Source organism: Pseudomonas sp. Marseille-Q1929 (assembly GCF_017316265.1).
GTDB lineage: Bacteria > Pseudomonadota > Gammaproteobacteria > Pseudomonadales > Pseudomonadaceae > Aquipseudomonas.
In genome coordinates this window covers 1-91548 of sequence record NZ_JAFLWU010000026.1, presented here as the reverse complement: position 1 = coordinate 91548, position 91548 = coordinate 1, and the positions used below count along the sequence as shown (strand labels likewise).

General features: G+C 58.9%; 75 protein-coding genes, 2 tRNA genes, 1 other RNA gene and 1 pseudogene. 32 read left to right on the top strand and 47 right to left on the bottom strand.

What is annotated here, in order from left to right:
- Positions 1-132: 132 nt before the first annotated feature.
- From msrQ to mrcB, 9 genes are all read right to left on the bottom strand, one after another.
- Positions 133-753: a protein-methionine-sulfoxide reductase heme-binding subunit MsrQ gene (gene msrQ, locus J1G37_RS23370; RefSeq protein ID WP_207045609.1), complete on the bottom strand. Its 621-nt coding sequence runs from the start codon at positions 751-753 to the stop codon at positions 133-135.
- Positions 753-1766: a protein-methionine-sulfoxide reductase catalytic subunit MsrP gene (gene msrP, locus J1G37_RS23365; RefSeq protein WP_207045607.1), complete on the bottom strand. Its 1014-nt coding sequence runs from the start codon at positions 1764-1766 to the stop codon at positions 753-755. The genes msrQ and msrP overlap by 1 nt, the downstream gene beginning before the upstream one ends.
- A 63-nt stretch (positions 1767-1829) precedes the next feature.
- Positions 1830-2687 carry a CDP-diacylglycerol--serine O-phosphatidyltransferase gene (pssA, locus tag J1G37_RS23360; RefSeq protein ID WP_124527730.1) on the bottom strand — a complete coding sequence of 286 codons (858 nt, stop codon included), beginning with the start codon at positions 2685-2687 and terminating at the stop codon, positions 1830-1832.
- Between the two features lie 145 nt (positions 2688-2832).
- Complete coding sequence (gene ilvC / locus J1G37_RS23355) at positions 2833-3849, bottom strand: ketol-acid reductoisomerase (protein WP_099584822.1); 1017 nt, start codon at positions 3847-3849, stop codon at positions 2833-2835.
- Positions 3850-3896: 47 nt separating this feature from the next.
- Positions 3897-4388 carry an acetolactate synthase small subunit gene (gene ilvN, locus J1G37_RS23350; RefSeq protein ID WP_003176102.1) on the bottom strand — a complete coding sequence of 164 codons (492 nt, stop codon included), beginning with the start codon at positions 4386-4388 and terminating at the stop codon, positions 3897-3899.
- Positions 4389-4390: 2 nt separating this feature from the next.
- Positions 4391-6115 carry an acetolactate synthase 3 large subunit gene (locus J1G37_RS23345; protein ID WP_207045604.1) on the bottom strand — a complete coding sequence of 575 codons (1725 nt, stop codon included), beginning with the start codon at positions 6113-6115 and terminating at the stop codon, positions 4391-4393.
- Between the two features lie 431 nt (positions 6116-6546).
- On the bottom strand, positions 6547-6876 hold the full coding sequence (locus J1G37_RS23340; RefSeq protein WP_207045602.1) for a YqcC family protein: 330 nt from the start codon (positions 6874-6876) through the stop codon (positions 6547-6549).
- Complete coding sequence (locus J1G37_RS23335) at positions 6876-7610, bottom strand: hypothetical protein (RefSeq protein ID WP_207045600.1); 735 nt, start codon at positions 7608-7610, stop codon at positions 6876-6878. The genes J1G37_RS23340 and J1G37_RS23335 overlap by 1 nt, the downstream gene beginning before the upstream one ends.
- 16 nt (positions 7611-7626) lie before the next feature.
- Positions 7627-9951, bottom strand: coding sequence for a penicillin-binding protein 1B (gene mrcB / locus J1G37_RS23330; RefSeq protein ID WP_026136436.1), 2325 nt, complete (start codon positions 9949-9951; stop codon positions 7627-7629).
- Between the two features lie 118 nt (positions 9952-10069).
- Between mrcB and J1G37_RS23325 the strand changes: the two genes are divergently transcribed.
- From J1G37_RS23325 to J1G37_RS23315, 3 genes are all read left to right on the top strand, one after another.
- On the top strand, positions 10070-11626 hold the full coding sequence (locus J1G37_RS23325; protein ID WP_207045598.1) for a bifunctional aminoglycoside phosphotransferase/ATP-binding protein: 1557 nt from the start codon (positions 10070-10072) through the stop codon (positions 11624-11626).
- A 93-nt stretch (positions 11627-11719) separates the two neighbouring features.
- Positions 11720-12064, top strand: coding sequence for a pentapeptide repeat-containing protein (locus J1G37_RS23320; protein WP_207045596.1), 345 nt, complete (start codon positions 11720-11722; stop codon positions 12062-12064).
- Between the two features lie 201 nt (positions 12065-12265).
- On the top strand, positions 12266-12538 hold the full coding sequence (locus J1G37_RS23315; protein ID WP_010562703.1) for a TfoX/Sxy family protein: 273 nt from the start codon (positions 12266-12268) through the stop codon (positions 12536-12538).
- 244 nt (positions 12539-12782) lie between these two features.
- Here J1G37_RS23315 and J1G37_RS23310 read toward each other — a convergent pair whose 3' ends face one another.
- Genes J1G37_RS23310 through J1G37_RS23300 form a run of 3 tightly spaced genes read right to left on the bottom strand, consistent with a single transcriptional unit; the run spans position 12783 to position 15462 of the window.
- Positions 12783-13550, bottom strand: coding sequence for a heme ABC transporter ATP-binding protein (locus J1G37_RS23310; protein ID WP_207045594.1), 768 nt, complete (start codon positions 13548-13550; stop codon positions 12783-12785).
- Positions 13550-14533 (bottom strand): iron ABC transporter permease, encoded by a 984-nt coding sequence (locus J1G37_RS23305; RefSeq protein ID WP_207045613.1) that lies wholly within the window; start codon positions 14531-14533, stop codon positions 13550-13552. The genes J1G37_RS23310 and J1G37_RS23305 overlap by 1 nt, the downstream gene beginning before the upstream one ends.
- Before the next feature lie 50 nt (positions 14534-14583).
- Complete coding sequence (locus tag J1G37_RS23300) at positions 14584-15462, bottom strand: ABC transporter substrate-binding protein (protein WP_207045592.1); 879 nt, start codon at positions 15460-15462, stop codon at positions 14584-14586.
- 156 nt (positions 15463-15618) lie between these two features.
- On the opposite strand from J1G37_RS23300, the gene J1G37_RS23295 reads away from it, so the two are divergent.
- Complete coding sequence (locus tag J1G37_RS23295; protein WP_207045590.1) at positions 15619-15936, top strand: Rieske 2Fe-2S domain-containing protein; 318 nt, start codon at positions 15619-15621, stop codon at positions 15934-15936.
- On the opposite strand, the gene sfsA is transcribed toward J1G37_RS23295, so the two are convergent.
- Positions 15933-16643 carry a DNA/RNA nuclease SfsA gene (gene sfsA / locus J1G37_RS23290; RefSeq protein WP_207045588.1) on the bottom strand — a complete coding sequence of 237 codons (711 nt, stop codon included), beginning with the start codon at positions 16641-16643 and terminating at the stop codon, positions 15933-15935. The two genes, J1G37_RS23295 and sfsA, sit on opposite strands and share 4 nt — an antisense overlap.
- Complete coding sequence (locus J1G37_RS23285; RefSeq protein ID WP_207045586.1) at positions 16643-17815, bottom strand: pyridoxal phosphate-dependent aminotransferase; 1173 nt, start codon at positions 17813-17815, stop codon at positions 16643-16645. Before J1G37_RS23285 ends, sfsA begins: the two co-directional genes overlap by 1 nt.
- Positions 17816-18128: 313 nt before the next feature.
- Between J1G37_RS23285 and dksA the strand changes: the two genes are divergently transcribed.
- The 14 genes from dksA (at position 18129) to J1G37_RS23215 (ending at position 37650) form a co-directional block, all read left to right on the top strand.
- A complete protein-coding gene (dksA, locus tag J1G37_RS23280; protein ID WP_017734143.1) occupies positions 18129-18563 on the top strand; it encodes an RNA polymerase-binding protein DksA in 435 nt (144 codons plus the stop codon).
- Positions 18564-18646: 83 nt separating this feature from the next.
- Complete coding sequence (gluQRS, locus tag J1G37_RS23275; protein WP_207045584.1) at positions 18647-19534, top strand: tRNA glutamyl-Q(34) synthetase GluQRS; 888 nt, start codon at positions 18647-18649, stop codon at positions 19532-19534.
- A 62-nt stretch (positions 19535-19596) separates the two neighbouring features.
- Positions 19597-19773, top strand: a complete 177-nt coding sequence (locus J1G37_RS23270; RefSeq protein WP_003176118.1) for a hypothetical protein — start codon at positions 19597-19599, stop codon at positions 19771-19773.
- Positions 19757-22711 carry a sensor histidine kinase gene (locus J1G37_RS23265; protein ID WP_207045582.1) on the top strand — a complete coding sequence of 985 codons (2955 nt, stop codon included), beginning with the start codon at positions 19757-19759 and terminating at the stop codon, positions 22709-22711. The genes J1G37_RS23270 and J1G37_RS23265 overlap by 17 nt, the downstream gene beginning before the upstream one ends.
- Positions 22712-22733: 22 nt before the next feature.
- Positions 22734-24164, top strand: coding sequence for a sigma-54 dependent transcriptional regulator (locus J1G37_RS23260; RefSeq protein ID WP_207045580.1), 1431 nt, complete (start codon positions 22734-22736; stop codon positions 24162-24164).
- Positions 24165-24861: 697 nt separating this feature from the next.
- On the top strand, positions 24862-26250 hold the full coding sequence (locus tag J1G37_RS23255; RefSeq protein ID WP_017734147.1) for a polynucleotide adenylyltransferase PcnB: 1389 nt from the start codon (positions 24862-24864) through the stop codon (positions 26248-26250).
- A gap of 2 nt (positions 26251-26252) precedes the next feature.
- Positions 26253-26738 (top strand): 2-amino-4-hydroxy-6-hydroxymethyldihydropteridine diphosphokinase, encoded by a 486-nt coding sequence (gene folK, locus J1G37_RS23250; RefSeq protein ID WP_207045578.1) that lies wholly within the window; start codon positions 26253-26255, stop codon positions 26736-26738.
- Between the two features lie 366 nt (positions 26739-27104).
- Positions 27105-27905, top strand: coding sequence for a 3-methyl-2-oxobutanoate hydroxymethyltransferase (gene panB, locus J1G37_RS23245; RefSeq protein WP_124527747.1), 801 nt, complete (start codon positions 27105-27107; stop codon positions 27903-27905).
- Positions 27902-28753 carry a pantoate--beta-alanine ligase gene (gene panC, locus J1G37_RS23240; protein ID WP_207045576.1) on the top strand — a complete coding sequence of 284 codons (852 nt, stop codon included), beginning with the start codon at positions 27902-27904 and terminating at the stop codon, positions 28751-28753. Before panB ends, panC begins: the two co-directional genes overlap by 4 nt.
- Positions 28754-28966: 213 nt before the next feature.
- Positions 28967-30631 carry a glucose-6-phosphate isomerase gene (pgi, locus tag J1G37_RS23235; protein WP_207045574.1) on the top strand — a complete coding sequence of 555 codons (1665 nt, stop codon included), beginning with the start codon at positions 28967-28969 and terminating at the stop codon, positions 30629-30631.
- 105 nt (positions 30632-30736) lie between these two features.
- A complete protein-coding gene (gene acs / locus J1G37_RS23230) occupies positions 30737-32674 on the top strand; it encodes an acetate--CoA ligase (RefSeq protein WP_207045572.1) in 1938 nt (645 codons plus the stop codon).
- 16 nt (positions 32675-32690) lie between these two features.
- On the top strand, positions 32691-33560 hold the full coding sequence (locus J1G37_RS23225) for an oxygenase MpaB family protein (RefSeq protein ID WP_017735558.1): 870 nt from the start codon (positions 32691-32693) through the stop codon (positions 33558-33560).
- A gap of 67 nt (positions 33561-33627) precedes the next feature.
- Entirely contained in the window at positions 33628-34644 is a 1017-nt protein-coding gene (locus tag J1G37_RS23220) for a class I SAM-dependent methyltransferase (protein ID WP_207045570.1), read from the top strand.
- Positions 34645-34731: 87 nt separating this feature from the next.
- A complete protein-coding gene (locus J1G37_RS23215) occupies positions 34732-37650 on the top strand; it encodes a DUF748 domain-containing protein (RefSeq protein ID WP_207045568.1) in 2919 nt (972 codons plus the stop codon).
- Positions 37651-37954: 304 nt separating this feature from the next.
- Here the strand turns inward: J1G37_RS23215 and J1G37_RS23210 are convergent, their stop codons facing one another.
- The 16 genes from J1G37_RS23210 to rlmE form a co-directional block, all read right to left on the bottom strand.
- Positions 37955-38575 carry a BON domain-containing protein gene (locus J1G37_RS23210; RefSeq protein ID WP_026136643.1) on the bottom strand — a complete coding sequence of 207 codons (621 nt, stop codon included), beginning with the start codon at positions 38573-38575 and terminating at the stop codon, positions 37955-37957.
- Positions 38576-38872: 297 nt separating this feature from the next.
- Positions 38873-40978 carry a polyribonucleotide nucleotidyltransferase gene (gene pnp, locus J1G37_RS23205; RefSeq protein ID WP_124527754.1) on the bottom strand — a complete coding sequence of 702 codons (2106 nt, stop codon included), beginning with the start codon at positions 40976-40978 and terminating at the stop codon, positions 38873-38875.
- Between the two features lie 193 nt (positions 40979-41171).
- Positions 41172-41441 (bottom strand): 30S ribosomal protein S15, encoded by a 270-nt coding sequence (gene rpsO / locus J1G37_RS23200; RefSeq protein WP_003177875.1) that lies wholly within the window; start codon positions 41439-41441, stop codon positions 41172-41174.
- Positions 41442-41559: 118 nt separating this feature from the next.
- Positions 41560-42477, bottom strand: a complete 918-nt coding sequence (gene truB / locus J1G37_RS23195; RefSeq protein WP_026136642.1) for a tRNA pseudouridine(55) synthase TruB — start codon at positions 42475-42477, stop codon at positions 41560-41562.
- A gap of 3 nt (positions 42478-42480) precedes the next feature.
- Complete coding sequence (gene rbfA / locus J1G37_RS23190) at positions 42481-42876, bottom strand: 30S ribosome-binding factor RbfA (protein ID WP_003176137.1); 396 nt, start codon at positions 42874-42876, stop codon at positions 42481-42483.
- A 159-nt stretch (positions 42877-43035) separates the two neighbouring features.
- Positions 43036-45552: a translation initiation factor IF-2 gene (gene infB, locus J1G37_RS23185; protein WP_207045566.1), complete on the bottom strand. Its 2517-nt coding sequence runs from the start codon at positions 45550-45552 to the stop codon at positions 43036-43038.
- A 27-nt stretch (positions 45553-45579) separates the two neighbouring features.
- Positions 45580-47061 (bottom strand): transcription termination factor NusA, encoded by a 1482-nt coding sequence (gene nusA / locus J1G37_RS23180; RefSeq protein WP_207045563.1) that lies wholly within the window; start codon positions 47059-47061, stop codon positions 45580-45582.
- Positions 47062-47108: 47 nt separating this feature from the next.
- Positions 47109-47567, bottom strand: a complete 459-nt coding sequence (gene rimP, locus J1G37_RS23175) for a ribosome maturation factor RimP (protein ID WP_207045561.1) — start codon at positions 47565-47567, stop codon at positions 47109-47111.
- A 140-nt stretch (positions 47568-47707) separates the two neighbouring features.
- Positions 47708-47784: transfer RNA gene (locus J1G37_RS23170), tRNA-Met, on the bottom strand.
- Positions 47785-47880: 96 nt separating this feature from the next.
- Positions 47881-47966 (bottom strand) — tRNA-Leu (locus tag J1G37_RS23165).
- Positions 47967-47988: 22 nt separating this feature from the next.
- Positions 47989-48372, bottom strand: coding sequence for a preprotein translocase subunit SecG (secG, locus tag J1G37_RS23160; RefSeq protein ID WP_010206600.1), 384 nt, complete (start codon positions 48370-48372; stop codon positions 47989-47991).
- Positions 48373-48376: 4 nt separating this feature from the next.
- On the bottom strand, positions 48377-49132 hold the full coding sequence (gene tpiA / locus J1G37_RS23155) for a triose-phosphate isomerase (protein WP_124527756.1): 756 nt from the start codon (positions 49130-49132) through the stop codon (positions 48377-48379).
- 66 nt (positions 49133-49198) lie between these two features.
- Complete coding sequence (gene glmM, locus J1G37_RS23150) at positions 49199-50536, bottom strand: phosphoglucosamine mutase (protein ID WP_207045559.1); 1338 nt, start codon at positions 50534-50536, stop codon at positions 49199-49201.
- Positions 50537-50552: 16 nt separating this feature from the next.
- Positions 50553-51404: a dihydropteroate synthase gene (gene folP, locus J1G37_RS23145; RefSeq protein ID WP_207045557.1), complete on the bottom strand. Its 852-nt coding sequence runs from the start codon at positions 51402-51404 to the stop codon at positions 50553-50555.
- A gap of 8 nt (positions 51405-51412) precedes the next feature.
- Positions 51413-53323, bottom strand: coding sequence for an ATP-dependent zinc metalloprotease FtsH (gene ftsH, locus J1G37_RS23140; protein ID WP_207045555.1), 1911 nt, complete (start codon positions 53321-53323; stop codon positions 51413-51415).
- Positions 53324-53523: 200 nt separating this feature from the next.
- A complete protein-coding gene (gene rlmE / locus J1G37_RS23135) occupies positions 53524-54174 on the bottom strand; it encodes a 23S rRNA (uridine(2552)-2'-O)-methyltransferase RlmE (RefSeq protein WP_017735545.1) in 651 nt (216 codons plus the stop codon).
- Between the two features lie 105 nt (positions 54175-54279).
- Here rlmE and J1G37_RS23130 point away from each other — a divergent pair, with 105 nt between their 5' ends.
- Positions 54280-54588 (top strand): YhbY family RNA-binding protein, encoded by a 309-nt coding sequence (locus J1G37_RS23130; RefSeq protein WP_017139256.1) that lies wholly within the window; start codon positions 54280-54282, stop codon positions 54586-54588.
- A 9-nt stretch (positions 54589-54597) separates the two neighbouring features.
- Here the strand turns inward: J1G37_RS23130 and J1G37_RS23125 are convergent, their stop codons facing one another.
- The 8 genes from J1G37_RS23125 to grpE all read right to left on the bottom strand — a co-directional run bounded on the left by J1G37_RS23125 (position 54598) and on the right by grpE (position 65064).
- Positions 54598-55002, bottom strand: coding sequence for an MFS transporter (locus tag J1G37_RS23125; RefSeq protein WP_192298923.1), 405 nt, complete (start codon positions 55000-55002; stop codon positions 54598-54600).
- Positions 55003-55030: 28 nt separating this feature from the next.
- Positions 55031-55507, bottom strand: a complete 477-nt coding sequence (greA, locus tag J1G37_RS23120; protein WP_124527760.1) for a transcription elongation factor GreA — start codon at positions 55505-55507, stop codon at positions 55031-55033.
- Positions 55504-58725 carry a carbamoyl-phosphate synthase large subunit gene (carB, locus tag J1G37_RS23115; RefSeq protein ID WP_124527761.1) on the bottom strand — a complete coding sequence of 1074 codons (3222 nt, stop codon included), beginning with the start codon at positions 58723-58725 and terminating at the stop codon, positions 55504-55506. The genes greA and carB overlap by 4 nt, the downstream gene beginning before the upstream one ends.
- 105 nt (positions 58726-58830) lie before the next feature.
- Entirely contained in the window at positions 58831-59967 is a 1137-nt protein-coding gene (carA, locus tag J1G37_RS23110; RefSeq protein ID WP_207045553.1) for a glutamine-hydrolyzing carbamoyl-phosphate synthase small subunit, read from the bottom strand.
- Positions 59968-60226: 259 nt separating this feature from the next.
- Positions 60227-61033 (bottom strand): 4-hydroxy-tetrahydrodipicolinate reductase, encoded by an 807-nt coding sequence (dapB, locus tag J1G37_RS23105; RefSeq protein ID WP_026136636.1) that lies wholly within the window; start codon positions 61031-61033, stop codon positions 60227-60229.
- 9 nt (positions 61034-61042) lie between these two features.
- Entirely contained in the window at positions 61043-62167 is a 1125-nt protein-coding gene (dnaJ, locus tag J1G37_RS23100; protein WP_207045551.1) for a molecular chaperone DnaJ, read from the bottom strand.
- 317 nt (positions 62168-62484) lie between these two features.
- Positions 62485-64401, bottom strand: a complete 1917-nt coding sequence (gene dnaK, locus J1G37_RS23095) for a molecular chaperone DnaK (RefSeq protein WP_207045549.1) — start codon at positions 64399-64401, stop codon at positions 62485-62487.
- 102 nt (positions 64402-64503) lie between these two features.
- Positions 64504-65064, bottom strand: a complete 561-nt coding sequence (gene grpE, locus J1G37_RS23090; RefSeq protein WP_124527766.1) for a nucleotide exchange factor GrpE — start codon at positions 65062-65064, stop codon at positions 64504-64506.
- Positions 65065-65318: 254 nt separating this feature from the next.
- Here grpE and recN point away from each other — a divergent pair, with 254 nt between their 5' ends.
- Complete coding sequence (gene recN / locus J1G37_RS23085; RefSeq protein WP_207045547.1) at positions 65319-66992, top strand: DNA repair protein RecN; 1674 nt, start codon at positions 65319-65321, stop codon at positions 66990-66992.
- Between the two features lie 86 nt (positions 66993-67078).
- Here recN and fur read toward each other — a convergent pair whose 3' ends face one another.
- A complete protein-coding gene (fur, locus tag J1G37_RS23080; protein WP_207045611.1) occupies positions 67079-67483 on the bottom strand; it encodes a ferric iron uptake transcriptional regulator in 405 nt (134 codons plus the stop codon).
- Positions 67484-67581: 98 nt separating this feature from the next.
- On the opposite strand from fur, the gene J1G37_RS23075 reads away from it, so the two are divergent.
- A complete protein-coding gene (locus tag J1G37_RS23075) occupies positions 67582-68109 on the top strand; it encodes an outer membrane protein assembly factor BamE (protein ID WP_207045546.1) in 528 nt (175 codons plus the stop codon).
- 63 nt (positions 68110-68172) lie between these two features.
- Here J1G37_RS23075 and J1G37_RS23070 read toward each other — a convergent pair whose 3' ends face one another.
- Both J1G37_RS23070 and J1G37_RS23065 read right to left on the bottom strand, forming a co-directional pair.
- Positions 68173-68475: an RnfH family protein gene (locus tag J1G37_RS23070; RefSeq protein ID WP_207045545.1), complete on the bottom strand. Its 303-nt coding sequence runs from the start codon at positions 68473-68475 to the stop codon at positions 68173-68175.
- Positions 68468-68902, bottom strand: a complete 435-nt coding sequence (locus tag J1G37_RS23065) for a type II toxin-antitoxin system RatA family toxin (protein ID WP_017735533.1) — start codon at positions 68900-68902, stop codon at positions 68468-68470. Before J1G37_RS23065 ends, J1G37_RS23070 begins: the two co-directional genes overlap by 8 nt.
- Positions 68903-69068: 166 nt before the next feature.
- Between J1G37_RS23065 and smpB the strand changes: the two genes are divergently transcribed.
- Positions 69069-69551, top strand: coding sequence for an SsrA-binding protein SmpB (gene smpB, locus J1G37_RS23060; RefSeq protein WP_014719962.1), 483 nt, complete (start codon positions 69069-69071; stop codon positions 69549-69551).
- Between the two features lie 38 nt (positions 69552-69589).
- On the opposite strand, the gene J1G37_RS23055 is transcribed toward smpB, so the two are convergent.
- Positions 69590-70357, bottom strand: a complete 768-nt coding sequence (locus tag J1G37_RS23055; RefSeq protein WP_207045544.1) for a GntR family transcriptional regulator — start codon at positions 70355-70357, stop codon at positions 69590-69592.
- 261 nt (positions 70358-70618) lie between these two features.
- Here J1G37_RS23055 and J1G37_RS23050 point away from each other — a divergent pair, with 261 nt between their 5' ends.
- The 8 genes and pseudogenes from J1G37_RS23050 to J1G37_RS23015 all read left to right on the top strand — a co-directional run bounded on the left by J1G37_RS23050 (position 70619) and on the right by J1G37_RS23015 (position 84320).
- The gene (locus J1G37_RS23050; RefSeq protein ID WP_017735531.1) at positions 70619-72313 is read left to right on the top strand and encodes a lactate permease LctP family transporter; all 1695 of its coding nucleotides are present in this window, start codon (positions 70619-70621) and stop codon (positions 72311-72313) included.
- A gap of 70 nt (positions 72314-72383) precedes the next feature.
- Positions 72384-75194, top strand: coding sequence for an FAD-binding and (Fe-S)-binding domain-containing protein (locus J1G37_RS23045; RefSeq protein WP_207045543.1), 2811 nt, complete (start codon positions 72384-72386; stop codon positions 75192-75194).
- Between the two features lie 136 nt (positions 75195-75330).
- Positions 75331-75609 (top strand): hypothetical protein, encoded by a 279-nt coding sequence (locus tag J1G37_RS23040; protein WP_207045542.1) that lies wholly within the window; start codon positions 75331-75333, stop codon positions 75607-75609.
- A 104-nt stretch (positions 75610-75713) separates the two neighbouring features.
- Positions 75714-76110, top strand: a transfer-messenger RNA (tmRNA) gene (ssrA, locus tag J1G37_RS23035).
- A 173-nt stretch (positions 76111-76283) separates the two neighbouring features.
- Positions 76284-77489: an integrase arm-type DNA-binding domain-containing protein gene (locus J1G37_RS23030; protein WP_033898248.1), complete on the top strand. Its 1206-nt coding sequence runs from the start codon at positions 76284-76286 to the stop codon at positions 77487-77489.
- A gap of 140 nt (positions 77490-77629) precedes the next feature.
- Positions 77630-82568: pseudogene (locus J1G37_RS23025) on the top strand (type ISP restriction/modification enzyme).
- Positions 82569-83049: 481 nt separating this feature from the next.
- Entirely contained in the window at positions 83050-83265 is a 216-nt protein-coding gene (locus tag J1G37_RS23020; protein ID WP_207045541.1) for an AlpA family transcriptional regulator, read from the top strand.
- On the top strand, positions 83265-84320 hold the full coding sequence (locus J1G37_RS23015) for an AAA family ATPase (protein WP_207045539.1): 1056 nt from the start codon (positions 83265-83267) through the stop codon (positions 84318-84320). The genes J1G37_RS23020 and J1G37_RS23015 overlap by 1 nt, the downstream gene beginning before the upstream one ends.
- Positions 84321-84446: 126 nt before the next feature.
- Here the strand turns inward: J1G37_RS23015 and J1G37_RS23010 are convergent, their stop codons facing one another.
- Positions 84447-86387 carry a PIN-like domain-containing protein gene (locus J1G37_RS23010; RefSeq protein WP_207045537.1) on the bottom strand — a complete coding sequence of 647 codons (1941 nt, stop codon included), beginning with the start codon at positions 86385-86387 and terminating at the stop codon, positions 84447-84449.
- Positions 86388-86621: 234 nt separating this feature from the next.
- Positions 86622-87197, bottom strand: coding sequence for a recombinase family protein (locus tag J1G37_RS23005; RefSeq protein ID WP_062389761.1), 576 nt, complete (start codon positions 87195-87197; stop codon positions 86622-86624).
- Between the two features lie 112 nt (positions 87198-87309).
- Between J1G37_RS23005 and J1G37_RS23000 the strand changes: the two genes are divergently transcribed.
- Positions 87310-88398: an integrase gene (locus J1G37_RS23000; protein WP_242551694.1), complete on the top strand. Its 1089-nt coding sequence runs from the start codon at positions 87310-87312 to the stop codon at positions 88396-88398.
- A gap of 548 nt (positions 88399-88946) precedes the next feature.
- A complete protein-coding gene (locus J1G37_RS22995; protein WP_207045536.1) occupies positions 88947-89312 on the top strand; it encodes a hypothetical protein in 366 nt (121 codons plus the stop codon).
- Positions 89313-89681: 369 nt separating this feature from the next.
- On the opposite strand, the gene mobI is transcribed toward J1G37_RS22995, so the two are convergent.
- The 3 genes from mobI to J1G37_RS22980 all read right to left on the bottom strand — a co-directional run.
- Positions 89682-90143: a conjugative transfer protein MobI(A/C) gene (gene mobI, locus J1G37_RS22990; protein WP_014754508.1), complete on the bottom strand. Its 462-nt coding sequence runs from the start codon at positions 90141-90143 to the stop codon at positions 89682-89684.
- 410 nt (positions 90144-90553) lie between these two features.
- Complete coding sequence (locus J1G37_RS22985) at positions 90554-91135, bottom strand: hypothetical protein (protein WP_017735520.1); 582 nt, start codon at positions 91133-91135, stop codon at positions 90554-90556.
- A gap of 160 nt (positions 91136-91295) precedes the next feature.
- Positions 91296-91548 (bottom strand): transposase (locus J1G37_RS22980; RefSeq protein WP_207045535.1); only part of this gene is annotated, 253 nt, incomplete at its 5' end.

The following is a 91548-nucleotide window of genomic DNA, read 5'->3' as shown; positions in this document are numbered from 1 at the left end:
TCTGGCTTCGATGAACTGAAGCACCTGCTGCCGAAACCTACATAACTCATTGTTTACCAAGGAGTTTTCCGTTTCGACTGCGCCGGAAGTGGGGCGAATTATAGACAGTTACAATTCGCCGTCAACCTTTAATTACGCTTTTGTTGCAGAAGGTGCTTTTTTAGCAATAAGACGTGGTATTCGGCGCATCACTGGCGGAATCCGCAAGACCAAAAGCAGCGCACCTATAGAAGCATAGACAACCCACTCCGTCAGATCGGCTCGCACGATCCACAACATATGCAGCAAGCCCAGCCCGAGAATCACGTAAACCAGACGATGCAATTTCTTCCATCTACTCCCCAGGCGCCGCTGGCTATAGCGATTTGAAGTCACCGCCAACACCAAAAGCGACAAGAAGCCCAACGCCCCCACAATAATGTAAGGCCGCTTACGCAGCTCAACCCCCAGCTGCGACCAATCGAGCCCGAGGACAAACACGCAATAAGCCGCCAAATGCAGCACTACATAAGCAAAGCACCACAACCCCAACTGCCGGCGCACAGCTATCCACCCTGCCCAACCGCTGAGTTTCTGCAGTGGCGTCATTCCAAGGGTAATCAGCAAAAGGATCAACGTCCCGAGACCAAGTCGATCCACCAGCACCTTGCCTGGATCAGGCCCGAGAACAGAGTTCCACGCCTCGTATAGCCAGAATAGCGGCCACACTGCCGCCGCGATAAAGACGCCCAGGCGCCAGATCGGATAGCGCATCAATAGTTCTTCCGCAAATCCAGGCCGCTATAAAGAGAGGCAACCTCATCCGAGTAGCCGTTGAACATCTGCGTCTCACGCACATTGGGACTGAACAGCCCACTCGGCAGGCGCCGCTCACGCGCCTGAGTCCAACGCGGATGATCAACCGTAGGGTTCACATTCGCGTAGAACCCATACTCATCCGCCGCAATACTCTGCCAGGTGGTTTTCGGCTGCTCACTGACCAGGCTGATGCGCACAATGGACTTCACGCTTTTGAAGCCGTACTTCCACGGCACCACCAAACGCAACGGAGCACCATTCTGGTTAGGCAACTCACGCCCGTACATGCCAACGGCGAGAAATGCCAAAGGGTTCATCGCCTCATCCAGGCGCAACCCTTCTATATAAGGCCAGTCGATCAGACCAAAGCTTGAACGCTGGCCCGGCATGCTCTTCGGATCCTGGAGCGTTTCAAACCGAATGTACTTGGCTTTGGAGGTCGGCTCGACTTGCTTGAGCAAAGCCGAGATAGGAAAGCCGATCCAGGGGATGACCATCGACCATGCCTCGACACAGCGCAAACGGTAGATCCGCTCCTCCAACTGATACGGTTTCATGAAGTCTTCCAGGGCATAACGCCCCGGCTTTGCAACCTCACCATCAATCACAACACTCCAAGGCTCGGTCTTGAGCGAACCGGCGTTCGTTGCCGGGTCACCTTTGCCGGTGCCAAACTCATAGAAGTTGTTGTAGTGGGTCGCATCCTTAAAGGGCGTTATCGCTTCGTCTTTTACCGTCACCGCCTGCCATTGGGTGCCTGGCAGTTTTTCGGCAAACCAATTCGGCGCCTTGCCCGGTTCAACATCGGCGTAACGCGACGCATCATCCGCACTGGCCCAACGCGGCAAGCTGCTGGCAGCAATACCGGCGAGCGCACCACCGAGCAAGCTGCGGCGAGAGAAATAAAGGGATTCAGGCGTGACATCCGATTCGTGGCAATCGGACGATTTAGGCAATTTGATTAACATGGCAACTCCGCAGCATTGGAGAACTGATGCACCAATAGACTGCGGAGTATGGGGGAAATTACATTAAGGCAATGTTTTGTCCCGACGCAGATGCAACAAGTACTGAACCGGGCCCGAAGCGGCATAGACCAGGAACGCCAGCAGCAGAATCCGCGGCGGATCACTGAAGACCACGGCGAACACCAGCACAACGGCCAGGATTGCCACAAAAGGCACGCGCCCCTTGAGGTCCAGCTCCTTGAAGCTGTTGTACTTGATATTGCTGACCATCAACATGCCGGCCGCCGCAACCATCAAGGCCACCAGGAACGACATCTTCGAACCCTGGATGCCGTAGTCACTGAACGCCCAGACGATCCCCGCCACCACACCCGCTGCAGCTGGGCTGGCCAGACCGATGAAGTAACGCTTGTCAGCGGTCCCCACCTGGGTATTGAAACGCGCCAGACGCAAAGCAGCCCCCGCGACATAGATAAAGGCGACCATCCAGCCGACCTTGCCCATATCACCCAGCGCCCAGGCGAACGCCAGCAATGCAGGCGCAACACCAAAGGCAACCATGTCCGACAGCGAGTCGTACTCGGCACCGAAGGCACTTTGGGTATTGGTCATGCGCGCCACACGCCCATCAAGACCGTCGAGCACCATGGCAACAAATATTGCGATGGCAGCAAAACCGAAGTATTTGCTGGCACTGACTGCATCACCCGCCGCCAGCGCACTTTGGGCGCTCATGGAGTTGATGATGGAATAGAACCCGGCAAACAGGTTCGCCGTGGTGAACAGGTTGGGCAGCAGATAGATGCCACGATGCCGGACCTTGCGGCCTTCCGCGTCATGCCCTTCTTCGACATGCTCATCGATCGGTAGCAGGCTTTCGGCGTCAGAAGCCTGGTTTGGCTCTTCGGGACGTTCGCTCATGGACTTTACCTTGCAACGGTGTGAAAAAAATTCGACTGATACTTGCGGCGAGTGTTCGCCCGCAAACGATGCAGCTTTATACCAGAACCTGCCCCCCAAACGAAAAAACGCGGCCTAAGCCGCGTTTTCCCTTGATGCGTACGACTTAGTTTTTGGCTTTGTCGACGATCTTGTTGGCACCGATCCACGGCATCATGGAGCGCAGTTGCTCGCCGATGACTTCGATACCGTGAGCGGCGTTGTTACGACGCTTGGCGGTCATCGAAGGGTAGCCGGTAGCGCCTTCGGTGATGAACATTTTGGCGTATTCGCCGTCCTGAATACGTTTCAGGGCGTTGCGCATAGCCTGACGGGACTCGGCGTTGATCACTTCCGGGCCAGTCACGTACTCGCCGTATTCGGCGTTGTTGGAGATCGAGTAGTTCATGTTGGCGATACCGCCTTCGTACATGAGGTCAACGATCAGCTTCAGTTCGTGCAGGCATTCGAAGTAGGCCATTTCTGGCGCGTAGCCAGCTTCAACCAGGGTTTCGAAGCCAGCTTTCACCAGCTCAACGGTACCGCCGCACAGAACGGCTTGTTCGCCGAACAGGTCGGTTTCAGTCTCGTCCTTGAAGGTGGTTTCGATGATGCCGGTACGACCGCCACCCACGCCAGCAGCGTAGGACAGCGCAACGTTCTTGGCGTTGCCCGAAGCGTCCTGGTAGATCGCGATCAGGTCAGGGATGCCGCCGCCTTTGACGAACTCGGAACGCACGGTGTGGCCCGGTGCTTTCGGCGCGATCATGATCACGTCGAGGTCAGCGCGCGGTACAACCTGGTTGTAGTGAATCGCGAAGCCGTGGGAGAAGGCCAGGGTGGCGCCTTTCTTGATGTTCGGCTCGATTTCGTTCTTGTACAGCGCGGACTGGAACTCGTCCGGGGTCAGGATCATGACCAGGTCGGCAGCAGCAACAGCGGAAGCAACGTCAGTCACTTTCAGGCCGTGGGCTTCAGCCTTGGCAACGGTGGCCGAGCCTTTACGCAGGCCAACGGTCACGTCAACGCCGGAGTCTTTCAGGTTGCACGCTTGAGCGTGACCCTGGGAGCCGTAGCCGATGATGGCGACTTTCTTGCCCTGGATGATCGACAGGTCACAATCTTTTTCGTAATAAACTTTCATGAGGTTCCTCTATATATCCAGGCCGTAAGGCCATTCACTAATTTGGGTTAGATGCTGAGTACTTTGTCGCCACGGGCAATCCCGGTGACACCACTGCGTACCGTTTCCAGAATCGAGGCCGTCCCGATCGACTGGATGAAGCTGTCCAGCTTGTCGCTTGTACCGGTCAATTGAACGGTATAAACGCTGGCGCTCACATCGACGATCTGCCCGCGATAAATATCGGTAGTGCGCTTGATCTCGGCACGTTGGGCACCCGTGGCCTTGACTTTAACCAGCATCAGCTCGCGCTCAATGTGGGCACTTTCCGACAGGTCGACCAGCTTGACCACTTCGATCAGCTTGTTGAGGTTCTTGGTGATCTGCTCGATCACCTCATCGTGGCCCACGGTGGTCAACGTCAGGCGCGACAGGGTCGGGTCTTCGGTCGGGGCCACGGTCAGGCTTTCGATGTTGTAGTTGCGTTGCGAAAACAGACCGACAACACGAGACAGAGCGCCGGGTTCGTTCTCCAGAAGCAGGGAGATAATATGCCGCATGATTAAGTACGCTCCGTCTTGTTCAGCCACATGTCGCGCATAGAGCCGTCTTTGATCTGCATCGGGTAGACGTGCTCACTGGTATCCACCTTGATATCGATGAACACCAGGCGGTCCTTCATGGCGAACGCCTCTTCCATCTTCGGCTTCAGATCTTTCAGATCGGTGATGCGAATGCCGACGTGGCCATAGGCTTCAACCAATTTGACGAAATCTGGCAGCGACTCCATGTAGGAGTGGGAGTGACGGCTGTTGTAGCTCATGTCCTGCCACTGGCGAACCATGCCCAGTACGCCGTTGTTCAGGCAGACGATCTTCACCGGAAGGCCGTACTGCAAGCAGGTCGACAGTTCCTGGATGTTCATCTGGATGCTGCCTTCACCAGTCACACATGCAACGTCAGTGTCCGGGAAGCTCAGCTTCACACCCATGGCCGCCGGGAAACCAAAGCCCATCGTGCCCAGGCCACCGGAGTTGATCCAGCGGTTTGGCTTGTCGAACTTGTAGTACTGCGCGGCGAACATCTGGTGCTGGCCCACGTCGGAGGTCACAAAGGCATCGCCCTTGGTCACTTCGCACAGGGTTTCGATCACGGTTTGTGGCTTGATGACGCTGCCGTCGCCCTTGTCGTAAGGGAACAGGCCGCGGTCACCGCGCCATTCGTCGATCTGCTTCCACCAGCTGGCAACGGATTCCTTGTTCGGCGTCTCGCCGATGTCCTTCAGTGCAGCGACCATTTCGGTCAGTACACTTTCCACAGGACCTACGATCGGCACGTCAGCCTTGATGGTCTTGGAGATGGACGCCGGGTCGATGTCGATGTGGATGATCTTGGCATTCGGGCAGAACTTGCTCGGGCCGTTGATCACGCGGTCATCGAACCGCGCACCTACTGCCAGGATCACGTCAGCGTGGTGCATGGTCAGGTTGGCGGTATAGCTGCCGTGCATGCCCAGCATGCCGACGAACTGACGGTCGGTGCCCGGGAATGCGCCAAGGCCCATCAGGGTGTTGGTGACAGGCAGGTTGAGCAACTTGGCCAGCTCGGTCAACGGTGCGGAACCGCCGCCCAGAATCACGCCACCGCCCGAGTACAGCACAGGGCGCTTGGCCGCCAGGAGCATTTCTGCAGCCTTGCGGATTTGCCCCGAGTGCCCACGAACGGCCGGGCTGTAGGAACGCAGCTTGGCTTTCTTCGGGAAAACGTATTCGAATTTTTCCGCTGGGTTGGTCATGTCCTTAGGGATATCGACCACCACTGGGCCCGGGCGACCGGACTGCGCGAGGTAGAACGCCTTTTTCATGACTTCCGGGATTTCCGAGGCATGCTTGATCATGAAGCTGTGTTTCACGATCGGCCGGGAGATACCGATCATGTCGGTTTCCTGGAATGCGTCGGTACCCACCATGGTGCTTGGCACCTGGCCGGAAATGATCACCATCGGGATGGAGTCCATATACGCAGTCGCGATGCCAGTAATGGCATTGGTTGCGCCTGGGCCGGACGTTACCAGTACCACACCGGCTTTACCGGTGGCACGGGCATAACCGTCAGCCATATGGGTCGCGGCCTGTTCGTGGCGAACCAGGATGTGATTGACAGCCGGTTCCTTGAACAGCGCGTCGTAGACATGCAGCAGAGCACCACCTGGGTACCCGTAGATATAGTCGACGCCTTCGTCACGCAAAAAGCGGACGAGCATCTCACCACCAGATAAAAGCTCCACGTTGTTCACCTCTAAAACGCCAGAATACCGTCCGTTGAAAACCGACGGGTCTTAATAGGTTTACTTCTCAACAGAGCATGAGCGACGGTGGTCGCCGACTACGTCAGCACTGACTGAGCAAGTATTGGGATCGTCCCAAGTGTTGCGGGCTTTTCCCACCCAGCGCGAGGTAACGCGTTGCGGGTGTAACAGGTCGGCGCGGATGTGCGCCTCATGATCTGCTGAGCGGGCCTGCTTCTGGCAGTCCCGATACAGCGGACTTTGGATTCTTCTGTTTCAGGCCGTTCAAGTCAAGCAATAATTGCGCTTTTTTCCAACTAAGCGCATGAGAACGTAGAAGAAAGGGCTTTGAGGAGGGATAAAACTCGCCTGAATGTCGTCAAGCGGTAGAAATGTGCGCAAGACTGCCGAAAAACCCGGCAGTCAGGCAATTAACGAGCGTCGACGATCAATTGGTCGAACTTTTTCAGCGCGTTACGCAAGCCAAGGCTCTCTCGCGGGCGGTCGGCATACACCATCTCGGCCATTTCGAGGATGCCCGACGCATTCGGCAACGGCAGGTCCTGTTCAAGGATCTGCTTCATGCGCGCCAGGAAGATCCATTGCAGCCACTGGTGAAAGTCCAGGGTATCGACCGAAAAGGGCTCGACACTGCTAAGGGCCTCAACGCTGGGGGACACATCGTCCCACCAGCCCTGCACGCGCAATTCGCGTTCAATCAGCAGCAACTGCTCGGCAATCGCAGGAAAACGCACATCCATCAGTAGGTAACCTTGCCTTTTTGCCGTGCCTGGGCGGCACCGGCAGCATCGCCTTGGGCGGCGCGTGCATCACCGATCAGTGCCCACAGGTTGGCTTGCAGGTCGGGACGACCGTTGGCCAGCGTCAGGCCGCGACGGGCGAACTGTTCGGCTTGCGGCGCATCGCCCTGGGCCATGCGCACCTGGGCCAGGCGATACAGCACTTGCGGCTCACGCGGAGCCACGCGCTGGGCGCGCTCCAAACTCGACGACGCACCATTGAGATCACCACCGGCCTGCTGTTGCTGGGCAGTGGTCAACAGGGCCAGGACCGGGCCGTCCAGTTGCTCGTCAGCCGACAGGCCGCCGGAATTGGACGACGACGGAATGCCGCTTGGCGTCGATGGCATGGTGTAGGTGCCCTGGTTGATCGGTGCCGTTTGAATCGGCGTGGCATCGATCGGACCGGACGTACTTGGCCCCGGCGTCCACGGCTCGGCGCTGATCGGCGCGGCGGTAGCAGCGCCAGCACCGGGCACCATCACCACCACGCCCGAATCCTGCGGCACCGCCTGGGGACGGGCTTGAGCGGGACGATTCGTCACGGTCTGGCGGAAGCCGCCATTGGCCGAGATACGGTCGCTGTTGGACACCGCAGTGCTCGAATCCACCACAGGGATGGAGCCGCGCTGCACGCTGGAGCAACCACCGAGCAAAGCCAGAGTTGTAATAGCTGGAAACAACCACTTGTTCACGTGAAACCCTCTTTGCTTAATTCATCCAGCCCTTGACCCAATCCATCACCGAATCCGCGTCAGCAGGGGCACTGCCACCGCACGCGGCGCCGGGTGGTGGCTCGCTGCCGCGAATATACGGCATCTGTACCGCGCCCGGACAGTTGGCATCAGAGCCCTGCCCCGTGTGCGGATCAATCCAGGCCTGCACGATGTTGTCCGGCTGCGGCATGTTCAGCGGCAGCGGGTCGGCCTTGCGCATGAAACTGGTCCAGACCTGCAGCGCACCGGTCGCCCCGGTGAACGGGGTCTTGCCGTTGTCATCACGGCCCATCCACACCACCGCCAGCACATCCTGGCCGAAACCGGCGAACCAGCTGTCGCGCGAGTCGTTACTGGTACCGGTCTTGCCCGCCAGCGTCAGGTTCGACGGCAGCACCTTATAGACCGAGGCACCGGTACCTTCACGCATCACGCGCTGCATGGCGTTCTGGATCAGGTAGATGGAGCCTGCATCGAAACGCTGCTGAATCTGGAACGGATAACGCTTGAGCGGCTCACCTTCGGCGGTCAGCACGCTACGAATCCCACGCATCGGGGTATTGAAACCACCGTTGGCCAGGGTCTGGTACATGGTCGCGACTTCCATCGGCGTCATCGCGCCGGCACCCAGCAAGATCGACGGGAAAGCCGGGAATTCACGGGTGATGCCCAGGCGAGCCAGGGTTTTCAACACATTCGGCACGCCCACTTCCAGCCCGAGGCGCGAGGTGGAGATGTTGTAGGAATGCGCCAGCCCCTGGTACAGGAACACCGTACCGTGGGAACGACGGTCGAAGTTCTGCGGCGTCCACACCTGACCATCGCCACCTTTGACCGACAGCGGGTCATCCGACAACCAACTGGTCAGGGTGTATTTGCTCGGTTTTTCCAACGCTGTCAGGTAGACCGCCGGCTTGACCAGCGAACCAATCGGCCGCACCGCGTCCAGTGCACGGTTGAAGCCGGCAAAACTGGCCTGGCGACTGCCCACCATCGCCTGGACCTCACCGGTCTCCGGGTTGGTCACGACCATGGCCGCTTCGACTTCATCCGCGCCTTTACGGCCGGTCATGCGCTTGAAGGTGTCGTTGACCGACGCTTCGGCTTTCATCTGCAGGATCGGATCGAAGCTGGTGAAGATCCGCAGGCCTTCTTCGGTCAAGTCTTCGTCGCGGTAGTCTTCGCGCAGTTGGCGCTTGACCAGGTCGATAAAGCCCGGGAATGAACTGTCGGCCAGCTTGCCGCGCGTGGTGACACCCAACGGCATCTTCTTCGCCGCCGCCACCTGTTCAGCGGTGGCAACGCCCTGCTGTTCCAGTACATCCAGCACCAGATTGCGGCGCTCCAGCGCACGCTCCGGGTTGCGCCGCGGGTTGTAGTAGGACGGGCCCTTGACCATGCCGACCAGCAACGCGACCTGATGCAACTTGAGTTCGGACAGCGGCTGGCCAAAGAAGAACTGACTGGCCAAGCCGAAACCGTGCACCGCGCGCTGGCCGTCCTGGCCGACGAAGACCTCATTGAGGTACGCCTCGAGGATCTCCTGCTTGCTGTAGTGCAGCTCCAGCAGCATCGCCATCATGGCTTCGGTGAGCTTGCGGGTCAGGCTGCGCTCGTTGGTCAGGTAGAAGTTCTTGACCAATTGTTGCGTCAGCGTACTGCCGCCCTGGGTCATCTTGCCGCCGGAGGTGTTCACCCAGACGGCACGGGCAATCGACTTCGGCGAGACACCCCAGTGGCTGTAGAAATCGCGGTCTTCCACGGCGACCAGGGTTTCGAGCAGGTAAGGCGGCACCTGATCGAGCTTGATCAGGATGCGATCTTCAAGGTTCTTCGGGTAAATGCCGCCGATCATCAGCGGTTCCAGGCGCACCACCGGCAGCTTCGAGCCGTTGAGGGACGCCAGTTCAGCCACGTAGTCGCCAGAGAAGCGCACGCGCACCGGCTGGGCTTTTTCCAGGCCTTCATAGAACTGGAAGCCACGGGTGTTCAAATCGACGGTATTGCCGCTGACCGCCGCCGCGCCCGGGCCGTTGCTCACGGGTTCGCGGCGATAGCCCAGCGCGTCGAGCTCGGTGAGGAAGTCATCCTTGCTCAGCTTCTGGCCGGTGAACAATTCCAGCGGGCGTGCATACACCTTGGCCGGAATGGTCCAGCGCTTGCCGGAGAACTTCTCCTGCACCACAGCGTCGAGGTACACCGCAAAGCCGGCAAGTACCACAAGGCCCACCAGACTGAGCTTGAGCGCCCAGCCCAGCCACGGGCGCAGGCCGCGGGAAGGAGGTTTTTTACGGGAACGGGGAGATCGGGTTCGAGTCATGGCGGCGGATTATACGCACTTTATTGATGATCAACATGAGCCGGACAGCGGTTTGCATGGCAGGCGCCAGCAGCCATAATGCCCGCCATGATTTCCCCCAGTCTTTGAAGGATCGCCCGTGAGCCAGTCCCTGATCGCAGCCCTGCAAAACCCGGCTTTGTACCCTCATCCGGTTGAAGCGTTCCAAGTTATCGAGACCCATATTTCCTGGGTCGTGCTCACCGGTCCTTACGCTTATAAATTGAAGAAGCCGATGAACTTCGGCTTCCTGGACTTCACGTCGCTGGAAGATCGCGGCCACTTCTGCCGCGAAGAGCTGCGTCTCAACGCGCGCCTGACCGAAGATTTGTATCTTGAAGTGTTGCCGATCACCGGCACTGCCGACGCCCCGCAACTGGGTGGCGAAGGCCCGGCCATCGAGTACGCGCTGAAAATGCGCCAGTTCCCGCAAAGCCAGTTGCTCAGCACCCTGCAAGCCAACGGCGAACTGACCGCCGCGCACATCGATGAGATGGCCAAGCAGATCGCGCATTTCCACCTCACGGCGCCAAAAGTCCCGCAAGACCACCCGGCCGGCACTCCGGATGAGCTGATGGCACCGGTTCGCCAGAACTTCGACCAGATCCGCCCGTTCCTCAGCGAAAAGGCAGATCTGACTCAACTGGACGCCCTGCAAGCCTGGGCCGAAAGCAGCTTCGAGCGCCTCAAGCCACTGTTTGCCCAGCGCAAGCTGGAAGGCTTCACCCGCGAATGCCACGGCGACATCCACTTGGGTAACGCCACCCTGATCGATGGCCAGGTCGTGATCTTCGACTGCATCGAATTCAACGAACCCTTCCGCTTCACCGACGTTTACGCCGACACCGGCTTCCTGGCGATGGACCTGGAAGACCGTGGCCTCAAATCCCTGGCGCGCCGTTTCATCAGCCAGTACCTGGAGCTGACGGGCGACTACCAAGGCCTGGAAGTGCTGAACTTCTATAAAGCCTACCGCGCCCTGGTACGCGCCAAGATCGCGCTGTTCAGCATGCCGGGCGACGCGACCCCAGTGCAGCGTGCCACCAGCCTGCGCCAGTACCGCAACTACGCCAACCTGGCGGAAAGCTACAGCACCATCCCGTCGCGCTTCCTGGCGATCACCCACGGTGTTTCTGCCGTGGGTAAAAGCCAGGTGTCCATGCGCCTGGTAGAAGCACTGGGTGCCGTGCGCCTGCGTTCGGATGTGGAGCGCAAGCGCCTGTTCGGCGAGCAGCAGGTGGAAAACACGCCACAGGCCGGCATTTATGCGGCCGACGCCAGCGCCGCGACTTACGCGCGCTTGAATGAACTCGCCGCGACCGTGCTGCGCGCCGGCTTCCCAGTCGTGCTGGACGCCACTTTCCTGAAGCGCACCCAACGCGAAGCCGCCGCCAAGGTTGCCGAAGCCACCGGCGCGCCCTTCCTGATCCTGGATTGCAACGCACCACGCGCCGTTATCGAGAGCTGGCTGGCACAGCGTCAGGCGGATAAAAACGACCCTTCCGACGCCACATTGGCCGTTATCGACGAACAGCAAGCCAATCGCGACCCACTGACCGCCGAGGAACTGCTCCTGAGCAAGCGCGTCGAGACCAATGAAAGCGGGACGCTGGACGCCTTGGTGGCGCACATCCGTCAGCACCTGCCGGGCCTGTAAGAAATAATTCTTGGCCGTGTCACCGACTTTGGGCGCACGGCCGAGCAATAGTGGCACTATAATGGCGTCATAAATCCAACAGGAGTCGTCGTCATGAGTCAGCCCAAGCTTCTTGATACCCCGCTCTATTCGCTCCTGCATAAAGACGATATCCGCGGCTTCAACCAGGAACGCCCGAAAGGCGGCACCATCGACATGCGCGGTGGCGATTTCCGCGGGCTGGATTTGCGTGATCTGGACGCTACCGGCGTGGACTTCACTGACGCCTATTTCCGCTCTGCCGACTTGCGCGGCCTGGACTTGCGCGACTGCTCATTGGAAGGCGCTAGCCTGGCGCACGCACAGATTTCGGGCACCTACTTCCCGCCTGAACTGACTGCCGATGAGATCCTCATGTCGGTCAATTTCGGTACGCGCCTGCGCTACCGCACCAAGTAATTTCTTGCATAAAAACCCCGGAGCGCACCCGTGCGCCGGGGTTTGCGCCTGCCCACCCCAAAAATCCCCGCATCATTCTTATAAGCTTTTAGGCCGCTTCCGGCCAAAGAACCACGCTTTTCCTACTGAGCGCTACACTCCTGTTCAGGCTTGCCTGGTCACGATACCCACCGAACCATTCGGCCGTCGCAAGGAGGCTTGATGAACGATGAGCTGCAACACCTGAAAAACCTCGGCAAGACGTCAGCACAGTGGCTGCATGCGGTGGGCATTCACAGTGCGTCCGACTTGCGCCGCCTGGGCGCGGTCGATGCTTACCGAGCCGTGCGGACTCGCGGGTTCCGCGCATCGAAAGTACTGCTGTATGCAATCGAAGGGGCATTGATGGATGTTCACTGGAACGATATTCCAGCCGAACGCAAGGAGGCGCTGAACCGTCAATTGGATGCTATCTCGGCACGCCAGAAAAATTAGAGCGCTAGGCAGGCCCAGCAATTTCGGGCATTCCGAACGGGCGTTTGAGAAAAGCCGAAGTGAGTGCAAAAACAAATGTTGACTCTCAAATGAGAATCGTTATGATTATCACAACTGGTCGCGAGATCAGCCGATAACTGGAAGACCATTGGTTCGGACTCTCAGATTATCTCCTCATCAGGCTAATCACGGTTATTTGACCCGGCTCTTGCCGGGTCTTTTTTTGCCCGTGAAAAAGCCGATCTCAGCGCGCAATAATCAGCGGGTGCCCGCGCTCTGGATGGGGCTGCACCAACACATCCAGGCCAAATACCGCCTTCAGCGGCTCCGGGCGCATCACCTGCGCTGGCGTATCCAGGGCATGGGGACGACCGCCCTCCAGCAACAGAATCCGATCGCAGTAGCGCGCCGCCAGGTTCAGGTCATGCAGGATCACCAACACGGCTGCACCGCGATCCGCAAAGGTGCGAATGGCCTGCAAGGTCGTGTGTTGATGCAAGGGGTCGAGCATCGACGTCGGCTCATCCAGCAACAATGTCTGCCCCGCCTCGCCCGGCCATAACTGCGCCAGCACCCGCGCCAGGTGCACGCGCTGACGCTCGCCGCCGGACAGGGCGAGATAGCTGCGCCCGCTCAAATGCCCGACATCCGCCGCCTGCAAGGCAGCTGCGATAATTTCGTCATCACGCACCCGCCCGCTCTGATGGGGCAAGCGGCCCATGCCGACGACTTCTTCAACGCGGAAAGCAAAATCCAGGGTCGAGGTTTGCGGCAACACCGCCAACCGTTGCGCACGCTGCGGGCCACTCCAGCCACTCAACGGCCGCTGATCCAACCACACACCGCCCTGATCCGGCGGCAACTCACCACACAACGCCCCAAGCAACGTGCTTTTGCCCGCACCATTGGGGCCCAGCACACCGAGCACTTCCCCCGGCAACAATTGCAGGGTGACATCCGCCAGCACGGTTTTGCGCCCGCGCCGGATCTGCAAGTCTTCCACACGCAGCATCAGGCACGCCCCCGCAACAACAGGTAAAGAAAAAATGGCGCGCCGATAAACGCTGTCACAATGCCGATGGGTAATTCCGCTGGCGCGAGGGCCAGGCGTGCCACCAGGTCGGCAAACAGCAGCAAGCTCGCCCCCGCCAGCACCGAAGCCGGCAGCAACACCCGATGATCCGGCCCCGCCAGCAGGCGCACCAGATGCGGCACCACCAAGCCGACAAACCCGATCATCCCCGCCGCCGCCACTGCCGCGCCCACACCCAGGGCCGTACAGAACACCAGTTCGCGCTTGAGCCGCTCAACGTCAATCCCGAGATGGCTGGCTTCCGACTCGCCCAGCAGCAGCGCATTCAAGGCCTTTGCCCGGCGCGGCAACCACAGCGCGACCCCGGCGCTCACCAGCAACAACGGCCACAGCCGCGAATAGCTGGCGCCATTGAGGCTGCCCAGGTTCCAGAAGGTCAGGGTGCGCAAGGTGGCGTCATCCGCCAGGTAGGTAAACAACCCCACGGCCGAACTGGCGAGCGCCGTCAGGGCGATACCGGCCAGCAGCATCGTCGCGACATTGGTCTGGCCGTTACGCCGCCCCAGTCGATACACCAGCGCGGTGACACCCAGCCCACCGAGAAACGCGCACAACGACAACAGGTACGGGCCGAACGCATCCGGCAAACCGCCAAAAAACGTTCCACCGACAATCGCAATGGCCGCCCCCAGTGCTGCGCCGCTGGACACGCCGACCAACCCCGGATCCGCCAGCGGGTTGCGAAACAAGCCCTGCATCGCCACCCCCGACAATGCCAGCACGCCGCCCACCGCCAGCCCCAGCAACGTGCGCGGCAAACGAATCTGCCCCAGGATCAGCTCCGCCTGCTCCAGCCCTTGGCCGTCGATGGGCACGCCCATCAGGCGCAATGCCGCCTTGAGCGTATCCAGCAACGGCAGGCTGACCGGGCCCAAGGCCAACGACAGCCAGATCGCCAGCACACATAACAGCGCCAGCCCGATAAACAGCGTCTTGGGTTTAACAGGAGTGGTCATGGAGCGGACTTGGCCTGGGACGGATAAAACCCGGCAGACAATTGCACCAGGCTTTGCGGCAGACGCGGCCCAAGCCCACCGACCAGCAGCGTTGGGTCCAACTCAAACACCCGCCCACTCTTGGCCGCAGGGGTTGCCGCCAGGATCGGGTTTTCCTTGAACAAGGCTGCCCGAGCCGCATTACCGCTCAGGGCGCGATCAGAAAACACCAGCACATCAGGGCTCAAGCCCGCCAGCGACTCCACGGAAAATGGCTTGTAGCCACTGTGGGTCGCCAGATTGCGCCCGCCCGCCTGTTGCAGCACCCAGTCTGCCGCCGTGTCTTTACCCGCGATCAGCGGCTTGCCACCTGCGTGACCGAGCAACAGCAACACACCCGGGGCTTTTTGCGTGGCTTGCGCCTTGGTCACCCAGCTTTTCTGCTGATCCAAGGCCTGCTCATAGCCTGTAAACAATTCGCTGGCCTTAGCCTCATCACCCAGCAGCTTGCCCAAGTGCTGGAGATTGCCTTGCAGCGTCGGCAAATCCGGTTGGGCCGAGAACATTTCCACCTGCACACCGGCGCTGCGGATCTGCGCCAGTACCGGCGGCGGGCCCATTTCCTCGGTGCCCACCAGGATCTGCGGACGCAGGCTCAGGATGCCCTCCGCCGATAGTTGCCGCTGATAACCAATGCTCGGCAAGGCCTTGAGTGACGCCGGGTGCTGGCTGGTGGTATCCACCCCCACGAGCTTCGACTCGCCGCCCAGCGCCGTCACCCACTCCGAAAGCGCCCCACCGGCACTGACCCAGCGTTGCGGCAGTTCAGAGGCTTGCGCCCCGTGGTTGACCAGCAGTCCGACAACAAGCGCAATAGCGCTGGTACTCAGGCGCATAACAGGGTTTCCTTCCAGAGGCGGGGCCTTACGAGCACTCAACGATGTGACAGATAATCCCTGCCGGGCATCGTACTGAGCGCCCAGTCAGCTAACGGGCGAAGCCGGCATTTGATAATTGTTTGCATTTGAACGTCAAGGCACTTAAGGATTGAAATGAAGTTTCTCTGCCCCTCCGACACCCTCGCGCCCGACAGCAGCCGCGGTTTTGAAATCGATGGTTGCAAATTGTTGGCGGTGCGCCGTGACGGCGTTGCCTACTTCTATATCAATCGCTGCCCGCATCGCGGCATCCCGCTGGAATGGCAGGCCGACCAGTTCCTCGACACCAGCGCCAGCCTGATCCAGTGCGCCACCCACGGCGCCTTGTTCCTGATCGAAAGCGGCGAGTGCATCTCCGGCCCGTGCGCCGGCCAAAGCCTCACCGCCCTGCCCGGCCGTGAAGACGCGCAGGGCCTGTGGGTGGAACTCTAGTCGAACAGCACCTCAAGGCGCCGATCCACGCAGACTTCCTCAGGCGTCACCCGCACGCCGTACGCCAACACCTCGACACCGGCGGCCTTGGCTTCACGCAATGCAGCGGCGTAAGCAGGATCGATCTCCACGGCCGGGCGCACCGCCTCGATTCCCGACAGGTTGACGCAATACAACTGCACCGCCCGCACACCGTCACGGGCCAGGTGCGCCAGCTCGCGCAAGTGCTTGGCCCCGCGCTGCGTCACCGCATCGGGGAACGCGGCAATCGCGCTGCCATCGAAGCCCAGGGTGACGCTTTTGACTTCGACGTACGCCGCACCATCGGGATAATCCAGGCGAAAGTCGATGCGACTGTTCTCCTGGCCGTAAGGCACTTCACGCTTCAAGGCGGTAAAGCCGTTGAGCTCGCTGATCACCCCGGCGTGCAACGCTTCCTCGATCAGTTGATTGGCGCGCGCGGTATTCACGCAGGCCAAGCGCCCTTGGGGGGTCTCGGCGATTTCCCAGGTGCCGGGCAGCTTGCGCTTGGGATCATTGGAGCGACTGAACCAGACCTGCCCACCTTCCACCATGCAATTGAGCATCGAGCCGGTATTGGGGCAGTGAATGGTGAGCAACTCGCCGGTAACGGTTTCGATATCGGTGAGAAAACGCTTGTAACGGCGAATCAGCCGACCTTCTTCGAGGGGAGGATTAAAGCGCATCAGCCTTGCCAGCTCCGCAAGCCACGGGCGATGCGGTCCACCGCTTCCTGTAGGCGATCAAGGTTTTGCGTGTAGGCAAAGCGCACATGGTGGCCGGCTTGATAGCGACCGAAATCCAGCCCGGGCGTAAACGCTACATGTTCGGTTTCGAGGAAGTGCCGGCAGAACGCGAAGGCATCGCCGCCAAACGCGCTGATATCGGCATACAAATAGAATGCCCCCTCTGGTTCGACGGCAATGCCGAACCCCAACTCACGCAAAGCTGGCAGCAGGAAGTCTCGACGGCGGCCGAACTCCGCGCGGCGCTCTTCCAGGATGCTCAGGGTTTGCTCGGTAAAACAGGCGAGCGCCGCATGCTGGGCCATGCTCGGTGCGCTGATGTAGAGGTTCTGCGCGAGTTTCTCCAACTCACCAACCGCTTCTGGCGGTGCCACCAGCCAACCCAGGCGCCAGCCGGTCATGCCGAAATACTTCGAAAAACTATTCAGGACGAAGGCATCGTCGTCCACTTCCAGCACACTCGCAGCATCGGTGCCGTAGGTGAGGCCGTGGTAAATCTCGTCCACCACCAGATGGCCATTGCGCGCCTTGATGGCGCTCGACAACCCGGCCAATTCGTCCCGAGTGAGGATCGTCCCCGTCGGGTTGGCCGGCGAGGCGACCAGTGCGCCGACACTGTCCGCGTCCCAGTGTTTGGCCACCAGGTCAGCGGTCAATTGATAGCGCACTTCCGGGCCAACAGGCACCAGTTGCGCCGCGCCTTCCACCAGGCGCAGGAAGTGCCGGTTGCACGGGTAACCGGGGTCCGCCAGCAGCCAGTGCTTGCCTGGGTCTACCAGCAAGCTGCTGGCCAACAGCAAGGCGCCGGAGCCGCCGGGAGTGATCAGGATGCGCTCCGGGTCCACGGTCAAACCGTAGCGTTGCTGGTAGAAACCGCTGATGGCTTCGCGCAGCTCCGGCAGGCCACGGGCGGCGGTATAGCGGGTCTTGCCGTTGGCCAGTGCCGCCTGGCCGGCCTGGATAATCGGCTCGGCGGTGGTGAAATCCGGCTCGCCGATTTCCAGGTGAATCACATCGTGCCCGGCGGCCTGTAGTTCATTGGCCCGCGCCAGCAACGCCATGACATGAAAAGGTTCGATGGCGCGACTGCGCGCACTGTAGGGCTGAGCCATTAGCCTTCCTTAACGGGTAAGAACAAAGCGTCGATTCTACCCAACCCCACGCGTAACGCCCGTTCTATTGCCATACGCGCCGCGCCGAGCGGTTCGGGCAAGCGCCGCCAGAACGACTAAAATCAACATTCGAGGCTGCAGTCTCCCCTCTTGCAGCCGTTCGCAACCCGTACAGGGCGGGGCCTCGACAACCGGGAGTGGCGCACCCCGAATCTATCTGGTAAGTTCGCCCGCTTGCAGCCGCAGGGCCGGCAGGTGTCGGTGATGTTGCAATCCTGCGCAATGGATTAGAAGAGTGAGAGGCGGTCCATTCATGCCCACCCAAGCAAAGCAACAGAACATCAGCGGTTTCCAACCCTACGTAGAATCGAAGGGTGAGGAATACATGGGCAAGCCCATGCGCGAACACTTCTCCAAAATCCTGAAGCAGTGGAAGCAGGACTTGATGCAGGAAGTCGACCGCACGGTTGACCATATGAAGGACGAAGCCGCCAACTTCCCGGACCCGGCAGACCGTGCCAGCCAGGAAGAGGAGTTCGCCCTTGAACTGCGCGCCCGTGATCGCGAGCGCAAGCTGATCAAGAAAATCGACAAGACCCTGCAACTGATCGAAGACGAAGAATACGGCTGGTGCGAATCCTGCGGCGTCGAAATCGGTATCCGTCGCCTGGAAGCCCGCCCAACCGCGGACCTCTGCGTAGACTGCAAGACCTTGGCTGAAATCAAGGAAAAACAGGTCGGCAAGTAATCCTTCCGAGCTGAACGAATGGGGCGTGCAAACGCCCCATTTTTGTTTCTGGCGTTTAGCGAATTTCCAGTAGTATCCGGCCCATGACAGCCTCTACCTATATCGGGCGTTTCGCCCCCACGCCCAGCGGCCATTTGCACTTTGGCTCCCTGGTCGCCGCCCTCGCCTCCTACCTCGATGCCCGCGCCAACAACGGCCGCTGGCTGATGCGCATGGAAGACCTCGACCCACCCCGTGAAGAGCCCGGCGCCCAGGCGGCGATTCTGCACGCCCTGGAAAGCTACGGCTTTGAGTGGGACGGCGAATTGGTCCGACAAAGCGAGCGGCACGACGCCTACGCCAAAGTGCTGAACGACATGTTCAACCACGGCCTGGCCTACGCCTGTACCTGCTCGCGCAAGCAGTTGGAGCCCTACAACGGCATTTACCCGGGCCTGTGCCGCAACGCCGGCCACAATCAGCAGGATGCCGCTATCCGTTTGCGTGTTCCCGAGTTGGAGTACCACTTTACCGACCGCGTACAAGGCGAATTCCGACAGCACCTGGGCCGCGATGTCGGCGACTTCATCATCCGTCGCCGCGATGGCCTCTACGCCTATCAACTGGCCGTGGTCCTCGACGATGCCTGGCAAGGTGTCACCGATATCGTGCGCGGTGCCGACCTGCTGGACTCCACGCCGCGCCAGCTGTACCTGCAAGAACTGCTGGGCCTGCGCCAGCCGCGCTACCTGCACGTCCCGTTGATCGTCCAGCCGGACGGCAACAAGCTCGGCAAGTCCTACCGCTCGCCACCGTTGATGCCCGACCAGGCCACGCCGCTGCTGCTAAGGGCCTTGCGCGCCCTCGGCCAGCAACCTGGCGCCGAGTTGCTGCACGCCAGCCCGCGGGAACTGCTGGATTGGGGCATCCAGCACTGGGATGCCACACGGATCCCACGCACACTCACGCTGGCCGAAGCGCAATTGAGCTGAAGGCGCTTGCAGCTTGCCAAGCATCCGTTACCATCGCCGCACGTTTTTACACAGAGGCCAACATGTACATCTATCGATTGGTCCTGCTGCTGGTCGTCGGGATCTACCTGTTTTCCCCCGCCATCATGGATTGGTGGATCGACGCCACGGGCGCCTGGTATCGCCCGTATCTGCTGTGGCTGATCCTGATCGTCGTGACTTTCATCCTGCAGAGCCAAAAAGATGCCGATGAGCTTTAGCCTCACCCAGATGCTGCTGGTCAGCGCCGCCTACCTGGCCGCGCTGTTCGGGGTAGCCTGGATCAGTGAGCGCGGAATGATTCCGCGGGCGATCATTCGCCATCCGTTGACCTACACCTTGTCCCTCGGCGTCTACGCCAGTGCCTGGGCGTTTTACGGTACGGTGGGCCTGGCGTATCAGTACGGCTATGGCTTTTTGTCCAGCTACCTCGGCGTGTCCGGCGCGTTCCTGCTGGCACCGGTGTTGCTGTACCCGATCCTGAAAATCACCCGCACCTATCAGCTATCGTCCCTGGCCGACCTGTTTGCCTTCCGCTTTCGCAGCACCTGGGCCGGCGCGCTGACCACCATTTTCATGTTGATCGGCGTGTTGCCGTTGCTGGCCCTGCAAATCCAGGCCGTGGCCGACTCCATCAGCATCCTCACCCGTGAGCCGGTGCAACATCGCGTCGCCCTGGCCTTTTGCGCGCTGATCACCCTGTTCACGATTTTCTTCGGCTCGCGCCATATCGCCACCCGCGAGAAACACGAAGGCCTGGTGTTTGCGATTGCCTTCGAGTCGGTGATCAAGCTGATCGCCATCGGCGGCGTTGGCCTGTATGCGCTCTATGGCGTGTTCGACGGCCCGCAACAGCTGGAACTGTGGCTGCTGCAAAACCAGACCGCCCTCGCCGCCTTGCACACGCCCTTGCAAGAAGGCCCGTGGCGTACGCTGTTGCTGGTGTTCTTTGCCTCGGCAATCGTGATGCCGCACATGTACCACATGACCTTCACCGAGAACCTCAACCCGCGCTCGCTGGTCAGCGCCAGCTGGGGCTTGCCGCTGTTCCTGCTGTTGATGAGCCTGGCGGTGCCGCTGATCTTGTGGGCGGGCCTGAAACTGGGGGCCACCACCAACCCCGAATACTTCACCCTCGGCATCGGCATTGCGGCCAACAGCCCGGCCTTGGCGATGCTGGCGTATGTCGGTGGTTTGTCGGCGGCCAGCGGGCTGATTATCGTCACCACGCTGGCGCTGTCGGGGATGGCGCTGAATCACCTGGTACTGCCGCTGTATCAGCCGCCAGCTGAAGGCAATATCTACCGCTGGCTGAAGTGGACGCGCCGCGCGCTGATCGTCGCGATCATCATGGCCGGCTACGGTTTCTACTTGCTGCTGGGCGCCGGGCAGGACCTGGCCAACCTGGGCATCGTCGCGTTTGTTGCCACCCTGCAATTCCTCCCGGGGGTGTTGTCGGTGCTGTACTGGCCGACTGCCAATCGCCGTGGGTTTATCGCCGGGTTGCTGGCGGGGATCCTGGTGTGGATTGTCACCATGCTGCTGCCGCTGGTCGGCAACTTGCAGGGTTTCTACATCCCGTTGCTGAACATGATCTACGTGCTCGACGACACCAGCTGGCACATGGCCGCGATTGCGTCCCTGGCCGCCAACGTCCTGATGTTCACCTTGATCTCGCTCTTCACCAACGCCAGCCCGGAAGAAACCAGCGCCGCCGAAGCCTGTGCCGTGGACAACGTACGCCGCCCGCAACGCCGTGAGCTGCATGCGGCGTCGCCCCAGGAGTTCGCCACGCAGCTTGCCAAACCCTTGGGCGCCAAGGCGGCGCAAAAAGAGGTCGAGCAGGCGCTGCGCGATCTCTACCTGCCGTTCGACGAACGCCGCCCGTATGCCCTGCGCCGCCTGCGTGATCGGATCGAGGCCAACCTCTCCGGTTTGATGGGCCCGAGTGTGTCCCAGGACATGGTGGAAACGTTCCTGCCCTACAAGGCCGGCGGCGAAAACTACGTCACCGAAGACATCCATTTCATCGAGAGCCGGCTGGAGGATTACCACTCGCGCCTCACCGGCCTTGCCGCCGAACTCGATGCCCTGCGCCGCTACCATCGCCAGACGTTGCAAGAACTGCCGATGGGCGTCTGCTCCCTGGCCAAGGATCAAGAGATCCTGATGTGGAACAAGGCCATGGAAGAACTCACCGGCATCGCCGCGCAGCGCGTGGTCGGCTCGCGCCTGAACACCCTGGGCGAGCCCTGGAAAGAACTGCTGCAAGGTTTTATCAACCTGCCCGACGAACACTTGCACAAACAGCACCTGGCCCTCGACGGCCAGACCCGTTGGCTGAACCTGCACAAAGCCGCCATCGACGAACCCTTGGCACCGGGTAACAGCGGCCTGGTGCTGCTGGTGGAAGACCTGACTGAAACCCAGATGCTCGAAGACAAGCTGGTGCACTCCGAGCGCCTGGCCAGCATTGGTCGCCTGGCGGCCGGCGTGGCCCATGAGATTGGCAATCCGATCACCGGTATCGCCTGCCTGGCGCAAAACCTGCGGGAAGAGCGCGAAGAGGACGGCGAGATCACCGAAATCAGCGGGCAGATCCTTGAGCAGACCAAACGTGTCTCGCGCATCGTGCAGTCGCTGATGAGCTTTGCCCACGCGGGCGCCCATCAGAACCAGGACGAAGCCGTGTGCCTGGCCGAAGTGGCCCAGGATGCGATTGGGCTGCTGGCCCTGAACCGGCGCAATTTCGAAGTACAGTTTTTCAATTTGTGCGATCCCGACCACTGGGTCGACGGCGACTCGCAACGCCTGGCCCAAGTGCTGATCAACCTGCTGTCCAACTCGCGCGACGCAACGCCGCCGGGCGGTGCGGTACGCGTCAAGACCGAGGCTTTCGAGCACACGGTGGACCTGATCGTCGAGGACGAAGGCAGCGGTATTCCACAGAACATCATGGACCGATTGTTCGAACCCTTCTTCACCACCAAGGACCCCGGTGAAGGTACCGGTCTGGGCCTTGCACTGGTCTATTCCATCGTTGAAGAGCATTATGGACAAATCACCATCGACAGCCCGGCTGACACCGAAAGCCAACGCGGCACCCGTATCCGGGTGACCTTGCCGCGTCATGTCGAAGCGACGTCCGCTGTGAACTGAGACCGTCGAGAGAATTGAATCAATGCCGCACATTTTGATCGTCGAAGACGAAACCATTATCCGCTCTGCCTTGCGTCGCCTGCTTGAACGCAATCAGTACCAGGTCAGCGAAGCTGGCTCGGTGCAGGAAGCCCAAGAGCGTTTTAGCATTCCCACGTTCGACCTGATTGTCAGCGACCTGCGCCTGCCGGGCGCACCGGGTACCGAGCTGATCAAGCTTGGCCAGGGCACGCCGGTGCTGATCATGACCAGCTACGCCAGCCTGCGTTCGGCGGTGGACTCCATGAAGATGGGTGCGGTGGACTACATCGCCAAGCCGTTCGACCATGACGAAATGCTCCAGGCCGTGGCGCGTATCCTGCGTGACCGTCAGTCGGCCAGCAGTGCGCCGGCCGAACAACGCCCGGCCGGCAAAACCGCCGACAAGCCTGGGGTGGATAACAGCAACGGCGAGATCGGCATCATCGGCTCTTGCCCGCCGATGCAAGACCTGTACAGCAAGATCCGCAAAGTCGCCCCCACTGACTCCAATGTGTTGATCCAGGGCGAGTCGGGCACCGGTAAAGAACTGGTGGCCCGCGCCCTGCACAACCTGTCCAAGCGTGCCAAGGCGCCGATGATCTCGGTGAACTGCGCGGCCATTCCTGAATCCCTGATCGAGTCCGAACTGTTCGGCCACGAGAAAGGCGCGTTTACCGGCGCCAGCGCCGGGCGGGCGGGCCTGGTGGAAGCGGCGGACGGCGGCACCTTGTTCCTCGATGAAATCGGCGAACTGCCACTGGAAGCTCAGGCGCGCTTGCTGCGTGTACTGCAAGAAGGCGAGATCCGCCGCGTGGGCTCGGTGCAGTCGCAAAAGGTCGATGTGCGCCTGATCGCGGCCACTCACCGAGACCTCAAGAGCCTGGCCAAGATCGGCCAGTTCCGTGAAGACTTGTATTACCGCCTGCACGTGATTGCCCTCAAGCTGCCGGCCCTGCGCGAGCGTGGCGCCGACGTCAACGAGATCGCCAACGCGTTCCTGTTGCGCCAGAGCGCACGCATCAACCGGACCGACCTCAAGTTTGCCCCAGACGCCGAGCAGGCGATCCGGCATTACTCGTGGCCAGGTAACGTGCGGGAACTGGAGAACGCGGTCGAGCGTGCGGTGATCCTGTCGGAAAGCCCGGAAATTTCTGCCGAGCTGCTGGGCATCGATATCGAGCTGAGCGACCTGGACGACGACGATTTCATCGGCCTGGCCCCGCAACAGGGCGGCGGTAGCAATACCAGCCATGAGCCGACGGAAGATTTGTCACTGGAAGATTACTTCCAGCACTTCGTCCTTGAGCACCAGGACCACATGACCGAGACCGAACTGGCGCGCAAACTCGGCGTGAGCCGTAAATGCCTGTGGGAACGCCGCCAGCGCCTGGGCATTCCACGGCGCAAGACCGGGGTTGCCAGCGAAAGTTGAGGGGGTGCCCCCACAGGTAACACCCTCAGATGTGAAAAAACTGTTACCGCTGATTTTTCACGTAACAAAAGCCGGGGCTTACGGTAACGAAGCCCCGGCTTTTTTTCGCCTGCCAAAAGCGCAAAACCACCTTAAACCCCCGGTTTTGCTGGTCGGCGCAAAAGTTGGCACGCACCCTGCTATATGCTTAGTACAAAAACAATAACAAGCTTTGTACAAGACAATAAAAATAAGACGAATCGACTCACGCATAACAAAAACAACACGGCGGAGGCGCAGCTAACTGATTCTTTTGGAGAGGCGTTGCATTTGGGGCTTGCCCCGCAACCAGGCCGAGAACAACAAAAACTGCCCTAAGGCAGAGCCTGAACTGGTTGGATCGTAGATCAGCAACACAGCGACCAAAGCAATCCGTTTGCTCTTGACTCCCGATTGGGAGTGTCATGAAGGTGAAGCTTCATGGCGAGGGCGATCAACAAAAACAAAAAGCCCGCAACCCATAATAAAAATAGAGCACGCAACTACTTCTGGGGGAGCTTCGGCTCCCCTTGTAGTTTCCGGCATTTGGCGTTTCAAGGCTTATGGCGCAATGCCTGTAGCTTGTTCCTACACCATCCCCTGACTAAATGCTAGAATCCTCGCCCATCATGCGGTCATTCTTCGTTATGGCCGAACATTCCTTCAAACAGTGCATCCCATGCTGAAGAAGTTGTTCCAGTCATTCCGTTCTCCCTTGCGTCGTACGCAACACATTCGCAGCACGCCTGAGGTGCTTAACAGCAACCAGCATTCGTTGCAGCGCGCCCAGTTCAGCCGTTATGCGGTGAACATCGTCGAGCGCCTGCAGAACGCCGGCTACCAGGCTTACCTGGTGGGTGGCTGCGTGCGCGACATGCTGCTCAATATCACGCCCAAGGACTTCGACGTCGCCACCAGCGCCACGCCTGAACAAGTGCGCGCCGAGTTCCGCAACGCGCGCATCATCGGCCGTCGCTTCAAGCTCGTGCACATCCACTTCGGTCGCGAGATCATCGAAGTCGCGACCTTCCGCGCCAATCACCCGCAAAACGATGAAGAGGAAGACACCAACCAGTCTTCCCGCAACGAAAGCGGGCGCATCTTGCGCGACAACGTCTACGGCAGCCTGGAAGAAGACGCGCAGCGCCGCGACTTCACCATCAACGCCCTCTATTACGATCCGGTCAGCGAGCGCATCCTCGATTACGCCAACGGCGTACACGACATTCGCAACAACCTGATCCGCCTGATCGGCGACCCGACGCAGCGCTACCAGGAAGACCCGGTGCGCATGCTGCGCGCGGTGCGGTTCGCCGCCAAGCTGAACTTCGGCATCGAAAAGCACACCGCCGCACCGATCCGCGAACTGGCCCCCATGCTGCGGGAAATCCCCTCGGCGCGCCTGTTCGAAGAAGTGCTCAAGCTGTTCCTCTCGGGCTACGCCGCAGACACCTTCGAAATGCTGGTGGACCTGCAACTGTTCGATCCGTTGTTCCCGGCCAGCGCCGAAGCACTGGAACAGAACCCGACCTATACCCACACCCTGATCAGCGAAGCCCTGATCAACACCGACCTGCGCATCAAGCAGAACAAACCGGTGACCCCGGCGTTCCTGTTTGCCGCCCTGCTGTGGCCGGCCCTGCCCAAGCGCGTACTGCGCCTGCAAGAGCGCGGCATGCCGCCCATCCCGGCCATGCAGGAAGCCGCGCACGAGCTGATCGCCGAACAGTGCCAGCGCATTGCCATTCCTAAACGCTTCACCATGCCGATCCGCGAGATCTGGGACATGCAGGAGCGCCTGCCCCGCCGCAGCGGCAAACGCGCCGACCTGTTGCTGGACAACCCGCGCTTCCGCGCCGGCTACGACTTCCTGCTGCTGCGCGAAAGCGCCGGCGAGCAGACCGACGGCCTGGGCGAATGGTGGACGGATTACCAGGACGCCAATGACAGCGAACGCCGCGACATGATTCGCGACCTCGGCAGCAAAGGCGACGGCGAAGGCCCGAAAAAGCGTCGGCGCAGCGGTACCAAGCGCAAACGCAGCGCTGCCGACACCTCAGGCGAGTAAGCGTGGAACGCATCTACATCGGCATGGGCAGCAACCTCGCCGCCCCCGAGCAGCAATTGCGCAGCGCCGTCGAGGCGCTGGCGTTATTACCAGGTACCACGGTTGCCGGCGTGTCCGCGTTTTATCAAAGTGATTCCCTGCTCCCGGGCCAACCGCGTTACACCAACGCGGTGGCTGCCCTGGACAGCATCCTTGAGCCACTACTGCTGCTGGATGCGCTGCAAGCCATCGAGAACGACCAGGGCCGCGAACGCCTGGAGCGTTGGGGCCCGCGTACGCTGGACCTGGATATCCTGCTGTTCGGCGATCGCCTGATCGATGAGCCACGCCTGAAGGTGCCGCACTATCAGATGCACCTGCGGGCGTTTGTGCTGTATCCGCTGGCAGAACTGGCAGCCGACACACTGCAATTGCCTGATGGCCAACGCCTCAGCGACCTGCTGGCAGCTTGCCCGTTTGTCGGCCTGGAACGCCTGACTCAAGACTGACTCGGTCACTGTGGGAGCTGGCTTGCCTGCGATAGCGGTGGGTCAGCTACACAGACTTGGCTGACCCACCGCTATCGCAGGCAAGCCAGCTCCCACATTTAACCTCCAGCGTCTTCAGAAACGCCGTTCACATAGCTGAATCGCATCAGTAACACGGGTAACACCCCCCTCGTAACAATGCGGTAACACATCCAATTGACTTCCCGTGCCCTCCTCACGACTATAGGCGTCCCGCTGCCGCCAACCCGGCGCTAAAGGGCGCAATCCAGGCCTTATAAGCACTGCTCTCAAGACAGTGCGCCTGTATAAACGAAGACTCACGCGCGTTACTCGCTGTTTCCAAGCGCCTGAACGAGGACCCTTTTCATGCCAGACATTACCCTGACCACCTTGCAGAGCCTCAAGCTCAAAGGTGAAAAAATCACCATGCTGACCTGCTACGACGCCACCTTCGCCCATGCCAGCTGCCAGGCCGGGGTTGAAGTGTTACTGGTGGGCGACTCCCTGGGCATGGTTCTTCAAGGGAATGACAGCACCTTGCCTGTTACCACCGATGAACTTGCCTACCACACCGCCAGCGTCAAGCGCGGCAACGATGGCGCCTTCATCATCGCCGACCTGCCGTTCATGGCATACGCCACCCTCGAACAGACCTTCCAGAACGCGGGCAAGCTGATGCAGGCCGGCGCGCACATGATCAAGGTCGAAGGCGCCCTGTGGCTCGCCGAGTCGGTGCGCCTGCTCGCTGAGCGCGGTGTACCGGTGTGCGTGCACATGGGTTTGACGCCGCAGTCGGTGAATGTCCTCGGTGGCTACAAGGTGCAAGGTCGCAACGAAGCGCAGGCGCGGCAGATGCGTGCCGATGCCATCGCCCTGGAGCAAGCAGGCGCGGCGATGATCTTGCTGGAGTGCGTGCCTAGCGAGCTGGCAGCCGAGATCACCCAGGCCGTCAAGGTGCCGGTGATAGGCATTGGCGCCGGCTCCGCCACCGACGGCCAGGTGCTGGTGGTCCACGACATGCTCGGCCTGTCGATTTCCGGCCGTGTGCCGAAATTCGTGAAGAACTTCATGACCGGCCAAGACAGCATCCACGCCGCCCTGAGCGCCTACGTCAGCGAAGTCAAAAGCGTCACCTTCCCGGGCGCCGAACACGGATTCTCTGCATGAACACGGTAAAAACCCTACGCGAACTGCGGGCCGCTGTGACCCACGCCCGCAACGCCGGCAAACGCATCGGCTTTGTGCCGACCATGGGCAACCTGCACAGCGGCCACGCCACTCTGGTGACCAAGGCCGCGCAGCAAGCAGACTTCGTGGTCGCCAGTATTTTCGTCAACCCGCTGCAGTTCGGCGCCGGCGAAGACCTGGATACCTACCCGCGCACCCTGGCGGCTGACCAGGAAAAACTGCTGCAAGCCGGCTGCAACCTGCTGTTCGCGCCCACCGTCGAGGAAATGTACCCCGGCGGTACCACCGGCCAGACCCGCGTCAGCGTGCCACACCTGTCGGAAGGCCTGTGTGGCGCCAGCCGCCCGGGGCACTTCGAAGGCGTGGCGACCGTGGTGAGCAAGCTGTTCAACATGGTCCAGCCGGACATCGCAGTATTTGGCCAGAAGGACTACCAGCAACTGGCCGTGATCCGCGCCATGGTGCAGGACCTGAACATGCCGATCCAGATCATCGGCGAGCCCACCGTGCGCGCCGAGGACGGCCTGGCGCTGTCGTCGCGCAACGGTTACCTCAGCGAGGAACAGCGCGCCATCGCGCCGGTGCTGTACCGCAGCCTCAGTCAGATTGCCGCAGCCATCAGAGCCGGTGACCACGACTTCGCCAAGCTGCGCGCCGAACAGATCCAGCAGATCGAAGCCGCAGGCCTGCGCATGGACTACCTCGAAGTGCGTCAAGGCGTAAACCTGCGCCCGGCAACCCCTGAAGACCGCGATGTGGTGATCCTCGTCGCAGCCTACCTGGGCACAACTCGCCTCATCGATAACCTGCATCTGAACCTCAACTGACCCCCGCCTGTTGCCCTCCTTGCCGTGCCGGTATAAAAAAGTACCGGCCACAGCGCAGACAAAGCCAAGACAAGTTCACACGCTAGGTTTAATGTAATCGCCCTGCGCTCTTGGTTAGCGCTGTCTGGAACCCGCCGCTTGATGAGAGGCAGGACGTTCCGGGCTTTGAAGTGTCCTAAAGGCAGTCCCCGTAATAAAAGGAAACCCGCAGCGATGGCGTACTACCGCACTCCTCATGACGTTACCGCTCTGCCCGCCTGGCAAGCGCTCAATCAACACCGCCAAGCCATGCAGGATTTCAGCATGCGCGACGCGTTCAATGCCGATCCTCAGCGTTTTTCCCAATTCACCTTGAGCAGCTGCGGACTTTTCCTCGATTACTCGAAAAACCTGATCACCAGCGAAACCCGTGATTTGCTGGTGGCCCTGGCCAAGGAAGTCGACCTCAAGGCCGCGATCAACTCGCTCTATGCCGGCGAGCCGGTCAACTCCTCCGAAGGCCGCCCTGCCCTGCACACCGCGCTGCGCCGCCCGGTGGGTGACAAGCTGTCGGTCAACGGCGTGAACATCATGCCGGACGTGCACAAGGTGCTGAACCAGATCACTGACCTGGTCGGCCGCATCCACGACGGCCTGTGGCGTGGCTACACCGAGAAGCCGATCACCGACGTGGTGAACATCGGTATCGGTGGCTCGTTCCTCGGCCCGGAGCTGGTGTCCGAAGCGCTGCTGTCCTACGCCCACAAAGGCGTGCGCTGCCACTACCTGGCGAATATCGACGGCAGCGAGTTCCACGAACTGACCATGAAGCTGCGTGCCGAGACCACGCTGTTTATCGTCTCGTCGAAATCCTTCAACACCCTCGAAACCCTGAAGAACGCCCAGGCCGCCCGCGCCTGGTACCTGGCCCAGGGTGGCTCGGAAGCCGAGCTGTACCGCCACTTCATCGCCGTATCGAGCAACAACGCGGCGGCCGTAGCGTTCGGCATCCGTGAAGAAAACATCTTCCCGATGTGGGACTGGGTCGGCGGCCGTTACTCGTTGTGGTCGGCAATCGGCTTGCCGATTGCCCTGGCCATCGGTATGTCCAACTTCAAGGAACTGCTGTCCGGTGCCTACACCATGGACCAGCACTTCCAGAACGCCCCGTTCGAACAGAACATGCCGGTGCTGCTGGGCCTGCTGGGCGTGTGGTACGGCAACTTCTGGGGCGCGCAGAGCCACGCGATCCTGCCGTACGACCACTACCTGCGCAACATCACCAAGCACTTGCAACAGCTGGACATGGAATCCAACGGCAAGAGCGTGCGCCAGGACGGCACGCCCGTGTCCACCGATACCGGCCCGGTGATCTGGGGCGGCGTCGGCTGCAACGGCCAGCACGCTTACCACCAGTTGCTGCACCAGGGCACCCAACTGATCCCGGCCGACTTTATCGTGCCGATTGTCAGCTTCAACCCGGTGTCCGACCACCATCAGTGGCTGTACGCCAACTGCCTGTCGCAAAGCCAGGCGCTGATGCTCGGCAAGACCCGCAGCGAAGCCGAAGCCGAGCTGCGCGACAAGGGCATCGCCGAAGAAGAAGTGCAGAAGCTGGCGCCGCACAAGGTGATCCCGGGCAACCGTCCGAGCAACACCCTGGTGGTGGAACGCATCAGCCCGCGTCGCCTGGGCGCACTGGTGGCTATGTACGAGCACAAGGTGTTCGTGCAGAGCGTGATCTGGGGCATCAACGCCTTCGACCAATGGGGCGTGGAGTTGGGCAAAGAACTGGGCAAGGGCGTGTACAACCGCCTGACCGGTGCCGAAGAAGCCGTGGCGGATGACGCCTCGACCCAAGGCTTGATCAACTATTTCCGCGGTCGTCACCGCGGCTGATCCTGCCCATCCAGGGCCAACGTCCGTTTGGACGTTGGCCTTGAACCCTCCCCCCACAGCGTGCATCTTTATGACTTGTGCCTAAAACAAGAATAAGGACCGCTCATGTTCGATATCAGCACTTTCCCCACTGCCGATGCCGTGCGCCGCGCTGCGCAACTCAGCCAAGAGGACTACAGGCGCCTCTATCGCCAATCCATCGAGCAACCCGATACCTTCTGGGCCGAACAGGCCAAGGTTTTTCTCGACTGGGTCACTCCCTGGCACACCGTCCAGCAGTCGGACATCCACACCGGCGCTGCGCAATGGTTCGCCGGCGGCCAACTGAACGTCAGCTACAACTGCATCGACCGTCATCTGGCGCATCGCGCTGAGCAAACGGCTTTCATCTGGGAAGGCGACGATCCGACACACTCCTCCAACATCACCTACCGCCAACTGCACCAAAACGTCAGCCGCCTGGCCAATGTGCTGAAAGGCCGTGGCGTAAAGAAAGGCGACCGGGTGTGCATCTACATGCCGATGATTCCGGAAGCGGCCTACGCCATGCTGGCCTGCACACGTATTGGCGCGGTGCACTCGGTGGTGTTTGGTGGGTTTTCGCCGGATGCCTTGCGCGACCGCATCCTCGACGCCGACTGCCGCACGGTAATCACCGCCGACGAAGGCGTGCGCGGCGGCAAGCCGGTGGCATTGAAGCAGAATGTCGATAAAGCCCTGGCCAGTTGCCCGAATGTCAGCACCGTGTTGGTGGTGGAACGCACCGGGGCAAAGGTGAACTGGAGCGAAGGTCGCGACCTCAAGTATCAACACGCCCTCGACGCCGCCAGCGCCGACTGCCCACCCGAGCCGATGGACGCCGAAGACCCGCTGTTCATCCTCTACACCTCCGGCAGCACCGGCAAACCCAAAGGCGTGCTGCACACCACCGGCGGCTATCTGCTGCAAGCGGCGATGACCTTCAAGTACGTGCTCGACTACCGCGACGGCGAAGTGTTCTGGTGCACCGCCGACGTGGGCTGGGTCACCGGCCACAGCTACATCGTGTACGGCCCGCTGGCCAATGGCGCGACGTCGCTGATGTTCGAAGGCGTGCCGAGCTACCCGGACAGCTCGCGCTTCTGGCAGGTGATCGACAAGCATCAGGTCAACATCTTCTACACCGCGCCGACGGCCCTGCGTGCGTTGATGCGTGAAGGCCACGGCCCGCTGGAGAATACGTCCCGCGCCAGCCTGCGTTTGCTCGGCAGCGTGGGCGAGCCGATCAACCCCGAGGCCTGGGACTGGTACTTCAACGCCGTCGGCGAGCAGCGCTGCCCGATTGTCGATACCTGGTGGCAGACCGAGACCGGCGGCATCATGCTCAGCCCGCTGGTCAGCGCGCAGCGGATCAAACCGGGCTGCGCGACCCAGCCGATGTTTGGCGTGCAACCCGTGTTGCTGGATGAGCAAGGCAAGGTCATCAACGGCGCCGGCAGTGGTGTGCTGGCGATCAAGGCCAGTTGGCCCGGGCAGATCCGCAGCGTCTACGGCGACCCGCAGCGCATGATCGACACCTATTTCAAACCCTACCCCGGCTACTACTTCACCGGCGACGGCGCGCGGCGCGATGAGGACGGCGACTATTGGATCACCGGGCGCATCGACGATGTGATCAACGTCTCCGGCCACCGCATCGGTACGGCTGAAGTGGAAAGCGCCCTGGTCCTGCATGACCTGGTGGCCGAGGCCGCCGTGGTGGGCTACCCCCATGATGTCAAAGGCCAGGGCATCTACGCCTTTGTCACCCCGATGAATGGCGTCACGCCCGACGATGGGCTAAAAAAGCACCTGCTGGAGCTGGTCAGCAAGGAAATCGGCAGCTTTGCCAAGCCGGAACTGATCCAATGGGCGCCTGCCTTGCCGAAGACCCGCTCCGGCAAAATCATGCGCAGGATTTTGCGCAAGATCGCCTGCAACGAACTGGACAGCCTCGGTGACACGTCCACCCTGGCCGATCCCAGCGTGGTGGATGGCCTGATCGACAAACGCCTGAACCGTTAGGAAAACCTGAGTCGCCATGGAATTTATCCGCAGCCGTATCGAAACCCAGTTGATGAGCCTCACGGGCTTGTCACTGGGCCAACTGGACCTGGAAAACCCCAAGGGCGACCCCGGCCTGTTCGGGCCGGACTCGGTCAGCTGGCAAGTCCATGGCGACTTCAGCAGCATGTTGATCGGCGGTATCAGCGCCTTGATGCTGCAAGCCTTGCACCCGCTGGCCCTGGCCGGCGTGTGGGATCACTCGAACTTTCGCCAGGACATGCTCGGGCGCTTGCGGCGCACGTCGCAGTTCATTTCCGGCACCACCTTTGGCTCGCGCAAGGACGCCGAATGGTTGATCGAAAAGGTGCGCACTATTCACCTGCAAGTGGTTGGCCATGCACCGGACGGCCGGGCGTATGCGGCCAGCGACCCGGAGTTGCTGACCTGGGTGCATGTGGCGGAAGTGAGCAACTTCCTCGCCGCGCACCTGCGCTACCGCAACCCGCACCTTTCCGGGCGTGACCAGGACCGCTACTACGCCGAAATCGCCTTGGTCGCCGAACAACTCGGCGCGCGGCATGTTCCGCGCTCGCGGCAGGAAGTGTCGGATTACCTCGCACGTATCCGCCCACAACTGCTGTGCGACGAGCGCAGCCGCGAGGTGTTGCGCCTGCTGCTCGATGCCCCGGCGCCAAGCACCTTGGCCAAGCCGTTTGGCGCGCTGATGATGCAGGCCGGGATCGATCTGCTGCCGGACTGGGCCAGCGCCATGCTCGACCAGCACCAGAGCCCGCTGCAACGCCAGATGATCCGTGCCGGGGTCAAGCGCAGTGCGCCGTTGCTGCGCTGGGCGATGCGCAACGGTTCGGTACAGCGGGCGCATCGGCGGATGGGTTTGATGTAGGCCAGGCCCTATAACTGCTAAACTCCGCGCCCACATTTACCCCCATTCCTTAAGCAAGGCGCGCTCCATGTCTCCCTTGAATCAGGCGCTGCGCGCCGCCCTCAATCATCGCCAAGACCTGATCAACGAGCTGCACGCCCAAGGCACCGACTGCTACCGCTTGTTCCATGGCAGCCAGGAAGGCGCCGGCGGCCTGACCATCGACCGCTACGGCCCGCAATTGCTGGTGCAGAGCTTCCACCAGGCGCTGCAAACCGACGAGTTGCTGGACCTGCACCAGTTGATCAACCAATACATCGGCCTGGAATTGCTGCTGGTGTACAACGACCGTTCCCGTGGCAACTCGCGGATCGATCGCGAAGACACGGTGTACCGCGCTGATCCGGCAGCACTGGAAGACCTGGTTGGCCACGAATGGGGTCTCAATTACCGCGTGCGCGGGCGACATGCCGGGCAGGACCCGCTGCTGTTTCTCGACCTGCGCAACACCCGCGGCTGGGTCAAGGCCCACAGCGCCGGCAAAAGCGTGCTGAACCTGTTCGCCTACACCTGCGGCGTCGGCCTCAGCGCGGCGGCGGGCGGTGCCCGTGAGGTGTGCAACCTGGACTTTGCCGAGGGCAACCTGGCGGTCGGTCGCGAAAACGGTGAGCTGAACCCGCAATTGGCGACCATGGAATTCGTACAATCCGACTACTTCCCGGCGATCCGCCAGCTGGCCGGCCTGCCCATTACCCAGCGTCGCGGCCAGAAACTGCCGAGCTATCCACGCCTGGAGCAGCGCCAGTACGACCTCGTATTGCTCGACCCTCCGGCTTGGGCCAAGAGCGCCTTCGGCACCGTCGACCTGTTGCGTGACTACCAAAGCCTGCTCAAGCCCGCACTGCTCGCCACAGCCGACAATGGTGTGCTGATCTGCTGCAACAACCTGGCGAAAGTCAGCATGGATGACTGGCGCGAACAGGTGCTGCGCTGTGCGGAAAAGGCCGGGCGCCCAGTACGCGACTGGAAAATCATGACGCCGGGGGCGGATTTCCCTTCACAGGATCAGCAGCCTCCGCTGAAAACGCTGATACTGCAACTGTAGGACGTGTCTCAAAAGCCCTGCCCTTCGGAACCGAAATCCCGTGCCATACTCCAAGGCACTCCTGTTTGACATAGATGGCGCCGCCCCATGCCCAAAGGATTGATTCGCGCCACTGGCGCCTTGTTGACCGCCGTTGCCCTGTACAGCTTGCTGGGCTTTCTGATTTTGCCCGGCATTGCCCTTCGCATTGCCAACCAGCAACTGGCCAACTACGCCACGGTGCCGGCACGGATCGAGCGTATCGAGCTCAACCCGTTCAGCCTGGAGCTGACGGTCTGGGGCCTGAAAATCGGCGAGCCGGGCAAAGAACAGATCGGTTTCGAACGCCTCTACGCCAACCTGCAGATCGACAGCCTGTGGACCCGCGCGCTGCACCTGGCCGACGTGCAATTGGACCAGCCGAAGACGGAGCTGCTGTTCGACAAGTCCGGCCAGTTGAACCTGGCGCAACTGTTCAAGATTCCGCCAAGCGAGCCAACCCCGGCCGACCCGAATGCCAAGCCCTTTCCGTTGCGGATCGACGCCATCAAGCTGGCCGGCGGCTATGTGCACTTTGAGGACTTGCGCCCCAGCGAGCCCATCGAGTTCCTCTACGACAAACTCGACTTCGAGCTGAAAAACCTCAGCACCCTGCCCGAAGACAATGCCGACATGACCCTGGTCGCCGCCGGCCCGGAAGGCGGGCAGATCGACTGGAAAGGCAACTTCAGCCTGGTGCCGATCACGTCCGAAGGTACGTTGAAGGTCACCGATGGCAAGATGAAGGCCTGGTGGCCGTATGTACGTGATGCGCTGCCGCTGGTGCTTGAAGACGGCGTGCTGAACTTCAGCACCGACTATAAATTCAGCCTGGCCAAAGAGACCGAGCTGAACCTGACCAACACCGCCGCCAGCATCGCACCGTTTGCCATCAAGGCCCCGGATGGCCGGCCACTGGTGCGCCTGGAGCGCCTGGACGTCAGCGAAACCACGGTGGACCTGGCCAAGCAACAGGTGGTGGTGGGCAAGATTCGCAGCAACAAACTGGAAACCTGGGCTGCCCGCGAAGCCGACGGCCAACTGGACTGGCAGAAACTGTTCGCCAGCCAGCCGAGCAAGCCGACCGCGAAGCCTGAACCGGCCACCGCACCGGCCACTGCCGATTCGCCAAAAACAGAACCGGCAGCGCCGAGCAAACCGTGGCAAGTGCTGCTCAAGGACGTGCAACTGCGTAACTATCAGGTGCATCTGGCCGACCGCCAGGTCAAACCTGCCGTCGCGTTGGAGCTGGGTCCGCTGAACGTCGACGTGCAGAACTTCGACAGCCTCAACCAAAGCCCGTTTACCCTGAAGGTCGATACCGGCCTGGGCAAGCAGGGCAAGATCCTCGCGACGGGCGAGGTCAACCTCAACCCGATCAGTGCCAAGCTCAAGGTCAATACCCAGGACATCGACCTGCGGGTTGCCCAAGCCTATATAAGCCCATTTATTCGCCTGGAACTGCGCAGCGGCATGCTCGGCAGCAACCTGGATGTGAACCTCAAAAGCGCCGATCCTCTCAAGCTGCAAATCACCGGACGCGCGCAGGTCGACCAGTTGCATACCCTCGACACCCTCAAGACCCGCGACTTCCTCAAATGGCAGCGCCTGGTCGTCGAAGGCGTCAACTACCAGCACGGCGAGAGCCTGTCGATCGACAAGGTCAACCTGCTGCAACCCTACGCGCGTTTCATGATCAACGACGACCGCACCACCAACGTCGATGACTTGCTGATTCCACAGGCACCCGATAAAAGCCCGAAACCGGCCAGCAAAGACAAGCCGCTGGGCATTCGTATCGGGCAGATTGCGATCAACGACGGTTCGGCCAACTTTGCCGACTTCAGCCTGACCCCCAACTTTGCCACCGCCATTCAACAGCTCAACGGGCAGATCGGCACGATCGACAGCCGCCAGGCCAAGCCCGCCAGCGTCGATATCAAGGGCAAGGTGGATCGTTACGCGCCGGTGACCATCAAGGGCAGCGTGAACCCGTTTGACCCGATGGCGGCGCTGGATATTGCCACCAGCTTCAAACGGGTCGAGTTGACGACCCTGACCCCCTACTCCGGCAAGTTCGCCGGTTTCCGTATCCGCAAGGGCCGGCTCAATCTTGACCTGCACTACGTGATCACCAAAGGCCAACTGAAAGCCGAAAACAAGGTGGTGGTCGAGCAACTGCAACTGGGTGAGAAAGTCGACAGCGCCGACGCCGTGGACCTGCCGATTCGCTTGGCTATCGCTTTGCTCAAGGACTCCGACGGCAAGATCTCCATCGAGCTGCCGGTGACGGGCGACCTCAACAACCCACAGTTCAGCGTGATGCCGATCGTGTGGCAGACCCTGCGCAACCTGGTGGTGCGTGCGGCAACGGCACCGTTCAAGTTTATCGGAGGGTTGGTTACCGGCGGTGGCGCGGAGGACTTGGGCAATGTGTCCTTCGCCGCAGGTTCCAGCGAACTGAACAAGGACGCCGAAGGCGCCTTGAACACCCTGGCCAAGGCCCTGAAAGAACGTCCGGCCCTGCGCCTGGAGATCGAAGGCACGGCCGCTGCCAGCAGCGACGGACCGTTCCTGGCCGCAGAGCGTCTGGAGCGTGAATACCAATACAACTACTACAAAATCCTCCAGCGACGTGGCGACAAGGTTCCCGCCCAGGCCTCGCTGCTGGTTGTACCGGAGAAGGAAAAGGCGCCATTGCTGGAAGGCATCTACCGTACCCGCCTGAAACAACAGCCTCCGGCGGAATGGAAAGACCTGAGCGACAGCGACCGCACCGCGAAGCTGCGTGACGGCGTGATCAAGTTCTGGAGCGCCAGCGACGTACTGCTGCGTCAACTCGGCCAGGACCGTGCAAGCACGATCAAGGACTACCTGGTGGACAAGGGCCAGCTGGAAGATGACCGGGTTTACTTCATTGATGCCAACCTGGGTCAGGCGGAGAAAGATGGTCGGGTGGTGACACCGATGCATCTGGATGCCGAGTAAGCAGGCGACGACATACATCTAGATGTATGGACTTTTGTGGGAGCGGGCTTGCCCGCGATAGCGGTGGGTCAGCTTGAACAGCTTTGACTGAACCACTGCAATCGCGGGCAAGCCCGCTCCCACATTTGATCTTCATCGACTTATCGTCGGTATTCCAAGCCACAATAGAACAGGCCCCGACAAGTGCCGGGGCCTGTAATGACCACATCCCTGTGGTCGGTCGCATGAACACGTGAGGTGCATTGAGTGGATATCTGGCTCACTCGTTGCCGCCGACGTTTCGTTCAAGACGATAGGTTGGGCATTACTCTGCTTTCAGGCCATCGGCCGATACAGCTTTAACGCCTTTGATTTGCTTGGTGATGTTCACCGCGGTGGTTTTCTGTGCTTCGGTCACTGCGGCGGTCGAAGACAGGGAAACGACACCTTTGTTGGTTTCGACCTTGATGTCAGTACCAGGAATGCCTTTCTCGGTTACCAGGTCAGCTTTCACTTTGGTGGTGATCCAGGTATCAGAAGTAGACTCTTTGGCGCCAGCGGCAGCGCTTTTGGTCTTGTCTACGTTGTCGGCTTTGTAGGCGCCGCCTGCATGCAGGCTGTCAGCAGAGACCGCTTTCACGCCTTTGATTTTCTTGGTGATAGCGACAGCGGTCGCTTTCTGCGATTCGGAGATTTCTACGTCAGACGACAGGGTAACCACACCTTTGTTGGTTTCAACCTTGATGTCCGAACCCGGAATACCTTTTTCGGTCAGCAGATCAGCTTTGACCTTGGTGGTGATCCAAGTGTCCGAGGTGGACTCCTTGGCTTTGGTCACTTCGCCGGCTGCCAGAGTCATAGGCGCTTGGGAAGTTTGAGCAAAGGCTACGTTAGCAGCCATGGCCATGGTCAGAGCGGTAGCAGTAGCGAGAGCGAACTTCTTCATACGAGTAACTCCTGTTTTATTAAAAGTCTGCAGTGTGTGTACCTTGATGCTGCAGCGTTGCTAGAGATATTGCAGGCGCTGTGCCAAGTTTTGCAGACCCATAAAACCCTTTTAAAACAACGAGTTATAAAATTACTTAATTTCCGGAATCGTGCAACTTGCATGAAGGCCATCGTGCCTGCATGCAAGTTGCGGCTTTTGCCACAGCGTGGGCGGTTGATTTTCCTGCACTTTTCGCGCGCCCATAAAAAAAGGACTCCGAAGAGTCCTTTTTTTCAGCGTGAAGCCTGGGGGTGATTAAACGCCCGAAGCCTTGGCTGCTGCTACGTCCTTGATGGACAGTTTGATACGGCCGCGGTTGTCCACGTCCAGTACCAGCACTTCCACTTCCTGGCCTTCTTTCAGAATGTCGGTCACTTTCTCAACACGAGCGTCGCTCAGCATGGAGATGTGCACCAGACCGTCTTTGCCCGGCAGGATGTTGACGAATGCGCCGAAGTCGACGATGCGCTCAACTTTACCGACGTAGATCTTGCCGATCTCGGCTTCAGCGGTAATGCCCAGGACGCGCTGGCGTGCTGCCTCAGCCGCTTCCTTGGTTTCGCCGAAGATCTTGATCGAGCCGTCGTCTTCGATGTCGATCGAAGCCTTGGTCTCTTCACAGATCGCACGGATGGTCGCGCCGCCTTTACCGATAACATCACGGATTTTGTCGGTGTCGATTTTCATCGCGATCATGGTCGGAGCATTTTCCGACAGCTCGGTGCGGGACTGACCAATGATCTGGTTCATCTGGCCGAGGATGTTCAGGCGCGCTTCCAGGGCTTGGCCCAGGGCGATCTCCATGATCTCTTCGGTGATGCCTTTGATCTTGATGTCCATCTGCAGCGCGGTAACACCTTTGGCGGTACCCGCTACTTTGAAGTCCATGTCGCCCAGGTGGTCTTCGTCACCCAGGATGTCGGTCAGGATGGCGAACTTCTCGCCTTCTTTAACCAGGCCCATGGCGATACCGGCAACCGGCGCCTTCATCGGCACACCAGCGTCCATCAGGGCCAGGGAAGCACCGCAAACGGAAGCCATGGAGCTGGAACCGTTGGACTCGGTGATTTCCGACACAACACGGATGGTGTACGGGAACACGTCGGCAGCCGGCAGCATGGCTGCGATCGAACGACGAGCCAGACGGCCGTGACCGATTTCGCGACGACCAGCACCACCCATGCGACCACACTCACCTACCGAGAACGGAGGGAAGTTGTAGTGCAGCATGAAGGGGTCTTTTTTCTCGCCTTCCAGGGTGTCCAGCAGCTGTGCGTCGCGGGCGGTGCCCAGGGTCGCAACTACCAGGGCCTGGGTTTCACCACGGGTGAACAGTGCCGAACCGTGAGTCTTCGGCAGAACACCGACTTCGATGTTCAGCGGGCGTACGGTCTTGGTGTCGCGACCGTCGATACGTGGCTTGCCGTTAACGATGTTTTCGCGAACGGTGCGGTATTCGATTTCGCCGAAAGCCGCTTTGACTTCGCTGGAGGAAGGCTGGCCTTCTTCACCGGACAGCTTGGCAACAACCTGATCCTTCAACTCGCCCAGGCGAGCGTAACGGTCGGCCTTGACGGTGATGGTGTAGGCGTCGGAGATCGCAGTACCGAACTCGGAGCGGATAGCACCCAGCAGTTCGGTCGCTTCGGCCTGTGGTGCCCAGGTCCAGGTTGGCTTGGCAGCTTCGGCAGCCAGCTCGGTGACAGCCTTGATGACAGACTGGAACTCGTCGTGGGCGAACAGTACGGCGCCCAGCATCTGGTCTTCGGTCAGCTCTTTGGCTTCCGATTCAACCATCAATACGGCTTCCGAGGTACCGGCAACGACCATGTCCAGGCTCGATGCTTTCTGTTGCTCGTAAGTCGGGTTCAACAGGTAGCCGGTGCTTTCGTGGAAAGCAACGCGAGCTGCGCCGATCGGGCCATCGAAAGGAATGCCGGAGATCGCCAGGGCAGCCGAGGTACCGATCATCGCAGCGATGTCCGGATCGGTTTTCTTGCTGGTGGAAACGACGGTGCAGACAACCTGCACTTCGTTCATGAAACCTTCTGGGAACAGCGGACGGATCGGACGGTCGATCAGTCGGGAAGTCAGGGTTTCTTTCTCGGAAGGACGGCCTTCGCGCTTGAAGAAACCGCCAGGGATCTTACCGGCAGCGTAAGTCTTTTCCTGGTAGTGAACGGAAAGAGGGAAGAAGCCTTTGCTTGGGTCAGCGGTCTTGGCGCCAACAACGGTCACCAGTACGGTAACGTCGTCGTCAACGGTAACCAGCACTGCGCCGGAGGCTTGACGGGCGATGCGGCCTGTCTCGAGGGTAACGGTCGACTGACCGAACTGGAATTTTTTGATAACCGGGTTCACGGTGTCCTACCTTCTTTGTGGCTCTTGGGGAACTTGTCTTCTTGCGAAATTCTTGGGCAATGCTGGGAATCGGCCCAACCCTCGTCCAGGGTAAAACGTGTATCCAGATAAAACTTGAGGCTGGGAGCCTGCCATGGGCCAGCGGAATCCCACTGACACACGGCAGACAACCAACCTCTAGCGCAATCGCTTATTAGCGACGCAGACCCAGGCGACCGATCAGAGTCTGATAACGACCCAGATCCTTGCCTTTCAGGTAGTCCAGCAGCTTACGGCGCTGGTTTACCATGCGGATCAGACCACGACGGGAGTGGTGGTCTTTACCGTTGGCCTTGAAGTGACCTTGCAGCTTGTTGATGTTGTGGGTCAGCAGTGCAACTTGCACTTCTGGCGAACCAGTGTCACCAACAGCTTGCTGATAGTCAGCAACGATTTGTGCTTTTTCTTGAACGTCGAGAGCCATGAGGCAATCCTTTTATCAGGAAACTGTTTCAAAGAAACAGCTTCAACAGGCCAGGGACAAATCCCTGTATCTAAAAATGAGGAAGTGACCGTGCCTGTTAACAGCCACCCTCGTTCGGTCATTCTGACCGAATCAGTCGACGCGGCGCGATGCGCCCGTCTTCGCTCACTTCACCGATACCGATAAAGCGACCGTTATGATCTTGTACCCGCACCATGCCGAACTTCGGGGCGTCCGGGGCACGTACCGGCTGGCCGTTGAGCCAGTAGAACGCGCTGTGCTCCGAGAAGTGCAGCAATGGCCAATCCAGCAAACCGCTGTCCGATGGCATCAGGAAGCGATCAACTGCTTCATTGCCGCCTTCGGCGTGCACCGCTTCCAACTCTTCCAGCGTGACCGTCTGGGCCAGGGTGAAAGGGCCGGCCTGGGTGCGTCGCAGTTCTGCAACGTACGCGCCGCAACCCAGCTTCTCACCAATATCTTCCACCAGGGTACGGATATAGGTGCCTTTGCTGCAGTCCACGGCCAGGCGCGCAGTGTCACCTTCACAGGCGAGCAATTCCAAGCGCGCAATAGTAACAGAACGCGGTTCGCGCTCCACTACTTCGCCCGCACGTGCCAGCTTGTAAAGAGGCTGCCCATCACGCTTGAGCGCCGAGTACATGGGCGGTATCTGACTGATTTGCCCACGAAAACCGGGTAAAGCGGCTTCGATATCTGCACGACCAACGGTCACGTCGCGAACCTGCAAAACATCACCTTCGGCATCCGCGGTGGTGGTGGTCTTGCCCAGTTGCATCAGGGTTTCGTAACCCTTGTCGGAATCGAGCAGGTATTGCGAGAACTTGGTGGCCTCGCCAAAGCACAACGGCAACACACCGGTGGCCAAGGGATCGAGGCTGCCAGTGTGCCCTGCCTTCTCGGCATTGAGCAGCCAGCGGACCTTCTGCAAGGCGGCATTGGAGGTAAAGCCAATGGGTTTGTCGAGCAGAATGATGCCGCTGACGTTGCGACGGATACGTTTGACCTGAGCCACCACTTACTCCTTGGCGTCTTCAGGTGTGGACGGGTGCTGGCTGTCTTCAGCCACGGCGCGCTCGATCAGTGCCGACAGGTGCGCGCCACGCACGACGCTTTCGTCGTAGTGGAAGTGCAACTGAGGAACGCTGCGCAACTTCATTTCACGGGCCAACTGCATGCGCAGGAAGCCTGCGGCCGAGTTGAGCACCTTGATGCTTTGCGCGATTTCTTCGCTGTTGTCCTGCCCCATCACGGTGATGAAGATCTTGGCGTGACCAACGTCACGGCTCACTTCAACGGCGGTGATGGTCACCAGGCCAACGCGCGGGTCTTTGACTTCACGACGGATCAGTTGGGCCAGCTCACGCTGCATCTGATCGCCGATACGCTGGGTACGGCTGTATTCTTTTGCCATGTCTTGTTACCTGTTACTGCCACACGGTGAAACCCGTGGGGTCTGAAAGCGGCAAACGCCCGGCCTGACAAAAGCCAGACCGGGCGTTGCGTTTAGAGTCCGTACGCTGCACGGGGCATTTGCATGCCCACACGCTGCGTGGCTCCGGAAGTGCGCGAGTTAGAGGCTGCGAGCAACCTGAACCTTCTCGAAGACTTCGATCTTGTCGCCAACCTTGACGTCGTTGTAGCTCTTGACGCCGATACCGCATTCCATGCCGGCACGTACTTCGGAAGCGTCATCCTTGAAGCGGCGCAGGGATTCCAGCTCGCCTTCGAAGATAACGATGTCTTCACGCAGTACACGGATTGGACGGTTACGGTACACGGTGCCTTCGACAACCATGCAACCGGCGATCGCGCCGAATTTCGGCGAGCGGAACACGTCACGTACTTCGGCGATACCCAGGATGTTCTCCCGGACGTCGCTGCCAAGCATGCCGGTAAGGGCTTTCTTGACGTCTTCGATGATGTCGTAGATGACGTTGTAGTAACGCATGTCCAGGCCTTCCTGCTCGACGATCTTGCGAGCGCCAGCATCGGCACGCACGTTGAAGCCGAACAGTACAGCGTTGGAAGCCAGTGCCAGGTTGGCGTCGGATTCGGTGATACCACCGACACCGCCACCGACAACGCGCACTTGCACTTCGTCGTTACCCAGGCCGTTCAAGGCGCCGTTCAACGCTTCGAGGGAACCACGTACGTCAGATTTGAGGACGATGTTAAGCGTCTTCTTCTCTTCCTGGCCCATGTTCTCGAAGATGTTTTCCAGCTTGCCGGCGTGAGCACGGGCCAGCTTGACCTCGCGGAACTTGCCTTGACGGAACAGAGCCACTTCACGGGCTTTCTTCTCGTCGGCCACTACGCTCATCTCGTCGCCAGCGTCCGGGGTACCGTCCAGGCCGAGGATCTCGACCGGGATAGCAGGACCTGCTTCCTTGATTGGCTTGCCGTTCTCGTCGAGCATGGCACGTACACGGCCGTAGTTCGAACCGACCAGGACCATGTCGCCTTGGCGCAGGGTACCGTCTTGAACTAGGACGGTCGCAACCGGGCCACGGCCCTTGTCGAGACGGGACTCAACCACAACACCACGGCCAGGGGCCGATGGGGTAGCGGTCAGTTCCAGGACTTCGGCTTGCAGCAGAACGGCTTCGAGCAGTTCGTCAACGCCGGTACCCATCTTCGCGGAAACCGATACGAATGGCGTCTCGCCGCCCCACTCTTCAGACGTCACGCCGTGAACCGACAGTTCGCTACGGATGCGATCGAGATCAGCGCCCGGCTTGTCGATTTTGTTCACGGCAACGACCAGAGGAACACCGGCAGCCTTGGCGTGCTGGACAGCTTCAATGGTCTGCGGCATTACGCCGTCGTCCGCTGCAACGACCAGGATCACGATGTCGGTCGCCTTGGCACCACGGGCACGCATTGCGGTAAACGCAGCGTGACCAGGGGTGTCGAGGAAGGTGACCATGCCGCGCTCGGTTTCAACGTGGTACGCACCGATGTGCTGGGTGATACCGCCGGCTTCGCCAGCAGCAACCTTGGCACGACGGATGTAGTCGAGCAGGGAAGTCTTACCGTGGTCAACGTGGCCCATTACGGTCACAACCGGAGCACGGGAAACCGCCTCACCTTCAAACTTCAGGGACTCGGCCAGGGAATCTTCCAGGGCGGTGTCGCTGACCAGGGTCACTTTGTGGCCCAGCTCTTCAGCAACCAGTTGGGCAGTTTCCTGATCCAGTACCTGGTTGATGGTGGCCGGAGTACCCAGCTTGAACATGAACTTGATGATTTCAGCTGCCTTGACCGACATCTGCTGGGCGAGATCGCCAACAGTGATGGTCTCGCCGATCTTCACTTCACGCACGACAGGGCCGGTTGGGCTCTGGAAACCGTGGGCGTTGCGTTTTTTCAGCTTGGCCTTGCCGCGACCACCACGACGGAAGCCATCGCTTTCTTCGTCGGTAGTACGTGGGGCAACGCGTGGAGCAGGCGCTTTCTCTTTGACCGAAGCACGATGCGGAGCGTTTTTGCGCTCGCCATCGCCACCGCCGCTACGACGATTGTTATCGTCGGCACGTGGTTTGTCCGGGCGACGAGGTTCGTCACGCTTACGAGCGTCGGCTGCAGGAGCAGGTGCAGCGGCAACCGGAGCGGCCTCACGCACAGCTTCAACAGGCGCAGCGACCGCTTCAGTGGCAGCAGTTTGCGCAGCAGCAGGCTGGCGACGCGCTTCTTCTTCGGCGCGACGCTTGGACTCTTCTTCAGCCTTCTGACGAGCAGCATTTTCTACTGCGCGACGTTCTTCCAGTTCGCGTTTGCGCTCGGCTTCGATTTCTTCCGGGCTGCGTTGTACGAAGACTTTCTTCTTGCGTACTTCAACGCTGATGCTCTTGCTACCAGCAACACGCAGGGTGCTGGTGGTTTTGCGCTGCAATGTAATCTTGCGCGGTTCTTCCACTTTCGCCTTGTGGCTGCTCTTCAAGTGAGTCAGCAAAGACTGCTTCTCACTATCGCTCACACCTTCATCGGCGGCGGTGTGCGGCAGACCTGCCTCACGCATCTGCTGCAACAGGCGCTCTACCGGTGTTTTGACCTCATCGGCCAGTTGTTTCACCGTGACTTGCGTCATGCACTTCTCTCCTCAGGCCGCGCCTAGTTACTCGAACCAATGGGCTCGGGCGGCCATGATCAACTTGCCGGCACGATCATCGTCAATGCCGTCGATGTCGAGCAGATCGTCAATAGACTGCTCGGCCAGGTCTTCGCGGGTAATTACGCCGCGCACCGCCAGTTCCATCGCCAAATCCTTGTCCATACCCTCAAGCGAGAGCAGGTCTTCGGCCGGATGGGCGTCTGCCAGCTTTTCCTCAGTAGCGATGGCTTTAGTCAACAAACGATCCTTGGCCCGAGCGCGAAGCTCGTTGACGGTGTCTTCGTCAAAGCCGTCGATGTTGAGCATTTCTTCCAACGGTACGTAGGCAATCTCTTCCAGACTGGTGAAGCCTTCATCTACCAGCACCTGTGCCAAATCTTCGTCGACTTCCAGCTCGTCGATGAAGTTGCGCAGGATGTCACCGGTTTCAGCTTGCTGCTTAGCCTGGATGTCCGATTCGGTCATCACGTTCAGGGTCCAACCGGTCAGTTGGCTGGCCAGACGCACGTTCTGACCACCACGACCAATGGCCTGAGCCAGATTGTCTGCGCCAACGGCGATGTCCATTGCATGGGCATCTTCGTCAACGATAATTGCCGCCACTTCAGCCGGCGACATGGCGTTGATCACGAACTGCGCCGGGTTGTCGTCCCACAGGACGATATCCACACGCTCACCGCCCAATTCGCCCGACACTGCCTGGACGCGCGAACCGCGCATACCAATGCAAGCGCCCTGCGGGTCGATGCGTTTGTCCTTGGAGCGGACCGCGATCTTGGCGCGCGAACCCGGGTCGCGGGACGCAGCCATGACTTCGATCAGGCCTTCGGCGATTTCCGGCACTTCGATACGGAACAGCTCGATCAGCATTTCCGGCGCGGTACGCGACAGGATCAACTGAGGGCCACGGTTCTCGGTGCGGATTTCCTTGAGCAGCGCACGCAGACGCACGCCAACACGGAAGGTTTCGCGAGAAATGATGTCTTCACGGGCCAGCAACGCTTCGGCGTTGTTACCCAGGTCGACGATCACGTTGTCGCGGGTGACTTTTTTCACGGTGCCGGAGATGATTTCACCCAGGCGCTCGCGATAAGCGTCAACGACTTGCGCGCGCTCGGCTTCGCGGACTTTCTGCACGATGACTTGCTTGGCAGTCTGTGCAGCAATGCGGCCGAACTCGATGGACTCGATCTTTTCTTCGACGACATCACCGACCTGGGCGCCAGGATGCGTTTGCGCAACCTTGCTCGGCCAGGTTTCGATGGCCGGATCATCAAGATCGTCCTCTTCGACCACCGTCCAGCGACGGAAAGTCTCGTAGGCACCGGTGTGGCGGTTGATTTCCACACGCAGATCAACTTCGTCTTCAAAACGTTTTTTGGTAGCAGTGGCCAGGGCCAGCTCCAACGCTTCAAAAATCACGCTTGCCGGTACACCCTTTTCGTTGGATACCGACTCAACAACCAGCAGTACTTCTTTGCTCATCGTACGCCTCGCCTTTCGCAAGCCATTGGATCCGCGGGATCCGCGTCTCAGTCAAAACTGGGAATAATGTTGGCCTTGTCGATCATATCGATCGGCAACAGGAACTCATGGTCGTCTACCTGCACCACGACATCCTGTTCTTCTACACCGCGCAGAAGGCCCTGAAAATTGCGTCGCCCTTCAAAAGGGGAGCGCAGCTTGATCTTCACTTGGTCACCGGCATATTTAGCAAACTGCTCGATAGTGAACAGTGGGCGTTCCATGCCTGGCGAGGAAACTTCGAGGGTGTATTCAACGGCGATTGGATCTTCAACATCCAGGACACCGCTGATCTGACGGCTGACAATGGCGCAATCGTCCACCAGCACACCGCCCTCTTTATCGATATAAACGCGCAACATTGAGTGGCGACCTTGAGCCGAAAACTCAATACCCCAGCATTCATAGCCTAGGGCCACGACCACCGGGGCCAGCAAGGCCTGCAACTCTTCTAGCTTGCTCGACACCTGAACCCCCTCGTGCATGTATGTGCATGCTGTGCAAAATAAAAAAATGGGCGAAACGCCCATCCTTGAAACGCCGTCGAACAGCGGCGTTGAAAGTGTCCAGCTAACAAAAAGCCCCTTAAAAGGGGCTCCGCTAAAACTGGTTGCGGGGGCCGGATTTGAACCGACGACCTTCGGGTTATGAGCCCGACGAGCTACCAGACTGCTCCACCCCGCGACAAAGCTGGGGCGGAAGTATACGACCGATCCCTTGCAGGGTCAATGTAACCTTCCACCTACAAGAAAGCCCGCAACAGCGGGCTCTCCTGATAATTGGTACCGAGAAGGGGACTCGAACCCCTACACCCTATGGGCACAACCACCTCAAGGTTGCGTGTCTACCAATTCCACCACCTCGGCAATACAGCGTTTACAACCCTTCTTACTTCTGCTCTTGAGCTGGAGGTACGTCAGTCGCTGGAGTAGCCGACTTTTGCTCTTGAAGCACCGGGACATCATCAGAAGCCGGTTTTGCTTTTGGTACTTCCAACACCGCTGGGTTTGGCAAACCTACTTGAGTCAGCACATGAGCTTTCTCTTTAGCAAAGTAACCTAACCCTAAGCTGGTTATGAAAAAACCTGCGGCAAGTATAGCAGTAAACTTACTAAGAAAGGTAGAGGAACCTTGGCTTCCGAACACAGTATTTGAAGCACCTGCACCGAAAGACGCACCAGCATCCGCACCTTTACCCTGTTGCAACAAAACCAGGGCAACTACGCCCAGGGCAGCCAACAGATGAAAAACGACTACGACTGTTTCCAGCATTTTTTCAGTTTCCCGCGGCGCGACAGATCGCACCGAACTCATCTGCATTCAGGGAAGCTCCACCAATGAGCCCCCCATCGATATCCGGCATGCCGAACAGTTCGACCGCATTGGCCGCCTTCACGCTGCCGCCGTATAGAAGCCGCACACCTTGTGCGACTTCAGAATTCTCTGCCGCCAACTGCGCGCGGATGGCTGCGTGCACATCCTGCGCCTGTTGCGGTGTAGCAGTCAGCCCGGTACCAATGGCCCAGACCGGCTCGTAAGCAATTACTGCCTTTGCAAACGCACCAACACCCAGCTCCTCGATGATGCTGCCTAGCTGACGCGAGACAACTTCAAGAGTCTTGCCCGATTCACGCTGCTCCAGGGTCTCCCCTATGCACAACACTGGAATCAAGCCACAAGCCTGTGCCGCTGCGAACTTGCGATTGAGTGTCCCATCACGCTCGCCCATCATCTGACGACGCTCGGAGTGTCCGACAAGCACATAGGAACAACCCGCATCAACCAGCTGACTCGGCGAAATCTCACCAGTCAACGCACCTTGCATCGCTTCCACCGCAGAATTCTGCGCGCCGACCTGAATCGACTTGCCTTTCAGGCCATCAACCACTTGGGTGATATGCAAGCAAGGCGGAAATACAGCGATATCAACACCGCTAGGCAAGGCCAAGTGACGAAGGCCATTTACCAGCTCAGCGACACTGGCGCGGGTACCGTGCATCTTCCAGTTACCAGCTACCATAGTGCGACGCATGCTGTACCTCGTCGGTCAAAGTGGGCGCAGATGTTACCCAACCACATCATCACTGGCAAGCCGAATTCAGGCGCAAACTTCACTTACCAGTTTTGCCAGGCTTTCAGCGTGCTCGCGAACCTGTGTTTCATCGTCACCTTCGACCATGACACGCACCAGAGGCTCTGTGCCGGACTTGCGCAACAACACGCGCCCACGCCCCGCCATTGCTAGCGTTACGCGCTCGCACGCCTCTTTGACAGCCGGGTGCTCGATCGGGTTTTCGCCACCCGCGAAGCGCACATTGAGGAGCACCTGCGGACACTTGCGCAGCGCCTGACGCGCCTGGGCAAGACTCTCTTCACGGCGGCGCAACGACAGCAACACCTGCAGCGCAGCAATAATTGCGTCGCCTGTGGTGGTGTGCTGGAAGCAGACCACATGCCCGGAGTTCTCGCCACCGACCTGCCAGTTACGCTCCAGCAACTCGGCGATCACATAACGGTCACCCACATTGGCGCGAACGAAAGGTATCCCGAGATCAGCCAAGGCCAACTCCAGCCCCAGATTACTCATCAGCGTACCGACAACACCACCTTGCAGCTTGTTACGCTCATGCAAGTCACGCGCGATGATGAACAACAGATCATCGCCATCAACCACGGCTCCCGTGTGATCGACCATCAGCACGCGGTCGCCATCGCCATCAAAGGCAATGCCGAGGTCGGCATGCTTGGCCAGAACGGCGGCCTGCAACTGCTCCATATGAGTGGAGCCGCAGTTTTCGTTGATGTTCAAACCATCCGGCTGAGCCGACAACACGGTGACATCCGCGCCCAACTCCTTGAAGACGCTTGGCGCCACCTTGTAGGTCGCACCATGGGCGCAATCGACGACGATTTTCAGCCCGGCAAAATTGGTACTGGTCGGTACGCTGCTCTTGCAGAACTCGATGTAGCGGCCAGAGGCGTCATTGATTCGCGACACCTTGCCCAATTTGCTGGACTCGACCACAGTCATCGGCGCATCCAGCAACTCTTCGATCATCAGCTCGATCTCATCAGGCAACTTGGTGCCCTGACCGGAGAAGAACTTGATGCCGTTGTCATCATGGGGATTGTGCGAAGCACTGATCACGATACCGGCTTCAGCGTGGAAGGTACGCGTCAGGTAGGCGATCGCAGGCGTCGGCATCGGCCCCAGCAACATCACATCAGCACCGGCGGCAGACAAACCTGCCTCCAGCGCCGATTCAAACATATAGCCCGAAATCCGGGTGTCCTTGCCCACCAGGATGCGGCACGCGCCCATGCTGCGGAACGCCATACCTGCCGCCCAACCCAGCTTGAGCATGAAATCAGGGGTAATCGGAAACTCGCCGACCCGACCACGGATACCGTCGGTGCCAAAGTATTTTTTAGTCATAAGTGCTCCATCATTCTTATTCGGCGGATTCTACAGAGGCCAGCATGCGCACCACATCGACCGTCTCGGCGACGTCATGTACGCGCAAGATGCGCGCGCCCTTGGTCACGGCAAGCGCCGCAAGCGCCAGGCCACCATACAACCGCTCACCCACTGGACGATTCAATGCCAGCCCTATCATGCTCTTGCGCGAAACCCCGACCAACAGGGGACGACCAAGGTCATGGAGGGACTCCATGTGTTTAAACAAACTCAGATTATGTTGCAGCGTCTTGGCAAAGCCAAATCCGGGATCAAGGATGATTTTCTCGGCGGCGATCCCCGCACTGGCGCACTGAGCGATCCTTTCAGCCAGGAAACCACTCACCTCGCCAACCAGGTCATCGTAATGCGGGCTGTCCTGCATATTCCCAGGCTCCCCCAGCATATGCATCAGGCACACCGGCAAACCGGTGGCTGCCGCCGCATCCAGGGCACCATCACGCCGCAATGAGCGCACATCGTTGATCAGCCCAGCCCCAAGGCGTGCAGTTTCACGCATCACCGCCGGGGTAGACGTATCAACCGAGATAATCACATCCAGCTCACGGGCGATGCGCTCAACAATCGGCGCAACCCGCTCCAGCTCCTCCAACGGAGAAACCACACGAGCACCGGGACGGGTGGATTCGCCCCCCACATCAATCAACGTAGCCCCAGCCGCCACCATCGCCTCGGCATGGCGCAAGGCAGCATCAAGCTGACTGAAGCGGCCACCGTCGGAAAAGGAGTCGGGGGTTACATTAAGAATGCCCATGACATGCGCATGGGCCAAATCAAGAACCCGATTGCCGCAAGGCAACCGGGTGGAGGACAACACAGAAGTCATTTCAAACCTTAGTGGTCAGCCGCAGGGCCGCCGATCGGGGTTTCCGGACGTTCATTCTGAGCCACTGGCGGCGTACCCGAAGTACCCGAGCCACCTTCCCAGTCCCGCGGTTCACGCGGGGCGCGACCAGCCATGATGTCGTCGATCTGGTCGGCATCGATGGTTTCATACTTCATCAGCGCGTCAGCCATCGCATCCAGCTTGTCGCGATTGTCGGTCAGGATCTGCTTGGCCGTGCCGTAGCACTGGTCAATGATGCTGCGCACCTCGGAGTCGATCAGCTTGGCTGTCTCGCCGGAGAAGCTAGCGCTTTGACCGCCGCCGCCACGACCCAGGAACACCTCGCCTTCTTCCTCGGCATACATCAGCGGACCAAGCTTTTCCGACAGGCCCCACTTGGTCACCATGTTTCGCGCAATCTGGCTGGCACGCATGATGTCGTTGGAAGCACCGGTGGTCACACCGTCAAAGCCCAAGGTCATTTCTTCCGCAATACGGCCACCGTACAGCGAGCAGATCTGACTGATCAGTGCGCGTTTGGAGAGGCTGTAGCGATCCTCTTCCGGCAGGAACATGGTGACACCCAATGCCCGACCGCGAGGAATGATCGATACCTTGTAGACCGGGTCATGCTCAGGCACAACGCGACCCACAATGGCGTGACCGGCTTCGTGATAAGCGGTGTTCTGCTTCTCTTTCTCGGACATGACCATGGATTTGCGCTCGGCGCCCATCATGATCTTGTCTTTTGCCAGTTCGAATTCCTTCATTTCCACGATGCGCTTGCCGGTACGGGCCGCAAACAGCGAGGCCTCGTTCACCAGGTTGGCCAGGTCAGCACCGGAGAAGCCTGGAGTACCACGGGCAATCACGGCCGGAGCCACGTCGTCGCCCATCGGCACTTTGCGCATGTGCACCTTGAGGATCTGCTCGCGACCACGGATGTCCGGCAAGCCGACCACAACCTGGCGGTCGAAACGACCTGGACGCAGCAATGCAGGGTCCAATACGTCAGGACGGTTGGTTGCGGCGATGACGATGATGCCGTCATTCATCTCGAAACCGTCCATCTCTACCAGCAACTGGTTGAGGGTCTGTTCACGCTCATCGTGACCGCCACCCATGCCGGCGCCACGATGGCGACCAACGGCGTCGATTTCATCGATAAAGATGATGCAAGGCGCGTGCTTCTTGGCCTGTTCGAACATGTCGCGAACACGGCTGGCACCCACACCGACGAACATCTCGACGAAGTCAGAACCGGAAATGGTGAAGAAAGGCACCTTGGCTTCGCCGGCAATCGCCTTGGCCAGCAAGGTTTTACCGGTACCCGGCGGGCCTACCATCAGCACGCCGCGAGGAATACGGCCACCCAGGCGCTGGAACTTGCCCGGGTCGCGCAGGAATTCAACCAGCTCACCCACTTCTTCCTTGGCTTCGTCGCAACCTGCGACGTCAGCCAGGGTGGTTTTCACCTGGTCTTCGGAAAGCAGGCGCGCCTTGCTCTTGCCAAAGCTCATCGGCCCGCCCTTGCCTCCCGCACCACCTTGCATCTGGCGCATGAAGAACATGAACACGGCGATAATCACCAGGATCGGGAAACTGGCTACCAGGAGCTGCGTCCAGATGCTCTGCTGCTCAGGCTGCTTGCCTTCGACAACCACGTGGTTGTCCACCAGGTCGCCAATCAGGCCGTTGTCCGGGATATTCGGGCGAATGGTCTTGAAGCTATCGCCATCGCTGCGCTTGCCGCTGATCACAAAGCCATCAATCGCTACACGCTCGACCTTGCCATCCTTGACCTGCTGGATGAAGTCGGAATAGTTGAGGGTCTGCGGCTCGTTAGGGCTGGAGAAGTTGTTCATCACCGTCACCAGGACAGCTGCGATGATCAACCACAGGATCAGATTCTTTGCCATATCGTTCAATTAACTACCCTCTGAAGCAAGCTCCGCTACTGGCGCGCGCTTCGCATGATATTCACCGGCCTAACTTACTACATTACCTACAACTCTGGCAGGCGCCGTCTGTAACCCTTTGTGAAACTTTGACTACACAATATTCGTAAAGCTTCGTGACGAAAGCGACATAAAAAAACCTATCGCCTTCCTCGGCTTTCTTAAAAACGCTCTTCGCTCGTCGCACCTTCGACGCCACGGAAGCCGCGGCACAGCAGGTATTGTTCCCTGGAGCGGTCCCGGGACGAGTCTGGCTTACGTGTCTGCACCTTATCGAACAACTTGCGTATGTTCTTGTGGTACTCGTCGAAACCTTCGCCCTGGAAGACCTTCACCAGGAAATCGCCACCAGGGCGCAATACCCGACCCGCCAAATCCAGCGCCAGCTCGCAAAGGAACATCGCACGCGGCATATCGACGGCCGGTAATCCACTCATATTGGGGGCCATGTCGGAAATCACAAGGTCTACCTGCGAATTTCCCACAGCCTCAAGGATTTCGGCGAGCACCGTGTCCTGGGTAAAGTCACCATGAACAAAGGTCACGTCCGGGATGCTGTCCATCTCAAGGATGTCGGAAGCGATAAGGCGACCTTGCCCACCAATCAGACGACTGGTCACCTGGGACCAGCCACCGGGGGCGGCACCAAGATCGATAACGCTCATGCCTGGACGAATCAACTTGTCCTTATCCTGGATCTCCAGCAGCTTGTAGCTGGCGCGGGAACGGTAGCCGTCCTTCTGCGCCTTTTTGACGTAAGGGTCGTTGAAATGCTCTTGCAGCCACTTAAGGCTAGTTTTGGAACGGGCCACGGGCCACCTCGAAAATAAAACGGGTCGTGATTAACTGGGCGGTCCCGGACTCGCTCGGGTAAACTGGCCGCCGCTTTTTACAAGATCAGACGCAGGGGTCAGATTATGCCGCTCACTCAAGAGCAGAAGAAACAGTACAAATCCATTGGCCACCATCTGAAACCAGTTCTGATTGTGGCAGACAACGGTTTGACTGAAGGTGTGTTAGCCGAACTTGAACGCGCATTGGGCGATCACGAACTGATCAAGATCAAGGTCAACATCCTTGATCGCGAAGCGCGCCTGGCCGCCATTGCAGAACTGTGCAAGGTGGGCAAAGCGGACCTGGTTCAGGTCATCGGCAAGATGGCGCTGCTGTATCGCAAGAATTTCAGCGTCAACAAGCAACTGTCGAACGTTCATCGCTTCAAATGATTCAAAGGGTCACGGGCGTGCTTCGCGCGCCCTGCCACTCCATCCCGGCGCAGGTTGTACAACCAGCACCAAGCCAGAGAACCCCAGTACAAGATAGCTGAACAACTGCCAGCGCAACGCTTCCGGCAGCCATACATGCACGATGCAGAACATTGCACACGCATACAGCGCCATCAACAGCAGTTGGCCGCGAATATCCCGCCACAAACTTCCCCAGCCTTCGGCCTTGACCAGCACCAGCGCCTGGAGTGTCACGCACGCCGCCGCAAAACCCACCAGCAGCGCACTCAATAATCCGTCGATCTCATCGATCAGCAACGGTGCCAGGCCAATCAGGCCCAGCGCCGGTAAAACACCAATGTGCAACAGCCACAGGCCGCCGACCCAGAGCATCTGGGAGAGCTGCCAAAGCATAGCGCCCGCACGGAGCGGGCGCCGTCTTTCAGACGTGACGAACTTCAACAATCTCGTACTCGATCACGCCACCCGGCGTCTTGACGGCCACCACATCACCCTCTTCCTTGGCAATCAAGGCGCGAGCAAGCGGCGAGCCGACGGAGATTTTGCCGAGTTTGAAGTCAGCTTCATCTTCACCAACGATGTGGTAAACCACACTTTCGTCAGTCTCGACGTTGGCGATTTCCACGGTGGTGCCGAAAATCACCTTGCCAGTCTTCGGAATGGTCGTCACATCGATGACCACTGCGTTCTGCAGGCGGCCTTCGATGTCACGGATCCGCGCCTCGACCATACCCTGCTGCTCACGGGCAGCGTGGTATTCGGCGTTTTCCTTCAAGTCACCCAGCTCGCGGGCCGTACCGATGTCCTGGCTCAGCTTTGGACGTACGACCTTGGTCAGGTGGGCGTGCTCCTCTTCCAGGGCCTTGAAGCCCTGGACGGTCATTGGGTATTTGGTCATGCCTTCAATCCTGCGTGTAGATCCTGCAAGCGACGCACGGTTTTTTCAGGACCGAACTTGAGCGCTTCGCAGATGGCTTCGCCAGCAGCAATGGTGGTGGTGCAGTAGATCTTGTGCTGCAAGGCGTTACGGCGAATGGAGTAGGAATCCGCGATCGACTGGCGACCTTCGGTGGTGTTGATGATCAGGGTGACTTCGTCATTCTTGATCATGTCGACCACGTGCGGACGGCCTTCCGTCACCTTGTTCACGCGACGCACTTTCAGGCCGGCAGCTTCGATCAGCTTGGCGGTCCCGGCAGTGGCCACGACTTCGAAGCCCAAGTTGATCAGATCACGGGCCACGCCTGCAACCAGTGGTTTGTCGTCGTCACGCACGCTGATGAACGCAGTACCGCCGGTCGGCAGCACTTCGCTGGCGCCCATCTGGGCCTTGGCGAACGCTTCACCGAAGGTATCGCCCACACCCATCACTTCACCGGTGGACTTCATCTCTGGGCCCAGGATCGGGTCCACACCAGGGAATTTGGCGAATGGGAACACCGCCTCTTTCACACTGTAGAAGTTCGGAATGATTTCCTTGGTGAAGCCGATTTCCTTCAGGGTCTTACCGGCCATCACGCGAGCAGCGATCATGGCCAGGGACACACCGATGCACTTGGAAACAAACGGCACGGTACGCGAAGCGCGCGGGTTGACTTCGATGACGTAGATGTCTTCGCCTTGCAGCGCCAACTGTACGTTCATCAGGCCGACCACGCCCAGCTCCAGGGCCATTTTCTTGACCTGTTCGCGCATCTCGTCCTGGATGTGCAGCGGCAGCGAGTACGGCGGCAGCGAGCACGCGGAGTCACCGGAGTGAACGCCCGCCTGTTCGATGTGCTGCATGATCGCGCCGATCACCACATCAGTACCGTCGCAGACAGCATCCACGTCCATTTCAATGGCGCAGTTGAGGAAGTGGTCCAGCAGCACCGGGCTGTCGTTGGACACTTTCACCGCATCACGCAGGTAACGCTTGAGCTCTTCTTCTTCGTAGACGATTTCCATCGCACGACCGCCCAGCACGTAGGACGGACGCACCACCAACGGGTAGCCGATCTTGCTGGCTGCACGAATGGCTTCGTCTTCGCTGCGCACGGTGGCGTTTGGCGGCTGACGCAGGTTCAGGCGCTCAACCATTTGCTGGAAGCGTTCACGGTCTTCGGCACGGTCGATGGCGTCAGGGCTGGTACCGATGATCGGTACGCCAGCGGCTTCAAGGGCGCGGGCCAGTTTCAACGGGGTTTGGCCGCCGTACTGGACGATCACGCCTTTCGGCTTCTCGACGCGCACGATTTCCAGGACGTCTTCCAGGGTCACTGGCTCGAAGTACAGGCGATCGGAGGTGTCGTAGTCGGTGGAAACAGTTTCCGGGTTGCAGTTGACCATGATGGTCTCGTACCCGTCTGCGCGCAGGGCCAGAGCGGCGTGTACGCAGCAGTAGTCGAACTCGATGCCTTGGCCGATACGGTTTGGACCGCCGCCCAGGATCATGATCTTGTCGCGACCCGACGGCGCAGCTTCGCACTCTTCCTCGTAGGTGGAGTACAGGTATGCGGTGTCGGTGGAGAACTCGGCGGCGCAGGTGTCAACGCGCTTGTAGACCGGGAAGATCTCCAGTTTGTGGCGATGGGTACGCAGATTCTTCTCGGTCACACCTAGCAGCTTGGCCAGACGCTGGTCGGAGAAACCCTTGCGCTTGAGGCGGAACATCATGTCGCGGTCGATGCTGGCCAGACCCAGGGTCTTGACCTTCTCTTCTTCCTTGATCAGATCTTCGATCTGTACCAGGAACCACGGGTCGATCATGTTCATGCCGAAGATGTCTTCGACGGTCATGCCGGCACGGAAGGCGTCAGCCACATACCAGATACGCTCGGCACCCGGCACGGTCAGCTCGCGCTTGAGCACGCTCATGCTTTCCGGGTTGCTCAGGTCGAGCTTCTCGTCCAGGCCGCAAACGCCCACTTCCAGGCCGCGCAGGGCTTTCTGCAGGGATTCCTGGAAAGTCCGGCCGATGGCCATGACTTCGCCCACGGATTTCATCTGGGTGGTCAGGCGCGCGTCAGCCTTGGCGAACTTCTCGAAGGCGAAACGTGGCAGCTTGGTCACAACGTAGTCGATGGACGGTTCGAAGGACGCCGGGGTCTTGCCACCGGTGATGTCGTTCGACAGCTCGTCCAGGGTGTAACCCACTGCCAGCTTGGCCGCGACCTTGGCGATCGGGAAGCCGGTGGCTTTCGAAGCCAGGGCCGACGAACGGGATACACGTGGGTTCATCTCGATCACGACCATGCGGCCGGTGTCCGGGCAAATGCCGAACTGAACGTTGGAACCACCGGTCTCCACGCCGATCTCGCGCAATACCGCCAGGGAGGCGTTACGCAGGATCTGGTATTCCTTGTCGGTCAGGGTCTGCGCTGGCGCCACGGTGATCGAGTCGCCGGTGTGCACGCCCATCGGGTCGAAGTTTTCGATGGAGCAGACGATGATGCAGTTGTCCTTCTTATCGCGGACAACCTCCATCTCATATTCTTTCCAGCCGATCAGGGATTCGTCGATCAGCAGCTCTTTGGTCGGCGACAGGTCCAGGCCACGGGCGCAGATTTCTTCGAACTCTTCACGGTTGTAAGCGATACCACCACCGGTGCCGCCCATGGTGAAGGACGGACGGATGATGCACGGGAAGCCCAGGGTCTCGAGGACCGCATTCGCTTCTTCCATGCTGTGGGCGATACCGGAACGCGGGCACGCCAGGCCGATGGACTTCATGGCCTTGTCGAAACGCGAGCGGTCTTCAGCCTTGTCGATGGTGTCGGCATTGGCACCGATCATCTCTACGCCGAACTTCTCCAGGACGCCTTCGCGCTCCAGGTCCAGGGCGCAGTTCAGGGCGGTCTGGCCGCCCATGGTTGGCAGCAGCGCGTCCGGACGTTCCTTCTCGATGATCTTGGCAACGGTCTGCCACTTGATCGGTTCGATGTAGGTGGCGTCGGCCATGTCCGGGTCGGTCATGATGGTGGCCGGGTTGGAGTTCACCAGGATGACGCGGTAACCCTCTTCGCGCAGGGCTTTGCAGGCCTGGGCGCCGGAGTAGTCGAATTCGCAGGCCTGGCCGATCACGATCGGGCCAGCGCCGAGAATCAGGATGCTTTTTATGTCTGTACGTTTTGGCATGGGTTTGTCACTCAAATCCGCAGGTCAGTCGGCAAGCCGTCTTGAACAATCTTTGAAGAGCCTGCGGGGGCCACCGAACTTCGGGGCCGCCCGCAGGCCGCTCAGTCAGCGTCGCTTGGCCATCTCATTGATGAAACGGTCGAACAGCGGCGCTACGTCGTTCGGGCCCGGGCTGGCTTCAGGGTGGCCCTGGAAGCTGAACGCGCTCTTGTCAGTGCGCTCGATGCCTTGCAGGGAACCGTCGAACAGCGACTTGTGAATTGCGCGCACGTTGCCCGGCAAGGTCGCTTCATCCACCGCAAAACCGTGGTTCTGGCTGGTGATCATCACAACGCCAGTGTCCAGGTCCTGCACAGGGTGGTTGGCACCGTGATGGCCGTGACCCATTTTCAGGGTCTTGGCGCCGGAGGCCAGAGCCAGCAGTTGGTGACCGAGGCAGATACCGAATACCGGGATCTCGGTCTCCAGCACTTCCTTGATCGCCTGGATGGCGTAGTCGCACGGCTCCGGGTCACCTGGGCCGTTGGACAGGAACACGCCGTCCGGTTGCAGGGCGAGCACGTCGCTGGCCGGGGTTTGCGCCGGCACCACGGTCACGCGGCAACCGCGCTCGACCAGCATGCGCAGGATGTTGTACTTGACGCCGTAGTCGTAGGCCACAACGTGGTATGGCAGGTCAGCGGCTTCGATGGTCGCGTGGCTGTCGGTCTTCAAGTCCCAGACAGTGGAGCGCCACTCGTAGGATTCCTTGGTGCTGACGACTTTCGCCAGGTCCATGCCTTTCAGGCCAGGGAAGCCCTGTGCTGCAGCAATCGCCGCGGCTTCGGAAATGTTGTCACCGACCATGATGCAGCCATTCTGCGAGCCTTTTTCACGCAGGATGCGTGTCAGGCGGCGCGTATCGATACCGGCGATCGCCACAACGTTGTTGGCTTTCAGGTAATCGGACAGCGACATCGTGTTACGCCAGTTGCTCGCAACCAGTGGCAGGTCACGAATCACCAGGCCGGCCGACCAGACACGATCAGACTCGATATCTTCCGGTGTAGTACCGGTGTTGCCGATGTGCGGATAGGTCAGGGTAACGATCTGTTGGGCGTAGGAAGGATCGGTAAGGATTTCCTGATAGCCGGTCATGGCGGTGTTAAACACCACCTCTCCAACGGTCTGACCGTCGGCTCCAATGGCTTCGCCGCGAAAAATGCTGCCATCAGCAAGGGCGAGTATGGCTGGCTTAGTCAAGAAGACCTCCCGTAAATAAAGCCTGAAAGGGCGATCGCAGGTTGTAAAAAAGCGGAGTGACGTATGGACACGTCACCCCGCTTCTTCACTGAATTATTCTGCGCGCTTTTAGTGGACACACTAAAGCTGTAGCTTACAGAAAAAGGCTTTTTTGGTCCACCGCTAATGAGCCGAAAAGGCAGGGGAATGCGACAGGACGTCGCTTAGCGGGTAAAAACGGGGCCTTAGGATAATCCTGAGGCCCCGTTTTAGCTACTGATTAGTGCAGATCCAGCACGTCACGCATGTCGTACAGGCCCGGTTCGCGACCTTCCAACCACAGCGCAGCACGTACCGCACCCTTGGCAAAGGTCATGCGACTGGACGCCTTGTGCGTGATTTCCAGCCGCTCGCCTTCGGTGGCGAACAGCACGGTGTGATCACCCACCACATCACCACCGCGCACGGTCGCAAAACCAATGGTGTCACGCGCACGCTCGCCGGTATGGCCTTCACGGCCGTATACCGCCACCTTCGACAGATCACGGCCCAGCGCATCGGCAATCGCCTCACCCATACGCAACGCAGTGCCCGACGGCGCGTCGATCTTGTGACGGTGATGGGTTTCGATAATCTCGATATCCGCTTCATCACCCAGCACACGAGCAGCCAGATCCAGCAGCTTGAGCGACAGGTTCACGCCGACACTGAAGTTGGCAGCGAACACGACAGGAATCTCCTTGCCCGCCTCCACCAGCAACTGCTTCTGCTCAGCGCTCAAGCCCGTAGTGCCGATAACCATGGCCTTGCCCGCCTTGCGGCAGAACGCCAGGTTCTTCAGCATCACGTCCGGCAGCGTGAAGTCGATCAGCACATCGAACTCATCGGCTACCTGCGCCAGGTCGCCCGACAACGGCACACCGATACGCCCCAACGAGGCCAGCTCACCGGCGTCCGCACCGATCAACGTGCTGCCGGGGCGAACGATCGCCGCCGTCAACCCGGAGACTGGCGAGCGCTGCTGCACCGCCTCGATAAGGGTCTTGCCCATGCGCCCGGCAGCGCCCATTACGGCTATACGTCGCATATTCATTCCTTACAGGTCGCCGAAGAAACGCTTCACACCATCGAAAAAGCCCGTAGTCTTCGGCGAGTGGGAGTCATCACCTGCCAGCGAACCGCGGAACTCTTCAAGCAGTTCGCGCTGACGACGGTTCAGGTTGACCGGCGTCTCGATCGCCACACGGCACATCAGGTCGCCAGCACCGCCACCGCGCACCGGCGCAACGCCTTTGCCACGGATACGGAACTGCTTGCCGGTCTGGGTCCCCTCAGGAATCTTGAGCTTCACTCGGCCGTCAAGGGTCGGAATCTCCAACTCGCCGCCCAAGGCCGCATCGACAAAGCTGATCGGCACTTCGCAGAACAGGTGCTTGCCGTCACGCTGGAAGATCGAGTGCTCACGCACATTGATCACCACGTACAGGTCGCCCGTAGGACCGCCCTGGGTACCCGCCTCGCCTTCGCCCGACAGGCGGATGCGATCACCGGTATCGACGCCCGCCGGCACTTTCACCGAAAGGGTCTTGTACTCTTCGACGCGGCCTTCACCGTGGCAAGAGTCGCACGGATCGGAAATGATCTTGCCCTGGCCATGGCAACGCGGGCAGGTCTGCTGCACCGAGAAGAAGCCTTGCTGCATACGCACTTGACCAATACCGCCACACGTCGGGCAAGTGATCGGCGCGGAGCCTTTCTTCGCGCCCGAACCATCGCACGGCGTGCAGTTGACCAGCGTCGGCACGCGGATGTTGACGCTGGTACCGCGCACGGCTTCTTCCAGGTTCAGCTCCAGGGTGTAGCGCAAGTCGCTGCCACGTTGGGCGCCACCACGCTGGCCACCACGGCCACCGCCGAAGAAGTCACTGAAGACATCGCCGAAGATATCGGAGAAATTCTGACCGCCAAACCCGGCGCCACCGCCACCCATGCTTGGATCGACACCGGCATGGCCGTACTGGTCGTAGGCCGCACGCTTGTTGGGATCAGACAGGCATTCGTAGGCCTCGTTGGCCTCTTTGAACAGCTCTTCGGATTCTTTGCTATCCGGGTTACGGTCCGGGTGATGCTTCATCGCCAGGCGACGGTAAGCCTTCTTCAGGTCCGCCTCGCTGGAGCTGCGCTCCACACCCAACACAATGTAATAGTCACGCTTTGCCATAAGTCTTTGCACTCTTAAGGACGTTCGGCCAGACCCTCCTGAGCCCTGCCAAACTCGTTGAGCCCCAATACAGGCCCGGACCCAACTCACGTCAATTCAACGATCCTGGTCATTACTACTTTTAGCCGGGGACTCGGCCAAAAATGCGGTAATTACTGCTCGGAAAGCAGGAGCATTCCCGATCACACCGCCAGCACCCGAACGCTGTCGCATGCTGTAAAAATTTGCATACCCCAGACACGCCAACGCGGGAGCAAGCTCCCGCGCGGCGACATCCTACCAGTCACCGCTTGATAGCGGTCAACCGGGCGACCAACTTACTTCTGGTCTTTGACTTCTTCGAACTCGGCATCGACAACGTCGTCGTGCTTGGCTTCAGGCTCTGCCTGTTGCGCTGCACCGTCCGCTGGCTGACCTTGTTCGGCGTACATTTTCTGAGCAACCGGCGCGGAGACTTTCGACAGCTCCTCAACCTTGGCATCGATGGCAGCCTTGTCGTCGCCTTTGATAGCGGCTTCCAGGGCAACCACTGCTGCTTCGATTGCGGTCTTCTCTTCGGCAGTCACTTTGTCGCCTGCATCAGCAACCATTTTGCGCGTCGAGTGAACCAGGGCATCGCCTTGGTTACGGGCGCCAGCCAATTCTGCAAACTTGGCATCCGCATCAGCGTTGGCTTCAGCATCACGAATCATCTGTTGAATTTCTTCGTCAGACAGACCGGAGTTGGCCTTGATCGTGATCTTCTGCTCTTTGCCGGTGGCCTTGTCTTTCGCGCCGACGTGCAGGATGCCGTTGGCGTCGATGTCGAAGGTCACTTCGATCTGTGGCACGCCACGTGGTGCTGGTGGAATCTCGGCCAGGTCGAACTTGCCCAGGGACTTGTTCTGAGCAGCCTGTTTGCGCTCACCTTGCAGCACGTGAATGGTCACAGCGCCCTGGTTGTCATCGGCAGTCGAGAACACTTGCGATTTCTTGGTAGGAATCGTGGTGTTTTTCTCGATCAGCGCGGTCATCACGCCGCCCATGGTTTCGATACCCAGGGTCAGCGGGCTGACGTCCAGCAGCAGCACGTCTTTCACGTCGCCGGCCAATACCGCGCCCTGGATAGCAGCACCCATGGCAACCGCTTCGTCCGGGTTCACGTCTTTACGTGCTTCCTTGCCGAAGAACTCGGTGACCTTCTGCTGAACCAGTGGCATACGGGTCTGACCGCCCACCAGGATCACGTCGTTGATCGCGCCAACGTCGATACCGGCGTCTTTCAGAGCGATGCGGCAAGGCTCGATGGTGCGCTGAACCAGGTCTTCAACCAGCGATTCCAACTTGGCGCGAGAAATCTTCACGTTCAAGTGCTTAGGACCGGTGGCGTCTGCAGTGATGTACGGCAGGTTCACGTCGGTCGCATTGCTGGACGACAGTTCGATCTTGGCTTTCTCGGCAGCCTCTTTCAGGCGCTGCATCGCCAGCGGGTCACCTTTGAGGTTCATGCCGCTTTCTTTCTTGAATTCGTCGACGAGGTAGTCGATCAGACGAATGTCAAAGTCTTCACCACCCAGGAAGGTGTCACCGTTGGTGGCCAACACTTCAAACTGGTGCTCGCCGTCAACTTCAGCGATCTCGATCACGGAGACGTCGAAAGTACCACCGCCCAGGTCATAAACGATCACAGTGTGGTCGCCTTTGGCCTTGTCCATACCGTAAGCCAGAGCAGCTGCGGTTGGTTCGTTGATGATACGTTTTACGTCCAGGCCCGCGATGCGGCCGGCGTCTTTGGTCGCCTGGCGCTGGCTGTCGTTGAAGTAGGCTGGAACGGTGATCACCGCTTCAGTCACTGGCTCACCGAGGTAGTCTTCGGCAGTCTTCTTCATCTTTTTCAAGACTTCAGCCGAGATCTGTGGAGCGGACATTTTCTGGCCGTTCACTTCAACCCAGGCGTCACCGTTGTCAGCCTTGGCGATTTTGTACGGAACCATCTTGATGTCTTTCTGTACGACTTCTTCGTCGAACTTACGACCGATCAGACGCTTTACTGCGTACAGGGTGTTGTGCGGGTTGGTTACAGCCTGGCGCTTGGCCGACTGCCCCACAAGAATCTCACCGTCATTGGCGTAAGCAATGATCGACGGCGTAGTACGCGCGCCTTCGGCGTTTTCGATAACTTTAGCTTTACCGTTTTCCAGAACGGAGACACACGAGTTGGTGGTCCCCAGGTCGATACCGATAATTTTGCCCATGATTTACTCTCCCGAAACTTGAATTTGGTTGCCGCAGCAGTTGTGGCTAACTGCGGTAGCACTTAAACGCTTGACTTATAGATGGGGGCCTTGCGGCGAATTTCAAGCCTGCTCATCAATAGAAGGTGCAACGGGTGCAGGAGCCTTGCTCACCACCACCATTGCCGGGCGCAGCAAGCGACCGTTGAGCAGGTAACCCTTCTGGAACGTCTTCAGCACGCTGTTCGGCTCAAGATCATGGCTTTCCTGCATGGCCATGGCCTGGTGATGCTCAGCGTTGAACGGCTCGCCGCCTTGTGGATCAACCGCTTCCAACTGATAACGCTTCAGGGTGTCCTGGAACATTTTCAGGGTCAGTTCGATCCCTTCGCGCATTGGCCGGATGTTTTCGTCGTCCGCGTTGGACAACTCAAGGCCACGCTCCAAGCTGTCGATGATCGGCAACAAATCACCGGCGAATTTTTCCAGTGCGAACTTGTGAGCCTTTTCTACATCCTGCTCAGCACGGCGGCGGACGTTCTGCAGATCGGCGGCAACACGCAAAGCCTGATCATTCGCAGCGGCCAATTGCTCTTCGAGCACTTGCACACGAGTTGCCATGTCATCGCCGGCAGCCGCATTAGCGTCTGGAGTTTGCGTATCCTGCGTCTGTTCGTCAGCCATAGTTTTCTCCTTTCAAAATCATGCGCGAACTCAACTCGCGCTTCTGTTCCGGTATATGGGGCCACAATTTCCAGGTTCAAGGGCGCGAGCATTACCAAAAGTCTTTCGTGTGTCCCGGATCAATTCCTGCGCGGTCATTCCTGATTGCGCTAAAAAAACAAGCTATTCAAGCAAATCGAGCTAAGCGCCAGGATTGTCAGCCCAGAACAAAACACTGTATAAATAACCAGACCTAACGCCTGGGAGCGGCCGTCATGCTCGTGCACCTGTCTGTACATAACTACGCCATCGTTGAACACCTGGATCTCGAACTGGATCGCGGGATGAGCGTAATCACAGGCGAAACCGGCGCCGGCAAGTCGATCATGCTCGACGCCCTGGGCCTTACCCTCGGCGACCGCGCCGACAGCGGCGTTGTGCGCCCAGGCGCCGACAAGGCCGACATCCTGGCGACCTTCGACCTGGCGGACATTCCAGAAGCCGAAGCCTGGCTCGCCGAACGCGACCTGAATAACGACGGCCCGTGCATCCTGCGCCGAGTCATCACCGCCGAAGGCCGCTCACGCGGCTATATCAACGGCACGCCCTGCCCCCTTGGCGACTTGAAAGCCCTGGGCGAGTTGCTGATCGACATCCACAGCCAGCACGAACACCAGTCCCTGCTGAAAACCGACACTCACCGCCGCCTGCTCGACGAGTACGCCGGCGCCACCGACCTTGCACGCCAAGTGCAGTTGGCGGCCCAGCGCTGGCGCCAGACGCGCCAGGAGCTGGAGCGCCTCTCCAATTCCGGCGACGAGCAGCGCGCTCGCCACCAATTGCTCAGCTATCAACTTGAAGAGCTCGAAAGCCTGGGCCTGGGCGAAACCGAACTGGAGCAACTTGAGCAGGAACACAAGAACCTCACCAACGCCGAAACCCTGCTGGGTATCTGCCGCCAGGTGGTCGAGCAATGCAGCGAGAGCGATTCCGGCAACGTGCTTAACGCGCTGACCGCCAGCCTCAATCGCCTGTCCAGCGTGAACAATGCCTCAGGCTCCTTGAATGAAGCGACCACCCTGCTGACCAGCGCGCAGATTCAGGTCGAGGAAGCCGTCGGCGAGCTGAATCGCTTTCTGGACCACTTCGATGCCGACCCAGCGCGACTACAGGAAATCGAAGAGCGCCTGGACACTATCTATACCCTGGCGCGCAAGCATCGAATTCAACCCACAGAAGTGGCAACGATGCAGCAGAAACTGCTGGATGAAATCGAAACCCTGAATGCCAATGACGAATCCATTGAGCGCCTTGCCGATGAACTTGCTGCTTTTGCCCGACATTATCAGGAGAAAGCACGAGAGCTGAGTGACTTGCGCCAACAGGCTGCAAGCGACCTCGCCAGCGCCGTGGAACAGGAAATCCAGCGACTGGGCATGCCTGGCGGGCGCTTCACCATTGAACTGCGCGCCAATGCCAACAACGAACTGCAACCCCACGGCCTCGAACAAGTAGAGCTGCTGGTCAGCGCCAACCCTGGGCAACCGCTCAAGGCACTGGCAAAAGTGGCGTCCGGCGGCGAGTTGTCGCGGATCAGCCTGGCGATCCAGGTCATTACTGCACAAACGTCTCGCGTACCAACGCTGGTATTCGATGAAGTGGACGTGGGCATTGGCGGGCCAACGGCGGAAATTGTCGGCCAGTTGTTACGTCGCCTGGGGGATCGCGGCCAGGTACTGACGGTCACTCACTTGCCACAAGTAGCGGCCCAAGGGCATCAACACCTGTTTGTGCATAAAGTGCGCGGCAGCGATGCGACACACACGGCCGTGTCCAAGCTGAACAAGTCGGAACGCGTGGAAGAGGTGGCGCGGATGCTCGGCGGCATCGACTTGACCAAAGAGTCGCTGGCACACGCGAAGAAAATGGTGGTGGCGTCAAAGGCCTGATCTGACGTTTTTACCCTTATATAGAAAGCACGAAGGCGACCCTAGGGTCGCCTTCGATCGTTTCACAGGGCAAATCTGCGCTGTTTTTACTTTTTCTTACGGATGTACAACACAAGATTGTGGTCAACCAAATCGAAGCCATGGTCCTCAGCAATCTTATGCTGCAGCGCTTCGATCTCTGGGCTGGTGAACTCGATAACCTCATTGGTATCCAGGTCAACCATGTGGTCGTGATGACCACCGTCAGCCAGTTCAAACACCGCATGACCACCGTCGAAATTGTGACGAACCACCAGCCCTGCGGCCTCAAACTGGGTCAGTACACGGTAAACCGTGGCCAGGCCAACGTCTTCGTTCGAGTCCATCAGCGCCTTGTAGACATCTTCGGCACTCATGTGGCGCTGCTCAGCAGAATCGAGCATTTGTAGAATCTTGACTCGTGGCAGAGTCACTTTAAGACCGGCTTTGCGTAGTTCGCTATTTTCAACCATGGTTAGCTTTCTCGCGGATGCTGCTTCGCAGCTTCTCTTAATACGGGTATGATCGGCGTTTACGTTGTCCCAGCCAAGATAGTGGAAGTCGCCCACCGATGCAAAACACCAAGCTCTTGCTAACCAGTTTCACCTTTGTGGGACTGCTCGCACTCGCCGGTTGTTCATTCCCCGGGGTTTACAAAATCGACATCCAGCAGGGCAATGTCGTCACGCAGGACATGATAGACCAGTTACGCCCGGGAATGACCCGACGGCAAGTACGGTTTATCATGGGTAACCCCCTGCTGACCGACACTTTCCATGCTGATCGCTGGGATTATCTCTACAGCATCCAGCCTGGTGGCGGTGAACGCCAGCAGGAACGCGTCAGCGTCATTTTTAATGGCAATGACCAGCTTGTGAGCCTGTCCGGTGACTTCATGCCTGGCGTAAGCCGCGATGAAGCCTTGCTCGGCAAGGACAACGACACCAGCGTGACTGCGCCCGCGCAGGAAGCCGAGAAGCCGAAGTCCGAAGTCCCTGCCAAGCCAGGTTCGCTGCTCGACAAGATCCAGAAAGACGTCGACGGCGTGCAAACTGTTCCAGTTCCGACGCCACAGCCTCTGGACACCAGCCCGCAGTAAGTTTGCGGTGCCCAACAAAAAGCCCGGCATGCCGGGCTTTTTGTTGCCTGCCATTTGGCAAGCCTAGGAATTCTTTTGCCTGGCCAAGGCAGCTTTGGCAGCACGCAACCGGCGCACCTCCTTTGGATCCGCCTGCAAGGGCCGGTAAATCTCAATCCGATCTCCCACTTGCACAGCCCGAACCTCAGGGTCGGCAACCACCTTGCCAAATATCCCCAACGGACACTCCGCCAGCGCCACCCCAGGAAACTGCGCCGCGACCCCCGACGCCTGCACCGCCGCCCGCAGGCTGGTGCCCGACGGCACAGTCACTACCTGTAGGATCTGGCGATCCTCGGCGGCATACACCACTTCAATCTCAACCATGCAGTTGCTTGGCGCGCTGGCAGAACGCGTCCACCAGGGTATTGGCCGCCTGATTGAACAAAGGCCCCAACGTCGCGCGCACAAGCGGGCCGGCGTAATCAAAAGAGAGATCCAGGCTGATCTTGCAAGCCTTGTCAGTCAGCGCCTTGAACACCCACACACCGTGAAGCTGGGTAAACGGCCCTTCCTGCAGATTCATCTCGATGGACTTCCCAGGCACCAGGACATTACGCGTAACAAAGTGCTGGCCAATCCCGCCCTTCGCCACGCCGACACTGGCCACCATGTGCTCATCACTGCTTTCCAGCACTTCGGCGGCCGAGCACCACGGCAAGAATTCCGGGTAACGCGCCACGTCGTTGACCAGGTCATAGAGCGCCTGCGCCGGATAGGGCAGCAGGGCCGAACGTTGAATGTGCGTCGTCATGTGAGCGTTATTTCCACTGCTGAGGCAAACATCGCGAAACAACAGGCCGATCCGCGAGAGAAAAAAACCAAAGAACTGCCCGCATTGTCCGGGATTCATCCAACACGCTCAAGCACGCAGGTTGACCGTAGCCGCCACGCTCGCAACTCCCTATAATGCCGCCCCTATGGCTAAACAAAAGAAACACCCCACAGGGACCATCGCGCAAAACAAAAAGGCGCGACACGATTACTTCATCGAACATCGGTTCGAGGCTGGCTTGGTCCTGGCCGGCTGGGAAGTAAAGAGTCTGCGTGCCAGCAAGCTGCAACTGGTTGACAGCTACGTGCTGCTCAAGGATGGCGAGGCGTGGCTGCTGGGCAGTCATATCACCCCGCTGACCACCGCGAGCACCCACGTGATTGCCGACCCGGTGCGCACACGCAAGCTATTGCTCAATGCGCGCGAGCTGGAAAAACTCGCCGCTGCCGTACAGCAGAAAGGCTACGCCTGCGTCTGCCTGTCCTGGTACTGGAGCAAGCACCTGGTCAAGTGCGAAATCGCACTGGGCAAGGGCAAGAAGGAATACGACAAACGCGATACCGAGCGCGAACGCGACTCCAATCGCGAGCTGCATCGCGCCGTGCGCAACAAAGGCAAGGAAGAATAATCCTTGCCGCGCTGTAGCCTTGGGTGAGTCACCCTTGGCTACATGCCTTTACGCCGCTCCGCCCGTGCCACGCGCTGAACCTCCTGACGCACTTCCTCCAACACTTCCTGCACATACTGCAAATGACGTGTGGAGACCTCGCGCGCCTCCTCCGCCCGCCCTTCGAGAATCGCCAGGTACAAATCCCGGTGCTGACTGATCAGCATGTCGCGGGTTTCCGTGCGCTGCTGATACATGCCACCGATATTGGTCACCACATTGCGCTTGAGCAAATCGAACAGCCCACGAATGGTATGCAGCAACACGGCGTTATGACTGGCCTCGGCAATCGCCAGGTGAAAGCTCGCATCGGCCGCGCCTTCCTCCGCCCGACTGACCTCATCGACACGCGTATAGCAATCCTGCAGCGCCTCAAACGCCGCGGTCAGCCGCTCACGATCAACCTCAGTGGCACGCAACGCTGCGTAATAGGCGCATGACGCTTCAAGGGTCTGACGAAACTCCAGCAGATCGCGCTGCGCCTCAGGATTGTTTTCCAACAGGTGCAGCAACGGATCGCTAAACGTAGACCCTAACGAGTCAACGACATAGTTCCCCCCGCCCTGGCGACTGACCAGCAAGCCCTTGGCCGCCAATTTCTGGATCGCCTCACGCAATGACGGGCGCGACACACCAAACTGCTCCGCCAGTGCGCGCTCGGCCGGCAAGCGCTCGCCCGACTTCAGCGTGCCCTCAAGGATCATCCCCTCAAGCTGCTCGACAATATCGTCGGACAAACGGCGCTGACGCACCTGATCAAACCCCATAACTCTTTCTCCACCATCCCGACCACTCGCCGGGCCCTCTATTCTCGCCTATCGCAGCGCTTGCAGCACCTATCAGAACACCCCGGATTTATCTGATCAGATCCCCCCACACACCGACCTACGACCAAAGTTTCGCGGGCGGCAAATTGACACACCACCCCGAAGACTCTTAACCTAGCCAACAGCGATTGTAAATTGGTATTACCAATTAACCAAGCTAACAAAAAATGCATGACCAACAACAATTAGGGGCCACCCCATATGCAAACCTGGCAACAGCTCTACAGCCCTCTCGGCAGCCTTGGCCTGTCCGCACTGGCCGCCGTCATTCCCATCGTGTTCTTCTTTCTGGCCCTGGCCGTGTTTCGTCTCAAAGGCCACGTAGCCGGCAGCATCACGTTGGCCCTTTCGATCCTGGTGGCGATCTTTGCCTTCCAGATGCCTGTGGACATGGCGCTTGCTGCCGCCGGCTACGGTTTTGCCTACGGCTTGTGGCCCATCGCATGGATCATCGTTGCCGCCGTATTCCTCTACAAATTGACCGTCAAGAGCGGCCAGTTCGAAGTCATCCGCAGCTCGGTCCTGTCGATCACTGACGATCAACGCCTGCAAGTGTTGTTGATTGGCTTCTGCTTCGGCGCCTTCCTCGAAGGTGCTGCCGGCTTTGGCGCCCCTGTGGCGATCACCGCCGCGCTGTTGGTGGGCCTGGGTTTCAACCCGCTGTACGCCGCCGGCCTGTGCCTGATCGCCAACACCGCACCGGTGGCGTTCGGCGCACTGGGCATCCCGATCATCGTTGCTGGCCAAGTGACCGGCATCGACGCGTTCAAGATTGGCGCCATGACCGGCCGCCAACTGCCGCTGCTGTCGTTGTTCGTACCGTTCTGGCTGGTGTTCATGATGGACGGCCTGCGCGGCGTTCGTGAAACCTGGCCGGCCGCACTGGTCGCGGGCCTGAGCTTCGCCATCACACAGTACTTCACATCCAACTTCATCGGCCCGGAACTGCCGGACATCACCTCGGCCCTAGCCAGCCTGATCTCCCTGACCCTGTTCCTGAAAGTCTGGCAACCCAAGCGCACCGCAGGCGCACAGATTGCCGGCGCGACCACCAGCGCCGCCGTCACCGCCAGTGCCGGCGGCTTCGGTCTGCCACGCAGCACCGTGGCATCGCCTTACAGCCTGGGGGAAATTTTCAAGGCCTGGTCGCCGTTCCTGATCCTCACCGTGCTGGTCACCATCTGGACCCTCAAGCCGTTCAAGGCCATGTTCGCCGCGGGCGGCTCGATGTACAGCTGGGTGTTCAACTTCGCCATCCCGCACCTGGACCAACTGGTGGTCAAGGTTGCCCCGATCGTGACCAACCCGACTGCGATTCCAGCCGTGTTCAAACTGGACCCGATCTCCGCGACCGGTACGGCGATTTTCTTCTCCGCACTGATCTCGATGCTGGTGCTGAAAATCGACATCAAAACTGGTCTGACCACTTTAAAAGAAACCTTCTACGAGTTGCGCTGGCCGATCCTGTCCATCGGCATGGTGCTGGCCTTTGCCTTCGTCACCAACTACTCCGGCATGTCGTCCACCATGGCGCTGGTATTGGCCGGTACGGGCGCAGCCTTCCCGTTCTTCTCGCCTTTCCTTGGCTGGCTGGGGGTTTTCCTGACAGGCTCGGACACCTCGTCCAACGCCCTGTTCAGCTCGTTGCAAGCCACCACTGCGCACCAGATCGGCGTCAATGACACCCTGCTGGTCGCGGCAAATACCAGCGGCGGCGTGACCGGCAAGATGATCTCGCCGCAATCGATCGCCGTGGCGTGCGCAGCCACTGGCCTGGTCGGCAAGGAATCGGACCTGTTCCGCTTCACGCTCAAGCACAGCCTGTTCTTTGCCACCATCGTCGGCCTGATCACCCTGGCCCAGGCCTACTGGTTCACCGGTATGCTGGTGCACTAAGGCCTGCACGCAATAGAGTAAGAATCGACGCCGGACCACGATTCCGGCGTCAGCTATTTCTGGAGGACCGATGAGCCTGCCTGCTGCTTTCCTGCACGACGTCGCACACCTGATCCCGAACGATCGGCGCTTCGACGACCCGCTTTCCACCCTCGCATTCGGCACCGACGCCAGCTTTTACCGACTGATCCCACAGCTGGTTATCCGCGTGGAGTCAGAAGACGAAGTCGTCGCCCTGCTGCAACTGGCCCAGCGTGACCGCGTTCCCGTGACCTTCCGTGCCGCCGGTACCAGCCTGTCTGGGCAAGCCATCAGCGACTCCGTGCTGATCGTGCTGGGCGATAACTGGAACGGCCGCGAAATTCGCGGGCAAGGCACACAGATCCGCCTGCAACCCGGCGTGATCGGCGCCCAGGCCAACGCGTGGCTGGCGCCGTTCGGCCGCAAGATCGGCCCAGACCCGGCGTCGATCAATGCCTGCAAAATTGGTGGCATCGTCGCCAACAACGCCAGCGGCATGTGCTGTGGCACGGCGCAAAACACCTACCACACCCTCGCGGGTATCCGCCTGGTATTGGCTGACGGCAGCCGCCTGGATACCGAAGATGCGGCCAGCGTTGCGGCCTTTCGTGAACAGCAGGGTCCGCTGCTTGAACGTCTTGCGACACTCGGTCGCGAGACGCGGGCAAATGCTGAATTGGCGGCCAAGATCCGCCACAAATACCGTCTGAAAAATACCACCGGCCTGTCCCTCAACGCCCTGGTGGATTTCGATGACCCGCTGGAAATCCTCAGCCACCTGCTGGTGGGTTCCGAGGGCACCCTAGGGTTTATCAGCGCCGTGACCTACGACACGGTGATCGACCACCCGAACAAAGCCTCCGCGCTGATTGTGTTCCCGGACGTCGAGACGTGCTGCAACGCAGTGACAGTGCTGAAAACCCAGCCAGTCTCCGCCGTCGAACTGCTGGATCGACGCAGCATGCGTTCGGTGCAGGACAAACCCGGCATGCCCGCATTCGTACAGCACTTGTCGGAAAATGCCTGCGCACTGCTGATCGAATCCCGCGCAGCGTCGTCTTCGCTGCTGCAAGAACAACTGGCACTGATCATGGCGTCCCTGGCGGCGTTTCCCGTGGAAAAACAGGTCGACTTCACCGAAGACCCGCTGGAAAACGCGCGCCTGTGGGCCATCCGCAAAGACACCTTCCCGGCTGTCGGCGCCGTGCGTAAAACCGGCACCACGGTGATTATCGAAGACGTGACCTTTCCGGTCGAACAGTTGGCCATCGGCGTCAACCGCTTGATCGAACTCTTCGACAAACATCACTACGACGAGGCCATCCTTTTCGGACACGCCCTGGAAGGCAATCTGCACTTTGTGTTCACCCAAGGCTTCAACAGCGCGCAAGAAGTCACACGCTACCAGGCGTTCATGGACGACGTGGCACAGCTGGTGGCGGTGGAATTTGGCGGCTCGCTCAAGGCCGAGCACGGCACCGGCCGCAACATGGCGCCGTTTGTCGAGCTGGAATGGGGCAGCGATGCCTATCAGCTGATGTGGCAACTCAAGCGCCTGCTGGACCCCAACGGCATCCTCAACCCGGATGTGGTCCTCAGCGAAGACCCGCAAATCCACCTCAAGCACCTCAAGCCGCTGCCCGCCGCCGACGAACTTGTGGATAAGTGCATCGAGTGCGGCTTTTGCGAGCCGGTGTGCCCGTCCAAAGGGCTGACGCTAAGCCCGCGCCAGCGCATTGTGATCTGGCGCGACATCCAGGCGAAACAACGCGCCGGCATCGACACCACCGAACTGGAAGCGGCCTATCACTACCAAGGCATCGAGACCTGCGCCGCCACCGGCCTGTGCGCCCAACGCTGCCCCGTAGGAATCAACACCGGCGACCTGGTGAAAAAACTGCGTAGCCGCGACGCCGACCGTACGAAAACCGCCGAATGGCTGGCCACCCATTTCTCCACCGCACTGCAAGGCGCACGCTTTACCCTGCACGTGGCCAATGGCGCACGGATGCTGTTGGGCGCGCCCCGCCTGGCGAAGCTGTCAGCCACGGTCACCAAACTGTCCAAGGGCCAGATCCCGCAATGGTCCAACGCCATGCCCCAGCCGGAAAAAGCCATCCGCTTCAGTCCCCCCGTGACCGACGAGCGGCCACGCGTGGTCTACCTGGCCGCCTGCGTCTCACGCGCCATGGGCCCGGCAGCCGGGGATAAAGAGCAAATGTCGCTGTACGACAAAACCCGCGGCCTGCTGGAAAAGGCCGGCTATCAAGTAGTCTCTCCCGACAACCAGGACAACCTCTGCTGCGGCCAGCCCTTCGCCTCCAAAGGCTATGCCGAACAAGCCGAACACAAGCGCCAGGAACTGATCGGTGCCCTGCTCCACGCCAGCCGTGGCGGCCTCGACCCAATCTATTGCGACACCAGCCCCTGCACCCTGCGCCTGGTGCAAGACCTGGGCAACACACGCCTGGACCTTTACGACCCCGTGCGTTTTATCCGCACCCACCTGATGGACCGCCTCGACTTCACACCGCAGGAAGCCCCCATCGCCGTCCACGTGACCTGCAGCACCCAACACCTGGGCGAAAGCCAGGCCTTGATCGACCTGGCCCGCCGCTGCGCAAAAACCGTGGTCATCCCGGAAGGTATCCATTGCTGCGGCTTTGCCGGCGACAAAGGCTTCACCACGCCGCAACTCAACGCCCACTCACTGCGCACCCTCAAGGACGCCGTGCAATATTGCAGCGAAGGCATCTCCACCAGCCGCACCTGCGAGATCGGCCTGACCCAGCACGGCGGCATTGATTACCACGGGCTGGTCTACCTAATAGACCGCGTCACCCAGGCCCGCGCCCACTGAGCCAGCAAAAAAACCGAACCCCTGCTCCCCAGCGCAGTCATCTGCATAGGCCTCGGCGAACGAGGCCCCTCAGTGATGTCGCTGGCAACCCGTGAACGCCAGCAGCGTCGAGCCCTTTTGCGCAAGGAGATACCCTATGAAGCGTTCCGCTCTTGCTGGCTTGTTCATCACCGCTGCGATGCTGGCCTCCCCCGTTTTCGCTGCCGGTGACAAAGACCTCTGCGAGATCAACCTCAACAAAATCAATGACGGTAAAGCCACACTCGCCACCGACAGCACTGGCAAAAGTGGCGAGATCGACACGGCCGTCGCCTCGGCCAAGGCAGCCCATGCCGCAGGTGATGAGAAAAAGTGCATCGAGATCACCTCCAAGGCCCTGCAAGACCTGCAGAACAGTGAGAAAGGCGGCCAATAGGCGCCTCACCCGCTCGAGGCCAACCTTCGGGTTGGCCTTCCGTGACGGTTTGGCGTACACTGCACAGGCTTGTCACTCACTATGAAACAACGAGTTACAAGCACGGGGCCGTTTAGGATTCGACGCCGGTTGCGAAACTTTAGGTGCATGCCGAGTTGGTAACAGAACTCGTAAATCCACTGTTGCAACTTCTTATAGTTGCCAATGACGAAAACTACGGCCAGGAATTCGCTCTCGCTGCGTAAGCAGCCTTAGCCCTGAGCTTCTGGTACCTTCGGGTCCAGCAATCACCAGGGGATGTCTGTAAACCCAAAGTGATTGTCATATAGAACAGAATCGCCGTGCAGTACGTTGTGGACGAAGCGGCTAAAACTTACACAACTCGCCCAAAGCACCCTGCCCTTCGGGTCGCTGAGGGTTAACTTAATAGAAACGGCTACGCATGTAGTACCGACAGCGGAGTACTGGCGGACGGGGGTTCAAATCCCCCCGGCTCCACCAATTTGCCTTCCCAGGAAGACCCAGAAAAGCCGTAAAGCCTAGAGAAATCAAAGCTTTACGGCTTTTTTCTTGCCCGCGTTTTCCCACCTGATCCCAGGGCATCCCACAGTTGACGGGGGCATATATGGGGGCATAAAACGCTCATCAGCTCGCTCGGAGAGGATGTGCCCCCAATGCCCCTGAAAGACACCAACTGCCGCAACGCTAAGCCCCAGGACAAGCCCTATCGGCTATACGACGAACAGGGTCTGTACCTTGAAGTGCAGCCCAACGGAGGCCGTTACTGGCGCTTGAAATACCGTTTTCTGGGAAAGGAAAAACGCCTGGCTCTTGGTGTTTACCCTGAGGTCGGCTTGCAGGAAGCTCGGCGCAAACGTGATGACGCTCGTGTCCAACTTGCCAGCGGCCAAGATCCTTCGCTGCAAAGACGCATGGCCAAGGTGGTCAGCCAACTTGATCACCAGCACACTTTTGAATCGGTTGCCACGCAGTGGCTCAATATTCGCGAATCCTCCTGGGACCCGGAGTACACCCGGACTGTACGGCAGCGCCTTGAGCTCAATGCCTTCCCCTGGCTGGGAAAACTCCCGATTAGCAGCATCAGCACGCCCATGCTGGTCGAAAACCTCCAGCGCATCATCAAGCGCGGCGCTCGCGAGACGGCGCGTCGTGTTGCCCAGATCTACAAACAGATTTTTGAGTTCGCCGAAGCTGCCGGCATCACCCCGCCCAACCAGATAGGGAATCTCTCACGGACGCTCCCAGCCAAGCGGGTGAAACACTTTGCTGCCGTGACCGATCCTGAAAAACTCGGGGCACTGCTCAAAGCACTGGATAGCTACACGGGAACAATGCCTGTTTGTTGTGCACTCAAACTGGCCCCACTGCTGTTCTGCCGGCCCGGCGACCTGCGCCACATGGAGTGGTCGGAGGTCAATCTGGATGCGGGCGAGTGGTTGATTCCCGGCCACAAGATGAAAGGGCTCACTGCCACCAAACAGGATCGTCCGGACCATTTGGTTCCCCTGAGCCAGCAAGCAATCGCTGTTCTGCGCGAGCTGAAACCACTCACCGGCAGACATCGATACGCCTTCCCCTCGGCACGAGGAGGCGACCGGCCGATGTCCAACAATGCCGTACTCAGCGCATTACGCCGCATGGACATCAGCGGCGACGAAATGACTGGGCACGGCTTTCGTGCGACAGCGAGAACCATAGGTGCGGAGGTGCTGGGATTTCGCCCAGATCTCTTGGAGCATCAGCTTGCTCACACGGTAAAAAATCCGCTGGGACGTGCGTACGATCGAACCAGCTTCTTGCCAGAGCGGCGTGAAATGATGCAGATCTGGGCCGACTTTTTGGACTCGATAAAACGCTGAATGCAAGCGCCCCCATCAGCCAGCGAGCCCTCAAGCTAATACGAGCACTATCTTATCGCTCCAGTACTGGCTGAATTGCTAAACTGCGCCGATTTGGCGCCTGTAATGCGCCAGACGCAGTCCAAAAGGAATTCCTACCGATGTCAGCCTTATCAGCTTTGCTAAATACCTACCGCAGCGCTTCTGTCACCGAACGCGAAAAAGGTACTTACTTCGAAGAGCTGATTTGCACTTACCTCCGCAACGAAGCCACCTACCGCGACCTTTATGACAAAGTATGGACGTATGCGGAGTGGGCGAAGGAACAAAGCCTCAGTGGCAAGGATGCGGGCATTGATTTAGTGGCTCGCACCCAGGGCACCGGCGAGTACCACGCCATCCAGTGCAAGCTGTACGCCGAGGACTACAAAGTCCAGAAGAAGGACATAGACAGTTTCTTCACCGCCTCGGGCAAAGCGCCGTTCTCGCACCGCGTCATTGTTGCCACCACCAACAACTGGAGCGAGCACGCCGAGGACGCGTTGCAGGGCCAGCAGCCTCCAGTCAGTAAAATCGATCTGCAAGCCCTGGAAGACAGCCAGATAGACTGGGCCAAGTACCAGCCCAATCAGGCAGTCGCTCTCAAGGCCAAGAAGCAGCTGCGCGCGCACCAGCAAACCGCGTTGAATGCCGTGGCGGCTGGCCTCAAGGACGCCGAACGCGGCAAGCTGATCATGGCCTGCGGCACCGGCAAGACCTTCACTAGCCTGAAAATTGCCGAGCAGCAGGCCGGCAAGGGTAAGCGTGTACTGTTCCTGGTGCCCAGCCTGTCGCTGCTATCGCAGACCCTTACCGAATGGACGCAGGAAAGCGCCACTCCGCTCCACAGCTTTGCCGTCTGCTCCGACAGTGACGTAGGCAAGAAGCGAAAAGCAGAGGATGACGCGGTTCAGGTGTTCACCCATGAACTGCGATACCCGGCCACTACCAAGGCAGATCGCCTCGCGGCAGAAATGCTCAAGCGTCACGATTCCGAGCACATGAGCGTGGTGTTCTCCACCTATCACTCCATCGACGTAATCAGCCGCGCCCAGGCTGATCATGGCCTGGCCGCTTTCGATCTGGTGATCTGCGACGAAGCGCACCGCACCACGGGTGCCACCTTTGGCGACGATGACGAAAGCAACTTTGTGCGTGTTCATGATGCCGACTACATCCGCGCCACCAAACGTCTGTACATGACCGCCACGCCGCGCATCTACGGTGACAACGCCAAGCTCAAGGCCGAGTCCGGCGAAGTCACACTATGCTCGATGGATGACGAAGCGCTCTACGGCAAAGAGCTGTTCGTCATCAACTTCTCCGAGGCCGTTCAGCGCGGCCTGCTCACCGATTACAAGGTGCTGGTACTCACCGTAGAGGAGAGCACCATCAGCCGCCGCCTTCAGGAGATGCTGAAGGACGAGAACAACCAACTCAAGGTAGACGACGCCGCCAAGATAGTCGGTTGCTGGAAGGCACTGGCCAAGCAGGGATTGGCCGAAAACTTGGTGGGTGATGATCAGCCCATGAGACGCGCTGTAGCTTTCTGCCAGGTCATCTCGCCCAACTACAAAGGCACCAAGCACAAGGTCAGCTCGATCAATATCGCCAGCATGTTCCAGTCGGTGGTGGAGGCTTATCAGGAGTCAGAAAACATCGATGACTCCTCACGCATCATCTGCGAAGCCGCACACGTCGATGGCGGCATGAACGCAAGTGCTAAGGAAGCCAAGCTCAACTGGCTCAAGGAAGAACCGCCAGCCAACACCTGCCGCATCCTCAGCAACGTTCGCTGCCTGTCTGAAGGTGTGGACGTACCGGCGCTTGACGCCGTGCTCTTCCTAACCCCGCGTAACTCCCAGGTCGACGTGGTGCAATCCGTTGGCCGGGTAATGCGTAACGCACCGGGAAAGAAGCGCGGCTATGTGGTGCTGCCCGTGGTCATTCCGGCCGGCATGGAGCCCCACGAAGCGCTCAATGACAACCAGACCTACAAAGTGGTCTGGCAGGTACTGCAGGCACTGCGGTCGCACGACGACAGCTTCGACGCCATGGTCAACAAGCTCGACCTGATCGGCTCTGACCCGCGCAAGATGGAAGTCATCGCCATCACCGACAAGGCCGAGAAAAAGGCCAGGAAAACTAGCGGCACCAGCAACGGCCAAGTAGGCAAAGGCCAGGAAAACTAGCGGCACCAGCAACGGCCAAGTAGGCAAAGGCCAGTACGGCATTGGTGAGAAACGCGCTAAGTACGATGTCGAAGGCCAGATGACCCAGCAGGCCGAGCTGGCCTATGAGGTAGGGGAAATCGAGAAGGCCATCTACGCCAAGATCGTCGACAAGTGCGGCAACCGCCACCACTGGGAAGACTGGGCCAACGATATCGCCAAGATCGCCCGCACCCATATCGACCGTATCCAGGGCATTTTGGAGAACCCTGAATATACCCAGGAGAGAGCGACTTTCGAGGCCTTCGCCGCAGAACTGCGCGATGATCTCAACGACAGCATCAGCGATGGCGAGATCGTCGAAATGCTTGCCCAGCATCTGGTAACAAAGCCAGTGTTCGATGCGTTGTTCGATGAATACAGCTTTGCCAGTCACAACCCCATGTCCAAGGCCATGCAAGGCGTACTGGACGCGCTTCACGAACATCACCTGGCCAGGGAAGCCGATACCCTCGAGAAGTTCTACGCTAGTGTGCGTCAGCGTGCTGCCGGCATCGACAACGCCCAGGGTAAGCAGAAGATCATCGTCGAGCTGTACGACAAGTTCTTCCGCAACGCCTTCCCCAAGATGACCGAGCGTTTGGGCATCGTTTACACCCCGGTCGAAGTGGTGGACTTCATCCTCCACAGCGTCAACCACCTGCTGCAACAGGAGTTCGGCCAAACCCTGGGCAGTAAGGGCGTCCACATCATCGACCCGTTCACTGGCACCGGTACCTTCATCACCCGCCTGATCCAGTCTGGCCTGATCAAGCCGGAAGAGTTGCCGCACAAATACCGGCACGAGATCCACGCTAACGAGCTGGTACTACTGGCCTACTACATTGCCGCCATCAATATCGAAGCGGCCTACCACGGCGAAGTAATCGACGAGTACGCCCCATTTGAAGGCATCTGCCTGACCGATACCTTCCAGATGTATGAGAAGGACGATTTGGTAGACGCGCTGTTGGAGGACAACAGCGCCCGGCGTAAGCGGCAGAAGGATTTGGATATACGCGTGATTGTGGGCAATCCGCCTTATTCAGTCGGCCAAGGTGACGCCAACGCCAACAACGCTAACGTCCCTTATCCAAGCTTGGATGAGCGCATTCGAACAACCTATGCCGCTCGTTCAGACGCGAACAACAAGAACGCACTCTATGACAGCTATATCCGCTCCATTCGCTGGGCCAGTGACCGTATTGGTGATGCCGGCATCATCGGTTTCGTTACCAACGCAGGCTTCGTAGAAGCCAATACTGCAGATGGCCTACGCAAGTGCCTGGTGGATGAGTTCTCCAGCCTCTATGTGTTCCACCTACGTGGCAACCAGCGTACCAGTGGCGAAACCTCACGTAAGGAAGGTGGGAAGATTTTTGGTAGTGGCAGCCGTGCCCCAATTGCCATCTCGCTGCTGGTCAAGAACCCCGAAGCGGTAACCCACGGCCAGATCTATTTCCACGATATCGGCGACTATCTCAGCCGCGAAGAAAAGCTGGAGAAGATAGTCAGCTATGCCAGTGTGGCCGGCATTCCAGGCTGGCAGCACGTAGTCCCCGACGAGCATGGTGATTGGTTGAAGCAGCGTGATAATAGCTTTGGCCAGTTCATCGTCTTGGGCGATAAGGACGACAGAACTTCGGAAGTACTTTTTGAAAACTACACCAGAGGGCTGGAGACCGGGCGGGATGCATGGGTCATCAACTCCAGTGAGTCGAAGGTGAAACTCAACGTAGCATCAATGCTGGACTTCTATAACAAAGAGATTCAGCGCGTTGGTGCTGTATCCCTCCAAGGATCAAAAAAGGAGCGAATCGACCAGATAAAGCCATTGTTATCCAACGATGCGACGCAAATTAGCTGGACGAGCAGTTTGTTTGCTAATGCCGCTGACGCAACCATGCTGAAGCTCCGTCCAGATTGTATTGGAACCATGGTTTACCGGCCGTTTACCAAGCAGGCTTTCTTTTATGATTCGAACGTAGTACACCGTGTTGGCCAGATGCCGCGCATCTTCCCGAACGCTAAGGCGGAAAATTGTCTCATCATGGTTAAGCAACGCCCCGCCGAGGTTGGTCAACTTGCGTTAATGGTGAACCGCCCGCCAGAACTACAGACCGATGGAGGCACGCAATGCTTTCCCCTCTACCTCTACGACGAAGCCGCCCAAGCCTCAGATGACGACCTCTTTGCAGAGCCGGTTGAAAGTGGGCTGCGCCGCCGAGATGCCATCACCGATGCCGGCCTTGCACACTTCAATACAGCCTATCCCGGCGAGCAGATCGGCAAAGAAGACCTGTTCTACTACGTCTACAGCATCCTCCATTCGCCCGACTACCGGGAGCGCTATGCCGACAACCTGAGCAAGGAACTGCCACGCATTCCGGCAGTGAAGAAAGCCGTCGACTTCTGGGCTTTCAGCAAGGCGGGCCGCGCATTGGCCGAACTTCACCTGAACTACGAAACCGTCGCGCCCTACCCGCTGACCATCGAGGCCAAGGACACGCTGACTAATGCCGATTACCGCGTGGAGAAGATGAAGTTCGCCAAGAAGGGCGACAAGACCACCGTCATCTACAACCACCGCATCACCCTAAAGGGCATTCCTGAAGCGGCGTGGGATTACGTCGTCAACGGCAAAGCCGCACTCGATTGGGTGATGGAGCGCCAAGCGGTGCGTATCGACAAGGCCAGCGGCATCGTCAACGACGCCAACGACTGGGCCAACGAAACCATGGGCAACCCCAAGTATCCATTGGAGCTCTTCCAGCGCGTGGTCACCGTGAGCCTGGAAACCCAGAAAATCGTCAAGGCGCTGCCCAAACTCGATATCGCCACAGATGACTAGTTAAGCCCGATAAAACGCTGAGCACTCAGTCAACTACTGCCTTGGTTGGGGCCCCTTACCCAACCAAGGCAGAGCATCTGCTGATTGCCAGCCCGGCACTCTCATGTTAAAAATTGTCCGTCCCAAGCGATCCCTATCGATCCGCAACGGTCCGCCACGTCGCCCTGGTAACGACGTTAAAAACTTTCGCCTCGTTCGCATCCGCTGAACGGGCCGCATCAGCTGCCATTTGTTGATTTGCGTATCTGGTCAGAACACCCTCAGCCCGTTCTGCCACTAGAAGCCTTAGGGCCCTAGAACTTCTGTAGCCCACAACGACCTCCGACGCTACCGAACATTTATCTTGGAAACGCGCATATACCTATGCGTGTGGCAAATGCCCGTGCTCGCTAAATAGCCAGCCGATTTCCGTCTTTTACCCTTTTTAGCAGTAGTGCCGGAGGACGCTGCCCCACGCTTCAGGACCTAGGACTCAAAACCTATGGCAATGCACGTTAGCAACTTTGACGACGTCGGCGACAATGACAAAATTCTTCGCTTACGCGATGTCGAAGCAATCGTCGGCCTCAAACGCTCAACGATCTATCGCAAAATATCGGAGGGCCTTTTCCCGCGACAACGCCTTTTGTGCGGTTCCAGCGTCGGCTGGAAAAACAGCGAAATCCAAGCTTGGATTCGGCAAAGGGAGGCGCTGTAATGCAGCGCCGAACACCTCAACAGCCAGGCTGGACGGTAGAACTCACAGCAGCGGTCAATATTCCAGTGGAAAAGATCCAGTGGATTTGGCCAGGCTGGCTGCCAAGGGCAAAGCTATCCATTCTTGCCGGCGCAGGTGGGTGCGGTAAAACCACGTTGGCAATATCGCTGGCCGCCAGGCTTAGTAGAGGAGCGGACTGGCCAGACGGCAGCATAGGTGACGCAGCAGGCAACGTTGTAATTTGGAGCGGCGAGGATGGTATAGCTGACACCATCATTCCTCGCCTCATAGCTGCAGACGCAGACCTGAACCGCGTGCACGTAATTGAGGGGCTAAGGGATCAGAGTGGGAATAGGCGACAGTTTGATCCTGCTGCCAACTTTGCCCTTTTAAATGAAGCAGCCGCACGGATTGATGGCGTCTCATTGCTGATTTTCGACCCCCTGATCAATCTCATTCGTGGGGACATGCACCGAGCAAACGAAGTTCGGCAGGGGCTGCAAATGGTAGTGGATTTTGCAGAACGACATTGTTGTGCTGTCCTCGGCATATCTCACCTAAGCAAAGGTTCGGGCCAGTCCTCCGCAGCTAATCGTGTGATCGGCAGCCAGGCATTCTCCGCGCTCGCTCGCACTGTACTGGTGGCAGAGAAAGATCAGAATTCAGAAGCCAGGGTGCTTGTCCGAGCCAAATCCAACGTTTCGATTGATAGCGGAGGGATTGAGTATTTCGTTGAGCCCGTCGTTATAGGCGAGCAGCTGGAAACAACCTGCATCCGATGGGGAGAGGCCATCGAAGGAAGCGCTGAAGCCATTCTGGCTGCTATCGAGCAAACGAACAGCCCAATACCAGCATCAGCCATTCAAGAAGCGTGCAGCTTTCTGGAGGAGACGTTACAGGCTGGGCCTGTTGCAATCACTGCGTTGAAGTCTCTAGCTGAAGAGTCTTGCATTTCGTGGGCATCAGTTCGTAGAGCTCGGAAAAAGCTCGGTATACGGTCACACAAAACAGGTATGCAGGGCGGATGGGCATTGGGACTGCCCACCTCTCCCTGAAGGTGCTCAACGCATGTCGAAGGTGCTCAATACTTGTCTTGAGCGCCTTCGTTTTTATTGAACACCTTCGACTCGCGCGAGAGCCTGTATGACTGCTCCCGTTTCCCAGGCAACATCTAAAGCAACTCAGTCCGCCCCAGCTCCGTCCAGCACAACACCAGGGTTGAGCCAGCTATTTTCAGGTACGTAGAAACGAGCATCAGCTTTAACTTGCGGATCCAGCTCCAAGCTCAGAGCCCAGTCGGGAATCGACAGGCTGATGGCGATATCTTCGAGAATGTCTTTGGCTCGATAAGAGAGTCGATATCGAACAAACAATTCGTCGCCCCCAGGCAGCGCATCGACCAAAATCTCATGTCCGTCTAGGGTAATCGAACTCAGTATCCGCTTCTCTTCGGTATCATCCGGTTGTGCTACTGGCTCTGTTCGAACAACGACCAGACACTGCCGCTCATCCCCTGGCGTGAAGAATAGGTTCGCACCGGCTGCTTCAAGCTTGGAGCGAATAAAGCCTCGCACATCCTCATGATCTTCTTTGGCGACAAGGGCTAACGGCTTCGCAAACGCTCCCGCCTTGGGCGTTTGACGCAACTCACCTTGACCGTTGAAGTAGATTTCATAAACGATGCCTGCCAGCACGTACTTCGAAGCAGGCTCCGGAAACGCCCTCAATCGCGAATCGAGGTTGAGTATGAAGTCCATGGCTTTTTGCGCATTGCCACAAGCGGCTTGGTAAATATTACGCCCCAAGACGAACCAGGAGGTAGGCGGAAAGTCTTCCTGCAGGATCGTTCTGAGCTTAAGAATCGCTGGGTTCTGGATATACCAGTTATGTGACTGCAGCGAACTGATTATTTCGTTGAGCGCATCAGGGCCGCTCGAATGGTAGTCAGCATCACGATATCCCTGAATATGGATGGCCTGTGCTATCGCTTCACCAGGATCTATGTTCGCCGGTGGTACAGGCTCGGCAGGAAGAACGGGCTCAACCGGATCAGCCTCTGCCGGCACCTCCTGGACTACCTCAGGCTCTACAGCTTGCACCTCCACCGCCGCCTCAGGCTCAACAGCAGCGGCTTCGACTCCCGCAGCTCCGGATTCAGTAGCGACACCATCGCTCGCCACCAGCTCGATCTGGATAGCAGCAGCGAGTTGAGCAACCACCGTAGGATCGGTCTTCGACAGGCCCTGAACCAATGCGGACAAGGTACAAATTGAAACGTGCTCGTGCCCCACCACCCGCTTGAATTCAGAAACCAGACGCGGATCGATAATTTTTAAGGCCGGGTTATTGTTCGGAACTGGCTTCAGCGTACCACGCACGGTATCGAGTCGCTTCGCCGGTGCGTACACCCAGTCCGACTTCTCATCGTTGGTCAAAAATAGCACATGGGTGAAGTCGTCTTTTCGGATCTCACTGTAGCGAATAATCTCCAACCAGATGATCAAATCGCCCAAGCGATTCTCAGGCTTGGCCTCATCCCTGAAGCCAGGTGGCAAACGGTGTTCGATGCGCGAAGGCCCCTCTTTGGCAGCCCGGTCGCAGAGTTGAGCGACCGGCGAATCCAAAACCACTGGCCCTAGAAACTCTTCGATCTCTGCATGGATCTTGTCGGGGTCAAACTGATGACGAAAAGCCCGCGTGTACTGCTTCAGACCATCGATTGCCTCTCGAAACCCTGTGAGATATTGAGCCCGAGTACCGGCGAAATCCGAAGCCGCGAGAACGGCTTCATCGACAAACAGCGAAGCGGTATCGAGCATCGCCTCAAGCTGGTTTCTCGGTTGATCGTCCTTACTTCTCGGGGTATAGGTGTGAAGCTGGTTTTCTCTTACGCGCGCCAGATATTCCCCTGCGCACCAGGCTGGGAGGAAGAGCCGTCCCTCGCCGATCGCCTTTGCAGTCCAGTCAAAAAATTCCTGCCGAGCTGCGGCATGGAGCTTGAACAAGTAGGAAATGATGTTGGTGTCGATGAAGATGAGCGTGCTTTGCGCTTTCGCCAGAGTCGCAAGGTCTGCGAGGAAATCATCTTTGGTTTGCTTCAGAAGGTTCAGACCGAGCATCATCACATAGTCCTTGGCATTCGGGTGGGCAGAGCATAACCGCACTCAATGGAGCGTAGTCATCAAAGCTGCATTCGACTCTCCAGCGGGTCGGCCAATGACCATCAAGTGATGCTGCTAAACCTCACATGGAGAGTCCACTTATCCAATTTCCGCGAAGACTAGTACGCCAGATATAACCTTCGCTCGCCTGCTCGACCATCCTTTGAGCAATTAAGCGGAAGATATCAACATCAATCAAATAGCTGCAGATGATTTCGACGGTCCAACATAGCGGTAAAGTGTTGTCCGGGAAACGCTATACCGTTGGGCAATATCCATTACCCGAATTTCGGGATCTTTGAGAAGCGCCCGTATTTCACGCACCTGACGGTCATCCAACGCAGGCTTGCGTCCCCCCTTCCGGCCACGAGCACGAGCCGCAGCCAGTCCAGCACGAGTTCTCTCTCGAATCAGGTTGCGCTCGAACTCGGCCAGTGCAGCAAACACATGAAAGATCAACCTGCCGGCAGCGCTGGTGGTCTCGATACGCTCGTTGATTGACTCGAATCCTACTCCCCCCTGCTCCAAGCGACTGACGATACCGACCAGATCAGGCAGCGAGCGGCCGAGGCGATCCAGTCGCCACACGACGAGAATGTCACCGTTGCGTAGAGCTTTGAGACAATGCATTAGCTCCGGCCTATCCGCTGACTTGCCGCTCATGGTCTCTTCGTAAACCAAGGAGCACCCAGCCAGAGCAAGTGCATCTCGCTGCAGATCGAGATTCTGATCATCAGTCGACACTCGGGCATATCCAATCCGCTTTCCCATACGTTTTTCTCACACTGATTTCGGTACAGGAAAAGTGACAGGAAAGCGGTAAATCCCAAGTCCAAAAGATCATTTGGAATAGGTGTGCCATAAACGACCGTTTACGAGACGGATGCGCTCGTCAATTTCAGGTGCTGAAAGCGACCGAAAAAGAACCACAGGATATTTTTTCTTCCTCAACATTCCCTACAGCAGCTCAGCACCTGAGCTGATTGGAGGAATGACCATGAAGCAGAGTTTCCACCTACATTTTGATCGGGACTTGAGCAAGGCCGGTTCGGCGATCCTCAGGGAGGCAGTCCGGCGCGGCCTCCTCAGCCAACACGAGGCAATGATCCACGACCAGCAGTGGGCCCAGTTTAGTATTTACGCCAAGGAGTCTCATGAGGTGGACATCCTGGAGCTCGTCAATAAAAAACTGGTGCGGCAATACGGCGAAGAACTCTGTATCCAGGTGTACCACGGGAATCTCTCGCAGCAAGGCGCGGCGAACTTGCTTGAGACCGTGTATTCAGTAATGGCCCTTGCAACCGATGGTGGCTGGAAAGTCGCGACAGCTGACGTTGGCGACCGTATTGGCTTTCCTAACCATGCACGGATTACCGTCCCGCGCAGCCTTGATCAAGCGAGGTTCGAGGCAGCTGTAGAAGACGTTCAAACTCGCCTCTCTGAGCACCTGGCGGTGGTGATTATGTTAGTGCGGTATCTGGGCATTTCGCTGCGTGAAGCGTTTTTCTTCGATGCCCGAATAGCTCTGAATGACGCCAAAGCAGACGGATATCATTCGGTAAGTAACGGCAGCGAAGATCCATACGATCACCGCAAAATTAATATCTCAGGGGGCAAGCAGATCGCCGTTTTGGAAACGGCCTCGGCAGTTCAAGGTGTGCGGCACTGTCACCATCCAAGACAAGAAGCATGGCGGATATGGCGGCAAAACAGCCTACCTGCAGCTAAGGAGCTTTTGCTTGCTCATGGGTTAAATTTTGATGATTGCCGCTCAGCGTATGCCTGCGAGCTCTACGAACAATGGGCCGATCATAAAGCTCCGATTCTTGGGGGAAACGCTCCCCACGACGAGGATCTAGAGGCGCGGGATCACGTCGCCTACGAGCTCGGAAATTTGCGTATCTGGGAAACTGATGCATACGTCGGTGCCCGAGCCACCCTACTGAAGGAAGCAGCCGGTACCAGCCGCTAAGGCACTACGCAGCAGATTTGGGATTAGATCAGACGCCCTTAAACTTGGCTTACCTCGAGTCAAAGGAGTCAGGGCGTGGATCGTTTTGAATTGTTGGTATATGCGGTACTTGCGGTCATCAGTGCGCTCACCATCACAGGTGCTGTTGGCTACATGGTCGCAGCGTATCTGGACAAGAAGCGTGGCGACGATTGAGTCTTCAGCGGTATGACCAGATACCTGTAACAAACTGTCCGCTGCCTTTTCATCGGCAGCGGGCGCCTACCCGAATCCACCTGCAAGGCATCACTACTGCGATACGCAATATTTGCCACCCAAGTCCATGAGATCAGCGATGACCTTGGCTGGGTAGTCAGTTGCCGCGTCAATGCGAAAATGACCGGAGCGCCGAAGCGCTTAGATCAACGGCATGCTCGCTTCTCGATGTGGCGAATTAGCTTGCCCGGTACGCCATAACCCGTGCGCCGCCTCGCAGGCAACATCTGATCTTGGGTTTTCCTAAAACTACCGGAGAGTGTCTAGCGACCTCATCTATCCGGAGCACCACCATGGAATTTCGCCACCTCGATAACGGGCAGTACTTCCCACCCATTGCACCAAACGGTCGGGTTTACGCCGTACCTCTTGGGCAGGAAACCCAGGTAGAAATTTTCTGCCTGACACCAGTAGGCATCATGGGCGCGGGCGTCCAATCGCACTGGTCAGAAATCGTTAGTTTTTACTACGACGACGAATCATGGGAGATCATCCCGCGCAATTACTCGGGACGAGGAATGCGCTTCCGCAGAGGCCTCTCCTGCATCATGGTGATCGCCGGCAGCGAGGCTCTCACGACCCACATCCAGGGCTACCCCATCCCCATCTGCGTAATGAACCGCATTGCATTCGAACAGCAGCGATGCAGTGAAGGGTAGCGCATCACCGCCGCCATCCGCTGCGCGACACAGGTACCAGCTAGACCGGCACCTACCAATGTTTATTTTATGAAAGTGAAGCCTCTCACTGCTAATACAGATCGCAGTTGGCCAGCAGCCTTGGACGTACGCATCACTGCTAATAGCAAATATAGCCTGTGAACCCCGCATGCACTGGCCTGCTGGCTGGCAGCGAGTAGATTTAGCGCACTACACTGCTTATAGCCCGTAACCTACTCAAGCGCTGCAACATGTCGCACAGGAATTCACTGCTGATACAAGAAAGCCCCGTCAGACCATGCTGCACGGGGCTTTCGGACGCTAAAATCGGTTCAGATCCGTTCGGCACTGCTTATAGGCACTCAGCCTCTACTCTCCCGAATAGAGACCGCCATGATCAAGCGCTTGGTATCTAGACAGTTTCTTTTCATAAGCGACCAACGTCCGACGCAGCTGACGATTCTCGCTGGCAATGCTACGAATCTCAGCAAGACGCTCCTCAACCTGCAAAACCAGGCGGCGGTAAGGGTATTTAACAAACTCGAACGAGGAAGCCGGGTATTTGTGTTTGCCATTGCCCTTGGCAATAGTAAGGGGCGCGAATTTGTTTTTTTGCCCATGCAGTGGCACCAGTTTGCACCAGTAGATCGAGTACGCATTCGGGCTCGTTTGCTTGATTGACACGGCAGCTACAACAGATCTGGCCCCAGTCTTTTTGTACAGCTTCATGGACGCATCCACATAGCTTGTTACCAGGCGTCTCGCGTCCACCAACAACTGCTCATATTGCTGATCCAGCAAGGCGACTATCGCTTGCGGTTCTTTGCTCATGGCCAAAGCTCCAACTGCTTCTAGAGCCCAAATGGTGGCATCTCATCCGGTATCAAAAATTCGCTTTCAGGCGATGTTACCGTCAGAAATTTACGGAAGCGGAGTTGGCAATGCACCGCTGCCGCTCTGCCGCGCGTTAGATGGGCGGCAGATGACGACATTGCAGACGTACAGCAACATTACGTGCAAAGGATGCACAACAGACGACGACGGATGCCCTGGCTCGAGATTGAACAGAATCAACGAATGCCAAAGTGACGATAAGCAGGCAATGGCCAAGAGCTGATCCTTCTGATCGACGGCTTCCGCCCCAAGCCGGATCTTTACCGCTCGCGCTTCGAACATTGCGGTGTTGGTTCGCAAACATTCCCAACCACAAGCAGAATGGCAGTTGCGCAAAACAAAAACGGTTATGACCCGCCTTTCCCGACTGGCGAATGCAAAGTCGTAGGCAGCGCACGGGTAGCACGGAGTTCTTCCGCGATAATGGTCGCCTGCTGCAGAGCGGCACTGTCAAGAAACGAAGCGTTCAGATCGAACGTGATGGCATCGTCGTCGGAGCTTTCCTTTATCGCATAGGGCCCGAAGAGGATGTCGTTGCTTCCCTCAACATGGGGCTGGAAACGTGACAGGGGATTACGACTGTCGTTCCCATTGTGTATCGCTATCGCGGAACCATTGTCGCTATACATGGTACGCAGAACGGAGGGATCGCGCTTGCCGCTAATCCATTGCCGGGGCGTGACAGGATCGCCGTCCATTACTAGGGGCACGCGCAAGAGGTAAATTACCTCGTCCGCGTCCTCGAGCCTACTGAACGCAGCATCATAGTCCGGCTGCCTACCCAACACGCAGTCGATGTCCACCTGTATGTCGAAGAAGGCCACTTTGCCGGCATTCGCTCGCACGTCATAAAGGAGATCCAGAAGTTTTGGGCTACCTTGGTCAGCCGCGGTAGGGCAGAACGTGTACCAGCCGGAAATGACGGGCATCTCAACACCTATCACTGCTGGCGTAATAGCTGGCTCTGCCTGGCTCGGAATTGCTTTCTGGGAACTGTTTGCTGCCGGGGATGCCACAGAGCCTGACACTTCTGATCCAGGAGGAGGTGCGCTGTCAACTGCAGGACCCTCATGCAACAAAGCCCATAATCTAGGCTTTGTACGAAAAGTATTGCCGCATGCAACGTAGGCTGCAGGCCAAGGTGACCATGGCTGCAAAGCTCTTGGCCAGCTTGTCATAGCGAGTGCCGATCCTGCGATTTTCTTTCAGCCAGCCAAACATCCGCTCAATGATGTTCCGTTGCCGGTATTTGGGCCGGTCAAACAGTCGGGGCAAGCCAGGTCGAGGTTTGCGCGGCATAGCGCGCAATGGGATTACCGGCTGCATTCGGTAACGGTCGCAG

Excerpts from the sequence above, each read along its gene's own strand:
- msrQ (WP_207045609.1), bottom strand. The coding sequence starts at position 753 with ATGCGCTATCCGATCTGGCGCCTGGGCGTCTTTATCGCGGCGGCAGTG.
- msrP (WP_207045607.1), bottom strand. The coding sequence starts at position 1,766 with ATGTTAATCAAATTGCCTAAATCGTCCGATTGCCACGAATCGGATGTC.
- pssA (WP_124527730.1), bottom strand. The coding sequence starts at position 2,687 with ATGAGCGAACGTCCCGAAGAGCCAAACCAGGCTTCTGACGCCGAAAGC.
- ilvC (WP_099584822.1), bottom strand. The coding sequence starts at position 3,849 with ATGAAAGTTTATTACGAAAAAGATTGTGACCTGTCGATCATCCAGGGC.
- ilvN (WP_003176102.1), bottom strand. The coding sequence starts at position 4,388 with ATGCGGCATATTATCTCCCTGCTTCTGGAGAACGAACCCGGCGCTCTG.
- J1G37_RS23340 (WP_207045602.1), bottom strand. The coding sequence starts at position 6,876 with ATGGATGTGCGTTTTCCTGCGATTGCCGAGCAGTTGCTGCTGATTGAA.
- mrcB (WP_026136436.1), bottom strand. The coding sequence starts at position 9,951 with ATGACTCGAACCCGATCTCCCCGTTCCCGTAAAAAACCTCCTTCCCGC.
- J1G37_RS23320 (WP_207045596.1), top strand. The coding sequence starts at position 11,720 with ATGAGTCAGCCCAAGCTTCTTGATACCCCGCTCTATTCGCTCCTGCAT.
- J1G37_RS23315 (WP_010562703.1), top strand. The coding sequence starts at position 12,266 with ATGAACGATGAGCTGCAACACCTGAAAAACCTCGGCAAGACGTCAGCA.
- J1G37_RS23310 (WP_207045594.1), bottom strand. The coding sequence starts at position 13,550 with ATGCTGCGTGTGGAAGACTTGCAGATCCGGCGCGGGCGCAAAACCGTG.
- J1G37_RS23300 (WP_207045592.1), bottom strand. The coding sequence starts at position 15,462 with ATGCGCCTGAGTACCAGCGCTATTGCGCTTGTTGTCGGACTGCTGGTC.
- J1G37_RS23295 (WP_207045590.1), top strand. The coding sequence starts at position 15,619 with ATGAAGTTTCTCTGCCCCTCCGACACCCTCGCGCCCGACAGCAGCCGC.
- sfsA (WP_207045588.1), bottom strand. The coding sequence starts at position 16,643 with ATGCGCTTTAATCCTCCCCTCGAAGAAGGTCGGCTGATTCGCCGTTAC.
- J1G37_RS23285 (WP_207045586.1), bottom strand. The coding sequence starts at position 17,815 with ATGGCTCAGCCCTACAGTGCGCGCAGTCGCGCCATCGAACCTTTTCAT.
- dksA (WP_017734143.1), top strand. The coding sequence starts at position 18,129 with ATGCCCACCCAAGCAAAGCAACAGAACATCAGCGGTTTCCAACCCTAC.
- gluQRS (WP_207045584.1), top strand. The coding sequence starts at position 18,647 with ATGACAGCCTCTACCTATATCGGGCGTTTCGCCCCCACGCCCAGCGGC.
- J1G37_RS23270 (WP_003176118.1), top strand. The coding sequence starts at position 19,597 with ATGTACATCTATCGATTGGTCCTGCTGCTGGTCGTCGGGATCTACCTG.
- J1G37_RS23265 (WP_207045582.1), top strand. The coding sequence starts at position 19,757 with ATGCCGATGAGCTTTAGCCTCACCCAGATGCTGCTGGTCAGCGCCGCC.
- J1G37_RS23260 (WP_207045580.1), top strand. The coding sequence starts at position 22,734 with ATGCCGCACATTTTGATCGTCGAAGACGAAACCATTATCCGCTCTGCC.
- J1G37_RS23255 (WP_017734147.1), top strand. The coding sequence starts at position 24,862 with ATGCTGAAGAAGTTGTTCCAGTCATTCCGTTCTCCCTTGCGTCGTACG.
- panB (WP_124527747.1), top strand. The coding sequence starts at position 27,105 with ATGCCAGACATTACCCTGACCACCTTGCAGAGCCTCAAGCTCAAAGGT.
- panC (WP_207045576.1), top strand. The coding sequence starts at position 27,902 with ATGAACACGGTAAAAACCCTACGCGAACTGCGGGCCGCTGTGACCCAC.
- pgi (WP_207045574.1), top strand. The coding sequence starts at position 28,967 with ATGGCGTACTACCGCACTCCTCATGACGTTACCGCTCTGCCCGCCTGG.
- acs (WP_207045572.1), top strand. The coding sequence starts at position 30,737 with ATGTTCGATATCAGCACTTTCCCCACTGCCGATGCCGTGCGCCGCGCT.
- J1G37_RS23225 (WP_017735558.1), top strand. The coding sequence starts at position 32,691 with ATGGAATTTATCCGCAGCCGTATCGAAACCCAGTTGATGAGCCTCACG.
- J1G37_RS23220 (WP_207045570.1), top strand. The coding sequence starts at position 33,628 with ATGTCTCCCTTGAATCAGGCGCTGCGCGCCGCCCTCAATCATCGCCAA.
- J1G37_RS23215 (WP_207045568.1), top strand. The coding sequence starts at position 34,732 with ATGCCCAAAGGATTGATTCGCGCCACTGGCGCCTTGTTGACCGCCGTT.
- J1G37_RS23210 (WP_026136643.1), bottom strand. The coding sequence starts at position 38,575 with ATGAAGAAGTTCGCTCTCGCTACTGCTACCGCTCTGACCATGGCCATG.
- rpsO (WP_003177875.1), bottom strand. The coding sequence starts at position 41,441 with ATGGCTCTCGACGTTCAAGAAAAAGCACAAATCGTTGCTGACTATCAG.
- rbfA (WP_003176137.1), bottom strand. The coding sequence starts at position 42,876 with ATGGCAAAAGAATACAGCCGTACCCAGCGTATCGGCGATCAGATGCAG.
- infB (WP_207045566.1), bottom strand. The coding sequence starts at position 45,552 with ATGACGCAAGTCACGGTGAAACAACTGGCCGATGAGGTCAAAACACCG.
- nusA (WP_207045563.1), bottom strand. The coding sequence starts at position 47,061 with ATGAGCAAAGAAGTACTGCTGGTTGTTGAGTCGGTATCCAACGAAAAG.
- secG (WP_010206600.1), bottom strand. The coding sequence starts at position 48,372 with ATGCTGGAAACAGTCGTAGTCGTTTTTCATCTGTTGGCTGCCCTGGGC.
- tpiA (WP_124527756.1), bottom strand. The coding sequence starts at position 49,132 with ATGCGTCGCACTATGGTAGCTGGTAACTGGAAGATGCACGGTACCCGC.
- glmM (WP_207045559.1), bottom strand. The coding sequence starts at position 50,536 with ATGACTAAAAAATACTTTGGCACCGACGGTATCCGTGGTCGGGTCGGC.
- folP (WP_207045557.1), bottom strand. The coding sequence starts at position 51,404 with ATGACTTCTGTGTTGTCCTCCACCCGGTTGCCTTGCGGCAATCGGGTT.
- ftsH (WP_207045555.1), bottom strand. The coding sequence starts at position 53,323 with ATGGCAAAGAATCTGATCCTGTGGTTGATCATCGCAGCTGTCCTGGTG.
- J1G37_RS23130 (WP_017139256.1), top strand. The coding sequence starts at position 54,280 with ATGCCGCTCACTCAAGAGCAGAAGAAACAGTACAAATCCATTGGCCAC.
- J1G37_RS23125 (WP_192298923.1), bottom strand. The coding sequence starts at position 55,002 with ATGCTTTGGCAGCTCTCCCAGATGCTCTGGGTCGGCGGCCTGTGGCTG.
- greA (WP_124527760.1), bottom strand. The coding sequence starts at position 55,507 with ATGACCAAATACCCAATGACCGTCCAGGGCTTCAAGGCCCTGGAAGAG.
- carB (WP_124527761.1), bottom strand. The coding sequence starts at position 58,725 with ATGCCAAAACGTACAGACATAAAAAGCATCCTGATTCTCGGCGCTGGC.
- dapB (WP_026136636.1), bottom strand. The coding sequence starts at position 61,033 with ATGCGACGTATAGCCGTAATGGGCGCTGCCGGGCGCATGGGCAAGACC.
- dnaJ (WP_207045551.1), bottom strand. The coding sequence starts at position 62,167 with ATGGCAAAGCGTGACTATTACATTGTGTTGGGTGTGGAGCGCAGCTCC.
- dnaK (WP_207045549.1), bottom strand. The coding sequence starts at position 64,401 with ATGGGCAAAATTATCGGTATCGACCTGGGGACCACCAACTCGTGTGTC.
- grpE (WP_124527766.1), bottom strand. The coding sequence starts at position 65,064 with ATGGCTGACGAACAGACGCAGGATACGCAAACTCCAGACGCTAATGCG.
- recN (WP_207045547.1), top strand. The coding sequence starts at position 65,319 with ATGCTCGTGCACCTGTCTGTACATAACTACGCCATCGTTGAACACCTG.
- fur (WP_207045611.1), bottom strand. The coding sequence starts at position 67,483 with ATGGTTGAAAATAGCGAACTACGCAAAGCCGGTCTTAAAGTGACTCTG.
- J1G37_RS23075 (WP_207045546.1), top strand. The coding sequence starts at position 67,582 with ATGCAAAACACCAAGCTCTTGCTAACCAGTTTCACCTTTGTGGGACTG.
- J1G37_RS23070 (WP_207045545.1), bottom strand. The coding sequence starts at position 68,475 with ATGGTTGAGATTGAAGTGGTGTATGCCGCCGAGGATCGCCAGATCCTA.
- J1G37_RS23065 (WP_017735533.1), bottom strand. The coding sequence starts at position 68,902 with ATGACGACGCACATTCAACGTTCGGCCCTGCTGCCCTATCCGGCGCAG.
- smpB (WP_014719962.1), top strand. The coding sequence starts at position 69,069 with ATGGCTAAACAAAAGAAACACCCCACAGGGACCATCGCGCAAAACAAA.
- J1G37_RS23055 (WP_207045544.1), bottom strand. The coding sequence starts at position 70,357 with ATGGGGTTTGATCAGGTGCGTCAGCGCCGTTTGTCCGACGATATTGTC.
- J1G37_RS23050 (WP_017735531.1), top strand. The coding sequence starts at position 70,619 with ATGCAAACCTGGCAACAGCTCTACAGCCCTCTCGGCAGCCTTGGCCTG.
- J1G37_RS23045 (WP_207045543.1), top strand. The coding sequence starts at position 72,384 with ATGAGCCTGCCTGCTGCTTTCCTGCACGACGTCGCACACCTGATCCCG.
- J1G37_RS23040 (WP_207045542.1), top strand. The coding sequence starts at position 75,331 with ATGAAGCGTTCCGCTCTTGCTGGCTTGTTCATCACCGCTGCGATGCTG.
- J1G37_RS23030 (WP_033898248.1), top strand. The coding sequence starts at position 76,284 with ATGCCCCTGAAAGACACCAACTGCCGCAACGCTAAGCCCCAGGACAAG.
- J1G37_RS23020 (WP_207045541.1), top strand. The coding sequence starts at position 83,050 with ATGGCAATGCACGTTAGCAACTTTGACGACGTCGGCGACAATGACAAA.
- J1G37_RS23015 (WP_207045539.1), top strand. The coding sequence starts at position 83,265 with ATGCAGCGCCGAACACCTCAACAGCCAGGCTGGACGGTAGAACTCACA.
- J1G37_RS23010 (WP_207045537.1), bottom strand. The coding sequence starts at position 86,387 with ATGATGCTCGGTCTGAACCTTCTGAAGCAAACCAAAGATGATTTCCTC.
- J1G37_RS23005 (WP_062389761.1), bottom strand. The coding sequence starts at position 87,197 with ATGGGAAAGCGGATTGGATATGCCCGAGTGTCGACTGATGATCAGAAT.
- J1G37_RS23000 (WP_242551694.1), top strand. The coding sequence starts at position 87,310 with ATGCGCTCGTCAATTTCAGGTGCTGAAAGCGACCGAAAAAGAACCACA.
- J1G37_RS22995 (WP_207045536.1), top strand. The coding sequence starts at position 88,947 with ATGGAATTTCGCCACCTCGATAACGGGCAGTACTTCCCACCCATTGCA.
- mobI (WP_014754508.1), bottom strand. The coding sequence starts at position 90,143 with ATGAGCAAAGAACCGCAAGCGATAGTCGCCTTGCTGGATCAGCAATAT.
- J1G37_RS22985 (WP_017735520.1), bottom strand. The coding sequence starts at position 91,135 with ATGCCCGTCATTTCCGGCTGGTACACGTTCTGCCCTACCGCGGCTGAC.